Annotated in this window: 99 protein-coding genes and 2 pseudogenes (1 of these 101 cut by a window edge); 45 read left to right on the top strand and 56 right to left on the bottom strand. The window is 72.3% G+C overall.

Annotated elements, in window-relative coordinates; all coding sequences use genetic code 11:
* Positions 1–330, bottom strand: partial view of a hypothetical protein gene (locus ABZU53_RS10360; protein WP_355065191.1) — the 5' portion only. Its footprint begins 255 nt before the window's first position; only the first 330 of its 585 coding nucleotides appear in the window; the start codon lies at positions 328–330; the stop codon falls past the left edge of the window.
* A gap of 183 nt (positions 331–513) precedes the next feature.
* Between ABZU53_RS10360 and ABZU53_RS10355 the strand changes: the two genes are divergently transcribed.
* Positions 514–3,222 (top strand): COR domain-containing protein, encoded by a 2,709-nt coding sequence (locus ABZU53_RS10355; RefSeq protein ID WP_354859618.1) that lies wholly within the window; start codon positions 514–516, stop codon positions 3,220–3,222.
* Between the two features lie 59 nt (positions 3,223–3,281).
* Here the strand turns inward: ABZU53_RS10355 and ABZU53_RS10350 are convergent, their stop codons facing one another.
* Positions 3,282–4,259: a DUF559 domain-containing protein gene (locus tag ABZU53_RS10350; protein ID WP_355065189.1), complete on the bottom strand. Its 978-nt coding sequence runs from the start codon at positions 4,257–4,259 to the stop codon at positions 3,282–3,284.
* Between the two features lie 201 nt (positions 4,260–4,460).
* On the bottom strand, positions 4,461–6,239 hold the full coding sequence (locus ABZU53_RS10345) for an ABC transporter ATP-binding protein (RefSeq protein ID WP_355065319.1): 1,779 nt from the start codon (positions 6,237–6,239) through the stop codon (positions 4,461–4,463).
* Between the two features lie 95 nt (positions 6,240–6,334).
* On the opposite strand from ABZU53_RS10345, the gene ABZU53_RS10340 reads away from it, so the two are divergent.
* Positions 6,335–6,763, top strand: a complete 429-nt coding sequence (locus tag ABZU53_RS10340; RefSeq protein ID WP_354859624.1) for a MarR family winged helix-turn-helix transcriptional regulator — start codon at positions 6,335–6,337, stop codon at positions 6,761–6,763.
* 118 nt (positions 6,764–6,881) lie between these two features.
* Positions 6,882–8,666, top strand: a complete 1,785-nt coding sequence (locus ABZU53_RS10335) for an N-acetylglutaminylglutamine amidotransferase (RefSeq protein ID WP_355065187.1) — start codon at positions 6,882–6,884, stop codon at positions 8,664–8,666.
* Between the two features lie 10 nt (positions 8,667–8,676).
* Here the strand turns inward: ABZU53_RS10335 and ABZU53_RS10330 are convergent, their stop codons facing one another.
* The 3 genes from ABZU53_RS10330 to ABZU53_RS10320 all read right to left on the bottom strand — a co-directional run bounded on the left by ABZU53_RS10330 (position 8,677) and on the right by ABZU53_RS10320 (position 11,472).
* Complete coding sequence (locus ABZU53_RS10330; RefSeq protein ID WP_355065185.1) at positions 8,677–9,816, bottom strand: glutamate--cysteine ligase; 1,140 nt, start codon at positions 9,814–9,816, stop codon at positions 8,677–8,679.
* A 91-nt stretch (positions 9,817–9,907) separates the two neighbouring features.
* A complete protein-coding gene (locus tag ABZU53_RS10325; protein WP_355065183.1) occupies positions 9,908–11,116 on the bottom strand; it encodes a sigma-70 family RNA polymerase sigma factor in 1,209 nt (402 codons plus the stop codon).
* Positions 11,117–11,118: 2 nt separating this feature from the next.
* Positions 11,119–11,472 carry a YciI family protein gene (locus ABZU53_RS10320; protein ID WP_354859633.1) on the bottom strand — a complete coding sequence of 118 codons (354 nt, stop codon included), beginning with the start codon at positions 11,470–11,472 and terminating at the stop codon, positions 11,119–11,121.
* 280 nt (positions 11,473–11,752) lie between these two features.
* On the opposite strand from ABZU53_RS10320, the gene fxsA reads away from it, so the two are divergent.
* From fxsA to ABZU53_RS10305, 3 genes are read left to right on the top strand one after another with little or no spacing between them, the layout of a single operon-like run.
* On the top strand, positions 11,753–11,944 hold the full coding sequence (gene fxsA, locus ABZU53_RS10315; protein WP_354859636.1) for an FxSxx-COOH cyclophane-containing RiPP peptide: 192 nt from the start codon (positions 11,753–11,755) through the stop codon (positions 11,942–11,944).
* A 2-nt stretch (positions 11,945–11,946) separates the two neighbouring features.
* Positions 11,947–13,176 (top strand): FxsB family cyclophane-forming radical SAM/SPASM peptide maturase, encoded by a 1,230-nt coding sequence (locus ABZU53_RS10310; RefSeq protein WP_355065182.1) that lies wholly within the window; start codon positions 11,947–11,949, stop codon positions 13,174–13,176.
* The gene (locus tag ABZU53_RS10305) at positions 13,173–14,876 is read left to right on the top strand and encodes an HEXXH motif-containing putative peptide modification protein (protein ID WP_355065180.1); all 1,704 of its coding nucleotides are present in this window, start codon (positions 13,173–13,175) and stop codon (positions 14,874–14,876) included. Before ABZU53_RS10310 ends, ABZU53_RS10305 begins: the two co-directional genes overlap by 4 nt.
* Positions 14,877–14,914: 38 nt before the next feature.
* On the opposite strand, the gene ABZU53_RS10300 is transcribed toward ABZU53_RS10305, so the two are convergent.
* From ABZU53_RS10300 to ABZU53_RS10285, 4 genes are all read right to left on the bottom strand, one after another.
* Entirely contained in the window at positions 14,915–16,201 is a 1,287-nt protein-coding gene (locus tag ABZU53_RS10300) for a hypothetical protein (protein ID WP_355065178.1), read from the bottom strand.
* On the bottom strand, positions 16,198–16,998 hold the full coding sequence (locus tag ABZU53_RS10295) for a hypothetical protein (RefSeq protein WP_355065176.1): 801 nt from the start codon (positions 16,996–16,998) through the stop codon (positions 16,198–16,200). Before ABZU53_RS10295 ends, ABZU53_RS10300 begins: the two co-directional genes overlap by 4 nt.
* A gap of 102 nt (positions 16,999–17,100) precedes the next feature.
* A complete protein-coding gene (gene fxsT / locus ABZU53_RS10290; protein ID WP_354862739.1) occupies positions 17,101–21,012 on the bottom strand; it encodes an FxSxx-COOH system tetratricopeptide repeat protein in 3,912 nt (1,303 codons plus the stop codon).
* Positions 21,013–21,024: 12 nt separating this feature from the next.
* Complete coding sequence (locus ABZU53_RS10285; RefSeq protein ID WP_354862737.1) at positions 21,025–22,266, bottom strand: TIR-like protein FxsC; 1,242 nt, start codon at positions 22,264–22,266, stop codon at positions 21,025–21,027.
* Between the two features lie 134 nt (positions 22,267–22,400).
* Here ABZU53_RS10285 and ABZU53_RS10280 point away from each other — a divergent pair, with 134 nt between their 5' ends.
* The gene (locus ABZU53_RS10280) at positions 22,401–23,723 is read left to right on the top strand and encodes an FAD-dependent oxidoreductase (protein ID WP_355065174.1); all 1,323 of its coding nucleotides are present in this window, start codon (positions 22,401–22,403) and stop codon (positions 23,721–23,723) included.
* Between the two features lie 110 nt (positions 23,724–23,833).
* On the opposite strand, the gene ABZU53_RS10275 is transcribed toward ABZU53_RS10280, so the two are convergent.
* Both ABZU53_RS10275 and ABZU53_RS10270 read right to left on the bottom strand, forming a co-directional pair.
* On the bottom strand, positions 23,834–26,473 hold the full coding sequence (locus ABZU53_RS10275; protein ID WP_355065172.1) for a discoidin domain-containing protein: 2,640 nt from the start codon (positions 26,471–26,473) through the stop codon (positions 23,834–23,836).
* A 333-nt stretch (positions 26,474–26,806) separates the two neighbouring features.
* On the bottom strand, positions 26,807–28,009 hold the full coding sequence (locus ABZU53_RS10270) for an ROK family transcriptional regulator (RefSeq protein WP_355065170.1): 1,203 nt from the start codon (positions 28,007–28,009) through the stop codon (positions 26,807–26,809).
* 237 nt (positions 28,010–28,246) lie between these two features.
* Between ABZU53_RS10270 and ABZU53_RS10265 the strand changes: the two genes are divergently transcribed.
* From ABZU53_RS10265 to ABZU53_RS10210, 12 genes are all read left to right on the top strand, one after another.
* A complete protein-coding gene (locus ABZU53_RS10265) occupies positions 28,247–29,545 on the top strand; it encodes a sugar ABC transporter substrate-binding protein (protein WP_354863172.1) in 1,299 nt (432 codons plus the stop codon).
* Between the two features lie 70 nt (positions 29,546–29,615).
* Positions 29,616–30,608 (top strand): sugar ABC transporter permease, encoded by a 993-nt coding sequence (locus tag ABZU53_RS10260; RefSeq protein WP_355065168.1) that lies wholly within the window; start codon positions 29,616–29,618, stop codon positions 30,606–30,608.
* A complete protein-coding gene (locus ABZU53_RS10255; protein WP_355065166.1) occupies positions 30,601–31,440 on the top strand; it encodes a carbohydrate ABC transporter permease in 840 nt (279 codons plus the stop codon). The genes ABZU53_RS10260 and ABZU53_RS10255 overlap by 8 nt, the downstream gene beginning before the upstream one ends.
* Positions 31,441–31,469: 29 nt before the next feature.
* A complete protein-coding gene (locus tag ABZU53_RS10250) occupies positions 31,470–32,858 on the top strand; it encodes a GH1 family beta-glucosidase (protein WP_355065164.1) in 1,389 nt (462 codons plus the stop codon).
* 158 nt (positions 32,859–33,016) lie between these two features.
* A complete protein-coding gene (locus tag ABZU53_RS10245) occupies positions 33,017–33,514 on the top strand; it encodes a 2Fe-2S iron-sulfur cluster-binding protein (protein WP_354862173.1) in 498 nt (165 codons plus the stop codon).
* Positions 33,511–34,494, top strand: a complete 984-nt coding sequence (locus ABZU53_RS10240; RefSeq protein ID WP_355065162.1) for a xanthine dehydrogenase family protein subunit M — start codon at positions 33,511–33,513, stop codon at positions 34,492–34,494. The genes ABZU53_RS10245 and ABZU53_RS10240 overlap by 4 nt, the downstream gene beginning before the upstream one ends.
* Entirely contained in the window at positions 34,491–36,581 is a 2,091-nt protein-coding gene (locus ABZU53_RS10235; RefSeq protein ID WP_355065160.1) for a xanthine dehydrogenase family protein molybdopterin-binding subunit, read from the top strand. Before ABZU53_RS10240 ends, ABZU53_RS10235 begins: the two co-directional genes overlap by 4 nt.
* 28 nt (positions 36,582–36,609) lie before the next feature.
* Positions 36,610–36,975, top strand: coding sequence for a metalloregulator ArsR/SmtB family transcription factor (locus ABZU53_RS10230; protein WP_355065159.1), 366 nt, complete (start codon positions 36,610–36,612; stop codon positions 36,973–36,975).
* Positions 36,975–37,616: an SRPBCC family protein gene (locus ABZU53_RS10225; RefSeq protein WP_354862163.1), complete on the top strand. Its 642-nt coding sequence runs from the start codon at positions 36,975–36,977 to the stop codon at positions 37,614–37,616. Before ABZU53_RS10230 ends, ABZU53_RS10225 begins: the two co-directional genes overlap by 1 nt.
* Positions 37,617–37,784: 168 nt before the next feature.
* Positions 37,785–39,971 carry an EAL domain-containing protein gene (locus tag ABZU53_RS10220; protein ID WP_355065157.1) on the top strand — a complete coding sequence of 729 codons (2,187 nt, stop codon included), beginning with the start codon at positions 37,785–37,787 and terminating at the stop codon, positions 39,969–39,971.
* Positions 39,964–40,287, top strand: a complete 324-nt coding sequence (locus tag ABZU53_RS10215; protein WP_355065155.1) for a hypothetical protein — start codon at positions 39,964–39,966, stop codon at positions 40,285–40,287. Before ABZU53_RS10220 ends, ABZU53_RS10215 begins: the two co-directional genes overlap by 8 nt.
* 49 nt (positions 40,288–40,336) lie before the next feature.
* Entirely contained in the window at positions 40,337–40,852 is a 516-nt protein-coding gene (locus tag ABZU53_RS10210; protein ID WP_355065153.1) for an NUDIX domain-containing protein, read from the top strand.
* A 27-nt stretch (positions 40,853–40,879) separates the two neighbouring features.
* On the opposite strand, the gene ABZU53_RS10205 is transcribed toward ABZU53_RS10210, so the two are convergent.
* The 3 genes from ABZU53_RS10205 to ABZU53_RS10195 all read right to left on the bottom strand — a co-directional run bounded on the left by ABZU53_RS10205 (position 40,880) and on the right by ABZU53_RS10195 (position 46,086).
* Positions 40,880–42,826 carry an ABC transporter ATP-binding protein gene (locus tag ABZU53_RS10205; RefSeq protein WP_355065317.1) on the bottom strand — a complete coding sequence of 649 codons (1,947 nt, stop codon included), beginning with the start codon at positions 42,824–42,826 and terminating at the stop codon, positions 40,880–40,882.
* Positions 42,827–42,932: 106 nt separating this feature from the next.
* Positions 42,933–44,372 carry an ATP-binding protein gene (locus tag ABZU53_RS10200; protein WP_355065151.1) on the bottom strand — a complete coding sequence of 480 codons (1,440 nt, stop codon included), beginning with the start codon at positions 44,370–44,372 and terminating at the stop codon, positions 42,933–42,935.
* Positions 44,373–44,427: 55 nt separating this feature from the next.
* On the bottom strand, positions 44,428–46,086 hold the full coding sequence (locus ABZU53_RS10195) for an FAD-dependent oxidoreductase (protein WP_355065149.1): 1,659 nt from the start codon (positions 46,084–46,086) through the stop codon (positions 44,428–44,430).
* A 148-nt stretch (positions 46,087–46,234) separates the two neighbouring features.
* Here ABZU53_RS10195 and ABZU53_RS10190 point away from each other — a divergent pair, with 148 nt between their 5' ends.
* The 6 genes from ABZU53_RS10190 (at position 46,235) to ABZU53_RS10165 (ending at position 52,311) form a co-directional block, all read left to right on the top strand.
* A complete protein-coding gene (locus ABZU53_RS10190; RefSeq protein ID WP_355065147.1) occupies positions 46,235–48,490 on the top strand; it encodes a hypothetical protein in 2,256 nt (751 codons plus the stop codon).
* Positions 48,491–48,515: 25 nt separating this feature from the next.
* A complete protein-coding gene (gene smpB / locus ABZU53_RS10185) occupies positions 48,516–49,007 on the top strand; it encodes an SsrA-binding protein SmpB (RefSeq protein WP_354856048.1) in 492 nt (163 codons plus the stop codon).
* Between the two features lie 131 nt (positions 49,008–49,138).
* The gene (locus ABZU53_RS10180; protein ID WP_355065145.1) at positions 49,139–49,564 is read left to right on the top strand and encodes a MerR family DNA-binding transcriptional regulator; all 426 of its coding nucleotides are present in this window, start codon (positions 49,139–49,141) and stop codon (positions 49,562–49,564) included.
* On the top strand, positions 49,561–50,343 hold the full coding sequence (gene modA, locus ABZU53_RS10175) for a molybdate ABC transporter substrate-binding protein (protein ID WP_355065143.1): 783 nt from the start codon (positions 49,561–49,563) through the stop codon (positions 50,341–50,343). Before ABZU53_RS10180 ends, modA begins: the two co-directional genes overlap by 4 nt.
* A 109-nt stretch (positions 50,344–50,452) precedes the next feature.
* Entirely contained in the window at positions 50,453–51,223 is a 771-nt protein-coding gene (locus ABZU53_RS10170) for an ABC transporter permease (RefSeq protein WP_354856051.1), read from the top strand.
* Positions 51,220–52,311: an ABC transporter ATP-binding protein gene (locus ABZU53_RS10165; RefSeq protein WP_355065141.1), complete on the top strand. Its 1,092-nt coding sequence runs from the start codon at positions 51,220–51,222 to the stop codon at positions 52,309–52,311. Before ABZU53_RS10170 ends, ABZU53_RS10165 begins: the two co-directional genes overlap by 4 nt.
* Positions 52,312–52,358: 47 nt before the next feature.
* Here the strand turns inward: ABZU53_RS10165 and ABZU53_RS10160 are convergent, their stop codons facing one another.
* From ABZU53_RS10160 to ABZU53_RS10145, 4 genes are read right to left on the bottom strand one after another with little or no spacing between them, the layout of a single operon-like run.
* Positions 52,359–52,772 carry a type II toxin-antitoxin system Phd/YefM family antitoxin gene (locus tag ABZU53_RS10160; RefSeq protein ID WP_355065139.1) on the bottom strand — a complete coding sequence of 138 codons (414 nt, stop codon included), beginning with the start codon at positions 52,770–52,772 and terminating at the stop codon, positions 52,359–52,361.
* Positions 52,773–52,814: 42 nt separating this feature from the next.
* A complete protein-coding gene (locus tag ABZU53_RS10155; RefSeq protein ID WP_355065137.1) occupies positions 52,815–53,387 on the bottom strand; it encodes a GNAT family protein in 573 nt (190 codons plus the stop codon).
* A gap of 59 nt (positions 53,388–53,446) precedes the next feature.
* Complete coding sequence (locus tag ABZU53_RS10150) at positions 53,447–53,887, bottom strand: hypothetical protein (RefSeq protein ID WP_354856055.1); 441 nt, start codon at positions 53,885–53,887, stop codon at positions 53,447–53,449.
* A gap of 33 nt (positions 53,888–53,920) precedes the next feature.
* Positions 53,921–55,159, bottom strand: a complete 1,239-nt coding sequence (locus ABZU53_RS10145) for a hypothetical protein (RefSeq protein ID WP_355065135.1) — start codon at positions 55,157–55,159, stop codon at positions 53,921–53,923.
* Positions 55,160–55,329: 170 nt separating this feature from the next.
* Between ABZU53_RS10145 and ABZU53_RS10140 the strand changes: the two genes are divergently transcribed.
* Positions 55,330–56,889 (top strand): NAD(P)/FAD-dependent oxidoreductase, encoded by a 1,560-nt coding sequence (locus tag ABZU53_RS10140; RefSeq protein WP_355065133.1) that lies wholly within the window; start codon positions 55,330–55,332, stop codon positions 56,887–56,889.
* 31 nt (positions 56,890–56,920) lie between these two features.
* On the opposite strand, the gene ABZU53_RS10135 is transcribed toward ABZU53_RS10140, so the two are convergent.
* The 3 genes from ABZU53_RS10135 to ABZU53_RS10125 all read right to left on the bottom strand — a co-directional run bounded on the left by ABZU53_RS10135 (position 56,921) and on the right by ABZU53_RS10125 (position 58,467).
* Entirely contained in the window at positions 56,921–57,346 is a 426-nt protein-coding gene (locus ABZU53_RS10135) for a hypothetical protein (RefSeq protein ID WP_354856058.1), read from the bottom strand.
* Between the two features lie 177 nt (positions 57,347–57,523).
* Positions 57,524–57,976: a hypothetical protein gene (locus ABZU53_RS10130; protein WP_355065131.1), complete on the bottom strand. Its 453-nt coding sequence runs from the start codon at positions 57,974–57,976 to the stop codon at positions 57,524–57,526.
* 62 nt (positions 57,977–58,038) lie between these two features.
* Positions 58,039–58,467 carry a hypothetical protein gene (locus ABZU53_RS10125; protein WP_355065129.1) on the bottom strand — a complete coding sequence of 143 codons (429 nt, stop codon included), beginning with the start codon at positions 58,465–58,467 and terminating at the stop codon, positions 58,039–58,041.
* Positions 58,468–58,615: 148 nt separating this feature from the next.
* On the opposite strand from ABZU53_RS10125, the gene ABZU53_RS10120 reads away from it, so the two are divergent.
* The gene (locus ABZU53_RS10120) at positions 58,616–58,903 is read left to right on the top strand and encodes a hypothetical protein (RefSeq protein WP_355065127.1); all 288 of its coding nucleotides are present in this window, start codon (positions 58,616–58,618) and stop codon (positions 58,901–58,903) included.
* A gap of 88 nt (positions 58,904–58,991) precedes the next feature.
* On the opposite strand, the gene ABZU53_RS10115 is transcribed toward ABZU53_RS10120, so the two are convergent.
* The 4 genes from ABZU53_RS10115 to ABZU53_RS10100 form a co-directional block, all read right to left on the bottom strand.
* Positions 58,992–60,215 (bottom strand): cellulose binding domain-containing protein, encoded by a 1,224-nt coding sequence (locus tag ABZU53_RS10115; protein WP_355065125.1) that lies wholly within the window; start codon positions 60,213–60,215, stop codon positions 58,992–58,994.
* 35 nt (positions 60,216–60,250) lie between these two features.
* Positions 60,251–61,666, bottom strand: a complete 1,416-nt coding sequence (locus ABZU53_RS10110) for a cellulose binding domain-containing protein (protein ID WP_355065123.1) — start codon at positions 61,664–61,666, stop codon at positions 60,251–60,253.
* Entirely contained in the window at positions 61,663–62,643 is a 981-nt protein-coding gene (locus ABZU53_RS10105; protein WP_355065121.1) for a pectinesterase family protein, read from the bottom strand. Before ABZU53_RS10105 ends, ABZU53_RS10110 begins: the two co-directional genes overlap by 4 nt.
* 206 nt (positions 62,644–62,849) lie before the next feature.
* A complete protein-coding gene (locus ABZU53_RS10100) occupies positions 62,850–64,097 on the bottom strand; it encodes an MFS transporter (RefSeq protein ID WP_355065119.1) in 1,248 nt (415 codons plus the stop codon).
* Between the two features lie 123 nt (positions 64,098–64,220).
* On the opposite strand from ABZU53_RS10100, the gene ABZU53_RS10095 reads away from it, so the two are divergent.
* From ABZU53_RS10095 to ABZU53_RS10075, 5 genes are all read left to right on the top strand, one after another.
* Positions 64,221–64,466: a LysR family transcriptional regulator gene (locus ABZU53_RS10095; protein WP_355065117.1), complete on the top strand. Its 246-nt coding sequence runs from the start codon at positions 64,221–64,223 to the stop codon at positions 64,464–64,466.
* A 191-nt stretch (positions 64,467–64,657) separates the two neighbouring features.
* The gene (locus tag ABZU53_RS10090) at positions 64,658–65,044 is read left to right on the top strand and encodes a YciI family protein (RefSeq protein WP_355065115.1); all 387 of its coding nucleotides are present in this window, start codon (positions 64,658–64,660) and stop codon (positions 65,042–65,044) included.
* Positions 65,044–66,288: a sigma-70 family RNA polymerase sigma factor gene (locus tag ABZU53_RS10085; protein ID WP_355065113.1), complete on the top strand. Its 1,245-nt coding sequence runs from the start codon at positions 65,044–65,046 to the stop codon at positions 66,286–66,288. Before ABZU53_RS10090 ends, ABZU53_RS10085 begins: the two co-directional genes overlap by 1 nt.
* A gap of 192 nt (positions 66,289–66,480) precedes the next feature.
* A complete protein-coding gene (locus ABZU53_RS10080; protein ID WP_355065111.1) occupies positions 66,481–67,716 on the top strand; it encodes a cellulose binding domain-containing protein in 1,236 nt (411 codons plus the stop codon).
* A 121-nt stretch (positions 67,717–67,837) separates the two neighbouring features.
* Positions 67,838–68,371, top strand: a complete 534-nt coding sequence (locus tag ABZU53_RS10075) for a hypothetical protein (protein ID WP_355065109.1) — start codon at positions 67,838–67,840, stop codon at positions 68,369–68,371.
* Positions 68,372–68,443: 72 nt separating this feature from the next.
* Here ABZU53_RS10075 and ABZU53_RS10070 read toward each other — a convergent pair whose 3' ends face one another.
* Positions 68,444–68,926, bottom strand: coding sequence for a hypothetical protein (locus tag ABZU53_RS10070; RefSeq protein ID WP_355065107.1), 483 nt, complete (start codon positions 68,924–68,926; stop codon positions 68,444–68,446).
* 120 nt (positions 68,927–69,046) lie between these two features.
* Between ABZU53_RS10070 and ABZU53_RS10065 the strand changes: the two genes are divergently transcribed.
* Complete coding sequence (locus ABZU53_RS10065) at positions 69,047–69,973, top strand: maleylpyruvate isomerase N-terminal domain-containing protein (protein ID WP_355065105.1); 927 nt, start codon at positions 69,047–69,049, stop codon at positions 69,971–69,973.
* A 30-nt stretch (positions 69,974–70,003) separates the two neighbouring features.
* On the opposite strand, the gene ABZU53_RS10060 is transcribed toward ABZU53_RS10065, so the two are convergent.
* Positions 70,004–70,351, bottom strand: a complete 348-nt coding sequence (locus ABZU53_RS10060) for a hypothetical protein (RefSeq protein ID WP_354856073.1) — start codon at positions 70,349–70,351, stop codon at positions 70,004–70,006.
* Positions 70,352–70,697: 346 nt separating this feature from the next.
* On the opposite strand from ABZU53_RS10060, the gene ABZU53_RS10055 reads away from it, so the two are divergent.
* Complete coding sequence (locus ABZU53_RS10055) at positions 70,698–74,162, top strand: ThuA domain-containing protein (RefSeq protein ID WP_355065103.1); 3,465 nt, start codon at positions 70,698–70,700, stop codon at positions 74,160–74,162.
* Between the two features lie 218 nt (positions 74,163–74,380).
* Entirely contained in the window at positions 74,381–74,833 is a 453-nt protein-coding gene (locus tag ABZU53_RS10050; RefSeq protein WP_355065101.1) for a DUF6817 domain-containing protein, read from the top strand.
* Here ABZU53_RS10050 and ABZU53_RS10045 read toward each other — a convergent pair.
* From ABZU53_RS10045 to ABZU53_RS10000, 10 genes are all read right to left on the bottom strand, one after another.
* Positions 74,737–75,681 carry an acyltransferase domain-containing protein gene (locus ABZU53_RS10045; RefSeq protein WP_355065099.1) on the bottom strand — a complete coding sequence of 315 codons (945 nt, stop codon included), beginning with the start codon at positions 75,679–75,681 and terminating at the stop codon, positions 74,737–74,739. The two genes, ABZU53_RS10050 and ABZU53_RS10045, sit on opposite strands and share 97 nt — an antisense overlap.
* A 48-nt stretch (positions 75,682–75,729) precedes the next feature.
* Positions 75,730–76,920: an amidohydrolase family protein gene (locus tag ABZU53_RS10040; RefSeq protein ID WP_355065097.1), complete on the bottom strand. Its 1,191-nt coding sequence runs from the start codon at positions 76,918–76,920 to the stop codon at positions 75,730–75,732.
* A 220-nt stretch (positions 76,921–77,140) separates the two neighbouring features.
* Entirely contained in the window at positions 77,141–78,298 is a 1,158-nt protein-coding gene (locus ABZU53_RS10035; RefSeq protein WP_355065095.1) for a hypothetical protein, read from the bottom strand.
* The gene (locus tag ABZU53_RS10030; RefSeq protein ID WP_355065093.1) at positions 78,291–79,094 is read right to left on the bottom strand and encodes a sugar phosphate isomerase/epimerase family protein; all 804 of its coding nucleotides are present in this window, start codon (positions 79,092–79,094) and stop codon (positions 78,291–78,293) included. Before ABZU53_RS10030 ends, ABZU53_RS10035 begins: the two co-directional genes overlap by 8 nt.
* Positions 79,091–80,245: a dihydrodipicolinate synthase family protein gene (locus ABZU53_RS10025; RefSeq protein WP_355065091.1), complete on the bottom strand. Its 1,155-nt coding sequence runs from the start codon at positions 80,243–80,245 to the stop codon at positions 79,091–79,093. The genes ABZU53_RS10030 and ABZU53_RS10025 overlap by 4 nt, the downstream gene beginning before the upstream one ends.
* Positions 80,242–81,393 carry a Gfo/Idh/MocA family oxidoreductase gene (locus ABZU53_RS10020; protein ID WP_355065089.1) on the bottom strand — a complete coding sequence of 384 codons (1,152 nt, stop codon included), beginning with the start codon at positions 81,391–81,393 and terminating at the stop codon, positions 80,242–80,244. The genes ABZU53_RS10025 and ABZU53_RS10020 overlap by 4 nt, the downstream gene beginning before the upstream one ends.
* 38 nt (positions 81,394–81,431) lie before the next feature.
* Positions 81,432–82,226, bottom strand: coding sequence for an ABC transporter ATP-binding protein (locus ABZU53_RS10015; RefSeq protein ID WP_355065087.1), 795 nt, complete (start codon positions 82,224–82,226; stop codon positions 81,432–81,434).
* Positions 82,227–82,230: 4 nt separating this feature from the next.
* A complete protein-coding gene (locus ABZU53_RS10010; protein ID WP_355065085.1) occupies positions 82,231–83,235 on the bottom strand; it encodes an ABC transporter substrate-binding protein in 1,005 nt (334 codons plus the stop codon).
* Between the two features lie 23 nt (positions 83,236–83,258).
* A complete protein-coding gene (locus ABZU53_RS10005) occupies positions 83,259–84,242 on the bottom strand; it encodes an ABC transporter permease (RefSeq protein WP_355065083.1) in 984 nt (327 codons plus the stop codon).
* Between the two features lie 255 nt (positions 84,243–84,497).
* Positions 84,498–85,214 (bottom strand): cupin, encoded by a 717-nt coding sequence (locus ABZU53_RS10000; RefSeq protein ID WP_355065082.1) that lies wholly within the window; start codon positions 85,212–85,214, stop codon positions 84,498–84,500.
* A gap of 93 nt (positions 85,215–85,307) precedes the next feature.
* Here ABZU53_RS10000 and ABZU53_RS09995 point away from each other — a divergent pair, with 93 nt between their 5' ends.
* Complete coding sequence (locus ABZU53_RS09995) at positions 85,308–86,381, top strand: LacI family DNA-binding transcriptional regulator (protein WP_355065080.1); 1,074 nt, start codon at positions 85,308–85,310, stop codon at positions 86,379–86,381.
* A 189-nt stretch (positions 86,382–86,570) separates the two neighbouring features.
* On the opposite strand, the gene ABZU53_RS09990 is transcribed toward ABZU53_RS09995, so the two are convergent.
* Positions 86,571–87,230: a fasciclin domain-containing protein gene (locus ABZU53_RS09990; protein ID WP_355065078.1), complete on the bottom strand. Its 660-nt coding sequence runs from the start codon at positions 87,228–87,230 to the stop codon at positions 86,571–86,573.
* Positions 87,231–87,383: 153 nt separating this feature from the next.
* On the opposite strand from ABZU53_RS09990, the gene ABZU53_RS09985 reads away from it, so the two are divergent.
* Positions 87,384–87,869 carry a GNAT family N-acetyltransferase gene (locus ABZU53_RS09985; RefSeq protein WP_355065076.1) on the top strand — a complete coding sequence of 162 codons (486 nt, stop codon included), beginning with the start codon at positions 87,384–87,386 and terminating at the stop codon, positions 87,867–87,869.
* A 15-nt stretch (positions 87,870–87,884) separates the two neighbouring features.
* Here the strand turns inward: ABZU53_RS09985 and ABZU53_RS09980 are convergent, their stop codons facing one another.
* From ABZU53_RS09980 to ABZU53_RS09960, 5 genes are all read right to left on the bottom strand, one after another.
* A complete protein-coding gene (locus tag ABZU53_RS09980) occupies positions 87,885–89,159 on the bottom strand; it encodes an MFS transporter (RefSeq protein WP_355065074.1) in 1,275 nt (424 codons plus the stop codon).
* Between the two features lie 129 nt (positions 89,160–89,288).
* Positions 89,289–89,447, bottom strand: coding sequence for a hypothetical protein (locus ABZU53_RS09975; RefSeq protein WP_355065072.1), 159 nt, complete (start codon positions 89,445–89,447; stop codon positions 89,289–89,291).
* 88 nt (positions 89,448–89,535) lie between these two features.
* Positions 89,536–89,868 carry a transcriptional regulator gene (locus tag ABZU53_RS09970; protein ID WP_355065070.1) on the bottom strand — a complete coding sequence of 111 codons (333 nt, stop codon included), beginning with the start codon at positions 89,866–89,868 and terminating at the stop codon, positions 89,536–89,538.
* Complete coding sequence (locus tag ABZU53_RS09965) at positions 89,865–90,599, bottom strand: hypothetical protein (protein WP_355065068.1); 735 nt, start codon at positions 90,597–90,599, stop codon at positions 89,865–89,867. Before ABZU53_RS09965 ends, ABZU53_RS09970 begins: the two co-directional genes overlap by 4 nt.
* A 151-nt stretch (positions 90,600–90,750) precedes the next feature.
* The gene (locus tag ABZU53_RS09960) at positions 90,751–93,084 is read right to left on the bottom strand and encodes a beta-L-arabinofuranosidase domain-containing protein (protein WP_355065066.1); all 2,334 of its coding nucleotides are present in this window, start codon (positions 93,082–93,084) and stop codon (positions 90,751–90,753) included.
* A gap of 322 nt (positions 93,085–93,406) precedes the next feature.
* Between ABZU53_RS09960 and ABZU53_RS09955 the strand changes: the two genes are divergently transcribed.
* Positions 93,407–94,456, top strand: coding sequence for a S66 peptidase family protein (locus ABZU53_RS09955; protein ID WP_355065064.1), 1,050 nt, complete (start codon positions 93,407–93,409; stop codon positions 94,454–94,456).
* 65 nt (positions 94,457–94,521) lie between these two features.
* On the opposite strand, the gene ABZU53_RS09950 is transcribed toward ABZU53_RS09955, so the two are convergent.
* The 6 genes from ABZU53_RS09950 to ABZU53_RS09925 form a co-directional block, all read right to left on the bottom strand.
* Positions 94,522–96,261: an IucA/IucC family siderophore biosynthesis protein gene (locus tag ABZU53_RS09950; RefSeq protein WP_355065315.1), complete on the bottom strand. Its 1,740-nt coding sequence runs from the start codon at positions 96,259–96,261 to the stop codon at positions 94,522–94,524.
* 101 nt (positions 96,262–96,362) lie between these two features.
* On the bottom strand, positions 96,363–96,992 hold the full coding sequence (locus ABZU53_RS09945) for a GNAT family N-acetyltransferase (protein ID WP_355065062.1): 630 nt from the start codon (positions 96,990–96,992) through the stop codon (positions 96,363–96,365).
* Entirely contained in the window at positions 96,989–98,266 is a 1,278-nt protein-coding gene (locus ABZU53_RS09940; protein ID WP_355065060.1) for a SidA/IucD/PvdA family monooxygenase, read from the bottom strand. The genes ABZU53_RS09945 and ABZU53_RS09940 overlap by 4 nt, the downstream gene beginning before the upstream one ends.
* A gap of 26 nt (positions 98,267–98,292) precedes the next feature.
* On the bottom strand, positions 98,293–99,831 hold the full coding sequence (locus tag ABZU53_RS09935; RefSeq protein ID WP_355065313.1) for an aspartate aminotransferase family protein: 1,539 nt from the start codon (positions 99,829–99,831) through the stop codon (positions 98,293–98,295).
* A gap of 135 nt (positions 99,832–99,966) precedes the next feature.
* Positions 99,967–100,824, bottom strand: coding sequence for a siderophore-interacting protein (locus ABZU53_RS09930; RefSeq protein WP_355065059.1), 858 nt, complete (start codon positions 100,822–100,824; stop codon positions 99,967–99,969).
* A gap of 4 nt (positions 100,825–100,828) precedes the next feature.
* Positions 100,829–101,863, bottom strand: a complete 1,035-nt coding sequence (locus tag ABZU53_RS09925; protein WP_355065057.1) for an ABC transporter substrate-binding protein — start codon at positions 101,861–101,863, stop codon at positions 100,829–100,831.
* 229 nt (positions 101,864–102,092) lie between these two features.
* Between ABZU53_RS09925 and ABZU53_RS09920 the strand changes: the two genes are divergently transcribed.
* The 5 genes from ABZU53_RS09920 to ABZU53_RS09900 are packed head-to-tail and all read left to right on the top strand — an operon-like array spanning position 102,093 to position 107,546.
* Positions 102,093–103,043, top strand: a complete 951-nt coding sequence (locus ABZU53_RS09920) for an iron chelate uptake ABC transporter family permease subunit (RefSeq protein WP_355065311.1) — start codon at positions 102,093–102,095, stop codon at positions 103,041–103,043.
* Between the two features lie 49 nt (positions 103,044–103,092).
* The gene (locus tag ABZU53_RS09915) at positions 103,093–104,121 is read left to right on the top strand and encodes an iron chelate uptake ABC transporter family permease subunit (RefSeq protein ID WP_355065055.1); all 1,029 of its coding nucleotides are present in this window, start codon (positions 103,093–103,095) and stop codon (positions 104,119–104,121) included.
* A 23-nt stretch (positions 104,122–104,144) separates the two neighbouring features.
* Positions 104,145–104,948: an ABC transporter ATP-binding protein gene (locus tag ABZU53_RS09910; RefSeq protein ID WP_354856101.1), complete on the top strand. Its 804-nt coding sequence runs from the start codon at positions 104,145–104,147 to the stop codon at positions 104,946–104,948.
* Positions 104,945–106,999 carry a penicillin acylase family protein gene (locus ABZU53_RS09905; protein WP_355065053.1) on the top strand — a complete coding sequence of 685 codons (2,055 nt, stop codon included), beginning with the start codon at positions 104,945–104,947 and terminating at the stop codon, positions 106,997–106,999. The genes ABZU53_RS09910 and ABZU53_RS09905 overlap by 4 nt, the downstream gene beginning before the upstream one ends.
* Positions 106,989–107,546 (top strand): GNAT family N-acetyltransferase, encoded by a 558-nt coding sequence (locus ABZU53_RS09900; RefSeq protein WP_355065051.1) that lies wholly within the window; start codon positions 106,989–106,991, stop codon positions 107,544–107,546. The genes ABZU53_RS09905 and ABZU53_RS09900 overlap by 11 nt, the downstream gene beginning before the upstream one ends.
* 52 nt (positions 107,547–107,598) lie before the next feature.
* Here ABZU53_RS09900 and ABZU53_RS09895 read toward each other — a convergent pair whose 3' ends face one another.
* From ABZU53_RS09895 to ABZU53_RS09880, 4 genes and pseudogenes are all read right to left on the bottom strand, one after another.
* Entirely contained in the window at positions 107,599–108,207 is a 609-nt protein-coding gene (locus tag ABZU53_RS09895; protein WP_355065049.1) for a bifunctional 4-hydroxy-2-oxoglutarate aldolase/2-dehydro-3-deoxy-phosphogluconate aldolase, read from the bottom strand.
* Complete coding sequence (locus tag ABZU53_RS09890) at positions 108,204–108,941, bottom strand: IclR family transcriptional regulator (RefSeq protein WP_354856105.1); 738 nt, start codon at positions 108,939–108,941, stop codon at positions 108,204–108,206. The genes ABZU53_RS09895 and ABZU53_RS09890 overlap by 4 nt, the downstream gene beginning before the upstream one ends.
* A gap of 3 nt (positions 108,942–108,944) precedes the next feature.
* Positions 108,945–109,961: a sugar kinase gene (locus tag ABZU53_RS09885; protein ID WP_354856106.1), complete on the bottom strand. Its 1,017-nt coding sequence runs from the start codon at positions 109,959–109,961 to the stop codon at positions 108,945–108,947.
* Between the two features lie 95 nt (positions 109,962–110,056).
* Positions 110,057–110,599 (bottom strand): annotated as a pseudogene (locus tag ABZU53_RS09880) (S1 family peptidase); the annotation flags it as partial.
* Between the two features lie 53 nt (positions 110,600–110,652).
* On the opposite strand from ABZU53_RS09880, the pseudogene ABZU53_RS09875 reads away from it, so the two are divergent.
* A pseudogene (locus tag ABZU53_RS09875) lies at positions 110,653–111,627 on the top strand (low temperature requirement protein A); the annotation flags it as partial.
* A gap of 134 nt (positions 111,628–111,761) precedes the next feature.
* On the opposite strand, the gene ABZU53_RS09870 reads toward ABZU53_RS09875, so the two are convergent.
* A complete protein-coding gene (locus ABZU53_RS09870) occupies positions 111,762–112,334 on the bottom strand; it encodes a nucleosidase (protein WP_354856108.1) in 573 nt (190 codons plus the stop codon).
* Between the two features lie 190 nt (positions 112,335–112,524).
* Between ABZU53_RS09870 and ABZU53_RS09865 the strand changes: the two genes are divergently transcribed.
* Positions 112,525–112,956 (top strand): Rieske (2Fe-2S) protein, encoded by a 432-nt coding sequence (locus tag ABZU53_RS09865; protein WP_354856109.1) that lies wholly within the window; start codon positions 112,525–112,527, stop codon positions 112,954–112,956.
* 18 nt (positions 112,957–112,974) lie between these two features.
* Here ABZU53_RS09865 and ABZU53_RS09860 read toward each other — a convergent pair.
* A partial coding sequence (locus ABZU53_RS09860) for a PQQ-binding-like beta-propeller repeat protein (RefSeq protein WP_355065047.1) occupies positions 112,975–114,403 on the bottom strand: 1,429 nt, incomplete at its 5' end.

Raw genomic sequence — 114,403 nt, 5'->3', positions numbered from 1 at the left:
CGTGGGCTCGTCGCCGAGAAGCAGCAGGTTCTCCCAGACGATGGTGCGCCGCGCGTCCGACTCGGCGAGCCGGGCGAGGCCCTCCTCCCGGTCGATCGGGTGGCTGTGCGACCCAGGCCGCAGGTGGGCCGTCATCCGCAACGCCACCGCGTGACTCTCCTTGAGGGCGTGCGCGAACTCGACGTACGCGTCGAGGCGTCGCTCGTCCCAGCGCACGTTCTGGCTACGACGCCAGCGCGCGCGGTCGGCGAGCGAGGTGGCGAGGATCGTGCCCAAGGTGCCGACCAACACACCGAGGAGCGCCGGAAGCTGCGTCAGGAACGTGCCCACGACGCCGAGGCTGCCGTACCGGGGTGGGCTGTGCCAACCCGCCGCCGGCGGACGGGACGCGACGAGGGGGCACTGTCCGTCCTGCTGCCGGTCGGGAAACGTGACCTGATTGAGGGACGTCGCGGTGGCACCCGCCGTCCATAGTGGTGGTCGGTCACCGATGTCGCACAGGACGGACAACCGATGAAGACGGTAGCGAACCTGGGCCGGACGGGCATTTCATCGGTCCCCGCGGACCTGCTGGAGCGGACCGAGCTTGAGGTGCTGTCCCTGTACGGCAACGAGATCCGCAGGCTACCGCCCGAGATCGGCGCTCTGGGGCAGCTGGAGAAGCTGGACCTCGCTGGAAACAGGCTGAGCAACCTCCCGCGCGAGATCGGCGAGCTGAAGCGCCTCCGCGAGCTGGATCTCGGCGGAAACCGGCTCACGGTCCTGCCCGAGGAGCTTGGTGCGCTGCCCGATCTGCAACTGCTCGACCTGCGGGGCAACCTGCTCAAGACCCTCCCGACGAGTCTCGCGCCGCTGCTGATCCGGGGTCAGCTGACGATCCGGCTCGACGACAACCCGCTGGACCAGGCCCTGATCGAGACGCTGCGTCGTGGGGACGCCGCGCTGGGGGCGTACCTGCAGAGCCTGGGGGACGGGGCTCCGCAGTACGAGGCCAAGATCCTGCTGGTGGGCGAGGGGAACGTCGGCAAGACGTCGCTGGTGGGCGCGCTCAACGGCGAGCAGTTCGTGAAGGGGCGTCCGACAACGCACGGCATTCAGATCCGGGAGTTGGTTCTGCCGCACCCGTTCCTGAACGAGACGTTGACGCTGCGCACCTGGGACTTCGGTGGCCAGGAGATCTACCGGGTGACCCACCAGTTCTTCTTCAGTCGACGCGCCATCTACCTGCTCGTCTGGCACCCACGCGAGGGCCAGGAGCAGGGCGAGGTGGAGGGCTGGCTGCACCGCATCCGACTGCGGGTGGGAACGGAGGCCTCGGTGATGATCGTGGCCACCCACGCGGACGAACGGCGGCCGGAGTTGGACTTCCCGCGCCTGCGGGAGCTGTTCCCGGGCATGATCGCGGGCCAGTACGCGGTGGACAGCGAAACCAACCGCGGCGTCACGGCGCTACGGAGGGCCATCGGCGACGAGGCGGCACGGCTGCCGCAGATGGGCCAGTTGACCAGCCGCCGGTGGGCCAGCGCCCGGGACGAGATCCTGGCGCAGGCCGGTGCCCAGCCGCAGATGTCCTTCGAGGACTTCGCCGCGATCTGCCGCCGTCACCGGGTCCGCGACGACGAGGTCGTCCACCTTGCCGAGTTGCTGCACGACCTGGGCCAGGTCATTTACTACGGCGACGACGACGGTCTGCGCGACATCGTGATCCTCAACCCCGAGTGGCTGACGAAGGCGATCAGCCACGTGCTGGAGGACCACGGCGTTCGGGCTGGCGACGGAATCCTCGAACACCACGAGCTGCGGCACATCTGGCGTCCGCGCGACGACGGCCTGTCGTACAACCCGGTCCACCACCCGTTCTTCCTGCGGTTGATGGAGAAGTTCGACGTCTCGTACCGGCTAAACGACGGTGACCGGAGCCTGATCGCCCAGTTGGTCCGGTACGAGCGCCCCCGGCTGCCGTGGGAGGCGACACAGCCGGTACCGGACGGTATCCGGGTGCTGCGGCTCACCTGTGAACTCGGCGAGAGCGCGCCGCCGGGCCTGGTCTCGTGGATCACCGTCCGCCACCACGACGCGTCGACGGGTCGGCACTGGCGGCGAGGCGTGTTCCTGCGCCATCCGATCGACACGTACCAGTCCGAGGCGCTGGTGGAGTTGCAGGCCGACCACAGGTTGGCCATCGAAGTCCGCGCTCCGTCGCCCGATCTCTTCTTCAACGTGCTGCGGGACAGCCTGGAGCGCCTCCTCACCACGCGCTGGCCGGGCCTGCCCTTCAAGCTGTTCGTACCGTGCCCGAGCCGCGACGCCGACGGCGTGGCCTGCACCGGGCGTTTTCCGCTCGACGGGCTGATCAAGTTCCGGGAGCGTTCGACGCGTCCCGGCCCGGTCCAGTCCGTCGGCCTGTTCGACGTGACCCCGGCGGCCGGGACGAACCGGCCGGAGGTCGTACTTCCCTGCCTGACCTGCCAGCAGGACCACGACGTCGCCGGCCTGCTGACCGGTTTCGTGGCGCCGCAGCCCTTCGGCGCGGAGCTGAACCGGCTGGAACGACGGCTCAGCACCCTCAGCCAGGAGGTCGGCCTGATCGGGGACCATGTGGCGGAGACGGCGTCGTTCGCCGCGGACACGGCCCACCACCTGCGCCGACTGGTGCGGGCCGTCGGCACGGAGGTGACCGACTGCCCGCGGCTGTTCACCGTCGCCACGATCCCGCCCATCGGCTGGCGTCGTCTCTCGTTCGGGCAGCGGTCGATCCGGATCACCCTCTGGTGCGAGCAGCCCGGCGAATGGCACACCTGGGACGGGGCCAGCTACGAGCTGACCCAGCCGCGCGCCTGGCTGGAGAAGGCCGCGCCGTACCTGAACCTGGTGTTCAAGACCCTGCGCCTCGTGTATCCGGTGGCGGCCTCGGTGGCCGGCTACGTCGCGCCCAACCTGGAGCACGCGCAGCGGGAGTTGGACCTGATGAAGAGTCTGATCGACTCGTTGCCCACGTCGCTCGCCGAGGACGCGCTGGCCGCGCCGCCCGAGTCACGGCACGCCCTGACCGTGGCGCAGGGCGCCGCCCTGCGCTCGTTCAAGGTGCTGCTCATGGAGTTGGACGCCGTACGGACGTTTGGTGGGCTCGGCCGGGTGCTGACGTCCACCGGGGAGTTCCTGTGGGTGTGCCCGACCCACCGACGCATGCACGACCCAGGTCTGCCGGTGCTGCCCGCCTGACACCGCGCCGCCCCGATCGGTGGCAGCTCAGCAGAACGGCACGCGGCGTGTCGAATCGCTCAGCTGCCACCGATCACGGGCGGCCACAGATCCCGGCGCGTCGCGAGGATCGCCAGGGTCTCCCGGCGTACGTCGTCGGCCTCGTTGACCAGCCGGCGATGGGCGAAGCGGACCACCAGGATTCCGACGGTCGCCAACAGAGCGTCCCGGCGCAGGTCGGCCTCCCGTTGGCGGGGGTCGCCATGGGTGGTGGAGCCGTCGAGTTCGATGTTGACCCGTTCCCGCTCGGCGTACATGTCGAGGTACACGGTGCGGCGCCCGAGACGCACCGGCACCTGCCGGCGGAACTCCGGCATGGTCGGGCCGGTGAACACGTGCTCGTGGCCCCAGATCTCCAGCGGGCTACGGCATCCCTCGCCGAGCCTGGTCAGCAGGATCCGCAACGCTGCCCGGTCGGTCAGCTTCGGCTCGCTGCTGAGGGCGACCGCCAGCCGCTCCGGGGTGGTCAGCCAGTCGTTGACCGCCCGGATCACCGGCGCCCGTCGCTCGGCGGACGGCAGGATCGGCCACGAGTCGACGATGGTCTGCTCAAGACGGGTCACCGTCAGCCCTCTGCGGACGACCACGTGCGGCGGCTCGATGACGAGGCCCCTGCGTCGGTGCACCACCACTCCCGGGCGCGTCCGTAGGCCAGCGTTGATCGGTGCGCTGAGGTGCAGTGGCTCGTTGGCAGTCGGCGCGTGCAGGCCCCATGCGGCGAGCGCGCTGACATGGCTGAGTGTCGCGCACCCCCGTGCCCACGCGAGAGCCGCGAGCGGGGCCACGCCCGGGTCGAGCTGATTCAGGACCGGGATGCCCGGCCGACTGTCCACCAGGTGCGCCGCCACGAAGACCTCCGGCAGCACCCGTACCAATTCACCGCCGCGGCAGGCATGCTCCAGCGCCCACTCCGGCACCACCTGCGTCACCGCCGCGCGGGTGACCAGCCCTCCGGACCGTTTCACCAGTTCCCGCAGCACCGAGTTCACACCACGCACCGTGCGGCTCCGCCCCCGAGGGCCGCAAGGACCCCCGTCGGCCTCTGTGGACAGCACTCCTCATGTGGAAAACCCCCACGTGCGCCCACGTTCTGCTAGCCCGCGATGATCGGTGGCACCTCAGCAGCGAAGCTGTCGGCGTGTCATGTCGCCCAGCCGCCAACGATCAAGGGAGCAAGGGAGCAAGGGAGCAACGGGGGCTCACGCGGCCAGCGTGGCGTAGCGGCCGTCGTGATCGAGCAGGCTCTGGTGGGTGCCGGTCTCGACGATGCGGCCGTGGTCGAGGACGGCGATCTGGTCGGCGGCGCGGACGGTGGAGAGCCGGTGCGCGATGGTGAGCACCGTCCGACCCTTGGAGAGCACGTCGAACGCCCGCTGGACGGCTCGCTCGGTCTCGGTGTCCAGCGCGCTGGTGGCCTCGTCGAGGACCAGGATGCGCGGGTCGCGCAGCAGCGTACGGGCGATGGCGAGTCGTTGCTTCTCGCCGCCGGAGAAGCGGTGCCCGCGGGAGCCGACCATCGTGTCGTACCCGTCGGGGAGGCCGGCGATGAGGTCGTGGATCTGGGCGGCGCGGGCGGCGGCCTCGATCTCGGCGTCGGTGGCGTCCGGCCGGGCGTAGCGCAGGTTCTCCCGGACGGTGGTGTGCAGCAGGTACGTCTCCTGGCTGACGACGCCGACGATCGCGGCCAGGTCGGTCAGTCGCAGGTCGCGCAGGTCGACGCCGTCGATGGTGATGCGGCCGGCGGTCGGGTCGTGCAGGCGGCTGACCAGTCCGGCGAGGGTGCTCTTGCCGGAGCCGGTCTCGCCGACGAGGGCGAGGCTGGTGCCGGCGGGCACGTCGAGGGTGATGCCGGCGAGGGCGGCGGTGTCGCTGCCGGGGTAGCCGAAGGTGACGTCCGCAAGGCGCAGGTGGCCGCGGACCCGGGCGGGGTCGAGGCGGACCGGCTCGGCGGGGTCGGCCACGTCGACCGGCAGGTCGAGGTATTCGAAGATCCGGGCGAACAGCGCCAGCGAGGCGGTCAGCGACACGCCCACGTTGAGCAGGCCCATCAGTGGCCGGAACAGGCCGCCCTGCAGGGCGGTGAAGGCGACCAGGGTGCCGATGCTCAGCGTGCCGGCGGTGCCGGGCAGGCCGGCGGCGAGGTAGATCACTGCCGGTACGGCGGCGAAGATGATGCTCATCGAGGCCATCCGCCAGCGGCCGGCCAGCTCGCTGCGCAGCTCCAGGTCGACGAGGCGGGTCGACGAGGCGGTGAACCGGTCGATCAGGGCGGGGCCGGTGCCGAGGGTCTTGGCGAGCTGCACGCCGCTGACCGACAGCCCCTCCTCGACGGTGACGTTGAGGTCGGCGAGTTCGCGCTGGCGCTGGTCGGTGATCTCGCGGCGCATCCGGGCGACCCGGCGGGTCAGCCAGATGGCCGGCGGGAGCACCACGAGCGAGACCAGGGAGAGCTGCCAGGAGAGCGCGACCATGGCGACGGCGGTGGCGACCACTGTGGTGAGGTTGGCCGCGACGGCGGTGGCGGTGGAGGTGACCACCGACTGCATGCCGCCGATGTCGTTGGTGATGCGCGACTGCACCTCGCCGGTGCGGGTGCGGGTGAAGAAGCCCAGCGACTGCCGCTGAAGGTGGCTGAACACGTCGGTGCGCAGCCGGTGCATGACCCGCTGCCCGACCTGGGTGGAGATCCAGGTCTGGACGACGCCGAGGGCGGCGGTCACGGCGGCCACGGCGACCATGCCGAGGACCAGCCAGACCAGCAGGGTCACGTCGCCCTGCGGAAGGGCACGGTCGATCACGGCACGCAGCAGGAACGGGCTGGCCATCGCGACGACCGAGGAGAGCACGATGATCGCGGTGACGATGGCCAGCGCGGGTCGGTGGGGGGTGAACAGGCGGCCGATGCGGCGCAGGGACACCTGGCGGGCCTGCGTCTTCTCCTCGGCGCTGACGGTGCGGTGGCCGCGGTCGCGGCCCATCGGGGTGGGTTCCAAGGGGGAACTCCTTCCGGAGGCGATATGCTGAGGTTACCTCAACATGAGGGAACAACAGTATCGGCTGCTACCGTATTCCGGTGACCGAGGACACCACCGACAGCGGCGACGAGAGCCTGGCCGAGACGTTCTGGGCGGTCGCGTCCCGTCTGCGCCGACAGACCCGGGAGTCGTTGGCGCCGTGGGACGTCACCCCCAGCCAGTCCCGGGCGCTCGGCGTGCTCGGCCGTCACGGTGAGGTACGCCCCGGCACGCTCGCCGAGCACCTGCACATCGCGCCCCGCTCGGCCACCGAGGTCGTCGACGACCTTCAGGCCCGAGGGCTCGTCGAACGGAGACCCGACCCGGCCGACCGCCGGGCGACCCTGGTCGCGCTCACCGACGAGGGCACCCGCGTCAGCGCCGCCATCCGGGCCGCCCGCCGCGCCGAGGCGGACCGCTTCTTCGGCCACCTCCCCGACGCCGACCGCGCCGAGCTGGCCCGCATCCTGCGCACCCTGCGCGCATAACCGCCCCGCGCGCGGGTAGCCAGCCGCCCCGTTCGTTCGCCGGACCCCCGCCACCACCAGCCGGGGAGACGTGACAGGAGGCGCTCATGTCTGCCCTGAACCACCGCCACCCCGCCTGATGTGCGGGATCAGCGGGGAGGTGCGCTTCGACGGCCGGCCGCCCGACGCGGCGGCGGTCACCCGGATGACCGAGGCGATGCGCTCGCGCGGCCCGGACGACGAGGGCCTGTACGCCGACGACTGGGTGCTCCTCGGGCACCGGCGGCTGACCATCATCGACCTGTCCGATGCCGGCGGCCAGCCGATGGTGCGCGACGACCTGGGCCTGGCGCTGGTCTTCAACGGGTGCATCTACAACTACCCGCAGCTGCGCGAGGAGCTGCGGAACGCCGGGTACTCCTTCGGATCCACCAGCGACACCGAGGTGATCCTGGTGGCGTACGCCCACTGGGGTGAACGCTTCGTCGACCACCTGGTCGGCATGTTCGCGATCGGGCTGGTCGACCGGCCCCGGCGGCGGCTCGTCCTGGCCCGCGACCGGCTCGGCATCAAACCGCTCTACCTCGCCGAGGCCCCCGGGCGGCTCCGGTTCGCCTCCACCCTGCCCGCGCTGCTGCGGGCCGGCGACGTCGACACCGGCATCGACCCGGTGGGGCTGCACCACTACCTGTCCTGGCACTCCATCGTGCCGGCGCCCAGGACCGTGCTGCGCGGCGTCCGCAAGCTGCCGCCCGCCACGGTGCGGGTGATCGAGGCCGACGGGCGCAGCCGTGAGCAGGTGTACTGGCAGCCCGACTACGTGCGGGAGCCGTCCGACGCCGGGATGGACGCCGCCGACTGGCGGGCCGCCATCTCCGACGCGCTGCGCACGGCCGTACGCCGACGGCTGGTCGCCGACGTCCCGGTCGGGGTGCTGCTCTCCGGCGGTCTGGACTCCAGCCTCATCGTGGCGCTGCTCGCCGAGGCCGGCCAGGAGCACCTGCGCACGTTCAGCATCGGCTTCGACAGCCGGGGCGACGAGTCCGGCGACGAGTTCCACTACTCCGACCTGGTGGCCCGCGCGTACGACACCGACCACCACCGGATCCGGCTCGCCGACGACGATTTGACGCCCGCCGTACGAGGGGCCGTGCTGGCCATGACCGAGCCGATGGGCAGCCACGACGTGGTCGCCTTCCACCTGCTCTCAGAGCAGGTGGCGCGGCATGTGAAGGTGGCGCAGTCCGGGCAGGGCGCCGACGAGGTGTTCGCCGGCTACGGCTACCACCAGCCGCTGACCCAGACGCCCCGCCACGGCGCCGCCGAGACGTTCGCCGCCGCGTTCTTCGACCGTGGCCACGACGAGCTGCGCGCCATCGTCGGCCCGGCGTACGCGCTGGAGCGCGACGCCAGCCGTGACCTGCTCACCGACCACCTCGCCGCGCCCGGGGCGCAGACCGCGCTGGACGCCGTCCTGCGCCTGGACACCCACCTGATGCTCCCCGACGACCCGGTGAAGCGGGTGGACAGCATGTCCATGGCCTGGGGGCTGGAGGTGCGTACACCGTTCCTCGACCAGGACCTGGTCACCCTCGCCGCGCGCTGCCCACCGGAGCACAAGGTGGCCCAGGGCGGCAAGGGCGTGCTCAAGGAGGTCGCCCGGGAGGTGCTGCCGGCCGAGGTGGTCGACCGGCCGAAGGGCTACTTCCCGGTGCCGGCGCTGCGCAACGTGGACGGGCCGGTGCGCGAGCTGGTCGCCGAAGCGTTGCAGGCCCCGGTCGCGCGCGAGCGGGGCCTGTTCCGCCCCGAGTACGTGGCGCGGCTGCTCGCCGAGCCGGACCGGGCCGAGGCCGCGGCGGGCAGCAACAAGCTGTGGCAGCTCGGTCTGCTGGAACTGTGGTTGCAGACCCACGACATCCGTTGAGAACCGTTGGTCAGCCAGCGGCGGTGTGGGCGGCGAGGTCGTCGATGACCGCGCGCAGGTCGCCGGTGTGCTCCAGCACCCGTCGCTGTCGGGTCGCGCCGGTGCCGTCGCGGCGCAGCCGGGCCAGTTGGGCCAGCACGTAACCGAGATCGCCGTGACGCAGCAGCGCCGGGGCGATCACCGCCATCAGCTCGTCCACCAGGTCCCAGGCCGGTCGGGCGCCGCCGGCGCGCAGGTCGATCAGCTCGCCGTCCAGGCCGTCGTGGGCCGCCCGCCAGTGCGCCGCGGCGACGAGGCAGTCGCGCACGGGCGGGGCGAGCACCCCGGCGCGTACGTCGTCGGCCAGTGTCGCGACCAGGCTGCGGACCAGGGCGGCGACCAGCACGGCGTCGTCCACGGTCGGACAGACGTCACCGACACGGACCTCCACTGTCGGGTACGCCGACGACGGCCGGGCGTACCAGTAGACCATCGCCGCGTCCAGCATGATGCCGGCGGCGATCAGCTCGTCGACGGTGCGGTCGTAGTCGGCGGCGGAGTCGAAGTACGGCGTGGGGCCGATGCTGGGCCAGCGCTCCAACTGCATCGACCGCCAGCTGGCGTGACCGGTGTCGTACCCGTCGTGCAGCGGCGAGTTGGTGGTGATCGCCTGCACCACCGGCAGCCACACCCGCAGGTGGTTGCAGACCTGCACGGCCAGCTCCCGGTCCGGCAGCCCGACGTGCACGTGACAGCCGCAGACCGCCGGATCGTGCGCCACCGGCCCGTACCGGCGGGACATGGCGTGGTAGCGCGGCCGGTCGGGCACCGTCCGGTGCGGCTCGGCCACCGGGGTGGCGCCGACCGCCACGAGCCGGGCCCCGGCCACGGCGGCGGCCTCGACGGCGGAGCGGCGCAGCGCCACCAGGTGGGTGCGCAGCTCGGTGAGGTCGGCGCAGACCGGGGTGACCATCTCCACCATGCTGTGCCGGAACTCCTGGCGGCCCTGGTCGCGGGCCGGGCCGCGCAGCGCCGCCAGCACCTGGTCGGCCACCGGCAGGTTCCGGCCGCTGTCCGGGTCGAGCAGCAGGAACTCCTCCTCGACGCCCAGGGTGAGGGTGAGGGTGCCGAGGTCGGGCACGGTGTCGACGGTCGCCGGTCGGTACGCCATGGCCGCCTCCATCCGCTGCTGCGGCCAGGGGTGGAAACCCCGGCCGACGGGCGGCTCGGTTTCCCGCCCGGGGCGGCCGGCAAACGCGCGGTCAGCCCGCCGACACCGCCGCCGCCAGGCGGTCGAGAAAGGCCCGTTCGGCCGAATTGTCGGTCAGCGCGACGGCCGTCCGGTACGCCTCGACGGCCTCCCCACGCCGGCCGAGCCGGGCCAGCAGGTCGGCGCGGACGGCGTGCCGCACGTGGTAACCGGGCAGATCGAGGCGGTCCACCTCGGCCAGCGCCGCCGCCGCACCGGCGACCTCGGCGAGCGCGACGGCCCGGTTCAGCGCCACCACCGGGCCGGGGGCGACCACCGTCAGCTGGTCGTACAGGGCAAGGATCTGACGCCAGTCGGTGTCGGCGGCGCGCGGCGCGGCGCTGTGCACGGCGGCGATCGCGGCCTGGATCTGGTACGGCCCCGGCCGGTCGCGGCGCAGGCAGCGACGCACCAGCGACTGCCCCTCGGCGATCAGGGCGCGGTCCCACCGGTCCCGGTCCTGTTCTCCGAGCGGCACCAGCTCGCCGTCCGCCGTGGTCCGCGCGCCCCGGCGGGACTCGGTGAGCAGCATCAACGCGAGCAGGCCCAGCGCCTCCGGTTCGTCCGGCATCAGCTCGACGAGCAGCCGGGCCAGCCGGATCGCCTCGACGCACAGCTCGGCACGGACCAGGTGCGGGCCGGCGCTGGCCGTGTACCCCTCGTTGAAGATCAGGTACAGCACGGCGAGCACGGCGTGCAGCCGGTCGGGCAGGTCTGCGTCGCGCGGCACCCGGTACGGGATGCGGGCGTTGCGGATCTTCGACTTGGCCCTGACCAGTCGCTGCGCCATCGTCGCCTCCGGCACCAGGAACGCGCGGGCGATCTCGGCGGTGCGCAGGCCGCCGAGCAGACGCAGGGTGAGCGCGACGCGGGTGGCCGGGGCGAGCGCCGGATGGCAGCAGGTGAAGATCAGACGTAGCCGGTCGTCGCGCACGGGCCCCTCCTCGTCGGGTGGGTCGGCGGCGTACAGCAGGGCCGCCTGGGCGTGCCGGTCGGCGCGGGTCGCCTCCCGGCGCAGCCGGTCGATGGCCTGGTGGCGGGCCGTCGTGATGATCCAACCGGCCGGGCTGGGCGGCGGCCCGCTGTCCGGCCACCGGCGCAGCGCGATGGTGAAGGCGTCCTGGACGGCCTCCTCGGCGAGGTCGATGTCGCCGAGGAGGCGCACCAGCACGGCGACCGCGCGGCCGTACTCGGCGCGGAACACCGCCTCCACGTCGGGCACGGTCAGTCTCCGGCCCCGGGCCGGAAGGGGCGGACCTCGATCGGCAGGGTGGTGGCCAGCGCGTAGCGGCGACCCCAGTGCAGGGCGGCGTCCAGGTCCGGCACGTCGATGATGGTGACGCCGCCCAGGTACTCCTTGCCCTCCACGAACGGTCCGTCGGTGACCAGGACGTCACCGTCGCGGGCGCGCAGCACCGTGGCGGTCTCCGGCCCGTGCAGACCCTGACCGAAGACCCAGGACCCGGCGGCTGCCAGCTCGTCGCGCAGCTCGCCGACCTCGCGCATCACCTGTGCCAGGAACTCCGGCTCCGGCACCCCACCCTGCGGCTGGTGCATGCTGAGCAGGTAGAGCGTCATCGTTCCTCCTCGTGGCGGCCGGCGCGACGCCGACCTCTCATCCTCCATACGAACGACTACCGCCCACCTCGACAGGCCGGCCGGAAAAAATCGGCCGTCCCGGCCGCGGGTGTGCGACGCCGCGCCGGGCGGCCCCGGTCGTACGCCAGGTAACGGCACGGTGGCCAGCGCGTACGGGCTGCGGTGTCGCGCCGTCCGGGGCCGGGTGCGATGGTGTAGAAAGGCGGAGTGAGCGCAGCGGTGACGCAGGTGCCGGTCTTCGACCGAAGGACGGTCCACGGTGGCTGACCACGACCAGCCGCCCATCGGACGCACTGTCGGCACCGCTCTGGTGCAGCTCGGCGACGTACCTCTGGCGGACCTGCTGGCCGGCGCCGGTGACGGCGTCCTGGCCCACGTGCTGGGCACGCTGGCCGCCGAGAGTGAGCCGGGCCGGCCCGGCGACGTGTCGGCGTTCGAGTCGAGCTTCTGACCGTGCCGGCCGACGCCCCGCCGTCGGCCACCCGACACCGCCCTGCCGTGGCCGCGCCCCGCATCCGCCAGGTGGTGCTGAAGGTCCACTCACGGTGCAACCTGGCCTGCGACTACTGCTACGTCTACCGGCACGCCGACCAGGGCTGGCGGACTCGGCCACGGGTCATGGCCCCCGGCACCGTGAGCCGGGTCGCCGACCGGCTCGCCGCCCACGTGGCCCGGCACGGCACCGACCGGGTCCGGGTGGTGCTGCACGGCGGGGAGCCGCTGCTCGCCGGCCCCGCCGTGCTCGACCGGACGGTACGCACGCTGCGCGCCGCGATGCCCTCCGGCGTCGCACTCGACGTGGCGATGCAGACCAACGGGCTCCTGCTCGACGAGGCGGCGCTCGACCTGTGCCACACGCACGGCATCGACGTCGGGGTGAGCGTGGACGGCGACCGCACCGCCAACGACCGCCACCGCCGCCACGCCGACGGCCGGGGGAGCTTCGTCGAGGTGGCCGCCGCGCTGCGCCTGCTGGCCCGGCCCGAACACCGGGCCCGCTACGCCGGTCTGCTCTGCACGGTCGACCTGGCCAACGACCCGATCGCCGTCTACGAGGGCCTGCGGGAGTTCGACCCACCCCGCCTGGATCTGCTGCTGCCGCACGGCAACTGGAGCGCTCCCCCACCCGGGCGCCACCCCGACGACCCCGCCACCCCGTACGCGGACTGGCTGATCGCCGTCTTCGACCGCTGGTACGCCGAGACGCCCCGGCGTACCGGCATCCGGCTGTTCGAGTCACTGATCACGCTGCTGCTGGGCGGACGCAGCGGCACCCAGGCGCTGGGGGCCGCCGAGCCGGACGTCATGACGATCGAGACCGACGGCACCATCGAGGGCACCGACACGCTCAAGACGACCACCGCGTCGGCGATGCGGACCGGCTTCGACGTCTTCCGGCACAGCTTCGACGAGGCGCTGCGTCACCCGTCGCTGGCCGGGCGTCCCACCGGGACCGCGGCGCTCGCGCCGGCCTGCCGGGCCTGCCCGGTCGTCGACGTCTGCGGTGGCGGCCTGTACGCGCACCGCTTCCGCGACGGCGCCGGCTTCGCCAACCCGTCCGTCTACTGTGCCGACCTGCTGCGGCTGATCCAGCACGTGCGGACGGTGGTGACCGCCGACCTGGACGCGCTGCGCCGTCGCGTCGCCGGGGCGAGCGTGCCGACGCCGGTGGCACGCCCATGACGGGCCCGCTGTCGGCGGCGCAGCTCGCCGGGCTGGCCGGGGGCCACGGCGACGCCGCAACGGTCGCGGTGTTGCGGGGCGGGCAGCTCGGTCGCCGTCGGCTGCTGACCGTCGCCGCGGCCCGCGCCTGCCGTGACGAGCCACTGGTCCGGCAGAGTCTGGAGCTGCTCACCCGCGCCGAGCACGCCGACCGGGCAACGGTGGCCGCGGTGCTGACCCATCCACCGGTGACCGGGTGGGCCCGCGCCGCGCTGGACGGCGCCGCCGGGCCCGCCTACCTGGCCGCGCTCGCGGCGGCGGCGGCGACCCGCGCCGGCCTGACGTTCACCCTGACGCTGCCCCGCCCGGCCGACGGTGTGCTGCCGCTGCCCACCGTCGGCGCGGCGACGGGCCTGCCCTTCGACAGCCCGGTGCGGCTCACCGGCGAGGCGGGCACGCTGCGGATCGACGCCGCCAGCGGCGACGCGGACGGGGTACGGGTCGAGGCCGGCGGTGGCCGGCTGCTCGACGCGGGCGTCGGCGGGATCGGCTGGCTGCCGGTACGCAGGGCCAGGCCGTTCGACGCGGTCGAGGTGCTGGTCGACGACCAGGACCCGTGGCGCGACTGCTACCACCGGCCGTCGGCACCCCGACTGAACGACGTGTCGGCCGACCGACTGGACCGGCTCACCGCCGAGGCCGGGCAGTGGCTGCGTGCCCACCTTCCGGCGCACGCCGACGCGCTGGCCGGGCTGCTGCGCACACTCGTGCCGCTGCGACCGCCGCCCTCGGGCAACCCGGTGAGCGCCACCAGCAGGGACGCGCTCGGCGCCATAGCGCTCTCCGTGCCCACCGACGCGCGGACCCTGGCGCTGTTGCTCGTGCACGAGTTGCAGCACACCAAACTCGGCGCGCTGCTCGATCTGGTTCCGCTTCACCGCCCGGGTGGGCCGGCCCGCTACCGGGCGCCCTGGCGACTGGACCCGCGCCCGGTCGGCGCGCTGCTGCAGGGCGCGTACGCGCACCTGGGGGTGGCCGAGGTGTGGCGCTGCCGGCGGCACGAGGGGACCGCCGCCGCGTTCGAGTACGCGTACTGGCGGGAGCAGACCATCCGCGCCGTCCGGCAGCTCGCCGACGCGGCCGAGCTGACCGCGGCCGGCCGGTCGTTCGTGGCCGACATGGCGAGCACCCTGCGCGGCTGGCGTGACCCGGTCGACGGCGCGGTCGCGGCGGCGGTGCGGGACGTGGCGGACGCCAGCGCGGTGCGGTGGGGGCTGGCCAACCTGGTTCCCGACCCCATGGAGGTCGAGCTGGCATTACGCGCCGTGCGGCGAGGCGAGCCATGGTCGGGCGGCGGCCCCGCACCTATCGTGACGGCCACCGCGGCTCGACCCGCGCTAGCCGTGCGCAGTGGCCCCGAGGCGGCGGTGCGCCGCCGCCTCGTCGCCCCCGGCAGCGGGTTTTTCACTGACGATCCGGCGGACCGGGCTTACGTCGCAGGTGACGTAGCGGGCGCGTTGATGGCGTACCAGCGGCGGCTGATCGATGATCCCGAAGACAGCGACGCGTGGGTCGGCTTGATGCTCGCTGCCCGTCGAGGCGGCCACTCCGACGCGGCGCACACCTTGATGGCGCGGCCGGACCTGGTCCGCGCAACCCATCAGGCGGTCCCTGATACCGATGTGCTCACGGTGGCAGCCGCCCTGACGCAACGTCGGTGATCATTGTACGCGTCCACGAGGAAGCGGCCGAGCCGTCGTCACCAGAGGCGTTCGGCGGCGGTTCGGGCGAGTTCGACGAGCGCGCTCAGCACCGCTGGGTCATTCCGGAATTCGGGATCGCCGAGGGTAAGGCTCATCATCTCCGCACCACTTCGGACGAACACCTCGTAGATGCCGGAACCGGCCACCGCCACCGCCTCGTCTCCGATGTCGACGACGTGCGGCTTGATGCCGCCCCCGAGGCCGAGCGTCCCGTTGCGCATGGAGGCGAACTCGGCCCTCGCGGACGCTTCGTCTGGCTCGAGGTCCAGGGCGAGATTGAGTCGTACGGCGCCGTCGAACCACGCGCAGCTGGGCCGGAAATCCGAGTCGAACGACTGCGCCTCCACCCACTGTCGCAGCACCCGTCGGACCTCGGCGAGGGAGAGCGCCTTGCACCACCTGGTCGTCGGCACAGTGGCCGGAGCGACCGAAATGGTCCGATCGCCTCCATTGACCACCCACTCCCTCCTGTCCGCCAGCCAGTCGTAGTTGGCGTCGAGGTAGCGCAACGTGCTGTCGTAGAGGGAGAAGGGGCGGCCACCATCGTCGAGGATGTGGGTTTCCTGAACGCCGTTGATCGTCACGTCGACCTCGATCTGGAACCCGATCCGGTGGGCGGGCCCGCCATGCCCCGTCACGTAGAACGGCACCCGCAGGTCCCCGCCGGCCGGCACGTCCAGGTCCTCGCTGGTCACGCCCAGGTACGACATTCTGACTGCCGGCCGATCGACGGACTCTTCGGGCCTCGCAAGCTCTACGACCTCGGTCTTGGTCGATGCGGGCGCGCCCAGGATGCCGAACGTCTCCGCGAAGCGCCAGTTCCCCGGACGAGGATCCACCGTGTAGTCGGAGTTGGTGCAGACGACGGCGGCTCGAGGGTCGACGACCTCGGAGTCGACGGTTCGCACCCGGATGTCGCGGACGTTGACCTGCACCCGTCTCGGGACTCGGATCGAGATCTCTGCCCGTGCCTCACCGATGGCCGCGCCACCTATCGCCCGCATCCAATTCATCGCCTCCGCACAGGTACGGGCGGGAGGCGGCTTCTCGCCGGTCTTCAGCGGCGTGGCGAGCGCGCCGATCTGGAAGGGCACCACGTCCGCGCGCACTGTGGCCGGTGGTGTTGACGCCGTGTCGACGGGCTGGACGTCGGGCGTTCCGGATGGTTGGTGTCGGCCCTCGTTCCGCACCACGAGAAGCGCCGTCAGGAGGGACGGCACCAAGAGGACGACAGTCAGGAGGACGATGCGCACACCAGGTCTTATCCCGAACCCGCTCCTCATTCCGGTTTCCGCCACTGCTCACGCCGGCAGTCCGAGCCGCACACCTGCTCGACCGGCACCCGTTGCACGCCCTCGTCATTCCATCGGTACGAGTGGGAATAGCGGCTGGTCAGTGCGGTCACCCGCATGGGAGAGCCGCCCGGAAGCACCGTCAGCGTCCGGGCCCGACCACTGACCACATAGTCGATCTTGATTGACCACTCGACATAGCTGGATTTCGTACGTCCGACGAAATTGAACCTCAGCTTCTCGCCGCCGGTCAGCGTGAGGCCGGTTGTGTCAAGATACGGACCGGTCAAGACGTCGTGCTTGCCGAACGCCTGCGCGGACAGACTGGGCCCGTCAAGATCGAATCCGAGCGCGACCGGACCCGCACCGGGGCCACCCCCCGCCCGCGAAATGACGACCAAGGAATCGCTCAGCGGCACGGCACGCCGGTGCACGGAGGCGGTGATCGCGGTCAGGACAGCCGTATCGGAGCGCTTGTTCTCGATCGTGACCGCGGTCGTGGCCTGACCCGCCCGGACCACGCCCGCGGCGAGCAGGACAGCGGTGAGCCGCTCCGGGCTCTGACCGCCCGTCGTGATGCTCGACGGCAGTGGACGGTCCGACACCCAGGCAGCATCCAGCTCCGCGCCCAGGTCGCGGTCCGGAACCGCGTACACCTGCAACGGGTCACTGCCGATTACGTCCGCGGCCCCATCGACCACCGGATCGAAGCTGCGGGCGACCACCACGCCGGTGAGGGCGGCCAGCAGGCCGCTCGCGCCGACGATCGCCGCCAACCGCGATGCCATCCTGCGCGACCTCGACGACCCGTTCGATGGTTGCGGCGGCCCTTCGGCGGGGACCCGGCTCCGTGGCCTACGCCGCCTCGACATATGCACCATCCCGTCCCACTAGAGCAGCGCCGGTTCGATGTAGGCGTTGGAGCGTTCCCGTTGGCGGGCCTGCATCACCCGCGGGTTGTCACCGCCGAAGAGCTGCACCAACTGGCCGAACGCCTCGTCGTAGAGCGCCCGGCCGGCGTCCGCCTCGCTCTCGGTGGCCTGCCGGCTCAACGCCAGGTTGACCGAGGCGGAGAGCGTGTCCGGGTGCTCGGCGCCCAACGCCCGGGTCAGCTCCACGTACGCGGTGGTGTCCAGCAGCAACGCGTTGTCGCGGTCACCGAGGGCGAACAGGTCGTTGGCCAGGTTGAGGGTGGCCAGCAGGGTGTGTGGGTGCCGCTCGCCGAGGTTGGTCAGCAACTGGTCGCGGACCCGCTGGGACAGCTCGCGGGCCTGGGTGTGGTCGCCCTGCTTGCGCAGCAGCACGCCGAGGTTGTTCAGGCAGGCCAGGGTGATGGCGTGCGACTCGCCGAGCACCTCGTTGTAGCCGTCGCGCAGGCGGCGTGCCACCCGCAGGGCGGTCTGGTTGTCGCCCACCGCCGACCAGGTGGTGGCCAGGGCCATCTCGGCGGAGAGGGTGTCGGCGTGCTCACCGCCCAGGGTGCGCTGGTAGCGGACCACGGTCCGCTCGATCAGCCGGTGCGCGTCGGCGAAGCGCCCGAGCTGACGCAGGGTGAGCGCCAGCTCCTTCGCCGTCCGCAGGGTCTCCGGATGGTCCGCGCCGATCACCTTCTGCTGGATGGTGTAGGTGCGTTGCAGGACGCTGTGCGACCGCCACAGCTCGCCGGTGTCGCGCAGGCCACGCCCGTAGTTGCTGGCCGAGGCGAGGGTGGACGGATCCTCCTCACCGAAGCGGTCCCGCCGCCGCTCGTGGATGTTCTGGTCGAGCGCGGCAGCGCCGCGGAAGTCACCGACCAGGCGCAGCGACACGGCGAGGTTGTTCTCCGCGGTCAGCGTACGGCCGCTGTCGTCGCCGAAGCTGCGCACGCTCAGCTCCAGGGTGCGCCGGTCCTGAGCCTCGGCCTCGTGGTAGAGACCCTGGGCGCGCAGGTCCGCACCGAGGCTGCGGGCCGTCATCAGGGTGTAGAGGTGCTCCTCGCCGAAGATCCGCCGTTGCCGGTCGTAGACGTCCCGGTCGATCTCGTACGCCCCGTCGAAGTGGCTCTGCGCGCGCAGGACGTTCGCCAGGTGGAAGCGCATCCGCAGCTTGGTGGGGTCGTCCTCGTCGGTGTCGCGCCACGCGGCCAGCGACTCCTCGGCCAGTGCGCGGCTGGTGTCGTAGTCGCCCCGGCGGTAGAGGTAGCGCACGATGTCCACGACCAGTTGCCGGGCCTCGTCCATCGTGGACAGGTGCAGGCCGCTGGGGCGTACGTGCGGCCACAGCTCGGCGTACCGCGGCCAGTTGACCGGCCTGTCGGGGTCGCGTGGGCTGGCGGCGGCGAGCAGCAGTTGGGCCTCCCGGCGGGCCTCGTCGGGGTCGGCCAGCTGGTCCTGGATGACGAGCTGGACCAGCCGGTGGATCCGCACCGAGTTGTTCTCCGCGTCGACCTGGGCCAGGCCGTAGCGGCCCAGTTCGGCGGTGACCAGGCCCTGCAGGATCGGGTCGGTCAGCGTCGGGTCGATCGGGGCCATGAAGCTGGCGAAGCGGTCGCCGGTGAGCATCGCGACCGGGATCGGCTCCGGCGCGTAGAACGAGCACAGCTCCAGCAGCCGGGCCGCCGCCGGCTTCTCCTCGCGCAACTGGCCGAGGGTGAACAGCCAGGTCGCGGCGAGCGCCTTGGAGTAGCCGGCGGACTGCCGGCCGTCGAGGATGCGCAGCAGGCCGGGGGTGTCCAGCGAGCTGAGGTACTTCTCGACCTGCATGGCGCTGGCCCGCAGGTACGCCGCGCCCTGCTCGACGGCGAGCGGCAGGTCACCGAGCTTCTCGGCCACCTGGGCGGCCTCGGCCTCGGTGAGCCCGCGGACCCGGTCGCGCAGCAGTTGGACGCTCTCGGCGCGGTCGAAGACGGTCAGCTCGGTCGCGGTGGCGTACTCGCTCCAGCTCTGGTCGCGGGTCGTGAGCAGGACGTGGCCGGGCCCCTGCGGCAGCAGCGACCGGGTGGCGCGGGTGGGCTTGTCGGCGTTGTCCAGGACGATCAGCCAGCGCCGGTCGGGCCCGGCGCGGCGCAGCGTGTCGAGCACCCGGCGGGCCGCCTCGGCGCCGCCGCCCGTGCCCAGCCCCATCGCCTGGCCGAGGTCGGCCAGACCACCGCGGATGCGGTCCTCGCTGTCCGCCGGGATCCACCAGACCAGGTCGTAGTCGCGGCCAAAGCGCAGCGCGTACTCGGCGGCGAGCTGGGTCTTGCCGACGCCGCCGAGGCCGTGCACGACCTGCGTGGCCGAGTCCGGCGAGGTGGTGAGCCGGTCGCGCAGCGCCTCCAGTTGGGCGGCGCGGCCGACGAACGGCGTCCCGTGCTGGCGGACGTTGGAGATCGCCGGGAACGGGCCGGGGAACCGGCCGACCGCGCGACCGCCGGCCGTGATCGTCGGCGTTCCCGCCGCCTCCAGCAGCCGGGTCCGCGCGGTGGACGGGTCGCTGTCGGTGAGGTCGACCGGGCTGTGCTCGCTGTACGGGGCGGTCAGCCGCGATTCGTCGACCCGCAGCGGCACCAGCACTCCCCCGCCGCCGAGCTGGTCGCGGCCGGTGGCGGTCTTCCACACCTCACCCGCGAGGGAGGTGCTCGCGTAGTGCCGGGTGAGCACGGCCAGCACCCGGCTGGCGCCGCTGACGGCCCGGTCGAACTCGGCCCGCCCGCCGGCGAGCAGCGGCACGTCCAGCGCGCGGCGGTCCACCCGCAGCCCGGCGTCCTCCAACTGGTCGGTGATCCACTCGGCCCAGAGCCGGTCGGCGGAGGCGTAGCTGAGCAGCACGGCCTGCTCGGCGGTGAGCCGGCTCCGTTCGAACTCGGCCAGCGAGCGGCGACGGTCCGTCTCGCCGATCGGGTGCAGCTGCGTGATCCGCCCGTCGGTGATCACCGAGGCGAGCTGCTCGTACGCGGCCAGCAGGGTGCCGACCTGCTCGGGCCGGTCGCCGAACGCGGCGAGGATCTCCTCGTAGGCGTAGAACGTGCGGTACGGCACCTCGATGGTGTTCCAGTAGCGGGCGGCCGCCGCGTCGGAGAGGTGGTCGAGGAACGGGGCGAACTCGGCGCGGACCAGGTCCCGACCGGTCTCCAGCTTGCGCAGCTCGGCGTCCTCCACGCGCATCGGCACCGGCAGCAGCAGCGGCGGGTCGTCCGGGCGCTGGCTGCGGATGGAGCGGGCCACCGCCGCCGCGCCACGGATGCTCTGGGTGGACATGGTGAAGCAGTTGACGACCAGGTCGGGCAGTTGGACGGTGCAGATGCCGGCGACGTCGCTGAGGCCGGTGCGGCTGTCGATCAGCACCACGTCGTACTCGGCGCGCATCTGCGCCCGGACCGCGTCGATGAACGACGCGCCGCCCTGCCGCTCGTAGAAGTTGGCCCAGTCGAAGGTGCTCACCAGCCGGGAGTACGCCGAGTCCTGCTGCCCGGCGGCCACAAAGTCGATCACGCCGCCGTGGCTGAAGTCCCAGTTCAGCGAGACCGCGCGTCGTTGGATCTTGGCATGACCGGTGAGGATCTCCTGGGAGTCCTCGTCACGGTTGCGCTGCATCGTGGCGATCGAGTAATCCCAGATCATCTCGATGACGCCGGGGGTGGCGCGCAGCTCCTTGTCGCGCAGGAACGGATGAAAGTAGCGGTGCAGGCCCGGAGACTCCAGGTCCCAGTCGACGACCAGCACCTGCAACCCCTGGCTGGCCAGGATCCAGGCCACGTTGGCCAGCGCCATCGTGCGGCCGGTGCCGCCCTTGTACGAGTAGAAGGTCACGATCTGGCCGCGTGCCGTCTCGTTCACCGCCATGGCGTGCCTCCCCTAGGGACCTTCGAGGATCGGGCGAAGACCGGAGCCGTCGGTGGGCGGCTCCTGGTAGACCGTGCCCGTGCGGTAGATCCGACCCTGCTCGACCACCAGCACGTCCTCCAGTTCCTCCTGGAAGCGTGCGGAGGTCGCGATCTCGGTGCGCCACACGTCGCGGGTGTTGTGCAGCACGTGATGCGGGAGCACCCGGGCCAGGGTGTCCCACATCTTGCGGTTGCCGCCGGCAGCCGCGTCGTCGGCGGCCGTCCACGGCACCAGCACCGGCGCCCGCGGCGAGTTCACGTCCCGGTCGTAGCCGATCAGGCTGACCTGGTAGCGCGGCAGGTCGGCGGACCAGACGTCGACCACCAGCACGACGATCTGGTTGTGCGCCCGCGCCCACTCCCGGACCACGGCCAGCTCCTCGGCGTCCTCCACCGTCCAGCCGTAGCTCTTGGTGGTGGCGATGGCCCCGGCCCAGCTGCCGATCGGCACCTCCAGCTCGGGCCGGTACGGCCGCCAGTCCCGCGAGACCGCGCCGTAGCGGTCCTCGGCGCCGGGCCGGCTGCCAGCCAGCTCGGCGGAGCTGCCGGCGACCAGCACGATGTGCACGTGCCGGGCACTGGTGGCCCGCTGCACCGCCGTCGACATGCTCGGGCCGTGGTGCGCCTGCGGCCTCGCCGGCCGGTCGAAGGCACTGGTCACCTTGGACAGCACGGGGCGCTGCGCCGGCCGGTGCAGGGTGTGGTCGCGGGCGGTCTGCACGATGTGCCGGGCGAGCGCGTCGACGAAGTCCTTGTAATCGTCCTCGTGCCGTTTGCGCTGCTTGAGGGTGAGCAGGCCGTCCTGGGCGTAGGCGGTGCCGGTGTGGAAGTTGCGGTACTGGAAGCCGGCGACCGCCGTGGGCAGCCGGTCGCACGGGAGCCACTGCACCGGCACGATCGCGGGCGGACGAACGTGGAACTGCCGCTCGTGCTCGTCGATCCGGTCGGCGAAGACCTGGAACTCCCGACCGCAGTAGTCGCTGACGACGTACCGCGGCGAGGTGAGCGCGACCAGGCAGGCGCTGGTGGACAACGCGTCGGACAGGGTGTCCGGCCAGGTGCTGCCGAGCGGGATGTGCCCGTCGATGAACCCCGCCTCGTCCCAGTGGAGGGCGGCCAGCCCGGCCACCGCCTCGCTGAGATCGACGAAGAACTCCTGTATCTGGCTGTTGCGGTTGTCCTCCTGGGCGTAACTCAGGAAAAAGAGTGGCACGCCCGCCTCCGCTCACGGGTTCCACGACCGGTAGGCACAGTATAGGACCGTCGATGCCACCCCACCCGGACCGCGATCATCGCTGCGGGCCGGCGAAGAGTCATATGCCCGACGCTTTGGGGTAGACCGTGGCCGTGTCCGAGGGCCTCCGGGTGGTCGTGGTCGGCGCCGGCTTCTCCGGTCTCGCCGCCGCGGTGGCGCTGCACCGGGCCGGCGCGCGCGTGCGGGTGCTGGAGGCCCGCGACCGCGTCGGCGGGCGGGTGCTGACCCGATGGCTGCCCGACGGGACGCAGCTCGACCTGGGCGCCCAGTGGATCGGCCCGACCCAGGACCGGATGTACGCGCTGGTCGCCGAGCACGGGCTGGTCACCTTCGCCTCGGCGGCGCTCGGCGCGTCCACCCTGCTGTGGGCCGGCGAGCGGCGACCCGACCCGCCGGCGCAGGTCGCCCGGGTACTCGGGCTGCTCGACGAGTACGCCGCCGTCCTGGACCCGGCCGAGCCGTGGCGGGCGCCGGAGGCCGCGCGGTGGGACGCGACGACGCTCGGCGGCTGGCTGCGCGCCACGGCCGGGGACGCCGACACGGCCGACTATCTGGGACGGCTGCTCGCCGGCGGGCTGCTGGCCACCGCCGCGGACGAGCTGTCCCTGCTGCACCTGCTGTTCTACCTGCGCAGCGCCGGCGGCACCGGGCCACTGCTGAGCATGGCCGGCGGCGCGCAGCAGGACCGGATCGTGGGCGGTCCTGCGGCGCTGGCCGAGCGGATGGCGGCCGGGTTGCCGCCGGAGACGCTGCGGCTGGGCGCCGCGGTGCACACGATCCGGCAGGACGCGGACGGGGTGACGGTGTGCACCGACGCCGGGCCCGTCGACGGCGACGCCGTGGTGGTCGCGCTGGCACCGGCGCTGGCCGGCCGGATCCGGTACGACCCCCCGCTGCCGGCGCTGCGCGACGGCCTGACGCAGCGGATGCCGATGGGGTCGGCGTGGAAGGTGCACGCCGTCTACGCCGAGCCGTTCTGGCGTGCCGACGGGCGCTCCGGCGTGTCCACCAGCAGCGCCGGACCGCTCACCGAGACGGTGGACAACTCCACCCCGACCTCGCCGCGCGGCGTGCTGACCGGGTTCAGCTACGCCGGCGACGCCGCCGCGCTGCGGGAGATGTCCCCGGCGCGGCGGCGGGAGTGGGTGCTCGACGCGTTCGCGGCCGTGGTCGGGCCGCGCGCGGCGGATCCGGTGGCGCTTGTCGAGTACGACTGGTCGGCCGACGAGTGGACGCGGGGCTGTTTCGGCGGTGTGCTGACTCCGGGGGCGTGGCGCACGTACGGGCCGCGGTTGCGAGCGCCGGTCGGGCGGGTGCACTGGGCGGGCACCGAGACGGCGACCCGCTGGGCCGGCTATCTGGAGGGGGCGGTACGCGCGGGCGAGCGCGCGGCGGCCGAGGTGCTGGCGTACTGAGGTGTGACCATGGCCGGCCCGGTCTTCGGCGGGACCGGGCCGGCCCGGCCCTCGGTGCCACCCGCGCCAGCCCGGTCACGTGCGCGAACGGGCCGGCGCGGGCGCCCCGGTCAGGGGTAGGTGGTCAGGTACACCTGCTGGGTGGCCGCGTTCGCGGTCCCGCCGGCGTTGTTGATCACCCGGTTGATGGTGCCGACACCCCCGAGCGAGACGGTCACCATGTTGGTGAACCGCACGTTCGAGTTGGTGGGCGCCTCGATGGCCCGGTCCGCGACGACTGCCGGGTTGACGTTGAAGTAGCTGTAGCTACCCAGCCCCCACGCCCCGTGGCTGGTCACCGAATCGGCGACCTTGTACGCGGCGTAGCCCCGGATCGACCCGTTCATCCAGGCGGCCTGGTTGGGCACGTCGTACGGCAGCTCGTTCTGGTAGAAGTACGTCCGGCCGCCGTTGCCGTTCCAGACGGTCTGGTACCTCTGGTAGTGCTCGACGAAGAGGCCGTACATGGTGACGTTGTCACCGTTGACGGTCAGCCCGGTGTCGGCGGTGTTCAGCGTCCACCCGGTCGGTACGCCGCTGGCGGCGTGGTCGGCCCGCCACAGCCACATGTGGTCACCGATCACGTTGTCGCTGTTGACGGTCAGCGTGTTGGTGGCCTTGCCGACGTGCGGCCCGCCGATGCGGAAGAACACGTCGTGCAGCGAGGTCGGGTTCGTGGCGTGGCTCGCCGCCGAGCCGGACGGCCCGACCTCCATCAGCACCGGCGAGTTGGTCGTGCCGGCCTCGAACATCAGGCCGGCGACCTTGACGCCGTCCACATCGGCCACCCGCATCCCCACGCTGCCGTTGTCGGCCTGGATGGTGGCCAGGCCGAGGCCGAGGATCACCGTGTCGGCCCGGTTGACCTGGATCGGCTCGGTCACGTGGTGCACGCCCGGGGTGAAGAGCAGGTGCCGGCCCTGGGCGAGGGCCGCGTTGATGGTGGCCGCGCTGGTGCCCGGCTGGACCACGTAGAACTGCGACAGCGAGATCGACGAGCCGGCCGGGGTCTTGTTGTACCAGCTGGTGCCGGTCGAGTTGGTGCGCAGGGCGGGGACGAAGACCCGGTACTCACCGGTGCCGTCGACGTACAGGAACGGCTTCTCCCGCACCTGCGGGGTCTGCGCGATGACCGTGTGCGACGGGTTGGGGAAGCTCGGCGCCGGGGCGCCGACGACGCCCTGGAAGACCATGTTCCACACCGAGCCGGTCCAGCCGTTGCCGAACTCGCTGTTGCGGGAGTACCACTGCTGCTGCGAGCCGGAGACGACCAGGCCGTCGATGCGGGTGTCGGCCAGCAGGCCGCCGCTGGACCAGCCGTCGCCGCCGTTCCAGAGCTGGATCTGGTTCTGCGCGCCGCGCAGGTGCATCCGCCGGTACGGCGCGGCCTGCGACACCGCCCAGCGCTCCACGGTCTGCCCGGCGGGCAGGGTGACCGAGAGGTTCTCCGCGGCCCGCCAGAAGTTCTGGGTGGCGTTGCCGCCCATCCAGAACGCCTCGGTGCGGACGTGGCCGTTGAGGTTGACGTCGTCGGGGCTCATGCCGAGCCCGGCGACCTGGGTGAAGAAGCCGAGGTTGACGTCGGCGGTGTAGGTGCCCGGCTTGAACAGCACGGCGTAGCGCTGCGGGCCGAACTGGTTGGTCTCCTGCTGGGTGAAGAGGGTGTTCAGTCGACTCTGGATGGTCGACGTCGGCGTGCTCGGGTCGAAGACGTACGTGTTCGGCCCGAGGTTGGGGTTGTACGGGTCGGTAGTGCCGACCGGGGGCTCGGTGGTGCCGCCGCCGGTCGTGTTCACCGCCAGCTCCCACAGCGAGTAGCCGTAGGCGGTGCCCCGGGCGGTGCCGTACACGCGCAGGTAGCGACCGCTGCCGGTGACGGTGAGGCTCTGCGTGCCGCCGGTGGCCGTCGTGGTCGAGTAGATGGTGGTCCAGGTGGACCCGTCCGCGGAGGTCTGGAGCTGGAAGGCCCGGGCGTACGCGGCCTCCCAGGTGAGCGTCACCCGGCAGATCGTGCGGGTGCTGCCGAGGTCGACGCGCAGCCACTGCGGGTCGCTGGCGGCGCTGGCCCAACGGGTGCCGGTGTTGCCGTCGACGGCGGCGGACGCCGGGGTGCCGGCGTTCTCGGTGGACGAGGCGGTTACCGGGCTGCCCTGGGCGACGTTGGTGCTGCCGCAGGTGGAGGTGCCGCCGTCGGTCTCGCCGTAGACCTGGAACTCCCAGAGCGAGTAGCCGTAGCCGGTGCCCCGGGCGGTGCCGTACATGCGCACGTACCGGCCGGCGCCGGTGACGGTGAGGTTCTGGGTGCCGCCCGCGCCGGTGGTGGTCGAGTAGATCGTGGTCCAGGTGGCCGCGTCGTCAGAGGTCTGGAGCTGGAAGGCGCGGCCGTAGGCGCCCTCCCAGAGCAGGTTGACCTGGCTGATGGTGGCCCGCGCGCCCAGGTCCACCTGAAGCCACTGGGGATCGCTGAAGGCGCTGGCCCAGCGGGTGCCGGTGTTGCCGTCGACGGCGGCCGACGCGGGGGTGCCGGCGTTCTCAGTGGACGAGGCGGTCGCCGGGCGTCCCTGCGACAGCAGGGTGGGGGCGGCCTGCGCCGGGGCGGTGGCCACAGCCGGGGTCAGGGCCGCCACCAGGGCCACGGCGACTCCGGCGAGGAGGTGCCGGACGGTCCGCCGCCGGGGACGCGGGCGTACGGATGTAGCACGAGATGTCATGACATCGCCTGTCGATAGGGCGTTACGGACGCCGGGGGTGGGGAGCGGTTTTCGCCCGTGGTGCCGTGGGTGGTGCCGCCGATGCGACGCCGCGGGGAGAGGAGAGCGCTCTCGTAGGAGTGTTGCGGCGAGATTGCGACGGAGTCAAGACATCGATCTATAACTTCGTTATTTATCCCGAGGATCGGTTTTGTGTAATTCCCAACCCCCACCCCCGTCCCCCACCCCCGTCCCCCCAACCCCGACCACTCCCGGTGATCAAGAGGTTTGCGTCAGAAATCGCGCCCAGGATGACGCGAACCTCTTGATCACCGGGTGGAGGAGGAGGCGGGGTCAGGTGCGGCGGACGCCGCCGTCGGTGAGGAAGCGGGCGATCGGGAGGGTGGCCGCTCCCAGGGCCACCGCGTCCACGCCGAGGCGGCACAGCTCGATCGACGCCTGCTCGTACGGCTGGCGCAGCGCCTGCCGACCGGCGGCCTCGCGGACGGCCGGCAGCAGATCGCCCAGCGCCATCGCCGCCCACCCACCGAGGACGACCCGCTCCGGGTTGAACAGGTTGATCAGGTTGGCCACCCCCGCGCCGAGATAGCCGGCGGTGTCGTCCAGCACCCGGCGGGCGGTGGCCGACGACTCGGCGGCGGTGACCAGCGCGGCGAGCTGCGACTCCTCGTCCTCGCCCGGCACGGCGCGACCCCGACGCGCCTCGCGGTAGCGGTCGATGATCGCCTCCGCCCCCACGTACGCCTCCAGGCAGCCGCGCGCGCCGCACCGGCAGGCCCGGCCGCCGTACACCAGGGTGGTGTGCCCCCACTCCCCCGCGCTGCTGGACGCGCCCCGGTAGGTGGCGCCGTTGGTCACCACGGCCGCGCCCACGCCGGAGCCGACCAGCGCGAAGACGGCGTGCCGGGCGCCGCGCCCGGCGCCGAACCACATCTCGGCCTGGCCGAGGGTCTTCGCGCCGTTGTCGATGTGCAGCGGCAGGTCGGTGCCGGCGGCGATGAGGCGCTCCAGCGGCACCCGGTCCCAGCCGAGGGCCTGGGCGTGCACGACGGCCTGGACGCCCTGCTCGACCACGCCGGAGACGCCGATACCGACGCCGAGCACGTCGGCGGTGGCCACCCGGGCCTTCCCGGTGACCACCTCGATGCCGGCCAGCACGTGCCCGGCCACCACGTCGGGCTCGGTGCGCGCCGGGTCGAGCGGGTACTCGATGCTGGCGAGCAGGGTCATCGCGAAGTCGAAGAGCTCGACCCGGACCCGGGTCTCGCCGACGTCCACGCCGATCACGAAGGCGTACCGGGGGGCGACCCGCAGCAGCATGCTGGGGCGGCCGCCGTCGGACTCGGCGGCGCCGGCCTCGGCGACGATGCCCTCGTCGATCAGGTCGGCCACCACGTTGCTCACCGCCGGCTGGCTCAGCCCCGTGCTGCGCACCAGGTCCTGCCGGGTGAGCGGAGCATCGAGGAAGAGCTTCGTCAGCAGGGCGGACCGGTTGCGCAGCCGGACGCTCCGGTTGGTGGCACGCGCCAGCTCCACTCGTCACCTCGTTCCCGTCGGCCGTTGGTGGCGACTGTAACCGCACCGTGCTTGACGACCCACCTGCCAGCAACTTTAATGACGACATTCATTAAGCCGTGATGTAACTCCCGGGAAACGCCGGCGGACCCCCGACGGCGCATCCGGAGAAACCCCGTCCGCAGCCGACCACCGTCGCCGCACCCCTATCGACGACGGCGGCCGGCGGACCCCCACCACGCACCGGAAGGGCTGACCGTGTCGAGACGACACCTCGGGATATTCACCGCCGCCGTACTGGCCGCCGCATCGCTGACCGCCTGTGGCGGCTCCGGCGACGACTCCGCCGCATCGCCCAAGACCCTCACCTACTGGGCCAGCAACCAGGGCGCCAGCCTGGAGGCCGACAAGACCATCCTCCAGCCGGAGCTGGACAAGTTCGAGAAGCAGTCCGGCATCAAGGTCAACGTCGAGGTCGTCCCCTGGTCGGACCTGCTCAACCGGCTGCTCGCCGCCGCCGCCTCGGGCAAGGGCCCGGACGTGGTGAACATCGGCAACACCTGGTCGGCGTCGTTGCAGGCCACCGGCGCGCTCGTCGAGTTCGACGACGCCGCCCTGCAGGCCGTGGGCGGCAAGGACCGGATCGTGCCCGCCGCGCTCGCCGCCGCCGGCGCCCCCGGCAAGCCGCCGGCCGCCGTGCCGCTCTACAGCATGGCGTACAGCCTGTACTACAACAAGAAGTCGTTCGCCGACGCCGGCATCACCGCGCCGCCGACCACCTGGGAGCAGCTCGCCGAGTACGGCAAGAAGCTCAGCACCGGCGGCAAGTGGGGCCTGGCGATCGAGGGCGCCAACCCGTCGGAGAACGCGCACCACGCCTTCACCTTCAGCCAGCAGTACGGCGGTGAGTGGTTCGACTCGGCCGGCAAGCCGACCTTCGACACCCCGCAGAACGTCTCGGCCATCAAGCGCTACATCGACTTCATGGCCGCCGACAAGATCACCAACCCGAGCAACGCGGAGTACGCGCAGAACCAGTCGGTCTCCGACTTCGCCAACGGCAAGGCCGCCATGCTGCTCTGGCAGTCCGCCGGCTCGAACCTCAAGACGCAGAACATGCCCGCCGACGCGTACGGGGTGGCCCCGGTGCCGTTCCTGGCCAGCCCGCCGGCCGGCGGCAAGAAGGTCAACAGCATGGTCGCCGGCATCAACATGGCGGTCTTCAAGCACACCAAGAACAAGGACGGCGCACTGAGCTTCGTCAAGTTCATGACCAGCGACGAGGAGCAGACGCTCCTCAACAAGACGTACGGCTCGCTGCCGGCCGTGAAGACCGCTGCCTCCGACCCGGCGTTCAGCGCGCCGGAGCAGAAGAGCATCCAGGAGACGCTGGTCACCACCGCCGCCCCGCTGCCGCAGGTGCCCGACGAGAGCACCTTCGAGACCCTGGTCGGCACCGCGATGAAGGAGTTGTTCGCCGACGCGGCGAGCGGCAAGCCGGTCACCGAGCAGTCGGTGAAGGCGAAGCTGACCGACGCGCAGCAGAAGATGCGCTGACCCACGCAGCGCCGGTGGCCGTGGTCGGGCGACGAGCCCGGCCACGGCCACCGCCTCCGAGAGGACCCCGATGGCAACCAGCACCACCGCGCCGAACGCCGACCGGCGCGTACCCCGGGCCGGGTCACCCGCCCGGGGGGCCGCCCGCCGGCCGCGCGGCCCCCGCCGCTCGCTCCTGCCGTACCTGCTGCTCGCCCCGGCCATCGTGCTGGAACTCGCCATCCACGTGATCCCGATGGTGGTCGGGGTCTGGATGAGCCTGCTGGAGCTGACCCAGTTCCACATCCGGGACTGGTCCACCGCGCCCTTCGTCGGGCTGGAGAACTACCGGGCCACGCTCGACCTGAACTCCGCCGCCGGCAAGGAGCTGCTGCACTCGTTCTGGGTGACGCTGATCTACAGCCTGCTCTCGGTCGGGTTCGCCTGGCTGCTCGGCATCGCGGCGGCCGTCGTGCTGCAGAAGCCGTTTCGCGGGCGGGCCATCCTGCGGGCGCTGTTCCTCACCCCGTACGCCCTGCCGGTCTACACCGCCGTGATCACCTGGAGCTTCCTGCTGCAGCGCGACACCGGCCTGGTCAACCACGTGCTCGTCGACCAGCTCGGGCTGCTGAACGAGCGGCCCTTCTGGCTGATCGGCGACAACAGCTTCTGGTCACTGCTGGTGGTGTCGGTCTGGCGCAACTGGCCGTTCGCGTTCCTCTGCCTGATGGCCGGCCTGCAGAACGTGCCGGGCGAGCTGTACGAGGCCGCCGCGATCGACGGCGCGGGATTCTGGCGCCGGCTGCGCTCGGTCACCCTGCCCATGCTGCGGCCGGTGAACCTGGTGCTGCTGCTGGTGCTGTTCCTGTGGACGTTCAACGACTTCAACACCCCGTACGTGCTCTTTGGCGGCTCCGCGCCCGAGCAGGCCGACCTGATCTCCATCCACATCTACCGCAGCTCCTTCAAGACCTGGGACTTCGGGTCGGGCTCGGCGATGTCGGTGGCGCTGCTGCTGTTCCTGCTGGTCGTCTCGGCCGCGTACCTGCTGATCACCAACCGCCGGAGGGACGACCATGCGTGAGACCGCCGGTGAGCGCTGGGGCCGGCGCATCGTGCTGACCCTGCTCACCCTCTTCGTCGTCATTCCGCTGTACGTGATGATCACCTCGGCGGCGAAACCGTTGCGGGACGTGCAGAACGGGTTCACCTGGTGGCCCAGCCGGCCCACCCTGCAACCGTTCGTCGACATGTGGAGCACCGTGCCGCTGGCCCGCTACCTGGTCAACAGCCTGGTGGTGTCGAGCGTCGCGGCGGTCTGCTCGGTGGCCGTGGCCATCTTCGCGGCGTTCGCGGTCAGCCGATACCGCTTCCGCGGCCGGGGCGTCTTCTCGGTGACGGTGCTGTCCACCCAGATGTTCCCCGGCATCCTGTTCCTGCTGCCGCTGTTCCTCATCTACGTCAACCTGGGCAACGCCACCGGAATCGAGCTGTACGCCAGCCGCACCGGCCTGATCATCACGTACCTGACCTTCTCGCTGCCGTTCTCGATCTGGATGCTGGTCGGCTACTTCGACTCGATCCCGCGCGGGCTGGACGAGGCGGCGCAGGTCGACGGGGCCGGGCCGCTGCGCATCCTGTTCCGGGTCATCCTGCCGGCCGCCGTGCCCGGCGTGGTCGCGGTGACCGTGTACGCGTTCATGACCGCCTGGGGTGAGGTGCTGTTCGCCTCCGTGATGACCGACGAGGGCAGCCGCACCCTGGCCGTCGGCCTGCAGGGCTACTCCACCCAGTTCAACGTCTACTGGAACCAGATCATGGCCGCCTCGCTGGTGGTCAGCATCCCGGTCGTCGCCGGGTTCCTGGCCTTGCAGCGCTATTTCGTCGCCGGCCTCACCGCCGGTGCCGTCAAGTGAGTCACCCCATCCCAGAGGAGAACCGTCCCGTGCCCGACCTGTCCAAGCTGCCACCCGACTTCCTCTGGGGCGTCGCCACGGCGGCGTACCAGATCGAGGGGGCCGTCGACGTCGACGGCCGGGCGCCGTCCATCTGGGACACCTTCTCGGCGATCCCCGGCAACGTCGACAACGGCGACACCGGCGCGGTGGCCTGCGACCACTACCACCGGTGGCCGGAGGATCTTGCGTTGCTGCGCCGGCTCGGCGTGGACGCGTACCGTTTCTCGGTGGCCTGGCCCCGGGTGATGCCCGACGGCGTCGGGCGGGTCAACCCCGCCGGGCTGGACTTCTACGACCGGCTCGTCGACACGCTGCTCGCCGACGGGGTCCGGCCGTTCGTCACGCTCTACCACTGGGACCTGCCGCAGGTTCTCCAGGATCGCGGCGGTTGGCCGGAGCGCGCCACGGCCGAGGCGTTCGCCGACTACGCGGCGGTGGTCGCCGCCCGCCTCGGCGACCGGGTGGCCGACTGGAACACGGTCAACGAGCCGCTCTGCGTGTGCTGGATCGGGCACCTGGAGGGGAAGATGGCCCCCGGCGAGCGGGACCTGACCCGCGCCGTGCACGCCTCGCACCACGCGCTGCTCGGGCACGGCCTGGCCACCCAGGCGATCCGGGCCAACGCCGCCCGACCGGCGTCGGTCGGTCTGGTGCTCAACCTCAGCCCGATCGAGCCGGCGACCGACCGACCCGAGGACGTCGCGGCGGCCCGGCGGGCCGACGGGCACGTCAACCGCTGGTGGCTGGACCCGATCCACGGGCGCGGCTACCCCGCCGACATGATCGACACGTACGGGGTCGAGCCGCCGGTGCGCGGTGACGACCTGGCGGTGATCGCCACGCCGACCGACTTCCTCGGGGTGAACTACTACTTCCGTCAACTGGTCGTCGACGACCCGACCGGCCCGGCGCCGTACGCGAAGCAGGTGCCGGTGCCCGGTTCGGTGGAGACCGCCATGGGCTGGGAGATGTACCCGGCGGGCCTGGAGCGACTGCTGGTCGACGTGCACGAGGAGTACCGGCCGGGGCGGATCATCGTCACCGAGAGCGGCTCGGCGTGGCTCGACGAGGTCACCGCCGACGGCACGGTCGAGGACAAGGAGCGCACCGACCACCTGGAGCAGCACCTGGCGGCGTGCGCGTCGGCGGTGGCCCGGGGGGTGCCGCTGGACGGCTACTTCGTGTGGTCGCTGCTGGACAACTTCGAGTGGGCGTACGGCTACGACAAGCGCTTCGGGCTGGTGCACGTCGACTACGCCACCCAGCGGCGGACGGTGAAGGCGAGCGGCCTGCGCTACGCGGAGCTGATCCGCGCCCACCGACACCTCGCCCGCGCCACCGCCAACGCCGACGACGCCGCCGCGCCGGTGGCCTGAGCCCGCAAGCCCCGGGCACCGCAGCCGGCGGCGCCCGGGGCGCCCCACGATGGGCTCTGTGCGTAATTCGCCCGCTTATGTGCCACTGCCGTTAGTCTGGGCCGGTGCGGGGCGGACCGGAGAACGAGACGACGACCAACGAGCGTCACTCGTCCCGGGTGGCGTTCGAGGTCAACGGCGACCGCCGTGAGCTGACGCTGGACAACCGCACCACCCTGCTCGACGCGCTGCGCGAGCACCTGGGCCTGACCGGGGCGAAGAAGGGCTGCGACCACGGCCAGTGCGGCTCCTGCACGGTGCTGCTGGACGGTCGCCGGGCGAAGAGCTGTCTCGTCTTCACGGTCACGGTGGACGGCCGGTCGGTGCTGACCGTCGAAGGGCTCGCCGGTCCGGACGACCTGTCCCCGTTGCAGGCCGCGTTCGTCGCACACGACGCGTTCCAGTGCGGCTACTGCACCCCGGGGCAGCTCTGCTCCGCCCGGGGCATGCTCGACGAGGTCGCCCGGGGATGGCCCAGCGCGGTCACCGACGACCTCGACTCGCCGCCCGAGCTGACCGACGCCGAGATCCGGGAGCGGATGGCCGGCAACCTCTGCCGCTGCGCCGCGTACCCGCACATCGTCGCCGCGATCCGCGAGACGGCGACCACGCCGTGAGGCCGTTCCGCTACCACCGGCCGGCCGACGTGGCCGACGCCGTCGCCGTGCTGGCCGGCGAGCCGCACGCGGCGTACCTGGGCGGCGGGACCAACCTGGTGGACCTCATGAAGCTCGGGGTGCAGCGGCCCGAGCTGCTGGTGGACGTGACCCGGCTGCCTCTGGACACGGTCGAGGAGCTGCCCGACGGTGGGCTGCGCATCGGCGCGACGGTGCGCAACAGCGACCTCGCCGCCCACCCGGCGGTTCGCCGCGACTACCCGGTGCTGGCCCGCGCCCTGCTCGCCGCCGCGTCCGGTCAGCTGCGCAACCTGGCCACCACCGGCGGCAACCTGTTGCAGCGCACCCGCTGCGTCTACTTCCAGGACACCGGCAAGGCGTGCAACAAGCGCGACCCGGGCAGCGGCTGCGCCGCCCTGCACGGGCAGAACCGCGACCTCGCCGTGCTGGACTGGTCCGAACAGTGCGTGGCCACCCACCCGTCGGACCTGGCGGTCGCCCTCGCCGCGCTGGACGCCGTGGTGGAGGTGCACGAGGCCGACGGTCCCCGCGACGTCCCGCTCGCCGCGCTGTACCGCTCCCCCGGCGCGCATCCGGAGCGGGAGACGACTCTGGCGCGTGGCGCGCTGATCACCGCCGTACGGCTGCCCGCGTTGCCGGCCGCGCGCCGTTCGGCGTACCTCAAGGTGCGCGACCGGGCGTCGTTCGCCTTCGCGGCCGGCTCGGTGGCCGCCGTCCTCGACCTCGACGGCGACGTGGTCCGCGACGTGCGCCTGGCGTACGGGGCGGTGGCGCACCGGCCGTGGCGGGCGTACCGGGCCGAGGAGGAGCTGCGGGGTCGACTGTTCAGCCCGGAGCTGGCGGCGCGGGCCGCCGACGCCGAGTTGACCGAGGCTCGGCCGCTGCGGCACAACGGCTTCAAGCTGCCCCTGACCCGGGCCATCACGGTGCGGGTGCTCAGCGAGTTGGCAGCCTCGTGAGCACCGGCGCGGTCGGTCGGGCGCATCCCCGGCTGGAGGGTCGGGAGAAGGTCACCGGCACGGCCCGGTACGCGGTGGAGTACCCGGTGGACGGCGTCACCTACGGCTGGGCGGTGCAGGCGGCCGTGGTCCGGGGCCGGATCACCCGCGTCGACACCGACGAGGCCCTGGCGTCGCCCGGCGTGCTTGCCGTACTGCACCACGGCAACGCGCCCCGGATCGCGCCGGGCCCGCAGCCGGAGCTGTGGTTGTTGCAGGAGCCGGCGGTAAACCATCGAGGGCAGTTCGTCGCGGTGGTGGTGGCCACCAGCCTGGAGGCGGCCCGCGAGGGTGCCCGACTGGTGCGCATCGACTACGACGCCACGCCGCACAGCACCGTGCTCACCGACGACCACCCCGGCCTGTACCGGCCGGAGCACGTCAACCCCAGCTATCCGACGGACACGGCCGAGGGTGACTTCGACGCCGGGTACGCCGCCGCGCCGGTGCGGGTGGACGCCACCTACCGGACACCGGCGTACCACAACAATCCGATGGAGCCGCACGCCACGACGGCACGGTGGCACGACGGGCGGCTGCTGGTGCACGACTCGACCCAGGGCGCCGCGCCGGTGCAGACCACGCTGGCCGAGCTGTTCGGGCTGCCCCAGGAGTCCGTGCGGGTCATCGCCGAGCACGTCGGCGGCGGCTTCGGCAGCAAGGGCTCCGCCAAGGCGGCGGTGGTGCTCGCCGCGCTCGCCGCCCGGCACGTGGACCGCCCGGTCAAGTTGGCGCTGACCCGCCAGCAGCTGTTCGGGCCGATCGGCTACCGCACGCCCAGCATCCAACGGGTCCGCCTCGCCGCCGACACCGACGGTCGGCTCACCGCGGTCTGTCACGACGCGATCAGCCAGACCTCGACCGTCCGGGAGTTCGCCGAGCAGATCGCCGTCTACACCCGCAGCATGTACGCGGCGCCGCACCAACGCACCACCCACCGGCTGGTCCGCCTCGACGTGCCCACGCCGTTCTGGATGCGCGCCCCCGGCGAGTGCCCCGGCGCGTACGCCCTGGAGTCGGCGATGGACGAGCTGGCCATCGCCGTCGGCGTCGACCCGGTGGAGCTGCGGATCCGCAACGACGCCCAGGTCGACCCCGACCAGGGGGAGCCGTTCACCAGCCGCAATCTGGTGGCCTGCCTGCGCGAGGGGGCGCAGCGGTTCGGCTGGGCGCAGCGGGATCCCACGCCTCGGGCCCGGCGCGACGGGCGGTGGCTGATCGGCACCGGGGTGGCCGGGTCGAGCTACCCGGCCCGGGCGAGACCGTCCTCGGCGGCGGCCACCGCCCGGCCCGACGGCACCTTTCTGGTACGGATCGACGCCACCGACATCGGCACCGGTGCCAGGACGGCGCTCTGGCAGGTGGCCGCCGACGCGCTGGGGGTGCCGCCCGAGCGGGTCGAGATCCGCATCGGCGACAGCGACCTCCCGGTGGCTCCCGTGGCCGGGGGCTCGATGGGCACCGCCTCGTGGAGCTGGGCCGTGATCCGGGCCTGCGAGGCGTTGCGCGGGAAGCTGCGCGACGGTGCACCGCCGGGCACCGAGGTCAGCGCCGAGGCGGACACCACCGACGAGGTGGGCGGTCAGCCCGAGCGGCCCCGGTACGCGTACGGGGCGCAGTTCGTCGAGGTGCGGGTGGACGCGGACACCGGCGAGGTGCGGGTGAACCGGATGCTCGGGGTGTTCGCCGCCGGCCGGGTGGTGAACCCGACGACGGCGCGCAGTCAGCTGATCGGCGGCATGACGATGGGGCTGTCCATGGCGCTGCACGAGGAGGGCCTGCTCGACGAGCGCTACGGCGACTGGGTCAACCACGACCTGGCCACGTACCACATCACCGGCTGCGCGGACGTCGAGGCCATCGAGGCGTACTGGCTGGACGAGCGGGACGACGAGCTGAACCCGGCCGGGGTGAAGGGCGTCGGCGAGATCGGCATCGTCGGCACCGCGGCGGCGGTCGCCAACGCCGTCCACCACGCCACCGGCGTCCGCATCCGGGACCTGCCGATCCGGTTGGACAAGCTGGTCGGAGCTTCAGGTTTGGCTTAAATAAGCCAGCGGTGATATAAATGTCGCCGTGCACGCCTTCGACGTGCTGGGCGATCCGGTCCGGCGCCGCATCCTGGAGCTGCTCGCCGACGGCGAGCAGACCGCGGGCGCGGTCAGCGCGGTCATCCGCGACGAGTTCGGCATCTCCCAGCCCGCCGTGTCACAGCACCTCAAAGTGTTGCGGGACAACGGCTTCGCCACCGTGCGGCCAGAGGGCGCCCGGCGGCTGTACGCGGTCGACCCACGCCCGTTGCGCGAGGTCGACGGCTGGTTGGAGCACTTCCGCCGGTTCTGGGCGCCACCCCTGGCGGCACTCGCCACCGAGCTGGCCCGGGGCCGACGCGAACGTCGCCTGCGCGGGCCCGCCGACCCACCCGAGGAGAGGAACACCTGATGTTCGACGCGACCGAGCAGATCAACGCCGTCCAGCGGCAGGTCGGCAGCCGCACCCTGGCCGCAGGCGAGGCCCGGGTGACCACGATCAGCCAGACCTACCAGGCGACGGCCGAGGATCTGTGGGACGCCTGCACCAACGCCGAGCGCATCCCCCGCTGGTTCCTGCCGATCAGCGGCGACCTGCGGCTGCACGGCACGTACCAGCTCCAGGGCAACGCCCACGGCACCATCGAGAGCTGCGAGCCTCCGCACCGCTTCACCGCCACCTGGGAGATGGGCGGCGAGGTGAGCTGGATCGAGGTGCGGGTCACGCCGGTCGGCGACGAGCGGGCCCGCCTCGACCTGGACCACATCGCGCATGTCGACCAGGACCGGTGGGCACAGTTCGGGCCGGGCGCGGTCGGCGTCGGCTGGGACCTGGGCCTGCTCGGTCTTGCCACCTACCTCTCCGGCGGCGGCAGCGGCGTCCGGCCGGAGGACAGCGCCGAGTGGGTCGCCTCCGCCGAGGGACGACGCGCCATGGAGCTGAGCAGCCAGCTGTGGTGCGAGGCGAGCATCGCCGCCGGCACCGACGCCGACGAGGCCAAGGCCGCCGCCGAGCGCACCACCGCCTTCTACACCGGCGCCCCGCAAGCCTGAGCGGCTCCGACGACGGCGGCCGGCCGGCCTGCCGCCGTCGTCCGGCGCCTGACGTGAATCCGACTCATCGGTTGGATCAGCGGCCTCTCCTAGATCCGGTAGGGTCACGCAAAGCGTTGCTGTGCTGTCGCAACGTAGTTGCCCACTGGATCACGTGGGGGTGCTGTGATGAGCCGACGGTGGGCGATCCTGATCGGAGCCAACGCTTGCGGGTATGACGTCAACCTGCCCAGCCTGCGCTATGCCGAGGACGATGCGCGGGCGGTGCGGGCGGTGCTGTTGGACGAGCGGATCGGCACGTTCGACGACGGCGACGTCGACCTGTTCATCGGCAAGGGCGCCACCTGGCGGGAGATCAAGGCCCGGCTGCGCGAGCGGGTGCTGGAGTCGCGCCCCTCCGACGTGCTGCTGGTCTACTTCGCCGGCCACGCCCTCGTGCCGGAATGGGGCACGCAGTCCGACGCGTACCTGGTGACGGCGGACCTGGAGGCCGACGGCCTGCGCCGCGAGCCGGACAATGGACTGCGGATGGCGTTCCTCAAGCGGGACGTCTTCGAGGCGTTCGCCGGCACCTCGTTCCTGATCCTCGACTGCTGCCACGCGGGCGTCTACCTGGACTCGGAGCTGCGGCACACCGAGGCGATGCAGACGTACCGCACCCAGGTCGACCGGCACAGCGCCCTGCTGGCGTGCCCGAGCGGCGCCGCGGCCCGGGAGACCGAGGAGCACCGGCAGGGTGTGCTCACCCACCAACTGCTGCGGGCGTTGCGCGGCGAGGCCGCCGACCCCAGCGGGAAAGTCTCCTTCGCCCAGATGGCCACCTTCGTCGCCGAGCAGGGCATCCACCCCGCACCCGGACAGCTCGTCCACATGTGGGGCCCGACCACCGTGCTCACCCAGCCGCCGGTGTCCCGCCACGAGCGGCAGTCATTGACGGCCCCGGTCAACTCCGGCACGATCCGGCCCTGCAAGAACCCACTCGACGACCTGTCCAGCTCGATCACCCAGCTGCTCGGGCGGGTGTTCCGCTCGCAGTCTCGTCCGCCGCGTTCCGCCCAACAGGCGGGGCACGCCGAACGGGTCGAGGTGATCCGGTACGCCCTGGAAGCGGATTCGGTCGCGGTGGTGGAATCCAGCCCCACGGGTATCGGCCAGGTCACCTCCACGGCCCGGTTCAACAAGGAGGAGTTGCGACCGCTGCTCGAACTGAGCGCCGCGGACACGACCCTGGTCCGCACCTCCTCCCCCGGGCATGTGGTGGCCGACGACGCCGGCCGACGGATTCTCTGCGTCCCCCTGTCCCAGAAGAACAGTCGGAACCTCACCCTCGCGGTGGTCGATCCCGCCCTCGCCGCACTGGACATGGGCGAGCCGTTGGCCACCATGCTGCGGGCCATCTGGAACTCCGATGTCCGCGACGACCCGGTGCACGCCGAGATGCAGGTGCTCACCGCCCTGCGCTCGGCCTACGGCCGGCTGCCGGTGGATCTGTACTCGCACGCCTTCAGCCTCTACCAGAAGCTGATCGAGTCACTGACCATGGTGTTCCAGCCGGTGATGTCGCTGGACCGGCGGCCCGCCGGGGTGGGCATCCACAGCTACGAGGCACTGGCGAGGCGGCTGGAGACCGACGTGCGCGCGCCGGTCGCGGCCCTTCAGATGGCGTACGCCTGGGGTGACCGCTTCGTCATCGAACGCGACGCGCTGCTGCTGGCCAAGGCGATCGACTCGTACGCCGAGGCGGACGTCGCGTCCGTCTTCGACGTCACCAAGCCGATCTCGGTCAACGTCGCGGTCCGCTCGCTGCTCAGCGACGCCTACATCGCCCAGGTGCGCACGGCGATCATGGAAGCGAACCTGGATCCGCGCACCGTCACGCTGGAGATCTCCGAGCAGGACCCGATCCAACCCGATCCCGGCGAGGTGTGGCCTCAGGAGCCGCTGACGTACTTCCATCGTCGGCTGACCAGCCTGGCCCGTGACCTGGAAATCAGCTTCGCGGTGGACGACTTCGGGGTCGGCTACTCGTCACTCGCCCGGATGGCGGAACTTCCGTTGACCCAGATCAAAGTGGACCGGGCCGTCCTTCACCACCCGCTGGCCGTCGAGGAGCTGGACCTGGTGACCCGGGTCGCCCGCTACGCCAGCGACCTCGGACACGCGCCGAACCCACGCGCCGTCATCGTGGAGGGCTTCGACGAGCAGGCGCCGGTGACCCTCAAGCAGATCTACGACCTGCGGATCCGGCACGTACAGGGCTTCATCTGCGGGGAGACCGCGTCGACGTCCCTGCGTCCGCTCGGCCAGAGCGTCCGGGACCGGATCGCCGCGATGGTGCGGGGTGACGATGACTAGCGTTCGACTGTTGCTACCGCCCGAGGTCGTCGCCGAGCTGCGCCTGCCACACGAGGGCGTTCGGGACGCGGGCGCCCTGACCCTGGCCATCGAGGGAATCAGCGTCCTGACGAATCTGGCCACGCTGGCCACCCTGCAACCGCAGGCCGAGGCGCTGGTCTCGGCCATCCGAGGTTGGCGGCTGCGCGATCCCCGCCCGACGGTGACGCTGACCGCGCGCGGCCCGGGCCTGGACCTCACCATCGAGCTGCCGCGCAACGTGAGCCGGGCGCAGCTGCTCGACCAACTGCGCCCGTTGCTCGACCGGGACGACTGAGCTTCGGGCGGCGCGTCGATCCGATCGGGCCCGGGTAACGTGCTGCGTCATGACCGGCACGCCGTACTCGCACTGCTCCTACTGCGGCGCCGCGTACCCGACGGCGGCGGGATGGCCGCGGGTCTGCGCGGTCTGCGGCGAGACCGTCTGGCGCAACCCGCTGCCCGTCGCGGTGGCGGTGCTCCCGGTCCGCACCGCCGACGGGCTGGGTGTGGTGGTCGTCCGCCGGGACATCGAACCGGCCCGCGGGCTGCTCGCGCTGCCCGGCGGCTTCATCGAGTACGGCGAGGAGTGGTCCGACGCGCTCGTGCGTGAGCTGCGGGAGGAGACCGGGCTGGTCGCGGCGGCCGAGGATGCTCGGCTTTTCGCCGTGCGCGGCGCCCCGGCGGGCGGCACCATGATGGTCTTCGGGGTGCTGCCCGAGCGGGCCGTCGAGGACCTGCCGCCGTCGGCGCCGACGGAGGAGGCCACCGAGTGGCTGGTGCTCACCGACCCGGTCGAGCTGGCGTTCTCCACCCACACCCGGGTCCTCGCTGACTTCCTCACCCGCGACCACGCGGCCTGACGGCACGGCGGGCGGAATGGTCGGGGGTCAGTGGTTTGCGGCGTCGGTGGCGCCGGCCCGGTAGCCGCTGGCCTGCAACTCGAACAGCTCGCGGTAGAGGCCGCCGGCCGCCATCAACTCGTCGTGGTTGCCCTGCTGGACGAGGCGACCCCGGTCCATCACGAAGATCCGGTCGGCGTGCCGGACGTTGGCCAGCCGGTGGGTGATCAGGACGACCGCCCGGTCGGGCCGACGGCGCAGGTGCTGGAACAGGGCATGTTCGGCGCGGGCATCCAGGGCGGCCGACGGCTCGTCGCAGATCAGCAGGGCGGCGTCGCGGTAGAGCCCGCGGGCGGCGACGAGCCGCTGCCACTGCCCGCCGGACAACTCGTGACCGTTCTTGAACTCCCGGTCGAGCAGGGTGTCGTAGCCGTGCGGCAGACCGACGATCATGTCGTGGGCGGCGGCCGCGGCGGCGGCCTCCTGCACGTCGGGGCCGGGTTGGTCGGGCGTACGGTCGTGCCGGCCCACGCGGATGTTCTGCCCCGCGGTGAACGGGAACTTCCAGTACTCCTGCGTCATCACGGCCACCTGCGCGCCGAGCGTCCGCGGATCCAGCTCGGCGGCGTCGACGCCGTCCCAGCGGATCGTCCCACCGGTCGGCTGGTAGAGCCCGGCGATCAACTTGGCCAGGGTGGTCTTGCCGGAGCCGTTCTCGCCGACCAGCGCGATCACCTCACCACGTCGGATCGTCAGGCTGACCCGGTCCACCGCAGGCGCGTCGGTGTCGGGGTAGCGCAGGCTCACCTCGTGCAGGTCGATCGTCTCGACGCCGTCGACCACCCGGTCGCCGCCGACGGGCACCCGGCCCTGCGCCCGGGTCAGGAAGTCCCGGTAGTCCTGGTAGTAGAGGGCGTCCTCGTACAGCGAGTTGGTGGCGACGACCGCGACGCCCAGGCTGGTCCGGGCGGACTGCAGGGCGAGCAGGGCGGTGGCCGCGGCGGCGAGGGCGACCATGCCGGCCAGCAGCAGGCCGCCCAGCACGGCGTACACCCCGAAGGTGGCCAGCCCCGCCACGCTGGCGCCGGCCACGCGGGTGCCGGTCTGCGAGCGCACCAGCCGCAGTTGGGCGCGGGTCTCGACGGCCATCACACCGCGGTACTCGGCGAGCAGGAAGTCGCGCATCTGGTAGGCGCGCACCTCGGCGGCGGTGTGCCGGTTGGCCATCAGGTGGGCGAGCATCCACATCCGACGGCGGCGGGTGATCCGGGCCAGCATCGCCAGGTACTCCCGGCGGGCCATCCGCACCGCCGTGATCGCCTGGGGCACGGCCGCGAGCAGCAGGCACGGCAGCAGCAGCGGCTGGATGACGGTGACCGCCACGGCGGTGGCGAGCATCCCGACCACGCCGGTGACCAGGTTGACGGTGTGGTCGACGATCCACGCCGCCTCGCCCATCCCCCGGTCGCGGACCCGGTCCATCTCCTCGGCGAACCCGGCGTCGTCGAACGCGGCCAGATCCACTGCGGTGGTGGCCTCGAACAGCCGCAGCTCCACCTGATAGTTGATCTGCGGGGTGAGCCGCGCCTGGGCCCAACCGGCCGCGATCGTCAGACCGCCGCGCGCCGAGACCGCCGCCGCGGCCACGACCAGCGCCGGCAGGGCGGAGCGCACCCGGTCCGGGGTGGGACCGGCGGCGAAGAGTTCCCGCAGCACGCTGGTCGTGGCGAGCAGGCCGAAGGTGGTCATCACCCCGGCGGCGACGTTCAGCCCGATGGAGGCGACCGTGTCCATGCGGTTGGTGGCCCACGCCAGCGCCACCGCCTCACGCACCAACCTCGGCAGGCGTCGGGCCACCGCCCAGAAACTGGTGTGCGCGAACGTGTTCGCGTGGTGCATCCACGCGGCGTCCTCCAGCTCCGGAAGCATGGAGCTGTCGTGAGGGTTGTCGATCGGCTGGTCGTCGTCGTGGGGCGCGGTGCGCGGGCGGGCCATCGAGTCCACGGACGCTCCTCGGGGGGCGGGAAGCACGAACGCCGCCCGAGACTACTGCCAGCGACCACCTGATGTCTTTAGGTAGTCGGCGCGTCGTACGGGTGTTTCACACAGTCGGCGCGACGTCCTCGGTGATCGGCAGCAGCACCCGGAACGTGGTGTTCCCGGGCTCGGTCTCCACCCGGATGTCACCGTGGTGCTTGTTGACCACGATCCGGTACGAGATGTCGAGCCCCAGACCCGTGCCGGCACCGACCGGCTTGGTGGTGAAGAACGGCTCGAAGATGCGCGGGCGCACTTCGGGCGGGATACCGGGACCGGTGTCAGTGATCTCCACCGCCAGCAGGTCGCCGACCCGGCCGGTGCGGACGGTCAGCACGCCCTTCTCCCCCATCGCGCCCAGCGCGTTGTCGATCAGGTTCGTCCACACCTGGTTCAGCTCGGCCGCGTACGCCGGGATCGGCGGGAGCGACCGGTCGTACTCGCGGACGAGCTTGACCTCGGCGGGGACCTTGCCCTTGAACATGACCAGCGTGGCGTCGAGCAGGTCGTGCACGTCCACCACGCGGTGCGGGGCGCGGTCCAACTGGGAGTACTGCTTGGCGGCACCCACCAGACCCGAGATCCGGGTCACCGCGTCGCCGATCTCGCGCATCAGCAGCTCGGTGTCGACGGTGTAGGAGAGCCACCGCACCGCGGCCTCCAGGTCCGCCGGGCCGACGGCCGCCTTCACCTGCCCGAGCCAGGCCGCGTCGAGACCCCCGCCGACCAGGATGGGCGCCAGGTCCCAGGCGCCGCCCACCCCGTGCTCCTCCAGCCAGTCGGTGAGGGTGTCCTCGGCGTCGGCGGTGGCCACCGGGCTCAGCTTCGGCGCGGTGGCCACCCGGGCCACCGCCTCCTCCTGCAACGCGACCAGCCCGTGCAGCGCGCGGCCGTCGAGCCGACCGTCGGCGATCATCGCGAGCTTGTGCCGCATCCCCGCGACCCGGTCGCGCAGCACCGACGTGGCCCGCACCGCCGCCGCAGCCGGATTGTTCAGCTCGTGCGTCAGCCCCGCCGAGAGCGAGCCGAGCGCCAACAGCCGCTCCCGCTCGCCGACGATGGTCTGGCTGTCCCGCATGCCGAAGAACAGCCCCTCCAGCAGGTGCATGGGCATCGGGAACCAGGACCGCAGGGCGTGCGCGAAGTCCTCCGCCGGCAGCACGAAGAAGTCGGAGTCGACCAGCGCCCGCAGACTGTTGCGGTAGGTCTGCTCGACCTGGTCGCCCAGGTACGCCTGGGTGGCGCCGCCGTACACGCCGGGCTGGTCGGTCCGGCTGACCTCGACGTCGTCGCCACGGACCTGACGGCTCAACGCCACCGCGCCGCGCAGCAGCACGAACAAGCAGGTGGCGGCCTCACCCTCGCCGTAGACGAGGGTGCCGCCGGGACGCTGCTCCACCCGGCCGTGCTCGACCAGCCAGTCGAGCTGCTCGTCGTCGAGCGCCTCGAACAGGAACAGGGCACGCAGCTGCGCGGGCGTCAACCGCTCCGACGGGGTGGTCATGGCGTCTCCTTCGTTCGCGACTGCGGGGCTCGCAGACCCGGCTCACTCCTCGCGCTCACTGGGCCTCCAGGTAGCGGTGCACGAGCGAGACGGCCATCGCGCCCTCGCCGACGGCCGAGGCGACCCGCTTGACCGACTCGGCGCGGACGTCCCCGGCGGCGAACACCCCCGGCAGGCTGGTCTCCAGGTGGTACGGGTCGCGCGACAGCGACCACCTGGCCGGGCGCCGGCCACCGCTCAACAGGTCCGGGCCGGTGACGATGAAGCCGCGCCCGTCGCGGACGAGCACCCCGTCGAGCCAGTCCGTGCGGGGCTCGGCGCCGATGAAGATGAACAGCCAGGAGGTGTCGACCGAGCGGGCCTGCCCGGTGCGGGTGTCGCAGAGCGTGAGCTGTTGCAGGTGGTCCTGCCCGGTGGCGCCGACCACCGCCGTGTGCGGGTGCACGGTGATCCGGTCGATGCGTTCCAGCTGGTCGATCAGGTAACGCGACATCGACGCCGTGACGTCCGCGCCGCGGATCAGCAGGTGGACGCGGGCGGCGTACCGGGAGAAGTGCACGGCGGCCTGGCCGGCCGAGTTGGCCCCGCCCACGATGTAGACGTCCTGGTCGACACAGCTGGGCGCCTCGGTGGCGGCGGCGCCGTAGAACACTCCCCGGCCGGTGAAGTCGGCCAGGCCGGGCGCGTCGAGCACCCGGTAGGAGACCCCGGTGGCCAGCACCACGGTGTGCGCGGCGATCTCGCTGCCGTCGCCGAACCGCAGCAGCCGGGCCCCGCCGGCCTCGCTCAGGCCGACCACCTCCCGGGCGCTGAGCAGCTCGGCGCCGAACTTCACCGCCTGCCGTCGGGCCCGGTCGGTCAACTGCGCGCCGGAGACGCCGTCCGGGAAGCCCAGGTAGTTCTCGATCCGGCTGCTCTGCCCGGCCTGCCCGCCGGTCGCCCGCCGCTCCACGAGGACGGTGCGCAGCCCTTCCGACGCGCCGTACACGGCCGAGCCCAGGCCGGCCGGACCGCCGCCGATCACCACGAGGTCGTAGAAGTCGGACGCCGGCACCACGGTCAGCCCGGCCAGCGCGGCCAACTCGGCCTCGTTGGGGGCCACCAGCGCCTTGCCCTCGGCGGTCACCACCAGGGGTACGTCCGCCTCGGTGGCCCCGGCCGCGTCGAGCAGGCGGGCGCCCTCCGGATCGTCGGACAACAGCCAGCGGTACGGCACGAGGTTGCGGGCCAGGAAGTCGCGGACCTTGAACGACGGCGCCGACCAGCGGTGCCCGACGACCCGGATCTCGACGCTCGTCGCGTCCGGGGTGACGGACCACGCCTCCAGCAGGCCGTCGACCACCGGGTACAGCTTCTCCTCCGGCGGGTGCCAGGGCTTGAGCAGGTAGTGGTCCAGGTCGACCACGTTGATCGCCTGGATCGCCGCGTCGGTGTCGGCGTACGCGGTGAGCAGCACCCGGCGCGCGGCGGGGAAGATGTCCATCGCGGCTTCGAGGAACTCGACGCCGGTCATCTCCGGCATCCGGTGGTCGGCCAGCAGCAGCGCGACCTGCTCGCCGCGCAGCTTGACCTCCCGCAGCGCGTCCAGCGCCTCCGGCCCGGAGGCGGCGCGCAGCACCCGGTAACGGTCGCCGTAGTGGCGCCGGATGTCCCGGGCCACCGCCCGGGACACCGCGGGATCGTCGTCGACGGTCAGGATCACCGGGTTTGCCATGGCGCCAATAGAACCACCCCGGCGGGCCCGGTCGCACCACCGCGCGGGCACCGACGCATGCGTGACCCGGCCCGGGACGGGTAAGCGGGACCGCCGCGGGAGGTGTGCGACCGCCGACCCGCCGGCGGTCGCACACCTCGGGGGGCCCATGACGGACGCGTCGCCGACCGACCCGACGACGTCGGGTCGAGTAGTGGAGCTGCGGGTGCACGGCGTCTCCGGGGCGGGCGCCGACCAGGTCCTCAACCGGCCGCACGTGCACCAGGTCGCCGGAGACCGCAGCGGCGGGTTCTTCCGCCCCCGCCCGGGCTACCCGGACTCGACCGGCACGGACGGGGTGACGCTGGAGGCGTACCGCTGGAGCGACCTGCCGTCCGGCACGGCCGTACGGACGCTGTCGCTGGTGTTCCTGTTGCCGTTCATGCTCTGCAACGTGGCGCTCTGGATGCGCCCGGCGAGCCTCTCGGGGAAACACGTCATCGTCGCGCTGTGCCGGGTGCTCGCGCTCACCCTCACGATGCTCTACGTGCTCTCCATCGTCGGGATGGCGCTGGACCTCGTCGCCTGGCGCTGCATGGACTCCCCGACCTGCACGGCCGGCCGGAGCTGGCTGTCCTGGCTCGGCGAGCGTCCGCCCGGAGTACGGCTGGGTGTGTTGGCCCTGGCGCCGGTCGCCGCCATCGGGATCGTGTGGTGGCTCGGCGCGCGGCCGAGCCACTCGTACGACGCCTTTCGCACCGGCGCGACCGAGGAGACCTCCGTCCAGCAGTTGAGCGCGGTCGGCCAGTGGGACGGGACCCCGGTGGTGGGACGGCTGCGCTCGGTGCACGTCGCGGCCGCGTTCGCCACGCTGGACGTCAGCCTGCTGGCCGCCTGGGACAGCCAGAACGAGTCGACGGTGCGGGCGACGCTGGCGGTGGCGACCGGGGCCGTGCTGCTCGCCTGCGTGGTCCTGCTGACGAGGGTGCGGGGCATGGACCGGCCCAGCCCGGTGCCCCGGCTGGAGGCGGTCACGCGAGGGCTGCGAACGATCGCCTGCGGCCTGACGATCCTGGTGATCGCGTACACCCTGACCAGCCGCGAGCCGTGGCCGCAGAGCAGGATGCTGCCCGGGTACAGCGCCACGGTGGCCTGGTTGTTCGTCAGCCAGACCGTCCTGCTGGTGATCCTCGCAGCGGTGGTGATCTGGGCGCGCGGCAGCGGGCGACGCGCCGGCGGACAGCGGCTTCCCCGGCTGCGCGCGCTGGGCGCTCCGGTCTTCGTCACAGTCGGCGCCGGGCTCGCGGTGGCGTTCTCCGCCGAGTTGGTCTACCGGGTGGCCGACGTGTTGGACCGCAACAGCGGGTACCGGGAACGGTTCGCGTTCGGCCCGCCGCTGGCGTACAAGTGGGCGATCGTCGGGTTTTTCCTCGCAGTGCTGGCCGCGCTGCTGGTGGGCGTGGTGGTCACCGTGGCGACCCGTCCCAGCCGGTGGCGGGCCGCGCGGGCGATCGTGGCCGCCGACTTCCCGCACGCCCCGCCGGAGGCGGCGGCGCGGCTGCGCCGGGTCGAGCAGGCGGTGGCGCGGGCCCGGTTCACCGAACGGCTGGAACCCCTCGCCGTGGTCTACGCCGGGTCCGCCGCGCTCGGACTGGCCACCAGCCTGCTCGGTCTGCTCCAGCTCTATCCCGGGGACGTGTTCGAGCAGTACGTCGGCGTGCCCGACAGCCTCGTCAACTTCCTCATCGGGGCGGGCAGCTACGCGATCGGCGCGATCCTGGTCGGGCTCGTGATCGGCGGCATCTTCGCGTACCGGACAGCCGGGTTCCGTAGGTACGTGGGCGTCCTGTGGGATCTGGGCACCTTCTGGCCCCGGGCGGCGCACCCCTTCGCGCCGCCCTGCTACGCCGAACGGGCCGTGCCGGAGCTGACGAAGCGGATCACCTACCTCGTGGACCAGGGCGAGGGGGTGCTGCTGGCGGGGCACAGCCACGGTTCGGTGCTGCTCGCGGCCACGCTGCTGCAACTGCCGCCGCGGGTCACCGACCGGGTCGCCCTGCTCACCTACCTGTCGCCGCTGAACCGGTTGTACTCGCGACTGTTCCCCGCCTACGTCGACGAGTCGACGCTGCGCGAGATCGGCGAGCGCGTCGGCTGGCGCTGGGTGAACCTGTGGCGCGACACCGACCCGATCGGTGGGTGGATGTTCGCTCCGCACCGGCCCGGGGACAGCGCGACGCTGGCCGGGCCGGAGGCGGCGGTGGACCGCCGGTTGAAGGACCCGCAGGGCGTGGTGCCCCCGCCCAGCGACAGCGTGCCGCCGCCGATCCTGGGCCACTCGCCGTGCGAGTCGCAGGACGAGTTCACGCAGGCGGTGCGAGAGCTGGCCGCGCGGCTGCGCGCCCAGCTCCGGACGACCGACTGAGGGGACGGCCGGATATCGTCGCCGGGTGAGCCCGTCCAAGCAGCCCGAGCGCCGACTGATCGCCTCGAACAAGAAGGCCCGGCACGAGTACACCGTGCTGCGCACGTACGAGGCGGGCATCGTGCTGGTCGGCACCGAGGTGAAGTCGCTGCGCGAGGGACGGGCGTCGCTGGTGGACGCGTTCGCGCACGAACGCGACGGCGAGATCGTGCTGTACGGGCTGCACATCGCCGAGTACAGCTACGGCACGTGGACCAACCACGCGCCGCGCCGCAACCGCAAGCTGCTGCTGCACCGCTCCGAGATCGGCCGGATCCTGGAGAAGGTTCGCGAGGGCGGGGTGACGCTGGTGCCGTTGTCGATGTACTTCGACAACGGCTGGGCCAAGGTCGAGCTGGCCCTGGCCAAGGGCAAGCGCGCGTACGACAAGCGGCAGACCCTCGCCGAACGCGACGCCAACCGCGAGATCGCCCGGGAGCTGGGCCGACACCTCAAGGGCCACCCGCGCCGCCACTGACCGGCTGCGCAATACCGCCACGTCGCCGGCCTGGCGGATAGCAGATGCTGGCGTATCGAGCGGCAAGCCCATGCGAATGCGGGTGGCATGGGGTCTATACCCTCGCGGATGCGGCCCGCTAGGGTGAGGCGGTGACGACGTTCCGGATCGGCGCGGCGGCCGAACTGCTCGGCGTCAGCGCCGACACGATCCGCCGCTGGGTGGACGCCGGGCGGCTGCCCGCCGGGCGTGACGAGCACGGCCACCGGATCATTGACGGCGTCGACCTCGCGGCGTTCGCCCGCGCGCAGGCCGCCGACCCGGACGCGGGCGCCGAATTCTCCTCGGCCCGCAACCGGTTGCGCGGCATCGTCGTCGACGTCCGCAAGGACACGGTGATGGCCCAGGTCGACATCCAGGCTGGCCCCTTCCGGGTCGTGTCGCTGATGAGCCGGGAGGCCGTCGACGACCTCGACCTGAGGGTCGGTTCGGTCGCCGTCGCCGTCATCAAGTCGACCACCGTGGTGGTGGAGCGCGCCGCGCCCACCACCCCGGCCGGAGCAAGGGCGGTCGGATGAGTCGTCGGACCAGCTTCGTCGCGGTGGTGCTGGCGGTGACCGTGCTGGCGACGGCCGGCTGCGACCGCGCCGGCGACCCGGGCGACGCCCGGGACGGTCGGGCATCGGGCACGGTGATCGTGTTCGCCGCCGCCTCGCTGACCGAGTCGTTCACCCGGATCGCCAGGGACTTCGAGGCCGCCAACCCGGGCGTCACCGTCACCCTCAACCTGGCCGGCAGCTCCGCCCTGGCCAACCAGATCACCCAGGGCGCTCCGGCGGACGTCTTCGCGTCGGCCGCGCCGAAGAACATGGCGACCGTGACCGAGGCCGGCGACGCCGAGGGCACGCCGCTCGTCTTCGCCCGCAACCAACTGGTGATCGCGGTGCCCAGCGGCAACCCCAAGGGCGTGACCGGTCTCGCCGACCTGACCCGCCCAGGAGTGAAGGTGGCGCTCTGCGCCGAGCAGGTGCCCTGCGGCGCGGCGGCGCGTACCGCCCTGACCGCGGCGGGTGTCGCGCTGACCCCCGTCACCCTGGAACAGGACGTCAAGGGAGCGCTGGCGAAGGTCAAGCTCGGCGAGGTCGACGCGGCCCTCGTCTACCGTACGGACGCCCGCGCCGCGAGCAGCGACGTGACCGGTGTCGAGTTTCCCGAGTCGACGCGGGCGATCAACGACTATCCGATCGTCGCGCTGAAGGACGCGCCGAATCCGGCCGGCGCGCGGGCCTTCGTCGCGTACGTCCGCTCGACGCCGGCACAGACGGTCCTCGCCGCGGCCGGCTTCCAGGCGCCATGAGACGGGCCTTCCCCGCACCGTGAGGCGGACCTTTCCCAGCGGCGGGCGACAGACCCTTCCCGGCAGCGCGAGGCGGCTTCCCGACGCCGCGCCGCGCCGACGGGGGCGGGTGCCGGCGGCGCTGCTGATCCCGGCGGGGCTGGGGCTGCTCTTCCTCGTCCTGCCGCTGGCCGGGCTGGTGGTCCGGGCGCCGTGGACGACGCTGCCGCAACGGCTCACCGCGCCGGGGGCGCTGACGGCACTGCGGCTGTCGGTGCAGACGGCGACCCTGGCCACCCTGTTCTGCCTGCTGCTCGGGGTGCCGCTGGCCTGGCTGCTGGCCCGGGTCGAGTTTCCCGGCCGCCGGCTGGTCCGCGCCCTGGTCACCGTGCCACTGGTGCTGCCACCGGTCGTCGGCGGCGTGGCGCTGCTGCTGGTCTTCGGCCGGCGCGGGCTGCTCGGCGGCTGGCTCGACGCCACGTTCGGCGTCACCCTGCCGTTCACGACCGCGGGCGTGGTGCTGGCCGAGGCGTTCGTCGCCATGCCGTTCCTCGTCATCGCCGTCGAGGGTGCGCTGCGCGCCGCCGACCACCGCTACGAGGAGGCCGCCGCGACGCTCGGCGCCGGGCGGTGGACCACCTTCACCCACGTCACGCTGCCCCTGGTGGCACCGGGTCTGGCCGCCGGCGCGGTGCTGTGCTGGGCGCGGGCGCTCGGCGAGTTCGGCGCCACCATCACCTTCGCCGGCAACTATCCCGGGCGTACGCAGACCATGCCGCTGGCCGTCTACCTGGCGTTGGAGACCGACCTGGAGTCCGCGATCGTGCTCAGCCTGGTGCTGCTGATCGTCTCGGTGGGCATCCTGGCCGCGCTGCGCGACCGCTGGCTGGCCAGCCCGTGACCGCGCCGCTGCACGACGAGGCCGGAAACCCGCTGCTCGACGCCCGGCTCGTCGTCGACCGGGGCGCCTTCCGGTTGGACGTGCCGCTGCGGGTCGCGTCGGGCGAGGTCGTAGCGCTGCTCGGGCCGAACGGCGCCGGCAAGACCACCGCGTTGCGCGCGCTGGCCGGGCTGCACCCGCTCACGGCCGGGCACGTCACCCTCGGCGGCGTCGACCTGGATCGGCCGGCGAGCCGGGGCTGGGTGCCCACCGAACGCCGGCCGATCGGCGTGGTCTTCCAGGACTACCTGCTCTTTCCGCACCTCAACGCGCTGGACAACGTGGCCTTCGGGCCGCGCCGGCACGGCGTCGACCGGCGGGCGGCGCGGGCCACCGCCCGGGACTGGCTCGACCGGGTGGGCCTGGCCGGCCAGGCGCACCGCCGGCCCCGGCAGCTCTCCGGCGGGCAGGCGCAGCGGGTGGCGCTGGCCCGCGCGCTGGCCGTCGGGCCGTCGCTGCTGCTGCTCGACGAGCCGCTCGCCGCCCTGGACGCCCGCACCCGCCTGGACACCCGCGCGGAGCTGCACCGCCACCTGGCCGCGCACCCGGGCGCCACGGTGCTGGTCACCCACGATCCGCTGGACGCGTTGGCGCTGGCCGACCGCCTGGTCATCGTCGAGGGTGGGCGCGTGGTGCAGGAGGGCGACGGCCCGAGCGTCACCGCCCGCCCGCGCACCGACTACGTGGCCCGCCTGGTCGGGTTGAACCTCTATCGGGGCCGGGCGGAGGGCCACGCGGTACGTGTCGCGCCGGAGCTGACCCTCAGCGTGGCCGACCGGCTCGACGGGGACGCGTTCGTCGCGTTCCGCCCGGCGGCGGTGGCCCTGCACCCGGCCCGGCCGGACGGCAGCCCCCGCAATACCTGGGCGGGCACCGTGGTCGGCGTGCAGCGCCACGGCGACAACGTCCGCGTGCAGGTGGACGGGCCGATCGGCGTGGCCGCCGACGTCACGCCGGCCGCTGCGGCGTACCTGCGGCTGATCCCCGGCCAGCGGGTCTGGGTCGCGGTCAAGGCGACCGAGACCAACGCCTACCCGGCCACGACCTGACGCCTGCGCGACGCCGGGGCCGGCGACGGCCCCTCGACGAGCGGCGGTCAGTCGGTGAGCAGGTCGGCGTGCGCGGCGCGCAGCCGGGACAGTCCCGGGTCGCTGCCCGGGACGACGCGGCGGTCCAGCTCGGCCCACACCTCGGCCAGCGCCGCGCGGACCGCCCCCAGCTCGGCGGCGTGCCGCTGGCTGCTGCGACGGTGCTGCTCGTCGAGGCGGCGGGCCCAACCGGCGGTGACCGCGGCGAGCCGGTCGGCGTCGGCGCGGGCCTGCGCGCCACTGCGGGCGGCGGCGGCGGGAACGATCGCGGCGACCGGGCGGGGATCGCCGTCGCGGGTGACGACGGTGACGGCGTCGGTCAGCTCGGCCAGCGCGACGAGCTGGCTGAACCGGGTGCGCGCCTCACGCAGCGGCACGGAACGCGGCGGGTCGGAATGCGGGGTGAGCGCGGGGACGGCCATGAATGCATGGTGCCGCCCGGGTACGACAGGAATCCGCCGTCGTCAGTGGACGGTGGGCGGTGACGGTGTGGGCCGGGCCAGCCACTCGTCGGCCAGCACCGACCAGACCTCCAGGTCGATGCGCCCGCGCGGGCTCGGGTAGAGCTGGCGCAGGGTGCCGTCGTGGCGCAGGCCGAGCCGGCGGGCCAGGGCGATGCTGCGGGTGTTGGCCGCGTTGGTGCGCCACTCCACCCGCTGGATGCCGCGCTCGCGGACCGCCCAGTCGACGATCCGGCGGACGGCGGGGGCCATCATGCCCCGGCCCTGCGCCGCCGGTTCCAGCCAGCAGCCGACCTCGCAGACGCCGAGCGTGACGTCGAACGAGACGAACATGACCCCGCCGACCAGGGTGCCGCGCCACCACAGCCCCCAGATGCCGCCGCTGTCGCTGGCCCAGCGGTCGGCGTAGCGCTGCAACACCGCGCGGGCCGACGGCAGGTCGGTGGCGACGAAGGACGGCGACACCCAGGGGCGGATGTGCTCGCGCGACCGGTCGAGGTTGGCGAGGAACTCCTCGGCCCGCCAGGGTTCCAGCGGGCGCAGCTCGACCTCGTCGGTCAGCGGCAGGGCGAACACCGGACCTCCCCCGAAGTTGGCGACGACGGGTAGCAGCTTTGCACAAGCCGGCTGAATCCTCAGACCGGCAGGTGCGTCCGCAGGGCGGCGAACTGGGCCACGGTCAGGTACGAGGGGTTGGCCGCCTGCGGCTGGCGGAACACCTCCAGGGCGGCGAGCCGGTCGTCGGCGCGCAACGCCTGCCGGGGCACCCGGTCCCGCTCGGGGAGGATGGGCAGCTCCAGGGGCACCGACCAGGGTCGCCCCGGTGGCGCGGGCTCGGCCACCCCGGTGACCCGTCCGATGCCCCACACCCCGTACGGCAGGCGAGCGCGGCTGCCGCTGGCCCAGAACACCACCGGCTGCCCGGCGCGCATCAACCGGGCCCGGTAGCCAGGGCGTACGCACCAGTTCGTCACCAGCGGCTCGCGGGCGAACCGGGCGGTGAGGTCGACGGCGTCCGCGTTGCCCTTGATCAGCCAGGCGCCGAGATCGTCGAGGCGCACCCGTGGCTCGGTCATCGCCTCATCCTGCCCCGACCGGCGGCCACCCAATCAGATGATCATATGGGTCCAGTAGGTGAGCCAGAGCACGAACAGCGCACCCTGCACCACGGCGAGGGCCGCCGTCAGCCACACGTCGACACCGGCGCGACGGGCCCAGCGGGCCAGCACCAGGGCCACCGGGAACGCGGCCAGCAGGTAGCGCAGCAGGCTCTTGTAGACCGGCGGGCCCATCGACAGCGGCACCAGCACCATGAGCACGCCGTAGACCAGATACGGCAGCTCCCGGCGACGGAACCCGGCGACCAGCACGGCCAGCACGGCCATGGCGAAGAGGACCCGTCCGGCGTCGCGCGGCTCTCCGGCCAGAGCGTCCACCACCACCGGCAGCGGGTTCTGCACCCTGATCCCCCAGCCGACCTGTTGGGCGTGCTGGTAGGCGAACCAGTCCCCGCCGCGCCACCGGCAGAACGCCATGAAGGTGAACCATCCGGCGGGCAGCAGCAGCAACGGCCAGCCGATCCGCAGGTACCCGAGCAGGGCGCGGGGGCCGAGCCGCCAGTCGTGCTGGCGCAGCAGCACCAGCGCCAGCGGCAACGCGACGAGCAGCCCGACCGACCGGCTCATCGCCAGGAAGTAGCCGAGCACGCCGACCACCAGCCACCGACGTCGCTCGGCGTAGTAGAACGCGGCCAGCGCGAGGCACACGAACAGCGACTCGGTCAGCGCGGCCTGGAACAGGAAGGCCGTCGGCAGCAGCACCAGGTAGCGGGTGAACCGACGGGCCGCGTCCGCGTCGCCGAGCAGCAGCTCGGCCAGCCGGTAGCCGTACGCGAGGGCCCCCAGGAACGCGACGTTGCTGATCAGCAGCAGGGCCAGCGCGTTGTCGCCGCCGAGCAGCGCGCCGACCGGCCGGGCGAGGAAGGGGTAGAGCAGCGGGAAGCCGAAGTCCCCCCACGGCCGCCCGGTCAGCGGCAGCTCGCTCAGCCGCAGGTAGAGCAGCGCGTCCCAGGCGAACCAGAAGGAGATCCACCGGTGGCCGGAGACCTCCCGCTGCTGCGCCCACATCATCGCCTCGTCCGGCGGCGGCGCGCCCGGAATGCCGTCCCAGGCGTGCAGGACCAGCAGGCCGAGCAGGGTCAGCAGCAGCTTCGCGCCGATAAAGAGCCCGATGAGGTACGGCCAGGGCGCCGGCACGCGGCGGGCCAGCCGCGCGCCCGCTCCGGCCGCCCCGGCCAGCCGGGCCGCCCACGCCGTCGCGTGCCGCCGGCCGCTTCGCCACCGGTGCATCCGCCCCGCTCCCCCGGTCCGCCGACCCACCCGCCGCGTGGGGGTGCCGCCCCTTTCGTTGTACGCCCCGATGCGCCCCGCCGGAGCGAAACGACCACGACCAGCAGGTGACATCCCAGGCATAACGGGTACGCGCCGCGCCTCAACCATCGGCAGGGAGTACGAGCGGCATGAGCGAGCAGCACGGCACGGTGGTCATCGGCGCGGGACCGGCGGGGCTCACAGCGGCATACGAGTTGCTCCGGCACGGGCGGCCGGTCCGGGTCTTCGAGGCCGACGAGGTGGTCGGCGGGATCAGCCGGACCGTGGAGCGCGACGGGTGGCGCTTCGACATCGGCGGGCACCGGTTCTTCACCAAGGTGCCCCGGGTGGAGGCGTTCTGGCACGAGATCCTGCCCGACGAGGACTTCCTGACCCGGCCCCGGATGAGCCGGATCTTCTACCGGGGCGCCCTGTTCAACTACCCGCTGAGCGCGACGAACGCGCTGCGCAACCTGGGGCTGCCGGAGGCGGTGCGCTGCCTGGGCTCGTACGCCCGGGCCCGCCTGCGCCCGCCGAAGGACCAGTCGCACTTCGAGGGCTGGGTGTCGGCCCGGTTCGGCTGGCGGCTGTACTCGATCTTCTTCAAGACGTACACCGAGAAGGTCTGGGGCATGCCGGCGGACCGTTTGCAGGCCGACTGGGCCGCGCAGCGGATCAAGAACCTGTCGCTGGCCACGGCGATCCGCAACGCGGTGCTGCCCCGGCGCCGCCGCACCGACGTGACCAGCCTGATCGAGGAGTTCCAGTACCCGAAGTACGGGCCGGGGATGATGTGGGAGCGCTGCGCCGAGGAGGTACGCCAGCGCGGCGGGGAGGTGTCGACCGGCACCTGGGTGACCGCCGTGCACCGCGACCCGAAACGACGGCGGGCGATAAGTGTGACGCTCAACGGCGCCGGCGGGCAGCGCACCGAGCCGGCCGACGACGTGATCTCGTCGATGCCGATCTCGGAGCTGGTCGCCGCGCTACGCCCGCCGGCGCCCCCGGAGGTGTTGGCCTGCGCCGCCGACCTGCGCTACCGCGACTTCCTGACGGTCGCCCTCGTGGTGCCGGCCGAGTTCTCGTTCCCCGACAACTGGATCTACGTGCACGACCCGGCGGTACGGGTGGGCCGGATCCAGAACTTCGGCTCCTGGTCGCCCTACCTCGTGAAGGACGGGCGCACCTGCCTGGGCCTGGAGTACTTCGTCTTCGAGGACGACGAGATGTGGCGTACCCCGGATGCCGACCTCGTGGCCCTGGCCACCGCGGAGCTGGAGCGGTTGGGGTTGGTCCGCCCCGGTGTCGTGGAGGCCGGTCACGTGGTGCGGATGCCCAAGGCATACCCGGTGTACGACGAGCGCTACCAGCACAACGTGGACGTGATCCGGGCCTGGCTGGCCGAGGCCGTACCGAACGTGCACCCGGTGGGGCGCAACGGCATGCACCGCTACAACAACCAGGACCACTCGATGCTCACCGCGATGCTGACCGTCGAGAACATCGCCACCGGCGCCACGCACGACGTCTGGTCGGTCAACGTGGAGCAGGACTACCACGAGCAGTCGACCGGCGGCGGCGGTCGGCGGGGCACGGGCCGCGACGCGCCGGTGCTGCCCAGCCGGATCATCACCGCCCCGATCACCGCTTCCGAGGGCACCCGCGCGGCCGGCGACGGCGGCAGACCCGCGCAGGCGCCGCTGGTCTGACGGACCGGGGCTCGTTACGGCAACGCCGGCGTCAGATCGGGCCGCTGGTGTAGATCTCCGTGCTGCTCTCGTTGCCGATGAACGGGTTGTTGACCGCCCACAGCAGACCCTCGTCGTACTCCGGCACGTCGAAGTTGCACATGACCCAGCCGGCGTCCGCGCCGCTGCTGTTGAAGCACTGCCGGCTCCAGTCCGGTCCCTGGATCGTGCCGGCGGCGGACGCGCCGTTCGCCTTGGTGTCCTTCACCCAGACCCGATCCCCGTACGCGGCGAAGCACGCCTTGGCGCCGGTGGTCGACACGCACCACACGTCGACACCGTTGGCCGCCGGCGGCGCACCGCTCGGCGTGCCCGTCGCCGCCGACGCCGCCGAGGCGGTGCCGACCAGGACGAGGGCCACGGTCGCCGGCACCATGATCAGAGCACCGGCCAGCCGCGTACTCGGCTTCCTACGCATTCGCGTCAACTCCCCCAGCATTCACCATGATCGTCATTTCGGACCTGGACGGTAACAGCCGGGCTGTCGCCGAACGAAGCCGATGTGGACGGCGACTCGTCATGGGCCTGCCACCGATCTTCCCAGCGTTGCAGTCGTCACGACGACAGGCTCAGGGCACCGAGGTCGATGCGCCTGTCAGCGGTTGAAGTGGGCTCCGTCAGGCCCAACGCCGAGTTGCGTGAGCCATCGGCGAATGACTGAGAAGTCCGCGTCGGTCAGGCCCCTGTACGGGTCAACGCGGTGCAGAAGCGCCGGCGCCGGATGATGAGCCTCGACCCATCGCCGGTCGGCATCGGTCGTCTCGTCGTCTATCCAGACGAACGGGCGGCCGGCCGCCCACTGTGTCAGGAACACCGTCTTCCAGTGCAGACGGGGCGCAGGATCCTCGTCGTCGTCCGGCCAGTCGATGACCGGCAGGGCCGGAAGACCAAGCCGTGGCGAGACCACCTCGATCGCCTCGACCATCCACGTCGTAGCCCAGACCAATTGGCACGTCAGGGCCAGCAGCCGACGACCGTCATCCGGATCAAGTCGATCGAGCAGCGGGTTACCGGCACCCTCATTCGGCTGCCAGGCCGCACTGTCCACTACCAGCAGAGCTGAGGGCCGAAGGGGCTCCACCACGGGTCGGTGGCAGGTCCGCGTTCGGTTCAGAACCACGTCCACGGGCGGATCGCCCTCCACACACGTCCGCGCATCCGTGCGCGCCTCGGATGGAGGAAGACCTCGATGTCCTCCAGCGCGTTGGCGGCGGTACCGGTGACGTGTGGCAGCGCCCGGGCTCGGCGCAGAGCGGCGACCACCCGGCGTTCATCCAGTTGACGGTGGACCCTCGCGAGATGCCCCAGGCACGTCGCGGCGAGCGCACTGACCTGGCGATCGTCGTGTTCGAGCAACCGAAGGTGCAGTTCCTGCAGCTCTCTCCAGTCCCCGTCGCCGTACAGGGCGGTGCCGACCATGGCGTCCAGCGCGGCCGACAGGTCGCCGCGGTCGAGCGCGGCGCGTACCTCATCCGGTGTCGATGGCGGCGGGTTGTGGAAGACATGATGCTCGTGACGCACCGGCGCATCGTCCCTCATCCCGCGCTGGGGCGCGTGGCCCGAGTCGTCGCGCTCGGTCGGCGGCGCAGGACTCCGCCAACGATCGAGGTGCTGCGGGATCGCGGCACGGCAGTCGCCGTGAGTTGATTACGTGGAGTCGGCAGCAGACCCGGTGAAGGAGTTACCCGTGGCACTTGGCAGCGAGCAACGTCGTGGAGAACGCAAGCCGCGCGTCGAAGGGCTGTTCGCCGGTGGGCAGATTGAAGCCGCGCTCGACCTCCTGCACCTGATGGACATGGCGTGGCACGACTGCTACGGCCCCGAGGAACTGGAGGTTCCGCCTTCCGTGCTCGACGATGTCCTGTTGCTGGCAGGAGGTGACCTCGCCGTCCTGATCACGGTTGCTCGCGAGGCAGTTGTCGACTTCCGTGACGTCCGGATCGCTGCCGACGCAAGACGTACGAAGAGCAGCTAGCGGCTAGCGGCTAGCGGCGCACGCCTCCAGCAGCCTGGCTCCTGTCGTCTGCGAGCGCGACCGGGTCACACCGCCAAAGGGGTGGCTGTCACTTCAGGTGGGCGGCGAGCGGGATGTTCTGCGCCCGGAGGGCGGTGGCGATCAGGCCGGCGATCTGTCTGGCGCCGGCCGCCTCGAAGTGGGTGTGGTCGTTGCAGAAGAACGCGCCGACCGCGCCCGTCGAGTAGTCGCCGTTGTTCGGGCACAGCCTGAGCGTGTTGTAGAGCGCCACGCTCTTGGCGTGCAGGTCGATGACCGGTACGCCGTTGGCGGCGGCCGCAGCCGTCGTCTCGGCGACGAAACCGCGATTGCCGACGGCGGAGCCGCCGCTGCAGGTGATTGCCGCGACCGGGGTGACGAAGATTGGCTTCACCCCTCTGGCTTTGGCAGCCGTCGCCATGACGCCGAGCAGTTCCTTGAAGCGATTGGTGCCAACGTGTCGCGGGCAGGCCGAGTCACCGTCGTTGATGCCGAACTGGATGATCAGATAGTCACCGTTCTTGAAGCCGCTGCCGGTGTCCAGCATCGCCGACCACCGCGCGCTGTAAGCAGTCGAGCTGAGCGTGCACTCGCCGGCCGAGTTCTTGGTGGAGGTCACATTGCCCTCGTAGAGCCACGTCTGGATGCTGCGACCGCCGACGGCACTGTTCTGCACGGTGACGTTCGACGTGAAGTAGGACGCGAACTGGCTGCCCCAGCCGATCGGACAGGAACTGGCGTTCATCATCGTGGAATCGCCGGCCATCCACACCTTGATCGGCGCGGGTGCCGATGACGTGGAAGGGGTCGCCTGCGGTGTGCTCGGCTCGGGGCAGGGCGTTGGCCCCGGCGTGGGCGTCTGCGCGGTGGGGGTCGCTGCCGGTGGGCCGGCACAGGTGATGCCGTTGAACGAGAACGACGACGGCACCGGGTTGCTGCCGCTCCACGAGCCGGTGAAGCCGAAGTTGACCGATGCGCCGGAGCCGACGGCACCGTTGTAGCTCACGTTGGTGGCGGTCGCCGCCGTGCCGGTGACCGTGACGGCGGCGTTCCACGCCTGCGTCACGCCCTGCCCGGGGGCGAGACTCCACCCCACGGCCCAGCTGGTCACCGCGTCACCGAGGTTGGTGACGACGACATCGGCCCCGAACCCGCCGGTCCACTCGCTGGTGACCCGATAGGCGACACCGCACGCCGGGGTGGCAGCCTGGGCGGTGGCGATGCCGAGCCCGCCGGCCACGACGGTCAGGACCGTTGCTGCCAGGACCACGAGACGCCATCGACGAACCGTCATCGGGTCACTCCTGCCTTGATCGGAGACGCTCGCCATCACGTGGCGGCGGCGCACGGGGAGCCGTTGAGGGCGAAACCGGTCGCTCCGCCGAGCGGGCTGTCGGTGACGAATCCGAAGCTGACCGAACCGGCGGCCGGGATCACCGCGTTCCAGGAGGCGTTCACCGCCGTGGCCGCAGCGCCGGACTGCGTGACGGTGGAATTCCAGGACTGCGTGATCCGCTGACTGCCTGGCAGGGACCAGGTCAGTGTCCAACCGTTGACCGGGACGGTGGAGGTGTTGCTGAGCGTCACGTCGAACTGGGCGCCCGTACCCCAGTCACCGGTCTTGCGGTAGGTGACCGCGCAGGCCCCCGCAGGAGCGGTCGGCGCAGGGGTGGTCGGCGCAGTCGTGGGGGGCGGGGTCGTCGGGTCCGGGGTCGTGGTCAGTCGTGCGCTGAGGACCGGGGCCAGCCTGTCGGTGATGGCCTGATGGCCCGCGTCGTTCGGGTGCACCGAGTCGCTCAGGCCGCCGGACGGCAGCCAGCCGGTGGTGTCCACGTAGAATACGTTGGCGTCACCCGCGGCGTTGCGTGCCCGCACCGCCGCCTCCGTCTCCGTCGCATAACGACCGATGAACGTCCGCATCGCGAAGAGCTTGGCGTTCGGGAACCTGGCCCGGATCCTCGTGAGGAAGGTGGTGTACGTCGCCTGGAAGGCCGCGGCGCTCACGCCATGGCTCTTGTCGTTGGTCCCCAGGTTGATCACCACGCCGTCGGCCGTGTAGCGGGAGAAGTCCCACGGGTCGGTGCCGGCCTGGCCACCGGACGACATCCAGTAGCGTGTCTCCTGCGCCCAGCATCCATCGGTCGTCTCGGCCAGACACATGCCACCGATCGCGATCTGGGTGTGGTCGTAGCCGAGCCTCTCACCGACCTTGAAGCCGTAGTCGGTCACGGCAAGCTGACTGCTCGTGGCCCCTGCGGTGATCGAGTCACCGACGAACTCGACCAGCTTGGGGCGGGCCGGTGGCGCGAATGTGCCCGCGCCCGACTCCAGGATCAGCCCCTGGAAGACCGCGTCACCCGTGTAGGAGCCGGCCACCTGCCGGTAACTGACGATCAACGTGTGGTTGCCGGCCGCCAGCGCGGTCGGCGTCAGGTTGATCGTGCCGGAGCCCGTGAAGGACGTGAACGCCCTACCGTCGATGCTGGCCCACAGCTGGATGGTGTTGCGCTGCCGGAGCTTCACCGTTCTGCCGGTGAACCCGACCCGCAGGTACGCGCCGGCCCAGTAGGGCACGTAGGCCGAGGCGTTCGTCTTGTTCCACCGGCCGACGAAGCTGATGTTCGAGTCGGCCGGTGTGCCGTCACCGACCGCAGCCTCGGCGCTGAGGACCGGCAGACCTGCGGCGAGCACCACGGCGGCGACTGCGATGAGGGCCGCGGTCCGCAGGGAACGAATCTTCGTCATCGGATGGGGTTCCAGCCGTCGTTACCCGCCAGGTAGGCGGTGGGTGTGTACTGGGTGGCGGTGGAGGCGCTCATCTGGGGCCGGTCGGCGTTGATGACGGCGCCAGCCCCGGTGCTGCTGTACTCGGCGAACCGGGCGGTCCGCCATGAGAAGCCGGACATGTCGGTCCAGGGGTCGGTGCGGATGTGTGCGCCCATCGCCACGCCCCGGTAGAGGACCTGACCGCGGGCGTTGGCGTCGCCGCTGGGGTGCCAGGGCCGGCCCAGATAGACGGTTCTGGCGGGAGCGTTGCTGGTCAGGGTGGTTCCCCAGAACAGGAAGCCGAACTTGTTGTTGATGTCGGTGGCCGCCGCGGTGATGTAGCCGTTGTTCGACGACGAGCCCCGGGTGAGCGAGTGCACGGTGCCGTTCTGGAAGACCATGGTGCCCCGCCCGAAGATGAAGTCGACGTCACCCTCCACGTAGGAGTTTCGGACGTAGAGACGCCGGACCGAGCTGACACTGGGTGCGTTGACCAGCAGGGTGTCCTGGTTGCCGAGGATGCGGACGTTGTCGAACTGCACCCGGTCGCCGGAGGTGTTGACGGCGACGGCCTGCTCGGCGTCGAGGGTGTTGGCGGCCTCGTTGAAGTCGTTCGACATGGTCAGATTGCTGATCGTGGTGTCGTTGGCGTTGACGAAGACCGAGGCACTGCCGGACGTGCCGTACGTGCCGCCACCGGGCTTGGTCTGGCCGGCCGCGTGCCCTTCGACGATCAGCACCTGGGCGGCGGAGTTGCCGGCGCCGGCCAACGTGAGGTGGGGCTTGTTGGCGGGAATGGTGACCACGCCCCGGTAGGTGCCGGGTTTGATGGTGATGGTGACCGGAGCGCCGTTGTTCGCCGCGACACTGTCGATCGCCGCCTGCACGGTCGTGTAGTTGCCGCTGCCGTCGGCGGCCACGGTGATGGTCGCGGACGCGGACGCGGCAGAAGCCATCGAGACTGCGGCGGCGAGAGCGCACACCGTCACCACCGCCACCGAGCGCACGCGAAGAACCCTGCCGGACGTGGTCATAAGCGTTCTCCGATCCCACCGGGCCGCTGCCGAAGATGATGTCGACCGGCAGACGACGACGTTAAGTGAACGTTAACATTGATGAGCGAGAATATAAAGGTGGCGGACACGGAGGGTGCGCCACCCGTTCATCCGACCTGAACGTCTCTCCCGGACGCGGCGGGCTCGGTGGCCACCGACGGTGTCCGCCTGGGCAGCAGGAGCGGGGTGGCGAGCAGGAGAACGCCGGAGATGGTGATCGCCGCGAGAGGGCTGGTGAGGGTCGCGAGGACGCCCCAGATCACCACCAGGGCCGCCTGGACGAGTCTGCTGACGGCACTCCACGTGCTGAGGACGCGGGCGGTGTGGCCGAGCGGGGTGCGGTGCAGTCGTTCGGTCGCGTAGATCGGGTTGAAGACGCCCATGCAGGTGATCAGCAGGCCCTCGACGACGATCACGGTGACCAGTCCGGGGATGCCCGGCTGGACGAACGCGAGACCGAGTGGGAAGACCGAGCGCAGCCACCCGGACACGATCATGACGCGGTGCCGGCCGTGGCGGGCCACGAGGCGCGCGGACAGGCGGGCGCCCACCAGGCCGCCGAGCGCCGGGACGCCGAAGGCGAGGCCGTACTGCCAGGCCGGGAGGTGGTACTCGCCCAGCAGGAGGACAGCCAGGAGCGGCGCGGTGGCCATGATCAGGCCGCCGACCAGGGTGGAGTTGAGGAACAGCCCTCGCAGGGCACGATCGTGCAGGATGAACCGCCAGCCGACCAGAAGATCGACGCCGTGCAGCCGGCCGGCACGGTCCTGGGGCGACGCGACGTCGCCGCCGCGAATGCGCAGGACCGCGAGCGCCGACAGCAGGTAGCTGAGGGCGTCGGCCGCGACACTGACGACCGGGCCGAGCAGCCCGACGAGCGCGCCACCGAGGGGCGGGCCCACCGCCGTCGCCGCCCAGCTCGTGGCCTCGAACCGCCCGTTCGCCACCAGCAGGTGATCGCCCTGGACGAGATACTTGAGGTACGCGCCGGACGCGGCGGCGAAGGCGATGCTCGCGGTCCCGGAGAGGACCGAGACGACCAGCAACTGGCCGTAGGACAGCAGACCGAAGGCGTACGCGAGCGGGACACTCGCCATGGCCACGAACCGGAGCAGGTCCATGGCGACCAGCACCGGACGCTTCGCCCGGCGCTCGACCCACGGCCCGAGCGAGAACGCCACGACCGCCGCGACGGCCGGTCCGGCCGCCGCCAGGATCGACACGGCGAACGCCGGCGAGTGCAGGACGCGAACCGCGATCAGCGGGAACGCGCCGAAGGCGATCCACGTGCCGTACGTGCTGACGGCGTACGCCGACCACAGCCAACCGAAACTGGACCCCAACCGCGCGCCCATCCGCCCCCCTCGTGACAACCGACGTTCGGGTCCGGGCAGCACACCAACGCCACCGACGTCGGCGCAAACAACCAACGTCCGGGCGTGTCACAACCAACGGTTGTACGAGTGGATGATGGTCCGGTGGATACCGAGGCAGTGCGATCGTTCGTCCGGGCGGCCGAGTTCGGGCAGTTGCAGCACGCGGCCGAGGAGCTGGGCGTGACGCAGCAGGCCGTGTCGAAGCGGATCGCGGCCCTTGAGCGCGCCCTCGACGTCCGGCTGTTCACCCGTACTCCCCGAGGGGTCGAGCTGACGCTCGACGGCCAGGCATTCCTCCCGCACGCCCGGGGCATCGTGGCCGGGGTGGACCGCGCCCTCGGAAGCTGATGGCCGCGAGCCCGCAGCACCCCGCCGGCCGACCGCACTCGCCGCGGTCGCGCCCTAGCAGGATGAACGGATGTCGAGGGCGACCGGACTGCGACGAGGGTTTCTTTTGGGGGCCGCGTCGATCCACCGGCCGTTCGTTCGACGTGTGGGGTGAGGGCCGAGGGGCGGCCCCGCCGGACGAGGAGAACGCGATGTCGAAGTACATGCTGATCATGCGAGGCACCGACGAGTCGAACGCCGCCATGATGGCCTCGATCGACGAGGCGATGGTCGCGACCCGCACGTTCATCGAGGAGATGGTCAAGGCCGGTGTCCTCCTCGCGGCCGAGGGGCTGGACGATCCGGCCCAGGGCGTCGTGGTCGACTTCGGCGGCGAGGCCCCGGTGGTCACGGACGGGCCGTACGGCGAGACCAAGGAACTGTTCGGTGGCTACTTCCTGCTCGATGTCGCCTCGAAGGAGGAGGCGGTGGAGTGGGCCAGGAGGTTCCCCGCGGTCCGCGGCTCCAAGATCGAGGTCCGGCGGGTGGCCGAGGCCGACGAGGTCCCGACGGACAGCGCGAGCAACGGCCACCTCTGATGGGTACGGCCGACGTCGAGGCCGTCTGGCGGATCGAGTCGGCGCGGATCGTCGCCGCGCTGACCCGATTCACCGGCGATTTCGAGCTGGCCGAGGACGCCGCCCAGGAGGCGGTGGCCGAGGCGCTGGTGTCATGGCGGCGTGCCGCCCCGGTCAATCCGGCCGGTTGGCTGATGGCCACGGCCCGACGGCGGGCCATCGACGCGATCCGCCGCCGAAGCGCGCTCCAGCAGCGGTACGCCCTGCTGGCGGTCGACGCGGCGGCCTGCTTCGTTGACGAGGACATCGACCCCGACCGGATCGACGACGACGTGCTGGCGCTGATGTTCGTCAGCTGCCACCCGGTGCTCTCCCCCGAGGCCCGGGTGGCGCTGACCCTGCGCGTGGTCGGCGGCCTGTCCAGCGAGGAGATCGCCCGCGCGTTCCTCGTGTCCGTGCCGACCGTGCAGGCCCGCATCACCCGCGCCAAGAAGACGATCGCGGCGGCCCGGGTGCCGTTCGAGCTGCCGCCGGCCGCCGAGCGCCGGGAACGGCTCGGCGGCGTGCTCAGCGTCCTGTACGTGATCTTCACCGAGGGGTCGACGGCCACGTCGGGCGACCGGTTGCTGCGCCCCGACGTCGCGTACGAGGCGATCCGGCTGGCCCGTACGCTGGCCGCGCTGCAACCGGACGAGCCGGAGGTGCACGGCCTTCTCGCGTTGTGCGAGCTGACGGCCGCACGCTTCCCGGCCCGGACCGGCCCGGACGGCTCGCCGGTCCTGCTGGAGGACCAGGACCGGCGGCGGTGGGACGTCTCCGCGATCCGTCGCGGGCTGACCGCGCTGTCCAGGGCGTCGGCTCGCGGGCTCGGCCCCTACGGCCTGCAGGCCGCGATCGCCGCCACCCACGCGTCGGCGCCCTCCGTCGAGGCGACCGACTGGGAGCGGATCGTCGTGCTCTACGAAGCGCTCGGCCGGGTCGCCCCCTCACCGGTGGTCGACCTCAACCGGGCCGTCGCCGTGGCCATGGCCTCGGGCCCGGCGCACGCCCTGGCCATCGTGGACGAGCTGATCGCCGCGAACCGGCTCCCCGGATCGCACCTGGTCCCGACCGTACGCGGGGAGCTGCTGGCCCGGCTCGGACGGCGGGCGGAAGCGCGCGCCGAGCTGGAGCTGGCCGCCCGGCTGTGCGCCAACCAGCGTGAACGCTCGGTGCTGCTGCGCAAGGCGTCGGAGTCAGCGAGCCCGGGACCGACCATAGATTGACACTTTTCGTTACGGCAGTGATAGTAACTGCATACCGCTCCCATCGGATCGCCTGTGGGGACCCCGCCGGGTGGTCGACGCGTTCGCCTCGACCTGGCCCGTGGCCTGCGCTGACCGCTGCGGTCGCAGCGTGAACGAACAGCCGCCACCGCCGCCGCCGGGAGCCCACCGTGACATCCGTTGGAGGGGTGCATGAGAAGGAGATCGAAGATCTACGCGGGGCTGGTGACCGTCATCGTCCCGGTTGCCTCGGTGATCATGATGCTCGGCGCGACACCGGCCGATGCCGCCGTCGGCGGTTCCGGGCCCTATCCCGCCGACTACGAGACGTCGGCCAGCCTGGCCAACCACACCATCTTCCGGCCCCAGACCCTCCCGTCCGAACGCCTCCCCATCTTCGTCTGGGGCAACGGCGGGTGCTCGGCCAACGGCCTCTCCCAGGGCAACTTCCTGCGCGAGATCGCCTCCCACGGTTTCCTCGCCATCGCCAACGGAGCCCCGAACGGGTCCGGCTCCACCACCTCCCAGATGCTCACCCAGTCCATCGACTGGGCCGTGGCGGAGAACTCCCGGCAGGGCAGCAAATACTTCAACAAGCTCGACACCACCAAGGTCGCCGTCGCGGGCTTCTCCTGCGGAGGGCTGGAGGCGTACGCGGTCTCGGCCGACCCGCGCGTCACCACGACCGGGATCTTCAGCAGCGGCCTGCTGAACGACGCCGACGACTACCAGCTCAGGAGGCTGACCAAGCCGATCGCCTACTTCATCGGCGGGCCCAGCGACATCGCCTACCCCAACGCCATGGACGACTGGGGCAAGCTGCCGCCCGGGCTGCCCGCCTTCATGGGCAATCTCAACGTCGGTCACGGCGGCACCTACGACCAGGCCAACGGCGGCGAGTTCGGCCGCGTCGCGGTGCTCTACCTCAAGTGGCGCCTCAAGGGTGACACCACCGCTGGCGCCAACTTCGTCGGCCCCGACTGCGGCCTGTGCCGCAGCCAGTGGACCGTCCAGCAGAAGAACCTGACGCTCGACGGCGGCACGCCGCCCACCACGCCGCCACCCACGACACCTCCGCCCACGACGCCCCCGCCCAGCACACCTCCGCCGACCACGCCGCCGCCCACCGGCACCCCGGCCTGCACCGCCGTCTACTCAGTCCAGGACCAGTGGAACGGCGGATTCGTCGCCACCGTGACCGTCACCGCGGGGACGTCCGCGCTCACCGGCTGGCGGGTCACCCTCGCCCTGCCGAGCGGAGCTTCGGTCAGCTCGGTGTGGAACGGCGTCGCCAGCGGTACCAGCGGCACCATCACCGTCGCCAACCAGAGCTACAACGGACGACTGGCGGCGGGTCAGACCACCAGTTTCGGGTTCCAGGGCACCGGCAACGGCAGCGGCACCACCGCCACCTGCACCGGAAGCTGACGTAGGCCAGCTCTGCGGGTCGGCGCCGGGGGCGCCGGCCCGCAGAGCCGTTGTGCGCCCTTCCACTGCTGGCCGTGCGCACCCGGTCAGAGCGCACCGGTCGGCATGCAAGACTGCCGCGGTGCCCTGGGAAGCTGCGATGCCGCCTCGCCCGCCCTCGAACCCCGTCGCGCTGATACCGGTCGACCGGTCGCACCGGGCGGTGCTCGGCAATCTGGGTCAGTTGTATCGCCATGACCTGTCAGAGGCGTACGGTCACGTCCCCAACGACGATGGCACGTTCAACGACCGGCCACTCGACCGGTTTCTCGCCGGCGTCGACCCCCAGCGCCGGGCATGGTTGATTACCGCGGCCGGCCGTACGGCAGGGTTCGTGATGACCACGCCGACCGAGGACGGCGGCAGGTCCGTCACCAGTTTCTTCGTCGTCCGCGCGCTGCGTCGCACAGGCGTCGGCCGTACCGCTGCCGTTCAGGTCATCGCACTGTGCCCCGGAAAGTGGAGTATCGGCTTCCAGCGTTACAACACCGGCGTCGAAGCGTTCTGGTCGCGGGTGGCAGAACAGGTCGTCGGGGACGCGTGGGAGGTCCACGACGGTCCGACTGCCGAAACGCGGCCCCCCGACACCTTCATCACCTTCACCACCTCCGGCTGACAGGATCGTCGCGGCCGGCGGGAGCTGCTCCCCGGCGGGTCATCGGCGGAGCGCGGCCGGTCGCGGCAACGGTCAGACCTGTCGCCACACCTGGAAGGTCTGCTGAACTCGCCACGTTCCGTCGGGCTGCTGTGCCTCGTTGCGCCAGCGGAACTCGTCGGCGCCGATGTCGGAGAAGGTCCACCGCAAATCACCGCCGTCGAGCACGATCTGCTCGCCGACGCGGGCCGCCCGGAAGGTGTGCGTCCGCTGCCGGCCCGGCCCCACCCAGGTCGAGCGCCAGATTCCCGGCCCTGCCGTAGGATCGGGGAATCGCACGCTGACGCCGTGTTCGACGCCGGGCAGGATCCAGACATCGGTGGTCGCCCGACCGCCCAACGCGTACCCGAAGTGCCACTCGCCCCGGCGGACGGACGAGGACCCGTCGGGGTCGTACTCGGTGCAGTCCAGCGCCCAGGAGCCCGTGAACTGTCCGAACAGGCTGAGGTCGACGCCATCGGCGGGGCCGTCCGCGAGGAAGGCGGCACCGACGGCAAGGGATGAGTCGCGGAGCATGTCAGAACGATAGCCACACCACCGAAGCGGGTGAGGTAGCTCGTGACGGCGGCCCGGAACTGGCGAATGAGCGCACGTTCGGAGAAGTCCGGTGTGAGCGAATGCCCGATACTGCTGGACGTGAGTGAAACGGCAGGCCCGGACCGCTGGAATGTGGCGAACACGGCCCTGCGGGCGGCTGCCGACCGGTTCACCGAGATGGTGGCCGCCGCGCCGTCGCCCACGGTCCTGGTCACCGACGACTGGACCCTCGCCGACACCGTCGCGCACGTGGTGTCGATCGCGGTGCTTTACGTATCCCGAGTGGACGGCACGGAGGTCGGCATCCGGGTGCCGGGCCTGGAGGACATGCTCGCCGTCACGAACGTCGACACGGTGGCCGACGTCAACAGCCACGTGCTCGCCCACTTCACCGAGCGGGAGCCGGAAGTCCTGCTGCCGCAGTTGAACACCGCGATCGCCCGCCTCCTGGCCACGACCGCGGATCCGCGGTCGACGGTGAGTTGGCTGGGCAACGCGCGGGTGACGCTCGGCGGCCTGTTCGCCCATCTGACCAACGAGCTGCTCGTGCACGGCTGGGACATCGCGCGGGCGCTGCGCCGACCGTGGCCGATACCGGACGAACACGCCGCGCTCTACTGGGACCTGTTCATGTTCGACATGCTGCGCGACTCGTACGGGGTGCTGCTCAACACCGAGCTGCCGATGCCTCGCCACCACGTGTCGGTGCAGTTCCGATCGGCGTTCACGCCGACCACGACGCTGACGCTGGGCGACCGCAGGGTGTGGATCGCACCGCCCGACGCCCCGTTCGACGTGCGCGTGAGGTTCCAGCCCGCCCGGTTCAACCTGATGATGTTCGGCCGGATCAGCATCGCGCAGGCGATGCTGCGGCGCGACGTCGTCATCGGCGGGCCACGGCCGTGGCGGCTGCCCGCGTTCCTCCGGGTCGTCCACATGCCCAACGGTCGGCTCGCGCCGGCGGGAACGGAGAGCGCCGATCGACGACGGAGCGACCGGCCGAACGGCAGCGCTGGCGACCGGTGATCGTCGTACGCCGCGACGGCCGGCCAGCTGTCAGCTGGCCCGGTAGGTGAGGTAGCGGCCCTCCGGCCAGCTGTGGAAGTTGTTGAGCTCGGTTGCCGGACCGCTGCAGTCGGGGGTCCGGTAGCCGGGCACCGAACCGAAGCCACCGCTCCAGGTGAGCATCCAGGCCGCGTCGGCCGGGACCTGGTGGCAGATGCCGTCGGGTGTGGCCAGCCTGCCGGCCACTTCGGTCGGGTAGCTCGAGTAGAAGACCAGGCCCTGGTCCGGGCTCTGGAACGGTTCGCCGGCCACCGCGGGCGACCCCGGCAGCGTCACGGCCAGCGCGGCGATCAGGACGGCGGCGAAACCCGCCGCGGTCCGGTGGGCGAATGTGCGCATGAGCGTCCTTCCCGGAACGGCGTTGAAAGAGCGGACCGAAAGCTGACTCGGTCCAGAGTCAGAGTGACACGCATCGATGTCTCAGTCCATCCGGGACGCCTTTCGACACGGATCGCGGCAGACGCACGCGCTTGATCACGTCGGAGAGAAACCCTCCAGGTCCCGCCCGGCCAGCTCGACGTCGGCCAGGGAAGGTCGCGCGCCGCCGCGCGGGCGCGGTGTCCCGCTGCCGCGTCAGGAAACCGCTTACCCGAGGCTATTGACGGTCGTCACTGGCTGTCAGTACCGTGATGCGGGCAGCAAGAAAGCGCTTTCCGACCCTCACCGTCCGACAGGGAGCGCCCCCATGCCCAAACACCTGCGCGCGATCTGCCTCGCCCTGCTCACCGTCGCCACCGTGCTGAGCACCACCACCGCCCTGCCCGCCGAGGCCGCCCCGCGCTTCCGGGTGCTGGTCTTCTCGAAGATCACCAACTTCTACCACGACTCGATCCCGGCCGGCGTCGCCGCGATCCAGCAGCTCGGCGCCACTCACAACTTCGAGGTCGTCGCCACCACCGACGCGGGCGCCTTCACCGACGCCAACCTCGCCACCTTCGACGCCCTGGTCTTCAACAACACCAACTCCACCCCCGCCTCGGGTGACCTGCTCAACGCCAGCCAGCGCGCGGCGTTGCAGACGTTCATCCGCAACGGCGGCGGCTGGGCCGGCCTGCACGCCGCCTCGGCCAGCGAACGCGACTGGCCGTGGTACGAGGGCCTGGTCGGCACCATCTTCGACTACCACCCCGACTTCTCGGCCACCGGCGGCACGTACCCGGGCCGGGTCAAGGTCCTCGACCGCGCCCACCCCTCCACCCGCAACCTGCCGGAGCTGTGGGAGCAGAGCGAGGAGTGGTACAACTGGCGGACCAACCCGACCGGCAACGTGCACACCCTCGCGCAGATCAAGGTGCGCGACGGGATCAGCGGTCTGGACGAGGGCGTCGACCACGCGTACTCCTGGTGTCAGCGCTACGACGGCGGCCGGTCGTGGTTCACCGCCGGCGGGCACGCCAGCTCCCGGTTCAGCGAGCCGGCGTTCCTGGAGCATCTGCGCTACGGCATCGAGTGGGCCGCCGGCGCGGTCGCCGGCGACTGCTCCGCCACCAGGACCGGAAACTTCGAGCGGGTGGGCCTGGTCACCGAGAACCTCGCCGACCCCTTCGAGCTGGCCGTCGCCCCGGACCGGAAGGTCTACTACATCCAGCGCACCGGCGCGCTGAAGGTGGTCGACTCGAACACGCTCCAGGTCACCACGCTGCTGGACTTCGCCTACACCTCGGCGATGACCGACCAGTCCGACGGGCTGCTCGGGATGACCCTGGACCGCAACTTCGCCAGCAACGGCTGGGTCTACCTGCTCTGGTCCGACAAGACCCTCAAACAGCTCAACCTGTCCCGGTTCACGGTGGCGAACAACAGCGTCGCGCTGTCCTCGGAGAAGCGGCTGCTGACCGTTCCGACGTACCGCGGCGTGGGCCGGGCCAACTCGCACATGGGCGGCTCGCTGGCCATGGACGCGGCCGGTCGCCTGTACGCAGCGATCGGCGACAACACCGACCCGTTCGCCTCCAGCGGTTACACCCCCATCGACGAGCAGGCCGGCCGGGCCGCCTGGGACGCGCAGGGCACCGCCGGCAACACCAACGACCTGCGCGGCAAGATCCTGCGGATCACGCCGCAGGCCGACGGTACGTACACCGTGCCGAGCGGCAACCTCTTCCCGGCCGGCACGGCGAAGACCCGGCCGGAGATCTACGCGATGGGTATGCGCAACCCGTTCCGGATCACCATCGAGCCGCAGACGAACGCGGTGCTGGTCGGTGACTACGGCCCGGACGCCCGCGCGGCCGACCCCAACCGCGGTCCGGAGGGGACTGTCGAGTTCAACCGCATCACCGCCGCCGGCAACTACGGCTGGCCGTACTGCGTCGGCAACAACATCCCGTTCAACGACTACAACTTCGCCACCAGCACCTCCGGGGCGAAGTTCACCTGCGCGGCGCTGACGAACAACTCCCCCAACAACACCGGCCTGACCACCCTGCCGGCGGCGAAGTCGGCGCTGGTCTGGTACGCGTACTCCGCCTCCAGCCAGTTCCCGGAGGTGGGCACCGGGGGCGGCGGCCCGATGAGCGGGCCGGTCTACGACTACGACCCGGCCAACACCCGCACCACGAAGTTCCCGGAGTACTTCGACGGCAAGTGGATCACGTACGAGTTCACCCGCAAGTGGTTCAAGACGCTCTCGATCCACCGGACCGCGCAGACCTTCACCAACTCGCGCTTCGGTCCCACCGCGGTCGGCGACCTCCAGTCGATCAACGGAATCTTCGACAACATGAGCTGGATCCAGCCCTTCGAGGCGGAGTTCGGCCCGGACGGCTCGCTCTACGTCATCGACTTCGGCGAGGGCACCGGCAGCGGTCGTGGCGGCAGCAACGCCGGCGCCGGCATCTACCGGATCGACTACGTGGCCAACGGCCGACCGCCGACCGCGAAGATCGCCGCCACCCCGGACAGCGGACGCGCGCCGCTCGCGGTCAGCTTCTCCTCGGCCGGTACGGCGGCCGGTGACGGCTCGGCGCTCAGCTACGCCTGGGACTTCTCCAACGACGGCACCACCGACTCCACCGCCGCCAACCCGAGCTTCACCTACTCGACGGCCGGGAAGTTCACCGCCCGGCTGACCGTGCGCAACAGCGGCAACGGGTTGACCGCCAGCGCCGTCACCGACGTGGTGGTCGGCAACACCCGACCCACGGTGACCATCACCGTGCCCGACGGCGGGTTCTTCGACTTCGGCGACAAGATCCCCTACACGGTGATTGTCACCGACCCGGAGGACACCACCATCGACTGCGCCAAGGTGACCGTGCAGACCCAACTCGGCCACGACACGCACGCCCACCCGCTGGACGTCTACACCGGCTGCTCGGGACTGCTCGCGACCGAGGCGGACGCCGGTGACGGCCACGGGCCGGGGCAGAACCTCTACACCGTCGTCACCGCGCAGTACACCGACGGCGGCGCGGCCGGCGGCGTACCGGCGCTGACCGGCTCGACCCGGGCGCAGCTGCAACCCAAGAGCAAGGAGGCCGAGCACTTCAGCGCCCAGTCCGGCCTCACCGTGAACGACCGGACCACCGCCCGCGCCGGCAAGCGGCTCGGCGACGTCGACCACAACGACTGGGCGGCGTACGGGCCGGTGGACCTGCGCAACATCGGCTCGGTGACGCTCGGGGTGACCAACGGCGGGCTCGGCGGCGTCATCGAGCTGCGCACCGGCTCCCCCACCGGCACCCTGATCGGCTCGGCCACCATCGGCTCGACCGGCGGGTGGGACAACCTGGTCTCGCCCACCGTCACGCTGACCAACAAGCCCGCCGGCACCACAGTCCTGTACGCCAGGTTCGTCAACGCCGCACAGGTCGGCGGCACACCGGACCTGCTCTCGCTCGACTGGCTGCGGTTCAACGGGGCCGGCGTCAAGCAGGAACCGGGCGGGACGCTGTCGCTCGCGGCCAACCCGGCCAGCGGCACCGCGCCGCTGACCACCACGCTGACCGCCACCGCGACGGCACCGTCGGGGCAGAGCATCACCGACTACGCGTGGGACTTCGGCGACAACAGCGCCGTCACGCACGGCGCGACCCTGCGGTCGACGAGTCACAGCTACACGCGCAAGGGGACCTTCACCGCCCGGGTGACGGTCACCTACACCAGCGGGGAGACCCGCTCGCTCAACCTCACCGTCACTGCCACCTGATCGGGAGTCGGGGGTGGACGGGCCAAACCCCCGTCCGCCCCGCCGAGACGGGCCCGCGGAGCCGCTGACGGCGCAGATCTTGGACAGTTTCCGTTCGGCCCGAACGGAAACTGTCCAAGATCTCCCCTCGGACCTCGGCGACATCCACCTGAGCGTGTGACATATTGCCCACGTCCGGGGGCAGCGAGTTCCGGCAGCCGATACCTACAGTCGGGGCCATGAGCACCGACACCGCCGTGCGGGGCTGGCTGCGCGACCGGGGCGCTGAGCAGATCGCGCATCCCGGGGGCAATCTGTACGCCCACCTGTGTCGCGTCAGCGACCGACTCGCCGCGCTCGGCTGCGACGGCGACGTGCAGGCCGCGGGCCTCACCCACGCCGTCTACGGCACCGACGGGTTCGACCTCACCCTGCTCGATCGGGCCGATCGTGCGGTCCTGCGGGATCTGATCGGCGCCGACGCCGAGGAGCGGTGTTACGGATCGCCGGAGATAGAGGATCACGTCGCGGCCACTGTGCCTAGATCGTCTTTCCAGGCGCTGGCAGAGCGGGGTCCGCGCTCCCAGGTGGATGGTCAGATCGGGAAGCGGCCCTGGCGCCATTGCCAGTGGCGGCCGGCCGCCAGGTGGTCGACGATCGCGCGCTGGAGGGCGGTGCGGCGCGGCAGTTGATCGAGCGGCGTGCTCAGGGTGCGGAACGTGAACCGCAGCACCTCGACGTCGGCGTCCAGCCCCTCCGGCTCCTCGTAGGGCTCCAGCTCGAACCGTCGCTGGAACCGGACGATGTTGGAGTCCTCGGGCAGGTACTCCCGCAGCTGCGGGTCGAGCAGCCACGAGCCGCAGGAGAACTCCGTGTAGCGCTCGTCGGGGAAGTGGCGCGGGAAGAAGGCGCGGGCCTCGTCGAGCGACGCCGTGATCGCCTCCGGCGTCAACGGTCCCGACTCCGGGATGTGCAGGCCGAGGGTCGTGCCGCCCCGGTGGTGCTGCAGCCGGCCCAGCTCGTAGACGCCGCCGCGCACATGCAGCGTCAGCCAGCTCTGCATCACCGGCCAACCCTCACCCCGCATCCGCCGATCGACGGCGAGATTGCGGCCCAGGTCCGCGAGGGTCAGCCAGGAAACGGCATCGGGCACGCCGTGGTCGCGGTGGTAACCCCGGACGACGTCGACCAGGGCGAGGTACGCGTACACGTAGAGGTGCCGCCACGCGTTGCCCCGTTCGCGCGGCAGCTCCGGACCGGGCGGCAGCCAGACGTGGCCACCGAGATCGGCACGGACCAGTGCGATCGAGCGGTCGAGCAGCCAGCACAGCTCCGGAGTCCACAGTGCGGAGTCGGGGTCCGGCCAGCCCGCCATGATCTCCGCGGCGTCGTCCGGCCGCACCGCGAGCCGGTCAAGGAGCGCGGGCGCGTCGGCCCTGGCTGGCAGCGGAGCCGACGGCTGGTCCCCGGCGAGCCGGTGCACACGCTCGACGTCCTGGACGGGCACCCCGAGCCGGGCGGCGATGTCCTCCAGATCCATGCCGACGAACCTACCGCCGGTCGGCGCCTTCCCACAGCCCGCGACTGCTCAGTCTCCAGGCACCGCCCCAGCGAGGTACACGGCGAGCGGGCGGCGCAGTACGGTGATGTCGCTGGTCGGGTCGCCGTCCACGACCAGCAGGTCGGCGTCATAGCCGGGGCGGACGCGGCCCTTACTCCGCCCCAGGCCACACACCTCGGCGCCGACCGAGGTCGCCGCGGCGAGGGCTGCTGTGGCGGGGATGCCACACGCGACGTACTCGACGAGCGTCTCCGGCAGGATCCCGTGCGGCTTCGCGGGGCCGAGGCCCGCGTCCGAGCCGGCCACCAGGCGAACCCCGGCCCGGTGCAGGGTGGCGGCGGCGGCGCGCAGCGCGGCCTCGCTGAGGCCGGCCCGCGCCGCCATCTCCACCACCTCCGGCGGGGTGATCACGGCTGGGTCGGTGCCGAGCGTGGCACAGACCGCCACCCCGGACATGGCCAGGCGATCCGCGAGGTCGTCGGGGACGTGGGCGCCGGCCGCGGTCACGCACGTGCAGTGCTCGATGCCGTCGACACCGACGCGCAGGGCCTGCTCGACAGCGCTGAGCGCGTGCGCGTGCGCCGTCACCGGCAGGCCGAGATCATGCGCCCGGGTCACCGCGGCGGTCAGCTCCTGGTCGCTGAACTGCGGCCGGGTGGTGTCGGTGCCGGGGGTGAACACCCCGCCGCTGGCCATGACCTTCACCAGGTTGGCGCCGGCCGCCGCCTGCTCACGCACGGCCGCGCGGATCCCGTCGACGCCACTCGCCTCGCCCCCCATCCACCAGCAGTGCCCGCCGACGCTGGTGATCGGCGCGCCCGACCCGACCACCGTTGGTAGGTCGTCGCGCACCCCCCGGTCCCGCCACCGCAGCACGGCACCGCGGCGGTCGCCCAGGTCCCGGACGGTCGTGACGCCGGCCGCCAGGTGCGCACCCAGTGACGCCTCGACGACCGCGTCGAGGTCCGTCTCAGGACGTTCGGCGAGCCGGCCGAGCGCGTCCGGCCCGGCATCGGCGCACAGGTGCACGTGCGCGTCGATCAAGCCCGGAAGCAGGGTGCCGTCCGGATGCTCGCGCACCGGCCAGTCCTCCGGCGCCTGCGCCCAACCCCGGTGCACGTCGGTGATACGACAGTCGTCCAGCAGGACCAGCACCCCGCCGTCCACGAGCCGCTCGCCGTCGAACATCCGCGCCGCCCGGACAGCATGCTTCGTCATCGGTCCTCCCCCGTCGAGCTGAACAGTTACCACCGGCTCTGCGCTGACGGCGCCCCGCGAACAAGGGGCCCTGGTCAGCCCGAACCTGCTCGCCGGTTTCCCGGCGCCTCCCGTGGGCACGGCTGGCGTCAGGCTCGGACCGGTCGAGGTGGGGCTCATGGCGTCCACGATCCGCGCCGTCGAACCCTGCCACCTCCCCCCAGGAGGCGAGCCCTGTCCCTCACCAGAGGGAACGGCGCCAGCTCATGGTGAGCGCCCCGGCGAGGGCCAGCCCGAGCAGCGGCGCGACGCCCACCCCGGCGAGCGTGCACCCGACCGCGAGCAGTGCCGGCGGCACCCAACACCACGCGGGCACGGTCCGTGGGGCACGGCCGCGCCGCCGTGCCGCCGCCTCCACGGCCATCGGCACGACAAGCACCGGCAGCGCGGCGGCCAGCAGGGTCAACCACGGCAGGACGAGGCGGTCGAAGCGGGCAACCGCCAGCATCCCGCCGAGCACCGCGACGGCGAGCATCGCCACGCGGGCCGGCACCCGGGGCGCCAGGCCGCGCACCGCCAGAGCACCGGAGTACGTCGTGGTCAGCGCCGCCGCGAAGACCGCCACCGCGACGAACAGATTCGCGTACGCCGCCAGTCCCGAACCGGCGGCGAGCAGCGCGACCACGTCCGCCGAGCCGGTTCGCAGCCACAGGCCGGCGCCCGCGAGCACCCCGAGCAGCGCGGGCCCGATCAGCAGGCCCACGCACCAGGCCAGGTCCCGCCGTCGGGCGAGGTCGACGCTGAAGTCCGGGGCGCGCAGCGCGAACACCGCGGCGTACCCGATCAGCGCAGCGGCGTCGGCGAGCCCGCCGGCGGCGACACGGACCGGAGCACCCGGTGGCGGCAGCACGGTCAGGCACCAGCCGACCAGCACCACCGCGCTGAGGGTGGTGACGACCGCGACCCGGTTGCCGAGCCGGGCCGGCGCCCAGGAGACGGCGAGGACCGCCACCTCCAGCAGCGCCGGCCCGGCCCAGCCCGGCAGGTGCGTCAGAGCGGCGAGGGAGGCGCCGCCGAGCCCGACGTTGAAACCGTTCCAGCCGATCATGGACACAGTCAGCACGGCCGCCAGCAGCAGCCGCGAGGTGTCGCCCAGGTAGGCGGGCAGCACCGCGGTAAGCGTTCCGCCGTCGCCGAGCGGCCGGCGCAGGCCGATCCGGCCCTGCCCCCACAGCAGCGCCGCCATCAGCACCCCGCCGACCAGCAGGCCGGTCACCGGCACCGGGCCACCGTGCCGGGCGGCCATCGCCGCACCGAGCACGAGGGTGGCCGGCGCGGTGCCGATGCCCAGCCAGGCGCCGACCGCCGCCGGCCACCGCCGTTCGGGAGCCTCAGACAACGTGGCGCAGGTAGCCGGTGATCGCCGCGTCCAGCACCTCCGCGCCCGGACGCGCCCACACCTCGGCGGAGAAGACCTCCACCTCGATCGGGCCGACGTAACCGGCCGCGTCCACAGCCTCGCGCAGCCGACGCAGCTCGATGCAGCCGTCACCGGGCAGCGCCCGACCCAGCAACACGCCCTCCGGCAGCGGAGTCACCCAGTCGCAGACCTGGAAGGCGGCGATCCGGGCCCCCGCGCGGGCGATCTGCGCGTACACCGTGTCGTCCCACCAGACGTGGTACGCGTCCACGACCACGCCGACCACCGCCGGGTCGAACCGCTCGGCGATGGCCAGCGCCTGGCCGAGGGTCGCGATCACGCACCGGTCGGCGCTGAACATCGGGTGCAGCGGCTCGATCGCCAGCCGTACCCCGGCAGCCGCCGCGTGCGGTGCCAGCTCGCCGATCGCGTCGGCGACCCGGGCCCGAGTGCCGTCGATGTCCCGACTGCCGGGCGGCAACCCGCCGGAGACCAGCACCAGCTCGGGCGCGCCCAGGACGGCCGCCTCCTCGATGGCCCGCAGGTTCTCCGCACGCCAGTCGTCGCCGGAGAAGAAGCCGCCCCGGCACAGCGAGGTGACGGCGAGACCCGCGTCCCGGACCAGCTTCGCCGAGCGGGCCAGCCCGTACTGCGTCACCGGCTCCCGCCACAGCCCGATGCCCGGCACGTTGGCCGCCACACAGCCGGCGACCACCTCGGGCAACGGCCAGTGCTGGGCGGTCGCCTGGTTGAACGAGAACCGCTCCAAACTCATTGCTCCACACCCGCCACTGTGAAGAACGACCGCGCGCGGGCGGCGGCCAGGTAGGCGTCGGGCAGAAGCCCGGCCGCGTCGGCCAGGGTGAGCAGGGTCGCCAGGTGCGCCGGGGACCGCCCGGACTGCGCGCCGCCGACCATGGTGAAGTGGTCCTGGTGACCGGCCAGCCAGGCCAGGAACACGATCCCCGTCTTGTAGTGCCAGGTCGGCGCCGCGAACAGGTGCCGGGCCAGCGGCACGGTCGGCGCGAAGATCTCGTCGTACGCCGCCAGGTCGCCCCGGTCGAGGGCCGCCAGCGCGGCGGCGGCGGCCGGCGCGATCGCCGCGAACACCCCGAGCAGCGCGTCAGAGTGGCCCACCTCGTCACCCCGGATCAGCTCCGGGTAGTGGAAGTCGTCGCCGGTGTAGAGGCGTACCCCCGCCGGCAGCCGGCGGCGCAGCGCGACCTCCCGGCCGGCGTCGAGCAGCGACACCTTGACACCGTCCACCGTGGACTGGTGCGCCTTGATCAGCTCGATGACCGTGTCGGCGGCCAGATCCAGATCGACAGATCCCCAGTAACCGGTCAGCGCCGGGTCGAACATCGGCCCGAGCCAGTGCAGCACCACCGGTTCCCCGGCGGCGGTCAGCAGCTCGTCGTACACCCGCAGGTAGTCCTCGGGGCCGCGGGCGGCGGCGGCCAGGTGCCGGCTGCACATCAGCACCGGCCGGGCGCCGGCCGCGCGGACGTCGTCGAGCTGTTCGCGGTACGCGGCGGAGACCGCCGCCAGGGTCGCCGGGCCGGCCGGCAGCTGGTCGGTGCCGACACCCGCGACGATCCGGCCGCCCACGGCGCGGGCCTCGGCGGCGCTGCGCCGGATCAGCTCCCGGGTGGCCGGATAGTCCAGGCCCATCCCCCGCTGGGCGGTGTCCATCGCCTCGGCGACGCCCAGCCCGTACGACCAGAGGTGCCGCCGGAACGCGAGGGTGGTGTCCCAGTCCACCGCCGCCGCGGCCCCCGGCACGTTCTCCGCGCCCGGGTCGGCGACCACGTGCGCGGCGGCGTACGCGATCCGGCCGGTCGCCGGGGCGGCCGGGCGGGCGAAGCCGCTCCCCCCGGCCAGCCGGTGTCGCCGCCCGCCCGGCAGCACCACGTCGGCGGCGCTCATGCGCGCAGCTCCGGAACCTGGACGCGGACGCCCTCGCGGGCCGCGCGCAGCCCCAGCTCGGCGAGCTGAACGCCGCGCGCGCCGGCCAGGAAGTCCCACTGGAACGGCTCGCCGGCCACGACGTGCCGCAGGAACGCCTCCCACTGCACCCGGAAGCCGTTGTCGAACTCCTCGTTGTCGGGCACCTCGGCCCACTGGGCGCGGAAGTCCTCGGTGACCGGCAGGTCCGGGTTCCACACCGGTTTCGGGGTGACCGCCCGGTGCTGCACCCGGCAGTTGCGCAGTCCGGCGACGGCGCTGCCCTCGGTGCCGTCGACCTGGAACTCCACCAGCTCGTCGCGGTACACCCGCACGCCCCAGGACGAGTTGATCTGCGCGATGATCCCGCCGTCGAGTTCGAAGATGGCGTACGCGGCGTCGTCGGCGGTGGCCGCGTAGGTGCGGCCGTCCTCGTCGACCCGCTCGGGCACGTGGGTGGCGGTCACGCAGGAGACCGCGTTGACCCGGCCGAACAGCTCCTCCAGCACGTAGTGCCAGTGCGGGAACATATCGGACGTGATCCCGCCGCCGTCCTCGGCCCGGTAGTTCCAGGACGGGCGTTGGGCCGGCTGCCAGTCGCCCTCGAAGACCCAGTAGCCGAACTCGCCCCGCACCGAGAGGATCCGGCCGAAGAAGCCGCCGTCGATGAGCCGCTTGAGCTTGCGCAGACCGGGCAGGAACAGCTTGTCCTGCACGACGCCGGTGCGGACGCCGGCCGCCTCGGCGGCCCGGGCCAGGTCGAGCGCGCTGGCAGTGTCCTCGGCCAGGGGCTTCTCGGTGTAGATGTGCTTGCCGGCCTCGATCGCCTGGCGGATCGCCTTCTCGCGCTGCTGGGTGACCTGGGCGTCGAAGTAGATCTCGACGTCGTCACGGGCCAGCGCCGAGGTCAGGTCGGTGGTCCAGCCGGTGAGGCCGTGCCGTTCGGCGAGCTCGCGCAGCTTCGTCTCGTTACGCCCGACCAGGACCGGTTCCGGCCAGATGGTCGTGCCGTCGGCCATTGGCACGCCGCCGGACTCGCGGATGGCAAGCAGGGACCGGACGAGGTGCTGGCGGTAGCCCATCCGTCCGGTCACGCCGTTGACGATGATGCCGATGGACCTGCGGGTCATGGTGTTCCTTCCGTCGTGCTGGTCATGCCGATCCGCGTTCAGTGGTTGGCGGCCGCGCTGCCGAGCAACCCGCGCAGTTCGGTGGCGAGCCGGTCGAAGCGGGAATCCGACATCACCTGCGCGTAGTCGCGGTGCGCCGGCAGCTCGACCGGGAAGGTGCGGATGATCCGGCCCGGCCGGGCACTCATCACCACGACCCGGGTGCCGAGGAAGACCGCCTCGGCGATGGAGTGGGTGACCAGCACCACAGTGGTGCCGGTCTCCCGCCAGATGCGGTGCAGCTCGGCGTTCATCTGCTCCCGGGTCAGCGCGTCCAGGGCGCCGAAGGGCTCGTCCATGAGCAGCACCGGCGGGGCGTGCAGCAGCGCGCGGCACAGCGCCACCCGCTGCTGCATGCCGCCGGACAGCTCGTGCGGCAACGCCTTCTCGAAGCCGGTCAGGCCGGTCATCTCGATCAGCTCGTCGGCGCGGCGGGCCGCCCGTGCCCGGTCCATGCCCCGCATCTCGGCCTGGAGCAGGATGTTGGCCCGCGCGCCGCGCCACTCGAGCAGCGCGGCCTTCTGGAAGACGAAGCCGATCTCCTTCTGCGGGCCGCGTACCGGGCGCTCCAGCAGCGACACCTCGCCGCTGGTGGGCTTGACCAGCCCGGCGACGATCTTCAGGAGGGTGGACTTGCCGCAGCCGGACGGGCCGACGATGGTGACGAACTCCCCCGGCTTCATGTCGAGGGACACGTCGTCGAGGGCGGTGGTCTGCGACCGCCGGGTGGTGAACCGGACGGTCACCCCGGACATCCCGATGGCGGTGCCGGTCGCTGCCGGCGCGGCGCTCACCGGGTCACCCCTGCGCCGCGTACGAGGAGTCCCAGTACGCGTTGGGCGCCCCCGGGTCCTTCAGCTCGGCGTAGCGCGACATCAGGTCGATGGTCTCGGACCACTGGGCCTCGGTGTTGACCCCGGGCGGGCCCTCCGCGCCGAGCAGCGGCAGGTTGAGGGTGAGCTGTTTGGTGAGCACCTCGGGGGCGGGCTCGTTCTCGGCGAGCGCGACCATGGCGCTCACCGCGCCGGCGGGGTCGCGGGCGGCGTCGGACCAGGACTTCTGGGTGGCCCGGACGAACTTGCGGGCCAACTCCGGGTCCTTCTGCAGGGTCTGCGTGTTGGCGATCAGGCCGGTGCCGAGCAGGTTCATCCCGTAGTCGGCGAAGAGCAGCACGTCGACCTTCTTGCCGGTCTTGCTCTCGATGGTCGGGGCCTGGTCGTGGAAGAAGCCCATGATGGCGTCGACCTTGCCCTCGGCGAGCGCGGCGATCTTGCCGGCGGCGTCCACGTTGACGACCTTGACGTCGTTCTTGTTGACGCCGTTCTTCTCCAGCCAGGCCGGGAAGGTCGCGTAGAGGGCGTCGCCGGGGGTGCCGCCGACGGTCTTGCCCTTGAGGTCGGCCGGGGTCTTGATGTTCTCCTCGGTGAAGAACTCGACCGAGGACGGGCCCTTCTCCAGGTACGCGCCGAGGCTGCGCACCGGCATCCCGCTGGCCACGGACTTGAGCAGCACCGGGCTGTCGGCCCAGCCGAAGTCGGTCTGCTTCTGGGCGACCTGCTTGACCGTGTTGCCGGAGCCGTTGCCGGGCAGGATCTTCAGGTCGATGCCCTCGGCGGAGTAGTAGCCCTTCTGCAGGCCGTAGTAGAAGGGAGCGTGCTCGCCGTACGGCACCCAGTTGAGGGTGAGGGTGACCTGTTTGCTGCCGTCGGCGCCGGTCTTGCCCGTGGAGTCGTCCGCACCGCAGCCGGTGGCGGAAAGGAGCAGGGCGGCGGTGGCCAGGATGGTGGTGGCGGTGCGTTTCATCGGTGCCTCCGTGATGGGGTCGGTCAGGAGGTGGTGAGGGACACGCCGGCGCGACGGCTGGCGTGCCACGGGATGAGCAGTGCCTCGGCGATCTCGACCAGGACGAACAGGACGATGCCGATGGCGGACATCAGGATCAGGTCGGCGAACAGCAGTGGGGCGTCGAGGTTGCCGTTGGCCAGCAAGAGGACGTAGCCGAGCCCTTCGCTGGCGCCGACGAACTCGCCGACCACGGCACCGACCACGGCGAGGGTGACGGCCACCTTGAGGCCGGCCATCAGGTGCGGCAACGCGTTCGGAAAGCGGATCTTGCGGAAGGTGCGCCACGGCCCGGCGCCCATGGTGGCGGAGAGGTCGAGCAGCTCCGGGTCGGTGGACCGCAGGCCGGCCACCCCGGAGATGACCACCGGGAAGAACGCGATGAGCACGGCCAGGATGATCTTCGGGGTGAGGCCGAGACCGAACCAGACCACCAGCAGCGGCGCGATGGCGATCTTCGGGATGACCTGTGCGAACAGGACGATCGGGTAGAGCGCCTTGTCCAGGGTGCGCGAGTAGGCGATGGCGACAGCGGTGGCCAGCCCCAGCGCGGCGGCCAGCACGAAGCCGAGCACCGTCTCGTAGAGCGTGACCATGGTGTGCCGGGCCAGCTCGGACCACTGGCCGGTCATCGTGGTCCAGACCTGGCCGGGAGTGGGCACCAGGTAGTTCGGCACGTACTCCCGGGCGGCGACGAACCACCAGGCGGCGAAGAAGGCGACCAGCACCAGCGCCGGTCGCCACAGCGAGTCGGCGAGGGCCGCCGCGCGCCGACCGAGCGTCGGGCGTGGTGGACGGCCACCGCCAGGCGGCGGTTGCACCACCGTGGACGACGTCGGGCCGCCGACGAACGCCGGCGCACCGACGCTTCCGGGCCCGGAAGCGGGCTCGGAGGCGGCTGCCCGCGCACCGCTCGCGTGGTCGGCGGCGGCCGGCCGGCCCGCCGTGTCCAAAGAGTTCTCGGTCACGCGGAACCTCCTCGGGGGCCCGGCACGGCACTCGTGGAGCGGGCCGGTCGGCGGATCAGGCAAACGCTTTCCTGGAGCGTAGGCGGCCCCCTCACGCCGGGCAAGGCCTTTCCTCGATCTATTCGTCGATCGGCCCGGCGCCGCACGCGCCGGGCCACTTCGAGATCACCTCGACCTCCCGAAGACGGCTGTCGGGACACCCCGACGTCAGTGTTCGAGGAGATCAGGACAGTCCAACCTGGACCGACGGCGCCGTCAGCCGCCAGCCGGGTAGGTGTCGAGGAGGCCGCACATCCCGAGCCGGCTCCGCTCGACCGGCTCGGCCACCGCGTACACCCCGGCGTCGCCCAGGTGCCCGGCGTCCCCCCGCTCGAGGGCGTCGAGCTGCACGGCGGTGTCGGCGGCGGCACGGCCGGCGCCGGACTCCCACCGCTGCCGCCAGCGCGTCAGCAACGGCCGGCGCAGCGCGATCGCGGCGGCGTGGAACGCGGCCAGCGCCGCCGGCCCGCCGGACCGCAGCGCCGAGAAGCCGGTCACCGCCAGATCCCGCCGCCGGTACGCGGCGCGCACGTCCGCGCCCGGCGCTCCCCCGTCGGGCAGCGCCGCCGCCGCGGCGTACGCCGCCGGATCGGCCAGCACCTCGGGTGGGAAGGTCAGCACCGCGTCGCCGGCCTCGGGCAGTCCGCTGTTCTGCATGAGCACCACGATGCTCAGCCCGCCCCCGTTCACCAGGCGGTGCACGGTGCCCGGCTCGAACCAGACCACCACCCCCGGCCGCAGCGGCGTCTCCCGGAAGCCGGCCGTGGTCAGGGTCTGCACCGCGCCCTCGCCGTCGGTCACCACGTACCCCTCGGTGCAGCACAGGTGCACGTGCGGGGTGCCACCGACCACGCCGTCCGGCGCGACCGTGTCGTAGACGCGCAGCCGGGAGACGCCGATCCCGCCGGGAAGCGCCGCGAAGCGATCGGACATGGCCGGGCCTCCCTGCGGGAAAGGGCTTTCTCTGCGGTACGGTGACGCTAGCCGGCGCGGCGAAACGCCGTCAACAGACCGAGGGGGCGGGCCATGGCGACCCTGTCCGACGTGGCGCGGCGCGCGGGCGTCTCACCCGCCACCGCCTCCCGCGTCATCAACGGCAGCAGCAAACCGGTCACCGACGAGCTGCGCGAACGGGTGCTGGCCGCCGTCGCCGAGTTGCAGTACGTGCCCAACGCGCACGCCCAACTGCTGGCCCGCTCGCACCGCAGCGCGGTCGGCGTGATCGTGCACGACGTCTCCGACCCGTACTTCGCCGAGATCACCCGAGGGCTGCAACGGGTCGCCACGGACCAGGGCCGGCTGCTGATGATCTGCAACAGCTACCGCGACCCGGATCGCGAGCTGGAGTACGTGGAGCTGCTGCGCGGCCACCAGGTGGCGGCGCTGATCCTGGCTGGCTCCGGCTACCACGACGAGGCGTTCACCCGGCAGCTCAACGAGAAGCTCGCCGCGTACGAGGCGACCGGCGGGCGGGTCGCGGTCATCGGCCGCCACGAGCACTCCGGCGACGCCGTCATGCCGGACAACCGGGCCGGCGGTCACCTCGCCGGTCGCGAACTGTGCGAGCTGGGGCACCGGGCGATCGGCGTGGTCGCGGGCCCCCGCATCCTCACCACCACCACCGATCGGCTGGCCGGGCTCAAAGAGGCCCTCGCCGAGCAGGGCCGCGAGCTGCCCGAGCGCCGCATCCGGTACGCCGAGTTCGACCGCGACGGCGGCGCCGAGGCCACCGCCCGGCTGCTCGACGCCGATCCCGGGCTGACCGCGATCGTGGCCCTCAACGACTCGATGGCCATCGGCGCCCTCGCCACCCTGCGGGCCCGCTCGCTGGCGGTGCCGCAGCAGGTCTCCGTGGTCGGCTTCGACGACATGCCGATCGCCCGGGACGTGACACCCGCGCTGACCACCGTGCGGCTGCCGCTTGTCGACATGGGAGTCCGGGCGATGTCCCTGGTGCTCGGCGCGGAGGCGCCGGCGCCCCGGGTCGAGGTGCTCCCCGCCGAGCTGATCCGCCGCGACACGTCCGGGCCGGCGCCGGCCCATCGGCGCGAGACGGCAGGGTCGGCGCCCCGCGCCCGGCGGGCCGACGCCGCCTCCTGACCGGAGTCGGCCCCGCGGCGTCCTGTCACGACTGTCGACCGGGCGTACCTGGTCTGCGGATCGAGGACGAACCGGAGCGACACGCCCGCCCGACGGCGCCGCGGGACGAGAAGATCAGGCCGGGGCTGTCCCCACGGCGCGGGCCGCGCGGGTGGCGGCCGACGCGGGGTCGGCCGCCACCCGGGTGGGTCAGGGCAGGTCGATCGGGCGCAGCACCCGGTCCACGGTGTGCGCGATCTGCCGGTTGCCCTTGTTGACGTCGAACGCGACCACGCGGGCGTCACGGTCGTTGGTGTCGGCGTCGACCAGCCGCAGCTGGCGGAAGATGTGCCAGTAGGTGCGGACGTCGACCTCGACGGTCGGGCCGAGGGCGGTGGTCAGCTCCGCGCCGTCGGCCTTGAGGGCCGCCCGGCGGTCGATGGTCGCGCTCGGCACGACGTGGTAGAGCAGCACCGTCTCCACGGTGTCGATGCCCAGCCCGGCGACCGCCGCGAACGCGGCGCTCTCACCGGGCAGCTTCCGGGCGTGGGTCAGCTCGCGCACCAGCTGCTGGAACGCGGCGTCGTTGGGCAGGAACGCGGTCAGTGCGACGGTGCCGTCCGTGAGCACCTTCACCGGCGAGTCCGGCTTGGCCTCGAGCACCGCCAGCACGGCCGCGGTCAGTACGTCGAAGTCCCGCGAGTTGCGGTCGAAGCCGCTCGTGTCCTTCGTGAGCACCTGGGCGAGCGACTTCGTGCCGAGCGGCTTGGCCTTACCGGTCGCCTGGGCCGGCACGGCCACGGCGGTGGTGGCCAGCGCGGTGGCCACGGCGCCCACCGCCATCCGGGCGGCGAATCGTGCGATCTTCATCAGCGGGCCTTTCGTCGAAGCGACGGATCCGTGACGTCTCGTCACGACACATGCTTCGCGGCCTGCACACCGCCCGGATGCAGCCACCGCCGGGAAAGTTCGACAGTCGAAATCCGCTGTCCCCACCCGGAGCGCCGCGCGTAGCCTGCGCCGGTGCTGATCCGCGAGTTCGACGACCAGGACTGGTCGCAGGTGTGGCCGATCATCGAGGAGGTGGTCCGGGCACAGGAGACCTTCCCCTACGACCCGGAAATGACGGCGGACACGGCGTACCGCATCTGGGTGGAGGCCCCGCCCGGGCGGACCGTCGTCGCGGTCGACGGCGAGCGGGTCCTCGGCACCGCGAAGATGGGCACCAACCGGCCCGGGCCGGGCGCCCACGTGTCCACCGCCAGTTTCCTGGTCGCCGCCGACGCGCGCGGCCGGGGCGTGGGTACCGCGCTGTGCCGGGACGCCCTGACCTGGGCACGGCGACGGGGGTACGCCGGCATGCAGTTCAACGCCGTGGTGGAGACCAACCGATCGGCGGTCGAGCTGTACCGCAGGGAGGGCTTCCACGTGGTCGGCACGGTGCCGGGCGCGTTCCGCCACCCCACCCTCGGCCGGGTCGGCCTGCACGTCATGTACCAGGAGTTCTGACCGCCCCGCCGGTGGTCAGCCGGCCTGACCCACCGGGACGGCCGGAGGCGACAGACGGGGCTGCGCGCCAGCTGTGCGGATCGGGGTGAACAGCCCGCCGACCGCGACCAGCAGGCAGCCCGCTCCGGCCACGAACGCGACAGCCGCGACGCCGTACCGGCCGGCGGTCCAGGTCAGGATGGCGGCGCCGGCCGGTCCGAGGGCGTAGTGCGTGCTCCAGAACGCCGAGGTGACCCGGCCGAGCAGATGGTCGGGGGTGATCTCCTGGCGCAGTGACATCGAGCAGATCCCACTGACGCTGAGACAGCACAGGTAGACGGCAGTCAGCGCGGTGACCGCCGGCACGCTCGTCGCCATGCCGGCGCCCGCCACCGCGAACCCGCAGACGGCGTGCGCCCCGATCCAGGTGACGCCGAAGCCGCGCCGACGACGCAGCGGGGCCACCAGCAGCGCCCCGGCGACCGTGCCCAGCGCCGCCAGGCCGAGCACCGTGCCGACCGTGCGCTCGGTGCCGCCGAGGTCGTGCGTCACGTGGTAGATCAGCACATCGGTGAAACCGTAGGTCAGGAAGATGAACACCGACAGCAGGACGGTCAGCGCGCGGAGCACGGGCTGTCGCCACAGGAACCGCGCCCCGGCCAGGAACTCGGCCAGCGGGCGCTCCCGGGGCACCGGCGCGACGTCGGCGGCCTGAGCCCGGCGCAGCCGGACCAGCCGCAGGCCGGCGGCCGAGAGCGCGAAGCTCGCCGCGTTGACGGCGATGGCGACCGCCGGGCCGAAGCGGGCCGACACCACACCGGCGAGCAGCGGCCCGAGAACCGCGGCCGCCGCGAACGTCGCCTGGAGCCGGCCGTTGGCCTCGGTGAGCCGGTCGGAGTCGACGAGGTTGCGCACCGCGGTCACCGCCGCGACCTGGAACAGCATGCCGGCCGCCTCGCAGATCGGCAGCACGACGAAGAGCAGCCAGACCTGCGGGCCCGCGAGCCAGGCCAGCGGCACCACGGCGTAGAGGACCAGACGGGCCAGGTCCGCGACGATCATCAGCGTACGGCGGTCGTACCGGTCGACCAGCACCCCGCCGAAGATCCCCGCGACCACGGACGCCGCGCCCGCGACGGCGGTGAGCAGGCCCATCTGCGCCACCGACCCGGTCGCCTGCAACACCAGCAGCGGCACCGCCAGGTAGGCGAACGCGTCACCGGCCGCGGAGAGCGACTGCGCGATCCAGTACGTGCCGAAGGAGCGGTCCCGCCACAGCGGAGCCCGCTGAGGGTTGGCAGCTCGGCTCATCCCGCCGAGGGTAGTGGCCCTCGTAGCGCCGTGCTGACCGTCACACCGGCGCCGCCCACCACGTCTGGTCGAACTCAGACGGCCCCGGGAAGGACTCCCGAGGCCGTCTTGAGGCGTACGCGAAGCGGGTCAGCCCTGGCGCAGCGGCGCGAGCGCGGCGCTCCAGGCCACGACCTGGTCGAGGGTCACGTTGAGCGCGTCCCGGTGGTGGTCGTTGGGCTTGAAGACCCTGAAGTTCTCGAAGTCGGTGAAGAGCGAGAGCGCGACCTGCGCGCGTACGTCGGCCATCTGCAGCTCACCGGCGATCAGGCGCAGGAGGTTCAGGCTGGCCGGCCGAGACGTCGATGGGGTTTGTCGACGTGATTCAGCCCGCTGGTCACCGGTCGGCGGCCGGCGCCGTCTCCGCCTGCTCGACCTGCTGGATGAGTTGCTTGAGGTGGGCGATCTCTACACGCAGGGCTGCCCGACCGGCAGCGGTGAGAGTCACCCAGGTGCGTGGGCGCTTGCCCTCGTAGCCCTTCTCGATCTGGATCAGCTCGGCCTTCTCCAAGACGGTCAGGTGCTGCCCAAGGTTGCCTGCGGTCAGCTGCAGGGTGGTGCGCAGAAAGCCGAACTCGACCTGGCGAGCCTGGTGCGCGATCGCCAGGATGCCCAGTCGGACGCGCTGGTGGACCACGTCGTCGAGGCCATTGGTGGGATGGTCGGTCATCGCCCCGGAACCTCGGTGCTCGGCCGGAACAGGGCGAAAGCGGCACTGCCGAGCAGCAGTAGCGCCGCCGGGACGAGCAGCTGAGGCAGGAAGAACCACTGCGAGGTCGCGTGGATGACCTGGCCGCCCTGCACCATCACGATCGCCAGGAAGGCGAGGCTGTACGCCAGCAGCGCCCAGTTGCGTTCGACCCACGCGAGCACCAGCAGCGCCAGCGCGATGACCGCGATGGGACTGGCCAGCCCGTTGACAAGCCATGCCGCCGGCCCGACCTCGATCGCGGCCGGGTCGGTGGAGAAGGGGTCGGCGGGGACGGGGATGAGCGGGTGGAACGTCAGCCAGATCGACACGGCCGTCATCAGCACGGCCAACGCGACGCCGACGACGACGTAGGGGCGGATCGGGGTGCCCACGCCACGCCGCCGGGACTGCCTGACGTAGAAGCCCGCGATCGCCGCGTAGGCGAGCACCAGCGCGACCGTCCAGTATCCGAGCTCGGTCGGGTTGGGCGCCATGCAGACCCTGTCCTGTGGGCGGGATCGGCAGGTGTCGAACAGGTCGAGGTAGGGGGCGTACCGGTAGACGGGTATCGCGACCAGGGTGACCACCGCGAGGACCAGCAGCGGAAACCAGGTGCCGCGCTGGGCGACATGGACCTGGCGTGTCAGGTCGCGCACGGCCGCCAACAGCTCGCGAGGGCCGTCGGCCTGCGGAGCGGATTCGTGTGTCATGAAGTTAGCTTTGCATTACAGACCTATCCGCGCAAGAGAGTACGGCAAGATCTCGCGACCGTGCCGAGACAGCACCAAGGGCGTGTGTCGAAGCCCTCGGTTCAGGATTTCGACACACGCCCCGGCCAGGCCGAGCCATCGACGTGACGGTCTAGGCGTTGGCCACCAGCCGCCAGCGGTTGTCCGCGCTGCCGTTGTCGGAGTCCTGTACGGCCTGCGCGCCACGCGCGGTGGACCCGTTGAGGATGCCGAGCAGCTTGCCGCTGTTGACGTTGCGGATCTTGTAGGTGCCGTCGCCGTTGTCCACCAGGGTCCACCGGTGGTCGGCGGTGCCGTTGTCGGCCCACTGCAGGACGCGGGCGTTGTCGGCGGTGGACATGTTCTCCACACCGAGGACCTTCCCGCTGTTGACGTTGCGGAACCGGACGGCGTTGCCGTCGGTCACCACCACCCAGTTGTGGTCGGCGGTGCCGCTGTCGTCCCACTGCAGAGCCAGCCCACCGTCGGCGGTGGACATGTTCTGGATGCCGAGCACCATCCCGCTGCCGACGTTGACCAGCCGGTGGCTGCCCCCACCGCTGCTGCCGCTGGTGTTCCAGTAGACGGTGTAGTTGAAGCCGTGGGCGTCCTGGAACGGCCCGAGGTTGACGGTGGACCCGTTCGCGGTGGCGGTGAACGCCAGCGAGCTGGTGCTGGTCCGGGCGATGGACGAGACGTTGAGTGCCGGCGGCGCGCTCAGCGTGGTGTTGCCGTAGTTGCCGCAGAGCACGCTCGGGCCGTAGGTGACGGCGGCGACGCTGGGGTTGTCGTTGGTCGGCTGCACGACGACACGCATCGGCAGACGCACGGTGATGGTGTCTCCGGCGGCCCAGGTACGCGTGACCGTGGCGTAGCTGCCGGGCGTCGTGGCGACGGACTGCGCCACACCGTTGACGCTGATCGTCGCGCCGCTGGTCCACGCCGGAATGCGGACGCGGACGCTCCACGAGCCGCTCATCGTGCCGCCGAGGGTGAGCGTGGTGGTGTCGCTGACCGGGTACGTGGTGCTCTGCGTGACCGTGATGCCCCGCTGCGACCAGGTCAGCTCCGAGGGCACGAACAGGTTCACGGTCAGCGTCGTGCCGCTGTAGAAGTAGATGGAGTCCATCAACTTCGTGTTGATCTCCACGCCGGTGCCCTGGCAGCACCAGAACGAGTTGTAGTCGGTGCTCCAGGTGCCGCCGCCCCACGCCGGGCCCACGCCCCGCCGGCCGCCCGGCTTCAGCGGGGTGAAGTAGGTGATGTGACCGTGGCTGTCGGCCGGGTTCTGCGCGCCGATCAGGTGGTTGATCGTGGCGCGCTCGTAGTAGTCGAAGTAGTCGGTGCGGTTCGGGTCGAGCAGCCACAGCTCCCGCGTCAGCTTGAGCATGTTGTAGGTGTTGCACTGCTCGCAGGTGTCGTTGGTGAGGTACCCGGCGATCGCGTTGGGCGCCCGGAAGTGCTCGGCCTGGCTGTTGCCGCCGATGACGTAGGAGTGCGCGCCGACGGTGATGTTCCACGCGTTGCTGGCGATGTCCCGGTAGCGGGTCGTCCCGGTGGCCTTGAACTCGCGGGCGGCGCCGACCCACTTGGGCACCTGCGTGTTGGCGTGCAGTCCGTTGAGCTGGTCCTGGTTGGAGGCCAGGGGGTTGAACACGGCGGCGTGGTCGAACCGCTGGGCGGTGGTGAGCCACCGGGTGTCACCGGTCTGCTGGTAGATGTCGGTCAGCACCTCGTTCATGCCACCGAACTCGGTGCCGAGCATCGACTGCATCTGGCTGGAGCTGAGCCGGGACGTGCGGGTGTCGACCCAGCCGGCGAGGGCCAGCAGCACCGTACGGGCCTGGGTGTTGCCGGTGTAGCGCCAGACGTCGAGCAGACCGGCGAGCGTCTTGTGGATGCAGTAGTAGGGCACGTTGCCGTTGGACAGCGTCCGTGCCTCGAGCGCGGTGAAGTCGGACTCCGGGAAACCGGAGAGGTATCCCGACCCGAACCCGGCCGCGCCGTTGTTCGCCTGGCACTTGGCCATCTCGGCGACCATGTAGTTCGCCTTGTCCCGGCAGGTGGTGTCGCCCAGCACCGCGTACGCCTGGGCCCACGCGGTCAGGAAGTGCCCCTGCATGTGGGTCCGGAACGGGAAGTTCGGCGCGTCCCAGCCGCCGTTGGTGGCGGCGCCGTTGGTGGAGAGCCGGTGGTTGGCGCGGAAGTTGTAGAGCATCCGGTCGACGTCGACGACGCGCAGGTAGTTCAGGGTGCGGGTCTGGTTGTCCAGCCAGCGGCCGGCGGTCAGTCGCACCTGACCGAACTCGAAGGGGTAGGCACCGACGCCGATGTCCGACCGCGCTGGCGGGACCACGGCAGCGGCGGCGGGGCCCGCGCCGAGCGTCGTGGCTCCGGTCGCGGAGAGCACGGCGGTGGCGCCGGCCGCCTGCAGCACGCGGCGTCGGCTGAGGGGCAGGGACGACATGGGACCTCCAGATGAGCGCTACCGGCGACGGGGCGACAACCGGGCGGGACGGGCTCGGTGGGATGCAGGGGTCCGAACGTTAGCGTTCACATCCGTGTCCGGCATGTTACGGCCCACCGACCCACGAATTCAAGATGGTAACTGTATTCGTACGTCGTACACCTGTGCACGAGCTTGGAGAACCGGCGCGGTGAAGGGGATGCGGTATGCCCTGCCACCTCGTGTTATCGATAACACCGAAGGAATACTGCAAGATCGGTCCCGGGTAGGCGCACCCCAAAAAGGGATGCGCGCCGACGGGCGCCGCTGGTTGAATCTCGGGATGAAGCATGATCTTGTGCGTCCCCCGAAGGCACGACCGGGTGACCACATCGCGGTCCTGTCGCCGTCCTTCGCCGCGGCCGGCGCCTATCCCGAGATCCACGAGCAGGCCATGCGGCGGCTCGCCGACCTGACCGGCCTCGTCCCGGTCGAGTACCCGAGCACCCGCACGGTCGGCGCGAGCGCGCAGGCGCGCGCGGCGGACATCAACGCCGCCTTCGCCGATCCCCGGGTACGCGCGATCCTCGCCGTCGTCGGAGGCGAGGACCAGATCACGGTCATCCCCCACCTGGACGCCGACCTCGCCCGCGCCGACCCGAAGCCCTTCCTGGGCACCAGCGACAACACCAACCTGCACCAGTGGCTCTGGGGGCTCGGCATCGGGAGCTTCTACGGCGGGTCCTCCCAGGTGCACCTCGGCCCCGGGCCCGCCGTGGACGACATCCACGCCCGGTCGCTGCGGGCCGCGCTCCGCACCGGCGAGCGGTTGGAGATCACCGATCCGGGCGAGTCCGAGGACATCGGGGTCGACTGGGCCGACCCACGGGCGTTGCAGTCGTTCGGAGAACGCGAACCGACGGCGCCGTGGAGCTGGTACGGGCCGCGCCGCACGGTCACCGGCCCCAGCTGGGGTGGGTGTCTGGAAGTCCTCCAGTGGACCCTCACGGCGGGACGCTTCCCGTTTCCTCCGGAGGTTCTGCGCGGCGGCGTGCTGATCATCGAGACGTCGGAGAAGCTCCTTCCCGCCCGCGAGGTCGGTTGGATCGTGCGGTCGCTGGGTGAACGCGGTCTTCTCGACGCCGTCGACGCGGTCCTGGTCGCCCGTCCGCCGGTCTCCGACCACACCCGCCGACCCGCCGCCGAGGAGAGGGCGCGCCTACGCGAGCAGCAGCGCGACACGGTCGTCGACGTGGTGAACCGCTACAACCCGGAGGCGGTCGTCTGCGTCGGCGTCCCGTTCGGCCACACCAAGCCGCAGTGGATCCTCCCCCACGGCGGCCCGATCACCGTCGACGGTGTGGAACGTCGGATCTTCGCCGACTATCGCTGAGGTATGCCGCGTCCGCGTCCCGGCCGGCGGACGGACTCTCGGAGCCTGCCGGGACGCGGACGGCGTCAGCGGGCCGGAGCGTGGGCGGCCAGCGGATTCGTGAGGGTGCCGACGAACTGCAGGGCGGCCGACGGGTCGGCCAGGTCGATCATCTGCTGGTTGTCGCGCAACTGGAGGCGGTTGAGGCAGGACAATGCGAACTCGGGGGCGAACAGGTCGTAGTGGCGGACCCGCTCGGCCAGGTGCGGCACCCGCTCGAAGTAGTCGGCGGCGCAGGCCGCGACCGTGCCCCAGAAGGCGTCCTCGGTGAGCACGTCGGCCTCGACGAGCACCGCGTTGAGGTGGCGCAGGAAGCAGTCGACCACGTCGGTGAAGATGGTCAGCAGCTTGGTGTCGTCGGGCACCTCGACCCGGATCCGCTGCACCTCCGCCGGCAGCTCGACGTCGGCGCTCAGCACCGCGATCTCCTCGGCGATGTCCTTGAAGATCACCCGCTGGACGGTGTCGTGCTCGTCGAGGACCAGGATGACGTTCTCGCCGTGCGGCATGAAGGCCAGGTCATGGGCGTAGAAGCTGTGCAGCAGCGGGGTCAGGTAGGCGTCCAGGTAGCGGCGCAGCCACACCTCGGGCGCCAGGCCGGACCGGTCGATCAGGGCCGCCGCCAGTGAGCCGCCGTCGTCGTCGACGTGCAGCAGCGCGGCCATCGTGGACAGTCGCTGCCCCGGGGCCAGGCCGGGCACCGGGCTCTCCCGCCACAGCGCGGCCAGCATCTTGCGGTACGGGGAGGTGCGCTCGGTGGCCGCCTCGTACTGCCGGTGCCGGTAGCCGACCGCGGCCCGCTCCCGGATGACGGTCAGCCCGGTGCCGGTCAACACCTCGTCGCCGGCGATCAGGTCGGCCAGCCAGTCGTTGATGGCCGGGGTCGCGGCCATGTACGCGGCCGACAGCCCCCGCATGAAGCCCATGTTCAGCACCGACAGAGCGGTCTTGACGTAGTGCCGGCCCGGCTCGGTGACGTTGAAGAAGGTCCGGATGGACTGCTGCGCGAGGTACGAGTCCGGCCCGGGACCCAGGTGCACCAGCCGACGCTGGGCCAGCTCCCCCGCGAACGTGACGGCCAGCTTGTTCCACCACTGCCACGGGTGCGCCGGGATGAGGTGGTAGTCGGCGAGGTCCAGGCCGAGGTCGGCCATCGTGGCGGCGAAATGGGCCCGGGTCTCGGCGTCCAGCTCGCCGGAGATGAGCGTGTCGTAGTCCAGGTCGGTGGCGCTGCTGAACATCGAGTGGTCCCGGTGCGCGGCCAGCCACTCCAGGCGTACGGGGGTGGCGGCCTCGGGGGCGTACCGGTGGTACTCGTCGACGCCGAAGCCGAGCCGGCCGTTGTTGGCCACGAAGCAGGGGTGGCCCTCGGTCATCGACGTCTCGATGGTCTGGAAGTCCGCCCCGGCCAGCTCGGCGGCGCTCGGCAGGGACTGGGCCAGCTTGTACGCGGTACCGGCGAGGGTGGAGGTGATCTCCTCCAGGTAGACCGGGAGCACCCGCGCGGACAGCCCGAGGGTGCCGCGCAGCTCGACGATCAGGTCCACGGCGTCCGGCGGCAGCGCGACGCCGTCCCGGTGCCGGGTGATGCTGTCGGCGTCGACCTGCCAGTGGGCCAGGGCGAGCACCCGGGCGACGAACCGGTACGTGACGGCGCCGTCGTCGCTGCGGACCTCGTACCACTGCCGGTCGTCGGGGCCGGGCACGGGCGCCGGGGTGAGCAGCCGTTCGTGGGTGAACTCGGCGAGCGCCTTGCGGACCAGCATCCGGTTGGCCCGCGCCCAGCGCTGCGGGGTGAGGTGCGCGACCGGGTCGCCGGGGGCGGCCTGGCCGGCGACGGTCGGCGGGGTGGGGACGGCGGTGGTGGTCACGCCGGGGCTCCTTCGGTTCGGGTGGCGGCAGCGGACTCGGCGGCGGCGGTGTGTCCGGCTTGCTCGGCGTGCTCGGCGGCGGCCTCGAACTGGGCGCGGGTGCAGACGCTGAGCAGCGCGTCCTTCTCCGGCTTGGCGATCGGGCCGACGACCTCGAAGCCGACTGCGGCGTTCAGCGCGTGCACGGCGGTGTTGCGCACGTCCGGCTCGACCACCACCCGCCGGGTCGCCGGGTCGGCGAAGAGCCACGCCATGACGGTACGGATCACCGCGCGGGTGAAACCGTGCACGGGAGCGCCGGCGGGCGCGCACAGGAAGTGCATGCCCACGTCACCGGGCTGGTGGTCGTAGAGGCCGACCAGTTCGACGCGGGCCGGGTCGTAGCGCTCGGCCAGGAAGGCGGGTTCCCCCCGCCACAGGCCGAGGTACGCGTCGTGGTGCGGGTGCGCGGCGATGCGCCGGTACTCCTCGATCACCTGTGCCTCGTCGGCGTCCTGCATCAGCCAGAACGCCGCCTTCGGGTGGGTCACCCAGCCGTGCAGCAGCGCGGCGTCGGCCTCCGGATCGAGAGTACGCAGGGCGAACGCGCCGAGCCGGTCGTCGACGCGGGTGAAGACCACGCTCACGAGGTCACCCCGAACTCCTGGAAGGTGATGCTCTTCTCGATCGGGTAGTGCTCCCGGCCGAGCAGCTCACGGATGATCCAGGAGTTGCGGTACGCGCCCATGCCCAGATCCGGCGAGGTGATGCTGTGCGTGTGGGTGCCCGCGTTCTGCAGGAAGATGCCCCGCCCGCTGTGGTCGATGCTGTAGTTGCGGGCCACGTCGAAGCGGCCGTGCGCGTCCCAGCGGATCCGTTCGCGCACCGGGGCCAGGAACTCCGGCACCCGGTAGTGGTAGCCCGTGGCCAGCACGAGCCCCTCGGTGCGCAGGGTGAAGTCCCGCTCCTGCTCCACGTGCCGCAACCCGAGCGTGTACTCCCCGTCGCGGTGCGCGGCGTCGACCAGTTCGGTGTTGGTCAGCAGCCGGGTGCGCGCCGGCCCGTCGACGCTGTGCGCGTAGAGCAGGTCGAAGATGTCGTTGATCAGGTCGGCGTTGATTCCCTTGAACAGTCCCTTCTGCTTGGCCTCGAGCCGGTAGCGGGTCGTCTCGGGCAGCGCGTGGAAGTAGTCCACGTAGTCCGGTGAGGTCATCTCCAGCGTCAGCTTGGTGTATTCGAGCGGGAAGAACCGGGGCGAGCGGGTGACCCAGTTCAGCTGGTAGCCGTACCGGTCGAGGTCGCCGAGCAGATCGTGGTAGATCTCGGCGGCGCTCTGCCCGCTGCCCACCACCGTGATGCTGCGCTTGGTGCGCAGCGCGTCCCGGTGCTCCAGGTAGCGCGAGTTGTGCACGGCGTCCCCGCTCAGCCCGGCGACGGCTGCCGGCAGGTGCGGCGGAGTGCCGGTGCCGAGCACCAGGTGCCGGGCCCGGTAGGTGACGCTCTCGGACCCGCCGGTGGTGGCCCGGACCACGTACCGCTCGTCGGCGCTGTCGTACTCCACTGTGGTCACCGTCTGGCCGAAGCGCAGGTTCGGCAGCTTCGCCGCCGCCCACCGGCAGTACGCGTCGTACTCGCTGCGCAGCGGGTAGAAGCTCTCCCGGATGTAGAACGGGTAGAGCCGGCCGATCTCCTTGAGGTAGTTGAGGAACGAGTACGGCGAGGTCGGGTCGGCGAGGCTCACCAGGTCGGCGATGAACGGGGTCTGCAACCGGGCCGACTCCAGCAGCATGCCGGGGTGCCAGGCGAGGCTCGGCCGGGCCTCCAGGAACACCCCGTCCAGCTTGTCGATCGGCGCGGTGAGGCAGGCCAGACCCAGGTTGTACGGGCCGAGCCCGATGGCGACGAAGTCGTGGGTGGACATCTTCTTCTCCAGGCGCGGATTCGGGGTCAGCCGACGGGGCAGGTCAGGTCGGCGGCGGTGTTGTCGCGCACGTACCGGCCGGCGTGGCCGGCGATCAGTTCGAGCACGTGGCCGACGTCGTCGCCGGTCGTGGCCGGGTTGAGCAGCGTGAACTTGAGGAAGTGCCGGCCGTCCACCCGGGTGCCGGCGACCACGGCGAGGCCGGAGGCGGCCAACGCCTCCCGGGCGTACAGGTTGGCGGCGTCGGCCAGCTCGCGACCCGGGCCGGTGGGCAGGTAGCGGAAGACCACGGTGCTCAACTGCGAGCGGGTCACCACCTCGAAACGCGGGTCCTCGCTGACGAGCTGCCAGGCCTCGGCCGCCCGGTCGACCACCTCGTCGAAGAGCGCGCCGAGCGCGTCCGGGCCCATCACCCGCAGGGTCAGCCAGAGCTTCAGCGCGTCGAACCGGCGGGTGGTCTGCAGGCTCTTGTCGACCTGGTTGGGGATCTGCTGCTGCACCATCCGCGCCGGGTTGAGGTAGTCGGCGTGGTACGTGGCGTGCCGCAGTGCCCGCCGGTCGCGGACCAGCAGGGCGCTGGAGCTGACCGGCTGGAAGAACGACTTGTGGTAGTCGACGGTCACCGAGTCGGCCCGCTCGATGCCGTCGAGCAGGTGCCGGCGCGTCGGCGAGACGAGCAGCCCGCAGCCGTACGCGGCGTCGACGTGCAGCCAGACGCCCGTTGCCGCGCAGATCCCGGCCAGCTCCGCGAGCGGGTCGATGGAGCCGAAGTCCGTGGTGCCGGCGGTGCCGACGACCGCCATCACGACCAGTCCGGCCTGCCGGCACCGGGTGATCTCGTCGCGGACGGCGGCGGGCCGGATCCGCCGCTGCGCGTCGGTGGGCACCGCGATCACCGCGTCCGGGGCGAGGCCGAGGAGCTTGGCGGACTTCTGCACGCTGAAGTGCCCGGCGGCGGACGTGAGCACGCGCAGCCGGGGCAGCAGCTCCATGCGGGCCGCCGGGGTGGTCGCCGCGGCGCACGCCTCCTCCCGGGCCAGCAGCAGCGCCTGGAGGTTGGACTGGCTGCCCCCGCTGGTGAACACGCCATCGGCGTCCGGGCCGAGGCCGACCCGGGCGGCGGTCCAGTCGATCAGTCGACGCTCGATGAGCGTGGCGCCGGCGCTCTGGTCCCAGGTGTCCAGAGAGGAGTTCACCGCGCTCAGCACCGCCTCGCCGAGCAGCGCCGGGATGACCACCGGGCAGTTGAGGTGGGCCAGGTAGCGGGGGTGGTGGAACCAGACGGCGTCGCGCAGGTAGACGTCCTCCAGCTCGTCCAGGGCCGCGCCGGCGTCGCCCAGGGGCCGGTCCAGGTCGACGGTGTTCACGAGGGGGGCCAGCTCGGCCGGAGCGACGCCGGTGGCGGGCCGGTCCACCGTGGCGACCCGGCGGGCGACCCGGTCGACACCGTCGGCGATCGCCCGCCGGTACTGCTCGACCGAGCCGCCGTGCAGCAGCTGCGCCCGCGCCGCGGGCAACGCGCTTGTCGACACCGGTGGTGGAGCGGCCTGCGCGCCGGTCGGCACGGGCGGGTCGGTCTCGACGGGGTACGTCGGCACGGTCACGGGAGGTCCTCCACGTTCTCGACGATGGGCAGCCGGAACCCTCCCCCGGCGCGTCCGCGCGCCGGGGGCCGTGCTGCGGGTGTGGTGGGTCGCTACTCAGGCGGTGGCGCCGGCCAGCGCCGCGGCGCGCAGGTCCTCCTCGGACAGCCCGCGCCGCCAGTAGCCGGCGAAGGTCACCCGTCGACGGTCGAAGCCGCGCTCGCCGACCAGGTGCCGGCGCAGCGCCCGCACCACGCCGGACTCGCCGGCGATCCAGGCGTACGGGTTACCGGCGGGCAGCCGGGCGGCGCGGAGCGCGCTGACCAGCAGGTCACTGCCGGGTGTGGTGCTGCCGCGCACGATCCAGCGGATCTCCGCGGCGGCCTCGGTGGGCAGCTCGGTGATGTCCGCGGCGTCCGGGACCTCGATCCAGGCGCGGACCCGGGTGCCGGCGGGCAGCCAGGCCAGGATTCCGGCGGTGGCCGGCAGCGCGGTCTCGTCGGCGACCAGCACCACGAGGTCGGTGTCGTCCGGCGGGCGGAAGCAGACGCTGCGGTTGTCGTACACCGCCGGGCCGAGCAGCAGCACCCGGTCGCCGAGCCCCGCCAGGCTGGCCCACCGCGAGGCGGGACCGGTGCCCCCGTGGCCGACGAAGTCGATGTCCACCTCGCCGGCCGCCGGGCGGTGCTCCCGGATGGTGTACGAGCGCATGACCGCGCGGACGTCCGGCGCAAGGGCCCGCCAGGCGCCGAACCAGTCCTCGCCCCGCTCGACCGGGACGACCGGGGCGTCCTGCCCGGGGTGCGGCAGGAACAGCGAGACGCTCTGGTCCCGGCCGCCGCCGGCGAAGTCGGTCAGCTCCGCGCCGCCGAAGGTGACCCGGATCAGCGAGGCGCCGACCCGCCGGGCCCGCAGGACGTGCGCGGCGAAGAAGCGGTACTGCAGGGCGACGGGTTCGCGGGTGCTGGTGCTCATGGCGTCAGCTGACCTTCTTCGCGTTCCGGATGGCGGTGGCGAGGTTCTCCAGCAGCGGCGCGGCGCCGGCGTACGAGAAGCGGGGCACCGCGTCCCACGGGGTCACCTGGTTGGCCCGCACGGCGGGCAGCTGCTGCCAGGTCGGCTTGGCGGTGAGGTCCTTGGGCTGCAGGGCGGTGCTGCGGTTGTCCAGCAGGATCAGGTCGGCGGGGAACTTGCCGGCGTTCTCCCAGCTGAGCGCCTCGAAGTAGTCGCCGGCCTCGAGCTTGGTGGGCACCACGATGTCGACGCCCAGCTCGGCGAAGTACATGAGGTCGGTGCTGACCTTGGGGTTGGAGACGTAGAACAGGTCGGGGCTGCCGGAGCAGGCCATCACCTTGATGCCCGGGTTGGCCTTGACGGCCTGTCGGACGGCGTCGGCGGCGGCGTCGAAGCGGGTCTTCGCGTCGGTGACCTTCTTGGCCGAGAGGTCCGCGCCGAGCGACTGGGCCAGCGCGGCGTACCGCTCGATGGGCTTGGTCATCGGCACCCGGGCGGTGGTGATCGCCACGCTGGGCGCGAGCGGCAGGATCTTGTCCTTGCTCTCGTCCGGCACGTACCAGAGGGCGTCCGGGTCGTACATGTGGGTGACGAGCAGTTCGGGGCGCAGGGCCGCGTACTTCTCCAGGCTGAACTCGCCCCACACGTTGCCGAGGATCTCGACGCCCTCGAGGTTCAGGTCGCCCGCCTGCGGGTCGGCCGTGCCGTCGGCGCGCTTGGTCTCCCCGAACACGCCGACGAGCTGCTTGTCGAGACCGAAATCGACCAGTGCTGCCGCCACTCCGGTGAAGGCCACCACGCGCGCCGGGCGGGCCGCCGCCTCGATCTTCTTGTTGCGGTCGTCGGTGAATGACCAGGGGCCACCGGCATTTCCGCTGCCAGCGGGCTTGGCGGCATCGTCCTTGCCGCAGCCGGCGAGCAGCGCGGCCAGCGTGGCGGCGCCGCCAGCGGCCAGCAGGCCACGACGAGAGAGGCGACGGGCGGACAGTGCATCGGGCATGGTGTCGTCTTTCGATCAGGGGAAGGTCGGGGTCGACCGGGACAGCGGAGTTAGGTTAGCCTAACCTCGGTCGTTGTCAACAGCGGTTCGCCGTGTCGCCACACCCCCGGAGCCCACACTGGACGCCACACCCACCGTCACCACGCTGGCACCCTCCGCGCCGGCCGGGTCGACGGCCCCTCCCCCGCAGCGACACCGGGCGGCCCGCGCCGCCGGCCTGCTCGGCGCGGTGGCGCTGCTCGGCGTGATCCTGGTGCTCAGCATCGCGGTCGGCGCGAAGTCGTTGCCGCTCGCCGACGTCTGGTCCGGGTTGCTGCACCGCGACGCCGCCGAGTACGCGGTGGTGCACCGGATGCGCCTGCCCCGCACCCTGCTCGGGCTGCTCGCCGGCACGGCGCTCGGAGTGGCCGGCGCCGTGATGCAGGCCCTCACCCGCAACCCCCTCGCCGACCCCGGGCTGCTCGGCATCAACGCGGGCGCGTCCGCCGCCGTGGCCACCGCCGCCGCCTTCCTGGGCGTCACCGCCATCGGCGGGTACGTCTGGTTCGCGCTGCTCGGCGCCGCGCTGGTCACCGCGCTGGTCTACGCCGTGGGCGGCGGGCGCGGCGCCACCCCGGCCCGCCTCGCGCTGGCCGGCGCGGCGCTCAACGCCACCCTGTACTCGTTCGTGAGCGCGGTCATGCTGCTGGACACCGCCTCGCTGGACCGGCTGCGCTTCTGGACGGTCGGCTCGCTGGCCAGCGCGGACTCCGCGACCGTGACCCGGGTGGCGCCGTTCATCCTGGTGGGCCTGCTGGTCGCGCTCGGCGCCGCCCGTCCGCTGAACGCCCTCGCGCTCGGCGACGACGCGGCCCGGGCCCTGGGCGCCCGCCCGGCCCTGATCCGCGCCGCCGTGATCGTCGCGGTCACCCTGCTCTGCGGCGCGGCCACCGCGGCCTGCGGCCCGATCGTCTTCGTCGGCCTGCTGGTGCCCCACCTGGTACGCGCGCTGACCGGGCCCGACCTGCGCTGGCTGCTGCCGTACTGCGCGGTGCTCGCGCCGGTGCTGCTGCTCGGCGCCGACGTGCTGGGCCGGGTGCTCGGCCGACCCGGTGAACTCCAGGTCGGCATGGTCACCGCCGTGCTGGGCGGCCCGCTCTTCCTCTGGCTGGTCACCCGGGGACGGGTGGCGCACCCGTGAACGAACGAACCAGCAGCTGCGCCAGCGCGCAGCGAAGCGGAGCGGTGACGTGACGGTTCTGCGTACCCCCGGTGGGTTGTCGGTGCGGTTCCGCCCCCGCGCCCTGGCCGTCGGCGTCGGCGCGGCGGTGCTCGCCGCCGGCCTCGGTCTGGTCGCGATGGGCAGCGGCGACTACCCGATGGGCCCGGCCGACGTGCTGCGCACCCTGACCGGCGGCGGCAGCGCGGCGGAGCAGTTCATCGTGACCGAGCTGCGACTGCCCCGACTGGTCACCGCCCTGCTGGTCGGCGCCGCGCTGGCGCTGGGCGGCACGGTGTTCCAGTCGCTGGTCCGCAACCCGCTGGGCAGCCCGGACATCCTCGGCTTCACCCAGGGCGCGTCGACCGGCGCGCTGGTGGTGGTCGTCCTGGGCGGCGGCAGCCTGGCCCTGGCCGGCGCCGCGGTCGTCGGCGGGCTCGCCACCGGCCTGCTGATCTACGCGCTCGCCTGGCGGCGGGGCGTGCACGGCTACCGGCTCGTCCTGGTCGGCATCGGCGTCGCCGCGATCCTCACCGGCGTCAACGGCTATTTGCTGACCCGGGCCCCACTGATGGACGCCGCCCGTGCGGTGCTCTGGCTCACCGGCAGCCTGGACGGGCGGGGCTGGGCCAACGCCGGGCCGCTGCTCGCCGTCACCGCCGTGCTGGCGCCGCTGCTGCTCGTCGCCTGCGCCCCGGCGCTGCGGATGATGGAGCTGGGCGACGACACGGCCAACGCGCTCGGCGTGCCGGTCCGCCGGCTGCGCCTGGTGCTGCTCGCCGCGGCCGTGCTGCTGGTCTCGTTCGCGGCGGCCGCCGCCGGCCCGGTGTCGTTCGTGGCGCTCGTCGCGCCGCACGTGGCCAAGCGGCTGACCCGGGCGCCCGGCCCCAACCTGCTGCCGTCGATGGCCCTCGGCTCGGCCCTGCTGGTCGGCGCCGACCTGCTGGCCCAGCGCGCGTTCACCGGGCACCAACTGCCGGTCGGCGTGGTGACCGGAGTGCTCGGCGGCGGCTACCTGGTCTGGCTGTTGGCCGTCGAACGCCGGGCGGGCCGGCTGTGAACACCCCTTCCGAAGGAGCCCTCATGACGTCCCGCCTCGGCGGCACCGCGCTGACCCTCGCCTACGACCGGCGCACCATCTCCGAGGACCTGACCGTGGCGGTGCCCGACCGGTCGTTCACGGTGATCATCGGGCCGAACGCGTGCGGCAAGTCGACAGTGCTGCGCGCGCTGTCGCGGATGCTGCGCCCGAGCGCCGGCGCGGTGCTGCTGGACGGTCGGGACATCCACGACCTGCCCGCCCGCACGGTGGCCCGCACCCTCGGCCTGCTGCCGCAGTCGTCGATCGCGCCGGACGGGATCGGCGTCGCCGAACTGGTCGCCCGGGGTCGCTACCCCCACCAGGGTCTGCTGCGGCAGTGGTCCCGCGAGGACGAGCGGATCGTCGACGAGTCGATGGCCGCCACCGGGGTCGCCGACCTCGCCGACCGGCCGGTGGACGAGCTGTCCGGCGGCCAGCGCCAGCGCGTCTGGATCGCCATGGCGCTGGCCCAGCAGACGCCGTTGCTGCTGCTCGACGAGCCGACCACGTACCTCGACATCGCCCACCAGATCGACATCCTGGACCTGTGCGCCCGGCTGCACGAGGAGCAGGGCCGCACGCTGGTCGCGGTGCTGCACGACCTCAACCACGCCGCCCGGTACGCCACCCATCTCATCGCGATGCGCGACGGGAAGGTGGTGGCCGCCGGCGACCCCCGCGAGGTGGTCACCGCCGATCTGGTCGCCGACGTGTTCGGGCTGCCCTGCCGGGTCATCGACGACCCGGAGACGGGCACCCCGCTGGTCGTCCCCGCCGCCCGCCGGCGCGCGACCGAGCCGGCATGAGCGCGCGGCGCTTCCGCGACCCGTGGGGCGTGCCGCACGTACGCGCCGACGACCCGCTGGCCCTCGCGGCGGCGCAGGGTCGGGTGACCGCGTACGACCGGGCGTGGCAGATCGAGGTGGAACGGCACCGGTCGGCGGGCACCAGCGCGGCGTTCCTCGGCGTCGACGCGCTCGCCTGGGACCGCTTCGCCCGCCAGGTACGGCTGGACGACACCGCCCGTCGTTGCCACGCCAACCTGGACGAGGCGACCGCCGAGTGGGTGGGCGCGTACGTGGACGGGGTGAACGCCGGCCTCGCCGCCGGGGCGGCCCGGTCACCGGAGTTCGCCGCCGTCGGGCTGACGCCGGGCCGGTGGGAGCCGTGGACGCCGCTCGCGGTGTGGCTGGGGCACCACATCCTGTTCGCGGGGTTCCCCGGCAAGCTCTGGCGCGAGCACGTCGCACAGTGCCTCGGCCCGGCGGCGGTCGAGGTGTTCGCCACCGACGGGCCGGCCGTCGCCGGCAGCAACGGGTGGCTGCTCGCCGGTTCCCGCACCGCCACCGGCGCCGCGCTGCTCGCCGGCGACCCGCACCGGTTTCTGGAGGACCCGGGCGTCTACCAGCAGATCCGGCTGGCCTGCCCGGAGTACGACGTGGTCGGCCTGGCCGTGCCCGGTGTGCCGGGCATCGCGCACTTCGGCCACACCGGAACGGTGGCGTGGGCGATCACCAACGCGATGGCCGACTACCAGGACGTCTACGCCGAGCGGCTGCGCCGGCACGGCACGGGGGTGCGGGCGCTCGGCCCGGACGGCTGGCGCGAGGCGCACGTCCACGTCGAGACGATCGAGGTGGCCGGCGCGGACCCGGTCCGGGTGGAGGTGGTGGAGACCGAGCGGGGGCCGGTGATCGCCGGCGGACCGGACGACGAGACGGCGGTGAGCCTGCGCTACCCGCCCCGGGTCCGCGGCGAGCTGGGCTTCGCGGCGCTACCGGAGCTGCTGCGCGCCCGTGGCGTGTCCGATGTGGACGAGGCTCTGCGGCACTGGGTGGAGCCGGTCAACGTGGTGCAGGCGGCGGACACCGCCGGCGGGCTGCTGCACCGGGTCGCCGGGGTGGTGCCGCTGCGGCATCCGGACAACGGCCGCCGGGTGGTCCCGGCCTCAGACGCCGCGTACGCCTGGCGCGGCTGGCACGCGTCGATGCCCCGCGCCGAGGTGACCGGCCGGGCGGTGATGGCCAACGAGCGGGGGCTGGCGGCGCCGCTCGGCGTCGAGTTCGCCCCACCGCACCGCGCGCGCCGGATCACCGAACTGCTCGACGCCGGCCGGGACTGGACGGCCGCGCAGATGGCCGCCGTGCACACCGACACGCGCCTCGGCTCGGCCGGGCCGCTGCTGGCGGTGCTCGACGGACTGACCGGGCTCGGCCCCGCCGCCGCCGCGCTGCGCGACCGGCTGCTGCGCTGGGACCGCCGGATGAGCGCCGACAGCACCGACGCGGCGGACTTCGCCGTCCTGCGGGCCGCTGTCGTCCGCCGGATCGCCGCCCATCCGGCCCTGGCCGCGCTGGCCGAGCCGCCCGCGTACCCCGAGGTGTTCGCGCCCTGGTTGGCGCTGACGCCGCGGGTCGGCTACGCGCTGGAGCACCTGCTCGCCGGCAGGTCGCTGCCCGGCGTCGACGCGCCGGCGGTGGTACGCGCGGCGGCGGAGGAGGTCGCCGGTGCGGCGGCCGGCCCGGTGCGCTGGGGTGACCTGCACCGGTTGGCGGCCTGGCGGGCGCTGCCCGACCCGGACGCCGCGCCCGGTCCCCGGCTCGACGGCGACCACGACTGTGTGCTGGCCACCTCCAGCGTGCCCGGGGTCACTCACGGGTGCTTCCGGGGGCCGGCCGCGCGGTTCGTCTGGGACCTGGCCCGCCGCCAGGACAGCCGGTGGGTGGTCCCGCTGGGCGCCAGCGGCGTGCCCGGCGACCCGCACCACGACGACCAGCAGCCCGCGTGGCTGGCCGGCGAGCTGCTGCCGGTGACCACGGACTGGCACCACCTCACCGAGGAGCCCGATGAGCACTGACGGTCAGCACTACCGGCGCGACGTCACCGGGTTCGGGGTGGTCACCATCCGCCCGGTGCGCCCGGACGAGGACGCCGACCTGCTGCACGGCTGGGTCACGACCGAGCGGGCCCGGTTCTGGGGGATGCGCGAGGCCAGCCGCGAGCGGGTGCACGAGATCTACGCGTACCTGGATTCGCTGACCACGCACCACGCGTACCTGGCACACCGCGACGGGGTGCCGGCCGCGCTGGTGCAGACGTACGACCCGGGGGCCGATCCGGTCGGCGGGTGCTACGAGGTGCGCCCCGGCGACATCGGCCTCCACCTGCTCATCGGGCCCCCGGTGAGCGCCGAGCGGGGATTCACCGGCGCGCTGTTCGGCGCGATCCTGGAGTTCGTCTTCGCCGACCCGGGGCGGCTGCGGGTCGTGATGGAGCCGGACGCCCGCAACGACCGGATGCTGCGGCGGCTGCGGCGCAGCGGGTTCCGGGCCGGTCCGTTGATCGAGCTGCCGGAGAAGCAGGCGCGGCTGCACTTCCTCGACCGGCCCGAGGGCACCGGCTGAGCCGGTCGAGCCCGCGACGCGCCGGCCGCCGGAACCCCTCCCCGGGGGCGCGTCAGCGTGGGTGGTTTGTCAGCTTGGCCAGTTGGTCCAGCTGGGTGGGGTCGGAGAGGGCTGAGCCGACGGCTGCCACCCGTACGCCCGCGTCGAGGAACGCGGCGGCGTTGCCCGCGTCCAGGCCGCCCGTGGCGACGAAGCGCAGCTGCGGCAGGGGGCCGGCCATGGCCCGGAACCAGGCTGGCCCGAGGGAGATCGCGGGGAACGCCTTGAGCCAGGTCAGGCCGTGCCGCAGCGCCTGCTGCGCCTCGGTGGGAGTGGCGACGCCGGGCAGGTGCGGCAGGCCGCGCGCGGCGGCGGCGTCGGCGATCGCGAGGTCCAGACCGGGCGCGACGGTGAAGGCGGCGCCCGCGTCGGCCGCCGCCGCGACCTGATCGACATCGAGCACGGTGCCGGCGCCGACGATCCGGTCCCGCGCCGCGCCCGCCTCGACTGCGGCGCGCAGGGCGGGCACCGCGTCGGGGGTGGCCACCGGCACCTCCACCACGACGATGCCGAGGTCCCAGGCGCGCTCGGCGAGCCGGACGGTCTCGGCGACCGGCAGGCCGCGCAGGATCGCCATCACCCGGGCGCCGCCGAAGATGTGCTCGAAGTCCGCTGTGGTCATGGTCCACTCCATCCGAGGTCACGGGAGATCTGCTGGGTGGTGCCCAGCAGACGGGGTAGCAGGAGGCGCAGGTCGGCGAGGGTGGCCACCACCGTCGGAGCGGTCACCGACACCGCCGCGCTGACCGACCCGTCGGCGTGGCGCACCGGCGCGGCCACACAGGTGATCAGCGGCTCGAACTCGCCGTCGTCGGCCGCCCAGCCCCGCTCGGCGACGGCCGCCAGCTCCGCGCGCAGCGCGGCCGGGTCGCAGATGGTGGCCGGGGTGTACGCCCGCAGCGCGGCGCCCTCGACCAGCCGGGTCAGCTGCGGGCGGTACGCGAGGACCACCTTGCCGACCCCGCTGGCGTGCAGCGGCGCGGTGCGGCCGATCCGGGAGTACATCCGCACCTGACCACGGGCCTCGATCTTGTCCACGTAGACGAGGTCGTCGTCGACCAGCTGTGCCAGGTGGATGGTGTGCCCGCAGTCGCGGCCGAGCGCCGCCAGGTGTGGACGGGCCACCGCGCGCACGTCCAGGGAGTCCAGTGCCTGCTGCGCGAGGTCGATCAGTCGCAGGCCCACCGTCCAGCCGCCGTCGGTGCGGCGGGCGAAGCCACCCGACTCGAGGGTCTGCAACAGTCGCAGCGCGGTGGACTTGTGCACGCCCAGGTCGGCGGCCACACCACCGAGCTGCGCGGGCTCGCGTGCCAGCAGTTCCAGCACGCGCATCGCCCGGTCGACGCCCTCGGACACCCCTCAGCCCTCCGCTCGTACGACGGTCAGGTCGGGTGGTGACCAGGGCGCGTCGAGCAGCCGCTGAAACCAGGACCACGGTGGCAGTGGCGCGTTGTCGCCGGGGCTGCCCAGCGCCTGCGCGGCGACGAGGTGGCCGAGGCGCAGGCGCCGCGTCGGGTCGAGGTCGCGCAGCAGCCCGGCCAGGTAGCCGGCGGCGAACGCGTCTCCGGCGCCGACCGGCTCCACCACCGACACGCGGGGCGCCGGGACGACGACCGGTGCGGCGTCGCGGCACAGGGCGGTGGCGCACACCGCGCCGTCCTTGACGACCACTGTCCGCGGGCCGGGCAGCAGCCGGCGTACCGCCGCCGCGTCGGCGGTGCCCCAGAGGGCGTACGCCTCGTCCTGGCCGACGAAGACCAGGTCGCTGCGGTCGGCGAGGTCACGCAGCACCGGCGCGGCCCGCTCGGCGGGCCAGAGCCGCGCCCGGTGGTTGACGTCGAAGCTGACCAGCGCGCCCGGCAGCGGCCGGTCGGTCACCGCGTGCTCGACCAGCGCCCGGCAGGAGGCGGAGAGCGCCGGGGTGATCCCGGACAGGTGCAGCACCCGCGCGCCGGCCAGCCGTGGGTCGGCCAACGCTCCGGGGTCCATCCGGGACGCGGCCGAGCCCGCCCGGTAGTAGTGCACGGCGGTGGCCGTCGGGCCCGGATCCTTGAGGTAGAGGCCGGTCGGGGCGGCCGGGTCCACACCCACCAGGTCGACGCGGACGCCGGCGTCGGCGACGTGCCGGACGACTGCCCGGCCGAAGGGGTCGTCGCCGACCCGGCTCACCCAGGTCGCCCGGTGGTCGAGGCGGGCCAGGTAACCGGCCACGTTGGACTCCGCGCCGCCGACCGAGACGGCGACCTGCTCGGCGTGCTCCAGCGGCTCGCCCGGCGGTGGGCACAGCACGACCATGGTCTCCCCCACCGTGACCACCTCGGCCGGCGGGGAGCCGGCCGGGGCGGCCGCGTGGTCGGGTCGGGGCTTGCTCGACATGGCGGCACACGTCCTCGGGGAGGGGGTCCGGGGCGTCGCCGAGCCTAGGCGCGTTGTGCCAGACGAGCAACCTGTTGCGCTCAGCGCAACGGATGTCAGGGCAGGGTCAGTCCGTACGCGGCCAGCACCTCGGCGATCGGCTGGTAGTAGGTCGTGCCGCCGGAGGTGCAGTTGCCGCTGCCTCCGGAGAGGATGCCGATGATGGTGCCGGTGGACGCCACGTACAGCGGTCCGCCGCTGTCTCCCGGCTCGGCGCAGATGTTGGTGCGAATCAGGCCGTAGATCACGCCGGTGGCGTAGTTGACGGTCTGGTTGAGACCGGTGACGGTGCCGCAGCGGACGCCGGTCGTGACGCCGCTGCGGCAGACCGCCTGCCCGACGTACGCGTTGCCGGGGCCGTTGATGGTGAGCAGCCCGGGGTAGGTGTAGACGGCGCTCGGGTGGGCGATCCGGCCGGTGTAGCGGATCAGCCCGTAGTCGTCGCCGGGATAGCTGGTGGCGGTGCGGGTGCCGAGGGCGGTGGTCTGCGCGCTGTCGGCGTACCAGGTGGCGGCGGCGGTGGTGCGGTGGCCGGCCGTGATCACGTAGTAGGTGCTGCCGCTGCGCGCGTTCGCGCCGAGCGAGCAGCGCGTACCGCCGGCCCGCGCCGACGCCGCCGATAATCCTCGCAAGACACGGCGGGAGGCCGGGCATGACCACCGGAGGCACCGGGGCGCTGGTACGCCGGCTGGACGGGTCGACCCGGGCCACCCTGCTGGAGCTGCTCTTCGACGTGGTCTTCGTGGCCGCGCTCGCGCAGACCTCGAAGCTCCTCGCCGACCAGGAATCCTGGGCCCGCAGCGCGGCCGTGTTGCTGATGCTGACGGCGATCTGGTGGACCTGGTCGGTCACCACCACCACGACCGAGTTCTACGACCCGCAGCAGCGCCCCATCCAGGCCATCCTGATGATCGCCATGGTCGGGTCGGTGGGGATGGCGGCGTCACTGCCGATGGTCACCAGAGGGCAGGCCACGGCCTTCGCGCTCGCCTACGTCGGCACCCACGTGGTGCGTGGCATCGTCCTGGTCAGCACGTTGTACCGGCAGCAGCACCACGCGGCCATGGCGCGAGCCACCCGGTTCCTGTTCTGGTTCCTGGTCTCCGGCGTCCTCTGGATCATCGGCGCGCTGGCCGACACCGCGTGGTGGTGGATCTGGATCATCGCGATCGCGATCGACCTGATGTCCGCGGCGGCGCGGTACCCCACACCCCGGCTCGGGCGGGTGCCGCTCGACCAGTACGACCGGACCACGGCGCACCTGGGCGAGCGGTACCAGCAGTTCGTCATCCTGGCCCTCGACGACATCATCCTGGTGCCCACCCTGGAAGTCAGTCGCAGCGAATTCGACCGCCTCCGAGTCACCGCCCTGCTCTGCGCGTTCGCCATCATGCTGCTGCTCTGGCAGATCTACGTCCACCGAGCCGGCGAGTTGCTCGAGACCGCGGCCGCGTCGGTGCCCGGCAGGTCCACCCGGATCGCTCCGTACAGCCATCTGGTGCTGCTGGTCGGCGTGGCCGTCACGGCGGCCTCCTTCGACCTGGTCGTGGAGCGACCGACCGGACCGACCCCGGTGCGGTGGCTGATGCTGATCATCGGCGGGCCGCTGGTGTTCGTGCTCGGCCGGGGGCTGGCCACCGGTGCTGGTCACCGCGGTCGTGGCCCTCACGCTGGCCGGGCACGTCCTGGTCCCCCACCACGGCAACCAGGAAACCACCCGAGGGCTCCAACCACGAGGGCCCGCCGGATGACAGTCGACGGTCAGGCGAGGTGCCGACCGGCCCAGTCGGCGAGGTCCCGGGCGCAGGCGTCCACCGACTCCCGCCACGTCCGGGCAGCGCCGTCGCCCGCCTCGTCGCTGACCTGCTTGATCAACCGGCAGGGCACACCGGCCTGGGCGGCGGCCCACGCCACCGCGTACCCCTCCATGTCGACCAGGTCGGCGCGCTGGGCCAACCGGTCCCGCGCGTCGTCGTCGGCCACGAACGTGTCGCCGGTGGCCAGCACCGCCCCCTCGGCGGCCAAGGCCAGCGGCGCCCCGTAGGTCTCGCCGGTGAGCGTGCGCAGCAGGGCCGTGTCCAGGTCGTGTTGGAGCACGGTGGCGACCTCGTGGATGCCCGCCCACCCGGGGCGCAGCGCCCCGGCCGTGCCGAGGTTGAGCAGCAGGCTGGGGCGCGGCCCGGCGGCCAGCACCGCCGCGACCGCGCTGGCGGCGTTGACCTTGCCCATGCCGGTGAGCAGCACCGGCAGGTCGGGTGGCAGGTAGCGGGCCTCCTCCCCGACGGCGAGCACCACCAGCGGACGATCGGCGCGGACCGTACCCCGAAGAATCACCGCAGCATCCTAGGGGCCGTCGTCGACCGGCCCGCTGTGCACCCAGTCACCATCCAGGTTCGTCTCACCGCACGTCCAGGCACGTGCGGCAGGCTGGTCCCGCGACCATCGGGCCCACCCGAGCACACCGCCGCCGATCACCGGCGACGCCGCCGGGGGGTCCGGGCCGTCGACGAAAGAGGTGACGAGGGTGTACGACGGACAGGAGTTCCTCCGCGACAAGCGGTGGTGCCTGAGCAGGCGGACGCTGCTGACCGGAGCCGGCGCCCTCGGCGCGGCGGGGCTGCTGAGCGCCTGCGGTGGCGGCGACAGCTCCGCCGACCAGGCGGCCGCCACCCCCGGCACCGTGCTGGCCCGCACCGGCGACGTGCCGGTCGGCGGCGGCACGGTGGTCGACGGGGTCCTGGTCGTCCAGGCCGAGGCCGGCACCTTCACCGCGTACGACGCGACCTGCCCCCACCAGGGCGTACGGGTCGGCGCACCGCGCGACGGAGTGATCACCTGCCCGGCGCACAACTCCACGTTCGCGATCGGCGACGGCGCCCGCCTGGGCGGGCCCGCCAGCCGGGGGCTCACCGAGATCCCCGTGCGGGTCGACGGCACCGACATCGTCCGCGCCTGACCGCTGCCCGGCCGGCGGTCAGTCGTCGGTGAACCGGTACACCACGAAATCCTTGTCCGCGCCGCACGCGATCACCCGCGTGTTCCACGAGCAGGACGCGCTGCGGACGTCGACGAGCTGGCCCAACTCGTCGACGGCGCCCGACTCGGCCCACACGCCGGCCACGCTGCGGTTGTCCGCCACCGTGCTGGTCGGCTCGGCGAAGACGAGCAGGTTGCCGGCGTCCAGTCGGGCCGCTACGCCGGGGCGGTCGGCCAGCACCGCCTTGCCGGTGGCGTCGAAGAGGGTGACCGTCGCTTTCGGGTACTCCCGCTGGATGAGCACCTGCTCGCCGACCGGCACCAGACCGGTCGCGCCCGGCGCCGACCAGGAGATCGCCGACTTCCCCTCGGTCGCCGCCACCACCTCGGCGCGCTCGGCGTCGCTGTTGCGCACCTGCACCAGGCAGGCCCGCCGCTCGCCGCAGGCCACCAGCGCCTTCGGCCGGTACTCCGCGTTCTCGGCCCGGTAGAGGACCACCGGCGCCGCGTCGGAACCCAGGTCGTACGCCAGCACCTGGTACCCGCCGTCGGTGGGGGCCACGTAGAGGCGGTCCTCGTGCGCCACCACCAGGTCGTCGAGGTCGGCGACGTTGCCCCACTCGCGCAGAACCGAGCCGGAGGACATGTCGAGCAGCCGCGCCGAGCGGTCCGCCCCGACCTGCACGAGTCGTCGCCCCTTGCCCGTCCACGGGTCGCGGGCGCCGCCGTCGAGGTACGCCGGCCCACCCGCCGCCTCGTCGGTGCCCACCGGCCGGACGACGGTACGCGCGCCGCCGTACTGGTCACGCGGGTTGGGCTTGCTCCACTTGTCGGTGCCGTCGCCCAGCCGCAGGCCGACCAGCCGCCCGGCGGCCCGGTCCACCAGCACGGCGGTGTCGTCGGAGAAGTAGACGTCGTCGTCGCCGCGGACCGCCCGGTGCCAGCGCTGGGCGCCGGAGCGGCCGTCCAGGACGGCCAGTTCACGCGGTGTGCTCTCGCCCGGCGCGTCGGCGAGGACCGCGACCGCCCCCGGTACGGCGACCAGGCCGGCCCAGTCGTCGGCGGTGACGCCGGTCTGCCGTCGCCACAGCTCGTCGCCGGTGCCGGTGTCGACGGCGACCACCTCCAGCCGGTCGTCCGGCAGCGGGTACCCGAGGTAGGCCCGGTCGCCGAGCACCGCGGTCCACATGCCGCTGGGCCGTTCGGCGCCGGCCGGCAGCCTCGACAGCTCGCCCAGCGATCCGAACTCCAGGTCCGGGTAGCGGTCCCGCAGCAGGTAGAGCGTCGCCGCGGTGGCCACCCCGGCCAGGGCGAGCACCGCGCCGAGCACCACCCAACGGGCCCGCCGCCCGGCGGTACGACCTGGCGGCGCCGGGTCAGCGTGGCGACGACGAACGGCAGGTCCATGCCGCAGACCTCCTTGGGGT

The sequence above is a fragment of the Micromonospora sp. NPDC005194 genome (assembly GCF_040608335.1).
Taxonomy (GTDB): domain Bacteria; phylum Actinomycetota; class Actinomycetes; order Mycobacteriales; family Micromonosporaceae; genus Micromonospora.
The sequence above is the reverse complement of the archived record's forward strand: the minus strand, read 5'-3'. Positions and strand labels throughout refer to the sequence as shown.

Excerpts from the sequence above, each read along its gene's own strand:
- ABZU53_RS10300 (WP_355065178.1), bottom strand. The coding sequence starts at position 16,201 with ATGAGGAGCGGGTTCGGGATAAGACCTGGTGTGCGCATCGTCCTCCTG.
- ABZU53_RS10110 (WP_355065123.1), bottom strand. The coding sequence starts at position 61,666 with ATGACGAAGATTCGTTCCCTGCGGACCGCGGCCCTCATCGCAGTCGCC.
- ABZU53_RS10050 (WP_355065101.1), top strand. The coding sequence starts at position 74,381 with ATGAGCACCGACACCGCCGTGCGGGGCTGGCTGCGCGACCGGGGCGCT.
- ABZU53_RS10330 (WP_355065185.1), bottom strand. The coding sequence starts at position 9,816 with ATGGCGTACCGACCGGCGACCGTCGACACCGTGCCCGACCTCGGCACC.
- ABZU53_RS10030 (WP_355065093.1), bottom strand. The coding sequence starts at position 79,094 with ATGAGTTTGGAGCGGTTCTCGTTCAACCAGGCGACCGCCCAGCACTGG.
- ABZU53_RS10105 (WP_355065121.1), bottom strand. The coding sequence starts at position 62,643 with ATGGCTTCTGCCGCGTCCGCGTCCGCGACCATCACCGTGGCCGCCGAC.
- ABZU53_RS10195 (WP_355065149.1), bottom strand. The coding sequence starts at position 46,086 with ATGGCAAACCCGGTGATCCTGACCGTCGACGACGATCCCGCGGTGTCC.
- ABZU53_RS09905 (WP_355065053.1), top strand. The coding sequence starts at position 104,945 with ATGAGCGCGCGGCGCTTCCGCGACCCGTGGGGCGTGCCGCACGTACGC.
- ABZU53_RS10255 (WP_355065166.1), top strand. The coding sequence starts at position 30,601 with ATGCGTGAGACCGCCGGTGAGCGCTGGGGCCGGCGCATCGTGCTGACC.
- ABZU53_RS10055 (WP_355065103.1), top strand. The coding sequence starts at position 70,698 with ATGCCCAAACACCTGCGCGCGATCTGCCTCGCCCTGCTCACCGTCGCC.
- ABZU53_RS09950 (WP_355065315.1), bottom strand. The coding sequence starts at position 96,261 with ATGCTGGTCCGCAAGGCGCTCGCCGAGTTCACCCACGAACGGCTGCTC.
- ABZU53_RS10275 (WP_355065172.1), bottom strand. The coding sequence starts at position 26,473 with ATGACATCTCGTGCTACATCCGTACGCCCGCGTCCCCGGCGGCGGACC.
- ABZU53_RS09930 (WP_355065059.1), bottom strand. The coding sequence starts at position 100,824 with ATGAGCACCAGCACCCGCGAACCCGTCGCCCTGCAGTACCGCTTCTTC.
- ABZU53_RS10025 (WP_355065091.1), bottom strand. The coding sequence starts at position 80,245 with ATGAGCGCCGCCGACGTGGTGCTGCCGGGCGGGCGGCGACACCGGCTG.
- ABZU53_RS09980 (WP_355065074.1), bottom strand. The coding sequence starts at position 89,159 with ATGAGCCGAGCTGCCAACCCTCAGCGGGCTCCGCTGTGGCGGGACCGC.
- ABZU53_RS09885 (WP_354856106.1), bottom strand. The coding sequence starts at position 109,961 with ATGTCGAGCAAGCCCCGACCCGACCACGCGGCCGCCCCGGCCGGCTCC.
- ABZU53_RS10305 (WP_355065180.1), top strand. The coding sequence starts at position 13,173 with ATGACGGGCCCGCTGTCGGCGGCGCAGCTCGCCGGGCTGGCCGGGGGC.
- ABZU53_RS10145 (WP_355065135.1), bottom strand. The coding sequence starts at position 55,159 with ATGCACCGGTGGCGAAGCGGCCGGCGGCACGCGACGGCGTGGGCGGCC.
- ABZU53_RS10160 (WP_355065139.1), bottom strand. The coding sequence starts at position 52,772 with ATGGCCGTCCCCGCGCTCACCCCGCATTCCGACCCGCCGCGTTCCGTG.
- ABZU53_RS10225 (WP_354862163.1), top strand. The coding sequence starts at position 36,975 with ATGTTCGACGCGACCGAGCAGATCAACGCCGTCCAGCGGCAGGTCGGC.
- ABZU53_RS10295 (WP_355065176.1), bottom strand. The coding sequence starts at position 16,998 with ATGGCATCGCGGTTGGCGGCGATCGTCGGCGCGAGCGGCCTGCTGGCC.
- ABZU53_RS10215 (WP_355065155.1), top strand. The coding sequence starts at position 39,964 with ATGACTAGCGTTCGACTGTTGCTACCGCCCGAGGTCGTCGCCGAGCTG.
- ABZU53_RS10010 (WP_355065085.1), bottom strand. The coding sequence starts at position 83,235 with ATGAAACGCACCGCCACCACCATCCTGGCCACCGCCGCCCTGCTCCTT.
- ABZU53_RS09910 (WP_354856101.1), top strand. The coding sequence starts at position 104,145 with ATGACGTCCCGCCTCGGCGGCACCGCGCTGACCCTCGCCTACGACCGG.
- ABZU53_RS10125 (WP_355065129.1), bottom strand. The coding sequence starts at position 58,467 with ATGAGGGACGATGCGCCGGTGCGTCACGAGCATCATGTCTTCCACAAC.
- ABZU53_RS09965 (WP_355065068.1), bottom strand. The coding sequence starts at position 90,599 with ATGACACACGAATCCGCTCCGCAGGCCGACGGCCCTCGCGAGCTGTTG.
- ABZU53_RS10085 (WP_355065113.1), top strand. The coding sequence starts at position 65,044 with ATGGGTACGGCCGACGTCGAGGCCGTCTGGCGGATCGAGTCGGCGCGG.
- ABZU53_RS10060 (WP_354856073.1), bottom strand. The coding sequence starts at position 70,351 with ATGCGCACATTCGCCCACCGGACCGCGGCGGGTTTCGCCGCCGTCCTG.
- ABZU53_RS09925 (WP_355065057.1), bottom strand. The coding sequence starts at position 101,863 with ATGCCCGATGCACTGTCCGCCCGTCGCCTCTCTCGTCGTGGCCTGCTG.
- ABZU53_RS10200 (WP_355065151.1), bottom strand. The coding sequence starts at position 44,372 with ATGACCACCCCGTCGGAGCGGTTGACGCCCGCGCAGCTGCGTGCCCTG.
- ABZU53_RS10345 (WP_355065319.1), bottom strand. The coding sequence starts at position 6,239 with ATGGGCCGCGACCGCGGCCACCGCACCGTCAGCGCCGAGGAGAAGACG.
- fxsT (WP_354862739.1), bottom strand. The coding sequence starts at position 21,012 with ATGGCGGTGAACGAGACGGCACGCGGCCAGATCGTGACCTTCTACTCG.
- ABZU53_RS09960 (WP_355065066.1), bottom strand. The coding sequence starts at position 93,084 with ATGTCGTCCCTGCCCCTCAGCCGACGCCGCGTGCTGCAGGCGGCCGGC.
- ABZU53_RS10190 (WP_355065147.1), top strand. The coding sequence starts at position 46,235 with ATGACGGACGCGTCGCCGACCGACCCGACGACGTCGGGTCGAGTAGTG.
- modA (WP_355065143.1), top strand. The coding sequence starts at position 49,561 with ATGAGTCGTCGGACCAGCTTCGTCGCGGTGGTGCTGGCGGTGACCGTG.
- ABZU53_RS09895 (WP_355065049.1), bottom strand. The coding sequence starts at position 108,207 with ATGACCACAGCGGACTTCGAGCACATCTTCGGCGGCGCCCGGGTGATG.
- ABZU53_RS10150 (WP_354856055.1), bottom strand. The coding sequence starts at position 53,887 with ATGACCGAGCCACGGGTGCGCCTCGACGATCTCGGCGCCTGGCTGATC.
- ABZU53_RS10045 (WP_355065099.1), bottom strand. The coding sequence starts at position 75,681 with ATGGATCTGGAGGACATCGCCGCCCGGCTCGGGGTGCCCGTCCAGGAC.
- ABZU53_RS10320 (WP_354859633.1), bottom strand. The coding sequence starts at position 11,472 with ATGACGCTCTACCTGCTCAGCATGCACCAGCCGCAGGGTGGGGTGCCG.
- ABZU53_RS10090 (WP_355065115.1), top strand. The coding sequence starts at position 64,658 with ATGTCGAAGTACATGCTGATCATGCGAGGCACCGACGAGTCGAACGCC.
- ABZU53_RS10135 (WP_354856058.1), bottom strand. The coding sequence starts at position 57,346 with ATGCGTAGGAAGCCGAGTACGCGGCTGGCCGGTGCTCTGATCATGGTG.
- ABZU53_RS10205 (WP_355065317.1), bottom strand. The coding sequence starts at position 42,826 with ATGGCCCGCCCGCGCACCGCGCCCCACGACGACGACCAGCCGATCGAC.
- ABZU53_RS09900 (WP_355065051.1), top strand. The coding sequence starts at position 106,989 with ATGAGCACTGACGGTCAGCACTACCGGCGCGACGTCACCGGGTTCGGG.
- ABZU53_RS10100 (WP_355065119.1), bottom strand. The coding sequence starts at position 64,097 with ATGGGCGCGCGGTTGGGGTCCAGTTTCGGTTGGCTGTGGTCGGCGTAC.
- ABZU53_RS09955 (WP_355065064.1), top strand. The coding sequence starts at position 93,407 with ATGAAGCATGATCTTGTGCGTCCCCCGAAGGCACGACCGGGTGACCAC.
- ABZU53_RS10210 (WP_355065153.1), top strand. The coding sequence starts at position 40,337 with ATGACCGGCACGCCGTACTCGCACTGCTCCTACTGCGGCGCCGCGTAC.
- ABZU53_RS10080 (WP_355065111.1), top strand. The coding sequence starts at position 66,481 with ATGAGAAGGAGATCGAAGATCTACGCGGGGCTGGTGACCGTCATCGTC.
- ABZU53_RS10355 (WP_354859618.1), top strand. The coding sequence starts at position 514 with ATGAAGACGGTAGCGAACCTGGGCCGGACGGGCATTTCATCGGTCCCC.
- ABZU53_RS10220 (WP_355065157.1), top strand. The coding sequence starts at position 37,785 with ATGAGCCGACGGTGGGCGATCCTGATCGGAGCCAACGCTTGCGGGTAT.
- ABZU53_RS10335 (WP_355065187.1), top strand. The coding sequence starts at position 6,882 with ATGTGCGGGATCAGCGGGGAGGTGCGCTTCGACGGCCGGCCGCCCGAC.
- ABZU53_RS09975 (WP_355065072.1), bottom strand. The coding sequence starts at position 89,447 with ATGGCCGACGTACGCGCGCAGGTCGCGCTCTCGCTCTTCACCGACTTC.
- ABZU53_RS09990 (WP_355065078.1), bottom strand. The coding sequence starts at position 87,230 with ATGAAGATCGCACGATTCGCCGCCCGGATGGCGGTGGGCGCCGTGGCC.
- ABZU53_RS09970 (WP_355065070.1), bottom strand. The coding sequence starts at position 89,868 with ATGACCGACCATCCCACCAATGGCCTCGACGACGTGGTCCACCAGCGC.
- ABZU53_RS10020 (WP_355065089.1), bottom strand. The coding sequence starts at position 81,393 with ATGACCCGCAGGTCCATCGGCATCATCGTCAACGGCGTGACCGGACGG.
- ABZU53_RS09940 (WP_355065060.1), bottom strand. The coding sequence starts at position 98,266 with ATGTCCACCCACGACTTCGTCGCCATCGGGCTCGGCCCGTACAACCTG.
- ABZU53_RS10070 (WP_355065107.1), bottom strand. The coding sequence starts at position 68,926 with ATGCTCCGCGACTCATCCCTTGCCGTCGGTGCCGCCTTCCTCGCGGAC.
- ABZU53_RS10140 (WP_355065133.1), top strand. The coding sequence starts at position 55,330 with ATGAGCGAGCAGCACGGCACGGTGGTCATCGGCGCGGGACCGGCGGGG.
- ABZU53_RS10115 (WP_355065125.1), bottom strand. The coding sequence starts at position 60,215 with ATGACGGTTCGTCGATGGCGTCTCGTGGTCCTGGCAGCAACGGTCCTG.
- ABZU53_RS10000 (WP_355065082.1), bottom strand. The coding sequence starts at position 85,214 with ATGTCCGATCGCTTCGCGGCGCTTCCCGGCGGGATCGGCGTCTCCCGG.
- ABZU53_RS09995 (WP_355065080.1), top strand. The coding sequence starts at position 85,308 with ATGGCGACCCTGTCCGACGTGGCGCGGCGCGCGGGCGTCTCACCCGCC.
- ABZU53_RS10260 (WP_355065168.1), top strand. The coding sequence starts at position 29,616 with ATGGCAACCAGCACCACCGCGCCGAACGCCGACCGGCGCGTACCCCGG.
- ABZU53_RS10040 (WP_355065097.1), bottom strand. The coding sequence starts at position 76,920 with ATGACGAAGCATGCTGTCCGGGCGGCGCGGATGTTCGACGGCGAGCGG.